The 82,075-nt window shown below is 59.8% G+C and carries 80 protein-coding genes and 2 pseudogenes (1 of these 82 running past the window's edge); 44 read left to right on the forward strand and 38 right to left on the reverse strand.

Annotation, left to right across the window (positions count from 1 at the left end; translation table 11 throughout):
- A protein-coding gene (locus tag AB4Z13_RS28755) for a copper chaperone (protein WP_442207397.1) crosses the window boundary here: on the forward strand, positions 1–63 show its 3' portion. It extends 669 nt beyond the left edge of the window; 63 of the gene's 732 nt are visible here — the last part of the coding sequence; the start codon falls outside the window, past its left edge; it ends in the stop codon at positions 61–63.
- A gap of 123 nt (positions 64–186) precedes the next feature.
- Here AB4Z13_RS28755 and AB4Z13_RS28760 read toward each other — a convergent pair whose 3' ends face one another.
- Complete coding sequence (locus AB4Z13_RS28760) at positions 187–1,908, reverse strand: flagellin N-terminal helical domain-containing protein (protein WP_442207398.1); 1,722 nt, start codon at positions 1,906–1,908, stop codon at positions 187–189.
- A gap of 746 nt (positions 1,909–2,654) precedes the next feature.
- Here AB4Z13_RS28760 and AB4Z13_RS28765 point away from each other — a divergent pair.
- The 8 genes from AB4Z13_RS28765 (at position 2,655) to AB4Z13_RS28800 (ending at position 10,439) form a co-directional block, all read left to right on the forward strand.
- A complete protein-coding gene (locus tag AB4Z13_RS28765; protein WP_442207399.1) occupies positions 2,655–3,941 on the forward strand; it encodes a GAF domain-containing sensor histidine kinase in 1,287 nt (428 codons plus the stop codon).
- Between the two features lies 1 nt (position 3,942).
- Positions 3,943–4,683, forward strand: coding sequence for a response regulator transcription factor (locus tag AB4Z13_RS28770; RefSeq protein ID WP_113321087.1), 741 nt, complete (start codon positions 3,943–3,945; stop codon positions 4,681–4,683).
- A gap of 112 nt (positions 4,684–4,795) precedes the next feature.
- The gene (locus AB4Z13_RS28775; RefSeq protein WP_113321086.1) at positions 4,796–4,987 is read left to right on the forward strand and encodes a tautomerase family protein; all 192 of its coding nucleotides are present in this window, start codon (positions 4,796–4,798) and stop codon (positions 4,985–4,987) included.
- A 3-nt stretch (positions 4,988–4,990) separates the two neighbouring features.
- Positions 4,991–5,875, forward strand: coding sequence for an SMP-30/gluconolactonase/LRE family protein (locus tag AB4Z13_RS28780; protein ID WP_113321085.1), 885 nt, complete (start codon positions 4,991–4,993; stop codon positions 5,873–5,875).
- A 147-nt stretch (positions 5,876–6,022) separates the two neighbouring features.
- A complete protein-coding gene (locus tag AB4Z13_RS28785) occupies positions 6,023–7,036 on the forward strand; it encodes a substrate-binding domain-containing protein (protein WP_113321084.1) in 1,014 nt (337 codons plus the stop codon).
- A complete protein-coding gene (locus tag AB4Z13_RS28790; protein ID WP_442207431.1) occupies positions 7,036–8,517 on the forward strand; it encodes a sugar ABC transporter ATP-binding protein in 1,482 nt (493 codons plus the stop codon). The genes AB4Z13_RS28785 and AB4Z13_RS28790 overlap by 1 nt, the downstream gene beginning before the upstream one ends.
- 1 nt (position 8,518) lies before the next feature.
- Positions 8,519–9,496, forward strand: coding sequence for an ABC transporter permease (locus AB4Z13_RS28795; RefSeq protein WP_113321082.1), 978 nt, complete (start codon positions 8,519–8,521; stop codon positions 9,494–9,496).
- Position 9,497: 1 nt separating this feature from the next.
- Positions 9,498–10,439 (forward strand): ABC transporter permease, encoded by a 942-nt coding sequence (locus AB4Z13_RS28800; protein WP_113321081.1) that lies wholly within the window; start codon positions 9,498–9,500, stop codon positions 10,437–10,439.
- Positions 10,440–10,608: 169 nt separating this feature from the next.
- Here AB4Z13_RS28800 and AB4Z13_RS28805 read toward each other — a convergent pair whose 3' ends face one another.
- The 7 genes from AB4Z13_RS28805 to AB4Z13_RS28835 are packed head-to-tail and all read right to left on the reverse strand — an operon-like array spanning position 10,609 to position 16,071.
- Positions 10,609–11,379 carry an SDR family oxidoreductase gene (locus AB4Z13_RS28805; RefSeq protein ID WP_113321080.1) on the reverse strand — a complete coding sequence of 257 codons (771 nt, stop codon included), beginning with the start codon at positions 11,377–11,379 and terminating at the stop codon, positions 10,609–10,611.
- Between the two features lie 14 nt (positions 11,380–11,393).
- On the reverse strand, positions 11,394–12,371 hold the full coding sequence (locus tag AB4Z13_RS28810; RefSeq protein ID WP_442207400.1) for an NAD-dependent epimerase/dehydratase family protein: 978 nt from the start codon (positions 12,369–12,371) through the stop codon (positions 11,394–11,396).
- Positions 12,368–13,048 (reverse strand): amino acid ABC transporter permease, encoded by a 681-nt coding sequence (locus AB4Z13_RS28815; protein WP_113321132.1) that lies wholly within the window; start codon positions 13,046–13,048, stop codon positions 12,368–12,370. Before AB4Z13_RS28815 ends, AB4Z13_RS28810 begins: the two co-directional genes overlap by 4 nt.
- A gap of 9 nt (positions 13,049–13,057) precedes the next feature.
- A complete protein-coding gene (locus tag AB4Z13_RS28820) occupies positions 13,058–13,729 on the reverse strand; it encodes an amino acid ABC transporter permease (RefSeq protein WP_113321078.1) in 672 nt (223 codons plus the stop codon).
- 54 nt (positions 13,730–13,783) lie between these two features.
- Positions 13,784–14,647: a substrate-binding periplasmic protein gene (locus AB4Z13_RS28825; protein ID WP_442207401.1), complete on the reverse strand. Its 864-nt coding sequence runs from the start codon at positions 14,645–14,647 to the stop codon at positions 13,784–13,786.
- 30 nt (positions 14,648–14,677) lie between these two features.
- Positions 14,678–15,589, reverse strand: a complete 912-nt coding sequence (locus AB4Z13_RS28830; RefSeq protein ID WP_442207402.1) for an allantoinase PuuE — start codon at positions 15,587–15,589, stop codon at positions 14,678–14,680.
- Between the two features lie 2 nt (positions 15,590–15,591).
- Positions 15,592–16,071 (reverse strand): ureidoglycolate lyase, encoded by a 480-nt coding sequence (locus AB4Z13_RS28835; protein ID WP_113321075.1) that lies wholly within the window; start codon positions 16,069–16,071, stop codon positions 15,592–15,594.
- Positions 16,072–16,260: 189 nt separating this feature from the next.
- Between AB4Z13_RS28835 and AB4Z13_RS28840 the strand changes: the two genes are divergently transcribed.
- Positions 16,261–16,926, forward strand: a complete 666-nt coding sequence (locus AB4Z13_RS28840) for a GntR family transcriptional regulator (protein WP_162747938.1) — start codon at positions 16,261–16,263, stop codon at positions 16,924–16,926.
- Positions 16,927–17,189: 263 nt separating this feature from the next.
- Here AB4Z13_RS28840 and AB4Z13_RS28845 read toward each other — a convergent pair whose 3' ends face one another.
- Positions 17,190–17,417, reverse strand: coding sequence for a hypothetical protein (locus AB4Z13_RS28845; protein ID WP_442207403.1), 228 nt, complete (start codon positions 17,415–17,417; stop codon positions 17,190–17,192).
- A gap of 442 nt (positions 17,418–17,859) precedes the next feature.
- On the opposite strand from AB4Z13_RS28845, the gene AB4Z13_RS28850 reads away from it, so the two are divergent.
- From AB4Z13_RS28850 to AB4Z13_RS28935, 18 genes and pseudogenes are all read left to right on the forward strand, one after another.
- A complete protein-coding gene (locus AB4Z13_RS28850) occupies positions 17,860–18,870 on the forward strand; it encodes a GlxA family transcriptional regulator (RefSeq protein ID WP_113321070.1) in 1,011 nt (336 codons plus the stop codon).
- Between the two features lie 184 nt (positions 18,871–19,054).
- Positions 19,055–20,734, forward strand: coding sequence for an ABC transporter substrate-binding protein (locus AB4Z13_RS28855; RefSeq protein ID WP_439018560.1), 1,680 nt, complete (start codon positions 19,055–19,057; stop codon positions 20,732–20,734).
- A 69-nt stretch (positions 20,735–20,803) separates the two neighbouring features.
- Complete coding sequence (locus AB4Z13_RS28860) at positions 20,804–21,817, forward strand: ABC transporter permease (RefSeq protein WP_442207404.1); 1,014 nt, start codon at positions 20,804–20,806, stop codon at positions 21,815–21,817.
- A 3-nt stretch (positions 21,818–21,820) separates the two neighbouring features.
- Entirely contained in the window at positions 21,821–22,696 is an 876-nt protein-coding gene (locus AB4Z13_RS28865; protein WP_113321067.1) for an ABC transporter permease, read from the forward strand.
- 32 nt (positions 22,697–22,728) lie between these two features.
- Positions 22,729–24,783 carry a dipeptide ABC transporter ATP-binding protein gene (locus AB4Z13_RS28870; protein WP_442207405.1) on the forward strand — a complete coding sequence of 685 codons (2,055 nt, stop codon included), beginning with the start codon at positions 22,729–22,731 and terminating at the stop codon, positions 24,781–24,783.
- The gene (locus AB4Z13_RS28875) at positions 24,783–26,045 is read left to right on the forward strand and encodes an MFS transporter (protein WP_442207406.1); all 1,263 of its coding nucleotides are present in this window, start codon (positions 24,783–24,785) and stop codon (positions 26,043–26,045) included. The genes AB4Z13_RS28870 and AB4Z13_RS28875 overlap by 1 nt, the downstream gene beginning before the upstream one ends.
- Positions 26,042–27,475 carry a dihydropyrimidinase gene (gene hydA / locus AB4Z13_RS28880; protein WP_442207407.1) on the forward strand — a complete coding sequence of 478 codons (1,434 nt, stop codon included), beginning with the start codon at positions 26,042–26,044 and terminating at the stop codon, positions 27,473–27,475. Before AB4Z13_RS28875 ends, hydA begins: the two co-directional genes overlap by 4 nt.
- On the forward strand, positions 27,472–28,233 hold the full coding sequence (locus AB4Z13_RS28885) for an SDR family NAD(P)-dependent oxidoreductase (protein ID WP_442207408.1): 762 nt from the start codon (positions 27,472–27,474) through the stop codon (positions 28,231–28,233). Before hydA ends, AB4Z13_RS28885 begins: the two co-directional genes overlap by 4 nt.
- Before the next feature lie 32 nt (positions 28,234–28,265).
- Positions 28,266–29,303, forward strand: coding sequence for an NAD-dependent epimerase/dehydratase family protein (locus AB4Z13_RS28890; protein WP_439018553.1), 1,038 nt, complete (start codon positions 28,266–28,268; stop codon positions 29,301–29,303).
- Positions 29,303–30,211: an allantoinase PuuE gene (locus AB4Z13_RS28895; protein WP_439018552.1), complete on the forward strand. Its 909-nt coding sequence runs from the start codon at positions 29,303–29,305 to the stop codon at positions 30,209–30,211. Before AB4Z13_RS28890 ends, AB4Z13_RS28895 begins: the two co-directional genes overlap by 1 nt.
- Entirely contained in the window at positions 30,204–31,895 is a 1,692-nt protein-coding gene (locus AB4Z13_RS28900) for a thiamine pyrophosphate-requiring protein (RefSeq protein WP_442207409.1), read from the forward strand. The genes AB4Z13_RS28895 and AB4Z13_RS28900 overlap by 8 nt, the downstream gene beginning before the upstream one ends.
- 16 nt (positions 31,896–31,911) lie before the next feature.
- On the forward strand, positions 31,912–33,246 hold the full coding sequence (locus tag AB4Z13_RS28905) for a dihydroorotase (RefSeq protein ID WP_442207410.1): 1,335 nt from the start codon (positions 31,912–31,914) through the stop codon (positions 33,244–33,246).
- Between the two features lie 10 nt (positions 33,247–33,256).
- The gene (locus tag AB4Z13_RS28910) at positions 33,257–34,030 is read left to right on the forward strand and encodes a glucose 1-dehydrogenase (protein WP_113321059.1); all 774 of its coding nucleotides are present in this window, start codon (positions 33,257–33,259) and stop codon (positions 34,028–34,030) included.
- 45 nt (positions 34,031–34,075) lie between these two features.
- Complete coding sequence (locus tag AB4Z13_RS28915) at positions 34,076–34,861, forward strand: SDR family oxidoreductase (RefSeq protein WP_113321058.1); 786 nt, start codon at positions 34,076–34,078, stop codon at positions 34,859–34,861.
- An 84-nt stretch (positions 34,862–34,945) separates the two neighbouring features.
- Positions 34,946–35,170: pseudogene (locus AB4Z13_RS28920) on the forward strand (hypothetical protein); the annotation flags it as partial.
- A 66-nt stretch (positions 35,171–35,236) separates the two neighbouring features.
- Entirely contained in the window at positions 35,237–35,572 is a 336-nt protein-coding gene (locus tag AB4Z13_RS28925) for a hypothetical protein (protein WP_442207411.1), read from the forward strand.
- A 231-nt stretch (positions 35,573–35,803) separates the two neighbouring features.
- On the forward strand, positions 35,804–36,253 hold the full coding sequence (locus AB4Z13_RS28930; protein WP_442207412.1) for a GbsR/MarR family transcriptional regulator: 450 nt from the start codon (positions 35,804–35,806) through the stop codon (positions 36,251–36,253).
- 53 nt (positions 36,254–36,306) lie between these two features.
- On the forward strand, positions 36,307–36,990 hold the full coding sequence (locus AB4Z13_RS28935) for a methyltransferase family protein (protein ID WP_113321056.1): 684 nt from the start codon (positions 36,307–36,309) through the stop codon (positions 36,988–36,990).
- A 359-nt stretch (positions 36,991–37,349) separates the two neighbouring features.
- Here AB4Z13_RS28935 and AB4Z13_RS28940 read toward each other — a convergent pair whose 3' ends face one another.
- The 6 genes from AB4Z13_RS28940 to AB4Z13_RS28965 form a co-directional block, all read right to left on the reverse strand.
- Positions 37,350–38,096: a ribonuclease activity regulator RraA gene (locus tag AB4Z13_RS28940; protein ID WP_113321055.1), complete on the reverse strand. Its 747-nt coding sequence runs from the start codon at positions 38,094–38,096 to the stop codon at positions 37,350–37,352.
- Positions 38,097–38,117: 21 nt separating this feature from the next.
- Positions 38,118–39,281, reverse strand: a complete 1,164-nt coding sequence (locus tag AB4Z13_RS28945) for a mandelate racemase/muconate lactonizing enzyme family protein (RefSeq protein ID WP_442207413.1) — start codon at positions 39,279–39,281, stop codon at positions 38,118–38,120.
- A gap of 33 nt (positions 39,282–39,314) precedes the next feature.
- Positions 39,315–40,412, reverse strand: a complete 1,098-nt coding sequence (locus AB4Z13_RS28950; protein ID WP_442207414.1) for an ABC transporter ATP-binding protein — start codon at positions 40,410–40,412, stop codon at positions 39,315–39,317.
- An 11-nt stretch (positions 40,413–40,423) separates the two neighbouring features.
- Entirely contained in the window at positions 40,424–41,314 is an 891-nt protein-coding gene (locus tag AB4Z13_RS28955) for a carbohydrate ABC transporter permease (RefSeq protein WP_310380897.1), read from the reverse strand.
- A complete protein-coding gene (locus AB4Z13_RS28960; protein WP_439018510.1) occupies positions 41,311–42,270 on the reverse strand; it encodes a carbohydrate ABC transporter permease in 960 nt (319 codons plus the stop codon). The genes AB4Z13_RS28955 and AB4Z13_RS28960 overlap by 4 nt, the downstream gene beginning before the upstream one ends.
- A 73-nt stretch (positions 42,271–42,343) precedes the next feature.
- Positions 42,344–43,822 carry an ABC transporter substrate-binding protein gene (locus AB4Z13_RS28965; protein WP_442207415.1) on the reverse strand — a complete coding sequence of 493 codons (1,479 nt, stop codon included), beginning with the start codon at positions 43,820–43,822 and terminating at the stop codon, positions 42,344–42,346.
- 207 nt (positions 43,823–44,029) lie between these two features.
- On the opposite strand from AB4Z13_RS28965, the gene AB4Z13_RS28970 reads away from it, so the two are divergent.
- The 4 genes from AB4Z13_RS28970 (at position 44,030) to AB4Z13_RS28985 (ending at position 48,606) form a co-directional block, all read left to right on the forward strand.
- On the forward strand, positions 44,030–44,740 hold the full coding sequence (locus AB4Z13_RS28970; RefSeq protein WP_310380905.1) for a GntR family transcriptional regulator: 711 nt from the start codon (positions 44,030–44,032) through the stop codon (positions 44,738–44,740).
- Between the two features lie 53 nt (positions 44,741–44,793).
- Positions 44,794–45,960: a mandelate racemase/muconate lactonizing enzyme family protein gene (locus AB4Z13_RS28975; RefSeq protein WP_442207417.1), complete on the forward strand. Its 1,167-nt coding sequence runs from the start codon at positions 44,794–44,796 to the stop codon at positions 45,958–45,960.
- 67 nt (positions 45,961–46,027) lie between these two features.
- Entirely contained in the window at positions 46,028–47,389 is a 1,362-nt protein-coding gene (locus tag AB4Z13_RS28980; RefSeq protein WP_113321048.1) for a mandelate racemase/muconate lactonizing enzyme family protein, read from the forward strand.
- Between the two features lie 17 nt (positions 47,390–47,406).
- Positions 47,407–48,606, forward strand: a complete 1,200-nt coding sequence (locus tag AB4Z13_RS28985) for a mandelate racemase/muconate lactonizing enzyme family protein (protein ID WP_442207418.1) — start codon at positions 47,407–47,409, stop codon at positions 48,604–48,606.
- A 123-nt stretch (positions 48,607–48,729) separates the two neighbouring features.
- Here AB4Z13_RS28985 and AB4Z13_RS28990 read toward each other — a convergent pair whose 3' ends face one another.
- From AB4Z13_RS28990 to AB4Z13_RS29000, 3 genes are all read right to left on the reverse strand, one after another.
- Positions 48,730–48,975, reverse strand: coding sequence for a hypothetical protein (locus AB4Z13_RS28990; RefSeq protein ID WP_162747937.1), 246 nt, complete (start codon positions 48,973–48,975; stop codon positions 48,730–48,732).
- Positions 48,976–49,260: 285 nt separating this feature from the next.
- Positions 49,261–49,947 carry a glycosyltransferase gene (locus tag AB4Z13_RS28995; protein WP_113321046.1) on the reverse strand — a complete coding sequence of 229 codons (687 nt, stop codon included), beginning with the start codon at positions 49,945–49,947 and terminating at the stop codon, positions 49,261–49,263.
- 35 nt (positions 49,948–49,982) lie between these two features.
- On the reverse strand, positions 49,983–51,725 hold the full coding sequence (locus AB4Z13_RS29000; protein WP_442207419.1) for a glycosyltransferase family 8 protein: 1,743 nt from the start codon (positions 51,723–51,725) through the stop codon (positions 49,983–49,985).
- Positions 51,726–51,921: 196 nt separating this feature from the next.
- Here AB4Z13_RS29000 and AB4Z13_RS29005 point away from each other — a divergent pair.
- Positions 51,922–52,241, forward strand: a pseudogene (locus AB4Z13_RS29005) (ATP-binding cassette domain-containing protein); the annotation flags it as partial.
- A gap of 80 nt (positions 52,242–52,321) precedes the next feature.
- Here AB4Z13_RS29005 and AB4Z13_RS29010 read toward each other — a convergent pair.
- From AB4Z13_RS29010 to AB4Z13_RS29050, 9 genes are all read right to left on the reverse strand, one after another.
- Entirely contained in the window at positions 52,322–53,254 is a 933-nt protein-coding gene (locus AB4Z13_RS29010; protein ID WP_442207420.1) for an acyltransferase domain-containing protein, read from the reverse strand.
- Between the two features lie 124 nt (positions 53,255–53,378).
- Entirely contained in the window at positions 53,379–54,248 is an 870-nt protein-coding gene (gene mdcB / locus AB4Z13_RS29015; RefSeq protein ID WP_113321043.1) for a triphosphoribosyl-dephospho-CoA synthase MdcB, read from the reverse strand.
- Complete coding sequence (gene mdcG, locus AB4Z13_RS29020) at positions 54,245–54,928, reverse strand: malonate decarboxylase holo-[acyl-carrier-protein] synthase (protein WP_442207421.1); 684 nt, start codon at positions 54,926–54,928, stop codon at positions 54,245–54,247. The genes mdcB and mdcG overlap by 4 nt, the downstream gene beginning before the upstream one ends.
- Positions 54,906–55,622, reverse strand: a complete 717-nt coding sequence (locus AB4Z13_RS29025) for a biotin-independent malonate decarboxylase subunit gamma (RefSeq protein WP_442207422.1) — start codon at positions 55,620–55,622, stop codon at positions 54,906–54,908. The genes mdcG and AB4Z13_RS29025 overlap by 23 nt, the downstream gene beginning before the upstream one ends.
- Positions 55,609–56,553, reverse strand: a complete 945-nt coding sequence (locus AB4Z13_RS29030; protein WP_113321040.1) for a biotin-independent malonate decarboxylase subunit beta — start codon at positions 56,551–56,553, stop codon at positions 55,609–55,611. The genes AB4Z13_RS29025 and AB4Z13_RS29030 overlap by 14 nt, the downstream gene beginning before the upstream one ends.
- Positions 56,550–56,867: a malonate decarboxylase acyl carrier protein gene (gene mdcC / locus AB4Z13_RS29035; protein WP_113321039.1), complete on the reverse strand. Its 318-nt coding sequence runs from the start codon at positions 56,865–56,867 to the stop codon at positions 56,550–56,552. Before mdcC ends, AB4Z13_RS29030 begins: the two co-directional genes overlap by 4 nt.
- Before the next feature lie 12 nt (positions 56,868–56,879).
- Positions 56,880–58,523: a malonate decarboxylase subunit alpha gene (gene mdcA / locus AB4Z13_RS29040; RefSeq protein WP_442207423.1), complete on the reverse strand. Its 1,644-nt coding sequence runs from the start codon at positions 58,521–58,523 to the stop codon at positions 56,880–56,882.
- A gap of 102 nt (positions 58,524–58,625) precedes the next feature.
- A complete protein-coding gene (locus tag AB4Z13_RS29045; protein ID WP_113321037.1) occupies positions 58,626–59,420 on the reverse strand; it encodes an alpha/beta hydrolase in 795 nt (264 codons plus the stop codon).
- A 345-nt stretch (positions 59,421–59,765) separates the two neighbouring features.
- Positions 59,766–60,197: an organic hydroperoxide resistance protein gene (locus AB4Z13_RS29050; protein ID WP_113182582.1), complete on the reverse strand. Its 432-nt coding sequence runs from the start codon at positions 60,195–60,197 to the stop codon at positions 59,766–59,768.
- 1,083 nt (positions 60,198–61,280) lie between these two features.
- Here AB4Z13_RS29050 and AB4Z13_RS29055 point away from each other — a divergent pair.
- Both AB4Z13_RS29055 and AB4Z13_RS29060 read left to right on the forward strand, forming a co-directional pair.
- Positions 61,281–61,760 carry a hypothetical protein gene (locus AB4Z13_RS29055; protein WP_442207434.1) on the forward strand — a complete coding sequence of 160 codons (480 nt, stop codon included), beginning with the start codon at positions 61,281–61,283 and terminating at the stop codon, positions 61,758–61,760.
- 28 nt (positions 61,761–61,788) lie between these two features.
- Positions 61,789–62,610, forward strand: a complete 822-nt coding sequence (locus AB4Z13_RS29060) for an SH3 domain-containing protein (protein ID WP_113321129.1) — start codon at positions 61,789–61,791, stop codon at positions 62,608–62,610.
- A 111-nt stretch (positions 62,611–62,721) separates the two neighbouring features.
- Here AB4Z13_RS29060 and AB4Z13_RS29065 read toward each other — a convergent pair whose 3' ends face one another.
- From AB4Z13_RS29065 to AB4Z13_RS29085, 5 genes are all read right to left on the reverse strand, one after another.
- Positions 62,722–63,225 carry a GNAT family N-acetyltransferase gene (locus AB4Z13_RS29065; protein WP_113321035.1) on the reverse strand — a complete coding sequence of 168 codons (504 nt, stop codon included), beginning with the start codon at positions 63,223–63,225 and terminating at the stop codon, positions 62,722–62,724.
- Between the two features lie 14 nt (positions 63,226–63,239).
- The gene (locus AB4Z13_RS29070) at positions 63,240–64,118 is read right to left on the reverse strand and encodes a carbohydrate ABC transporter permease (protein WP_442207424.1); all 879 of its coding nucleotides are present in this window, start codon (positions 64,116–64,118) and stop codon (positions 63,240–63,242) included.
- 5 nt (positions 64,119–64,123) lie between these two features.
- The gene (locus AB4Z13_RS29075) at positions 64,124–65,014 is read right to left on the reverse strand and encodes a carbohydrate ABC transporter permease (RefSeq protein ID WP_113321033.1); all 891 of its coding nucleotides are present in this window, start codon (positions 65,012–65,014) and stop codon (positions 64,124–64,126) included.
- Positions 65,011–66,105 carry an ABC transporter ATP-binding protein gene (locus tag AB4Z13_RS29080; protein ID WP_442207425.1) on the reverse strand — a complete coding sequence of 365 codons (1,095 nt, stop codon included), beginning with the start codon at positions 66,103–66,105 and terminating at the stop codon, positions 65,011–65,013. Before AB4Z13_RS29080 ends, AB4Z13_RS29075 begins: the two co-directional genes overlap by 4 nt.
- Positions 66,106–66,209: 104 nt before the next feature.
- Entirely contained in the window at positions 66,210–67,466 is a 1,257-nt protein-coding gene (locus AB4Z13_RS29085) for an ABC transporter substrate-binding protein (protein ID WP_113321031.1), read from the reverse strand.
- 165 nt (positions 67,467–67,631) lie between these two features.
- Here AB4Z13_RS29085 and AB4Z13_RS29090 point away from each other — a divergent pair, with 165 nt between their 5' ends.
- Positions 67,632–68,423, forward strand: a complete 792-nt coding sequence (locus AB4Z13_RS29090) for a GntR family transcriptional regulator (protein ID WP_113321128.1) — start codon at positions 67,632–67,634, stop codon at positions 68,421–68,423.
- Between the two features lie 219 nt (positions 68,424–68,642).
- Here AB4Z13_RS29090 and speB read toward each other — a convergent pair whose 3' ends face one another.
- Positions 68,643–69,698 carry an agmatinase gene (gene speB / locus AB4Z13_RS29095; protein ID WP_113321127.1) on the reverse strand — a complete coding sequence of 352 codons (1,056 nt, stop codon included), beginning with the start codon at positions 69,696–69,698 and terminating at the stop codon, positions 68,643–68,645.
- A gap of 96 nt (positions 69,699–69,794) precedes the next feature.
- On the opposite strand from speB, the gene AB4Z13_RS29100 reads away from it, so the two are divergent.
- Positions 69,795–70,958 carry an aminotransferase gene (locus AB4Z13_RS29100; RefSeq protein ID WP_113321030.1) on the forward strand — a complete coding sequence of 388 codons (1,164 nt, stop codon included), beginning with the start codon at positions 69,795–69,797 and terminating at the stop codon, positions 70,956–70,958.
- On the opposite strand, the gene AB4Z13_RS29105 is transcribed toward AB4Z13_RS29100, so the two are convergent.
- The 4 genes from AB4Z13_RS29105 to hutC form a co-directional block, all read right to left on the reverse strand.
- Positions 70,935–71,474, reverse strand: a complete 540-nt coding sequence (locus AB4Z13_RS29105) for a flavin reductase family protein (RefSeq protein WP_439018478.1) — start codon at positions 71,472–71,474, stop codon at positions 70,935–70,937. The genes AB4Z13_RS29100 and AB4Z13_RS29105 overlap by 24 nt on opposite strands.
- A complete protein-coding gene (locus AB4Z13_RS29110) occupies positions 71,471–72,826 on the reverse strand; it encodes an LLM class flavin-dependent oxidoreductase (RefSeq protein WP_439018477.1) in 1,356 nt (451 codons plus the stop codon). Before AB4Z13_RS29110 ends, AB4Z13_RS29105 begins: the two co-directional genes overlap by 4 nt.
- A 111-nt stretch (positions 72,827–72,937) precedes the next feature.
- Positions 72,938–73,879 carry a LysR family transcriptional regulator gene (locus tag AB4Z13_RS29115; protein WP_442207426.1) on the reverse strand — a complete coding sequence of 314 codons (942 nt, stop codon included), beginning with the start codon at positions 73,877–73,879 and terminating at the stop codon, positions 72,938–72,940.
- The gene (hutC, locus tag AB4Z13_RS29120) at positions 73,876–74,619 is read right to left on the reverse strand and encodes a histidine utilization repressor (protein ID WP_113321027.1); all 744 of its coding nucleotides are present in this window, start codon (positions 74,617–74,619) and stop codon (positions 73,876–73,878) included. The genes AB4Z13_RS29115 and hutC overlap by 4 nt, the downstream gene beginning before the upstream one ends.
- A 229-nt stretch (positions 74,620–74,848) precedes the next feature.
- On the opposite strand from hutC, the gene AB4Z13_RS29125 reads away from it, so the two are divergent.
- The 7 genes from AB4Z13_RS29125 (at position 74,849) to AB4Z13_RS29155 (ending at position 81,577) form a co-directional block, all read left to right on the forward strand.
- On the forward strand, positions 74,849–75,676 hold the full coding sequence (locus AB4Z13_RS29125; protein WP_442207427.1) for a transporter substrate-binding domain-containing protein: 828 nt from the start codon (positions 74,849–74,851) through the stop codon (positions 75,674–75,676).
- Between the two features lie 98 nt (positions 75,677–75,774).
- Positions 75,775–76,416: an amino acid ABC transporter permease gene (locus AB4Z13_RS29130; RefSeq protein ID WP_113321025.1), complete on the forward strand. Its 642-nt coding sequence runs from the start codon at positions 75,775–75,777 to the stop codon at positions 76,414–76,416.
- Positions 76,413–77,081: an amino acid ABC transporter permease gene (locus AB4Z13_RS29135; protein ID WP_113321024.1), complete on the forward strand. Its 669-nt coding sequence runs from the start codon at positions 76,413–76,415 to the stop codon at positions 77,079–77,081. Before AB4Z13_RS29130 ends, AB4Z13_RS29135 begins: the two co-directional genes overlap by 4 nt.
- Positions 77,078–77,869 (forward strand): amino acid ABC transporter ATP-binding protein, encoded by a 792-nt coding sequence (locus AB4Z13_RS29140; protein ID WP_113321023.1) that lies wholly within the window; start codon positions 77,078–77,080, stop codon positions 77,867–77,869. The genes AB4Z13_RS29135 and AB4Z13_RS29140 overlap by 4 nt, the downstream gene beginning before the upstream one ends.
- A 353-nt stretch (positions 77,870–78,222) precedes the next feature.
- On the forward strand, positions 78,223–78,432 hold the full coding sequence (locus AB4Z13_RS29145) for a hypothetical protein (RefSeq protein WP_442207432.1): 210 nt from the start codon (positions 78,223–78,225) through the stop codon (positions 78,430–78,432).
- A 54-nt stretch (positions 78,433–78,486) separates the two neighbouring features.
- Positions 78,487–79,416, forward strand: a complete 930-nt coding sequence (locus AB4Z13_RS29150) for a substrate-binding domain-containing protein (protein ID WP_113321022.1) — start codon at positions 78,487–78,489, stop codon at positions 79,414–79,416.
- A gap of 16 nt (positions 79,417–79,432) precedes the next feature.
- On the forward strand, positions 79,433–81,577 hold the full coding sequence (locus tag AB4Z13_RS29155; RefSeq protein ID WP_442207428.1) for a methyl-accepting chemotaxis protein: 2,145 nt from the start codon (positions 79,433–79,435) through the stop codon (positions 81,575–81,577).
- A gap of 264 nt (positions 81,578–81,841) precedes the next feature.
- On the opposite strand, the gene AB4Z13_RS29160 is transcribed toward AB4Z13_RS29155, so the two are convergent.
- A complete protein-coding gene (locus tag AB4Z13_RS29160) occupies positions 81,842–82,072 on the reverse strand; it encodes an HU family DNA-binding protein (protein WP_442207433.1) in 231 nt (76 codons plus the stop codon).
- Between the last annotated feature and the right edge of the window lie 3 nt (positions 82,073–82,075).

Consider the following 82,075-nt stretch of genomic DNA (forward strand, 5'->3'; position numbering starts at 1 on the left):
CTCGAGCGAAAACGCGGCCCCCAGCCTGCAACATGGTTCAACGGGGTCCGGCTGTCGGTCTGAACCGGGTGTCGAGGAGGTTTTCCATGATATTGGGCATTCCCGCCTATGACCATGTCGACCTCCTTGGTGTCACGGCGACGCTCCCCACCACTTTCGCACGCCGCGATGGTGCCCCACACGAGCCTATCGACCTGAATAAAGCTGCAGGATTGTGCCAGGGGTCGTGTTTGCAATCTGAAGCGCCTGGACGGCAAGCTGCTGCTGGGTCTGTTGTGCTGCTAGCCTGGCAGATTCTTCCTCCATGTCCGCATCCACCAGACGGCCGATCCCGGATGTCATGCTGGCTTGCAGGTGGCTTACGAAATCCGACTGCATGTCGAGCCGCTTGTTGAGAGAGCCAAGGACACTGCCGCTCGCAGTTGACCGGTGCAGCATGTATTCGATGCCGACAAGATATTCGTCGATCGTGAAGTTCGACGACGTGACATCGACTTCCGCAAGATCGAACTCCAATGCCCATGTGGGATTTGAGCTGACGTTTCCGACCATGACGCGCGCCGTGCGATTTCCCGCGTTGGGATAGACCGTCTGGTCGGCCGAAAAAGTCAGGCGGTTGCCGGAGGTGACTATCGACAGGCCCAGTCCGGCTGTGACGAACCCAATGACAGTCGCAAGATCGGCTGCATTGCTGATAAAGCCATCCGTCGTTCCAAGGGCCGCATCCACCGTCGTCCGGTCGATCGTGAAGGATTGAGGAGCTCCCGGTCCCACCTGTGCGTCAAAGAAAATCTGGGACTTCGGCGAGACGGTGAATGGTTTGGTGAAATCGAAGAAGGCTTCCGGGTACATGTTGTCGTGGTTGGCATTTGGCGGATTTTCGAGGCCCATGGCAAAACCGGCGGGATAGGTGCTTGCGAGATGTGATATGGCGTTGGAGATATCGATGCTGGAGCCTGGATGACCCGAGGTCTCAAGCGAGCCGACTTCAAAGACACCTGGAGCCGTAGGTGAGCCTGTGAACATGGTCTCGTTGGCTGTTGCGGGAACCGAGTTGTCTGCGAAGACCTTCTGCAAGACCTTTCTCATCTCTGCGCCGTCGTGGATCGTGCCATCCGTGGTGCCGAGAGCAACATCTATGACACTCTTGTCGATCCGCAATCCCGCGAAACTGACGCCCGCGGAGTGGGTCCCCGCGTCGACCACCAGATCAAATGTGATGTAGTCTGTTGCACCAAATGTCGCTGGACCAGTGAACAGGTGGCTCTCGTGGCCTTCATGTGCCACGGAATTGATGCCGGTGCTCCGAAACCCACCGATGTCTCCAACACCGCCGATCTCTTTCTGGAGGATGCCGCCTCCTCCAGCGTTCAGCATGCTGGTCGATTTAAGGTTCACCTTGTTTGTTGCAACCGCCACTGCTCCGTTCTCTGATCGGACGAATGACGAGACCACGTCGGTTGTGAGGTCAATCGTTTCCATCAGGTGCGTTGGTGCATTGGTGCTCAGCCAGTTCTGGCCGCTAAAACTCGCCGAGATCACCGTTGTTTCGGCCTGTGCGTTTAGTTGATCGAGCTCATCCTGGATTTTCGATTTGTCGACGCCATTCTCTTTGGCTGCAACCAGTTTGGCTTTGAACTCGCTGAGGATATCGACGATGGACGAGGTTGCGGTATAGGCGGTATTGACTGTGGCCGATCCCAATTCGATGGCGTCAGATACCGCTGAGAAAGCCCTGTTGTCCGACCTCATCGTCGTAGAGATCGCCCAGTAAGCCGCATTGTCGGATGCTTTTTGAACCCTTAGACCCGAGCTGACTTGCTGCTGCGTCTTTTCGAGACCGGCGTTGACGCCGCGTAATGTCTGGCGGGCTGTCATAGCGGACGTGTTGGTCAAAATGCTGGCCATGTTAAAGCCCCGTGAGGATAAGCCAGCCCCCGGACTTAAGCGCGTCCGGCAAACATAGCTGGCGATGTCGGAACATTTAACGGCTAACCACGAGGGTGCCTGCGATCATGGCAGGACCGTCGCCCCCACGAAACCGAACGAAATCAGTGTGCTAGGGCTATTGCCGGGCACTCAAGTAGACCGGCAATTTCGTGAACCTTTTTGCAATGGAGATGGTTAAAAAAAGGTTAGCGTGACTACGCCGGGCGCGAAAAATTCTATTCCTGGTTGCTCGTTTTTTCCAATCCTGTCAGCAGATCCTGGGTGTGGAAGTTGACCCGATCGAACGTCATCTCGACGGAGAGCGGCGGCTTATCCCCCACGTCTCGAATACGTGCTGGCGTCGGCGCGGTCTCTGTGGGTGGCAAGATCCTACCTTATCACTCTTCGTCGCGATGCTTGCCTGTGATCACGCCCCACCATCGAAGCGTCGGAATTGTGGTATCACCGGTGCGACGAATGCCAACTCGGGTTCGAAGCCGGCGTGAAGGTGAACGAATTTCTTTTCGATTTCATGTGCGTCGTGAATGTCATCGAGAGTGAGAATGTTCTTTGCAGGAAGCGCGTGTAGAGCTTTTGCCGATCAGAAACTCCTGCTTGGAAAGCAGCTTGTGTCGGCAGGGACGATCGCAAATAGTGTCATCGCCGGAGGAACATGGCATTAATGCTTTGCTTCGAGGAGGAGCGGGATTGTCGGAGGAGTGACGATGATCAGACACGATGCCGAGCTGTTCGACCGGATGCTCGCGATCTCGCGTGCCTTTGCTGGACATACCGAGACGGGAGCAGCGTTTCGGGCAACGGCAACAGAGATCTTCAAGTTGCTGCCGCATGACCATATCGATGTCGCCGTTCTATTGAACGGCGGGCGGAGCCACATTTGCTACGAGACAGGTTATCAGACAAGCTGGAGCGAACTGGCGCTCAGTCCACCGCCGGTCGAACTTAGCCCGGTGCGGGCGGTGCTCAGAGGCGAGCTGCCATATCTCTTAAGCGATGATGCGCTCGGAGATGAGCGCTTTCATTTCACGGGCGCAATAGACGAGCCGATCTTTACCGCCAAGTTACGCAGCCGCATCGTCGTGCCGATGCGGGCAAGGGGCGAGATCATCGGCGCCCTCAACATCAGCAGGCACGAGCCCGGCTGCTACACGCCTGCCGATCTGGAGATCGCCCAGCACTGCGCCGAATTCATTGCACCCTATATCTTCGCGCTGATCCAGAGCGAGGAGGCACGCCGGGCGATGATGGCAGAAAGCGATGCGCGCAATCGCGAAGAGATCCTGCGCGTCGGCGCATCTCGGCTGACCGAAGGCATGGAGCAGGAGCGGCGGCGCATCGCCATGGACCTGCACGACCAGACACTCGCCGATCTTGCCCGTGTCGTGCGCCAGGTCTCTGCGCTGCATCGCCGTGGCATGGCCGGCGTCAGCCAGCTTGCGGATCTCGAGCGGGAAGTCGTCAACTGCCTGACGGAACTGCGCCACATCGTCGACGATATGCGGCCGAGCGTGCTCGAGCTCTTCGGCTTGCGCGATGCCATAGAGGCGCATCTCAACCGCAGCGTCAGCCGGGCAACGCCTTCGATTGCGGTGCGGATCCAGGATACCAGCGAAGGCGCCGCCGACATGCTGTCGGAGCGCACGCTGACGGCGATCTACCGCATCGCCCAGGAGGCGATCAACAATGCCGTCAAGCACGCAATGCCGCGGCGCATCGAGGTGCGCATCGAATCGACGCCGTCGCTGCTGAAGATTGTTGTCACCGACGACGGGTCAGGTTGCGTCCAGGCCGACCCGCAGGCGAGCGGCGGCATCGGCCATATGCACACGCGGGCGGCGCTGATCGGTGCGCAGCTTCGCATCGGCCGCTCCAGCCGCAAGGGCGGTACGCGCGTGGCAATCGACGTGCCGTTTGCTGGCGAGACGATAAGTACCGGCACGCTGCCGCCGGACGCCGCGGTCGCTGCAGCCAACGCCGCGGGGAGGCTCTGACATGCTGGTGATGATTGCCGAGGATGACGGGTTGCATCGCGCATTCGTGCGCGCCACGATCGAGCATCTGTGGCCGGGTGATGTCGAGGTGATCGAGGCAGGCAGCGGCGACGTCGCAATCGATCTCGCGCGACGCCGCGAGCCGCCCTATGTGGTGCTCGATCTGCAATTGCCGAAAGCGACAGGCATCGAAGTGGCGCGATCCATCTGGAGCCGACGGGCCAATACCCACATCCTTTTCTGGTCGAATTTCGCCGATGAATCCTACGTGCGCGGGGTTGCCCGTATCGTGCCGCCGGGCACCGTCTACGGCTATGTGCTGAAATCGGCCTCGGAGGAGGGCATGCGCTCGGCTCTCCGCGGCGTCTTCGCCGAGGGGCACTGCATCATCGACCGGGAGGTGCGCGGCATCCAGCATCGCGTGCAGGATCGGCTGGAGGGCATTACAGACAGCGAATATGAGAGCCTGATCGATGTCGCGCTCGGGCTGACGGACAAGGCGATCGCCGCCCGCCGCGGCCTCTCTACCCGCGGCGCGCAGGCGCGCATCCGCCATCTCTACGAAAAGCTCGGCGTCGTCATGCCCGAGGACGGGGCGGGCGAGGGTTCGCTCTTCAATTCCCGCACGCGGGCGATCTGTCTGGCCTTTGCCCGCGGCCTTATCAATGTCGATGCGCTGAGGCGCGCGCAGGAGAGCCTCGATGCCTGGATCGACCAGGCTTCGCCGCCGAAGGAGCTCTGAAGATCCGAGTGTGTGTTTGCACATTCAAATCTGCGTCTTCAAACGTAGCCGAACCCTTCCATCCGTGGCTAACTCGGACACAAGCAATAAAAAGCAGACGGGAGAACACGCCATGCCCTTCGTCAACATCCAGATTCTCAAAGGCCATTCCCAGGAGCGCAAGGACGAGATCGCGCGGCGCGTCACCGCTGCCGTCAGCGAACTGGCCGAACTGCCGAAGGAGGCGATCTGGGTCGTCTTCGAGGACGTCCTGGCATCCGACTGGTTCGTCGGCGGAAAATCCGTCCAATCCTCGAAGAGCTGAGCCATGGCGAGGAGCACCCGCAATCCGGGATTTGCCGACGTGGTCGGCGACGGGGCGCTGGAGACCTTGGCAAGCGGTCTCGGCTTCACCGAAGGTCCCGTCTGGCATCCTTACGAGAAATGGCTTGTCTTCAGCGACATGCCCGAAGACCGCATGTATATCCGCCGGCGTTCCGGCGCGGTCGAGGATTTTCGCCGACCGAGCAACAAGGCGAACGGCAATACGCTGGACCGCGAAGGGCGTTTGCTCACCTGTGAACATGCGATGAGCCGCGTCACGAGGCTCGAGCGCGACGGTTCGACGAGTGTCATCGCCACACACTACAAGGGCAAGGAACTCAACAGCCCGAACGACATCGTCGTTGCGACCGGCGGCGCGATCTATTTCACCGATCCGACCTATGGGCGGATGGAATACTATGGCGTGCCACGGCCGCAGGATCTCTCCTTCCAGGGCGTCTACCGCGTCGATCCCGACGGTTCCAACCTGACGCTGTTGGTGGATGATTTCGCCCAGCCGAACGGGCTCTGCTTCTCGCTCGATGAATCGCGCCTCTTCGTCAACGACACCGAGCGCCAGCATATCCGGGTTTTTGCCATCTCGCCGCAGGGCGAGCTCACGGGAGGGGCGGTCTGGGCCGAGACGAAAGGAGAGGCGCCGGGTGCGCCTGACGGCATGAAGATCGACAGCTGCGGCAATGTCTATTGCTGCGGGCCGGGCGGCATCCATGTCTTCGATCCTTCGGGCCATATGCTCGGCCTTATCCGCACGCCGGAGCCGACCGCCAATTTCGCCTTCGGTGACGAGGATCTGAAGAGCCTGTATATTACCGCCTCGAGTTCGCTGCACCGGCTGAGGGTGCGCGTCCCGGGGTTAAGACTGTTCTGACATCCGGGAAACCGGCTAGCAGGAGTGGCTGCCGATGGAGGATCGGCGCCATGGATGTCCAAGCATCCGATCGACGGATTGCCGGAGAATGACCGGCGCCGGGTGAAAGCCTTTCACTCAAGGCCAAACAACTTAGGGAGGATTGAAATGCGTAAAGTCTTCGTACTTGCCAGCCTTGCCGCACTGCTCGCATCGGGCACGGCCTTTGCCGACACGAGCGGCAAGAAAATCGCCTTCTCGAACAATTATGCTGGCAATTCCTGGCGCCAGGCGATGCTCAAGAGCTATGACATCGTGACCAAGAAGGCCGTCGCCGACAAGATCGTGGGCGCGGCCGACGTCTTCACCACGGCCGACCAGGAAGTGCCAACCCAGGCCGCCCAGATCCAGAACCTCATACTGCAGGGCTATGACGCGATCGTCATCAACGCCGCTTCGCCGGATGCGCTGAATGGTGCCGTCAAGCAAGCCTGCGAAGCAGGCATCGTCGTCGTCTCCTTTGATGGTATCGTCAACGAGCCTTGCGCCTATCGCGTCGTCGTTGATTTCGAGGATATGGGCAAACAGGAAATCGCGCAGATGAAGGCGTTTCATCCGGAAGGCGGGAACCTCTTGGAAATCCGCGGCCTTGCCGGTACCTCGATCGACGATTCCATCCACAAGGGCCTGATCGAAGCCGTTGCCGCTCATCCCGAATTCAAGATTGTCAATTCGGTTACCGGCAACTGGGACCAGACGACGGCGCAAAAAGCAGTCGCGACTGTTCTCCCCTCGCTGCCCGATATCGTCGGCGTCGTCACCCAGGGCGGCGACGGCTACGGCGCGGCTCAGGCCTTTGCCGCTGCCGGCAAGCCGCGCCCGACCATCATCATGGGAAACCGTCAGGACGAGCTGCAATGGTGGAAGGAGCAGAAGGCCAAGGACGGTTACAAGACCTGGTCCGCCTCGATCGCGCCCGGTGTCTCGACGCTCGCCTTCTGGGTCGCCCAGCAGGTGCTCGACGGCCGCACGGACATCCCACACGATCTCCTGGTGCCTTATCTCGCGTTTACGCAGGATGATTTCGAGAAGCATCTGACGGATATTCCCGTCGGCAGCGTTGCCACTAAGGAATATACGCAAGCCGATGCCATCGAAGCCATTAAGGCCAATATCAAGTGATGATCACGCCGGTGCAGGCTGTGGCCACCCGGATCATCGTCAGCCTCAGCGGCGCCGAAAAACATTTCGGCGCCGTGAGGGCGCTTGATGGCGTCGATTTCGACGTTCGCGCCGGCGAATGCGTCGGGCTCGTCGGCCATAACGGCGCCGGCAAGTCGACGCTGATGAACATGCTGGCGGGAACGCTGGTGCTCGACCGCGGCAGCATGACGATCGGCAAGGCGGTCACGGAGAACTATTCGGTCATCCGCGCCCAGAGGTTCGGCATCCGCTGCGTCTTCCAGGAACTGTCGCTCTGTCCCAATCTTTCCGTTGCAGAGAATACCCGCATCAACCATCCGTCACTGCGTGGTTTCGGCTGGCACGGGCGTGCCGCCGAACTGATTAGCGCCAAGCTCGACGAGATCTTTCCCGAGCACGGCATCGATGCCTCCGATATCATCGCGGATCTGTCGATCGGGCGGCGGCAGATGGTGGAGGTCGCCCGCGCCTTCACGGTGACGGAGGATCCGCTGAACCTCGTCATCCTTGACGAGCCGACCTCTTCGCTCGATGCCCATACCGCTGGCCAGCTGCTCGCCTTCGTCCGGCGCTTCGTTGCGGCCGGGGGCAGCTGCATCCTGATTTCGCATGTGCTTGGCGAGGTGCTGCAGAATGCCGACCGCATCGTCGTCATGCGCGACGGCAAGGTCGTGGCCGCCGATGCGGCTCGTGCCTATGACCGCGACCGGCTGGTCGCGACAATGGGTGGGGCCGCCCATCGTGAGAAAGGTGCAACGCAAGCCGTCGCCGCCAAGCCGACAGGTGCGCCGCGCGTGCGAGCACGGCCGGCGCGTCAGGGCGATGGCGCCGAGCTCGTTGCCCAATCAGGTTCCATCATCGGCCTTGCCGGGCTTGCCGGCCACGGCCAGACCGATCTGTTGCTGGCGATCTTCAATGCCGCGCGCCGCAGCAAGATCGGCATCGAGGTGACAGCACCGGTGGCGCTTGTTGCCGGCGACCGGCAGTCCGACGGCACCTTCCCGCAATGGTCGATCGCAGAGAATATCGGCATCCGGTCGCTGAAGCGGCTGCGTGCCGGCCTGCTCATCTCGCAAAAGCGCGAGGCCGAGCTTGCCGATGCGTGGAAGCGCCGGATCGGCATCCGCACGCCCGACATGAACAACAACATCCTGTCGCTTTCGGGCGGCAACCAGCAGAAGGCGCTCTTTGCCCGTGCGCTCGGCTCCGATGCCGAGATCATTCTAATGGACGATCCGATGCGCGGCGTCGATATCGGCACCAAGCTCGAAGTCTACGATCTCATCCGCCAGGAGGCCGCCAATGGCCGCACCTTCATCTGGTATACGACCGAGACGGAAGAGCTCGACAATTGTCACCATGTCTACGTCTTCAAGAACGGCCGCATCGTCGCCAACCTCACGCGCGACGAGCTGACCGAGGAGAAGATCATCCAATCCTCCTTCGTCGAGGCAAGCTGAGATGACATTCGTTTCGCTGAACAATTCCCTCATGCGCCCGGCCCGCAGCAGCGCCAGAAGGGCACGCACCCTGCGCGCCATGCTGCCGGCGCTCTCGCTCGTTCTGGTGCTGATTGCGATCGCCTGGCTCAATCCGCGCGCCATCTCCTATTTCGGCTTCAGCCTGATGCTGAACCTCGCGATCCCGATTGCGCTCGCCACCATCGCGCAGATGTTCGTCATCGCCGGCAACGAGCTCGATCTTTCGATCGGCACCTTCGTCGGTTTCGTCGGCTGCGTCACCGCCACCTGGCTGCGAGACGCGCCGCTGCTCGGCATCGTTGTGCTACTTGGTTCGATTGGCGTCTATGCGCTGCTCGGCGCCCTGATCCACCTGCGCAACCTGCCGTCGATCGTCGTGACGCTCGGCATGAGTTTCGTCTGGCAGGGGTTGGCGATCCTCGTGCTGCCCAAACCCGGTGGCAAGGCGCCTGACTGGCTGCAGGCGATCACGTCCTTCAAGCCGCCCTTCATTCCTTTTCCGATCGTCGCCGCGATCGTCATAGCCGCCGTCGTCTATTTCGGCCTGATGCGCACCTCGTACGGCGTCATTCTGCGCGGCTCGGGCGGCAATCCGGCAGCGCTAGCGCGGGCCGGCTGGTCGCTCTTGCACACCAAGATCACGCTCTTTGCCTTGGCCGGAAGCTTCGGCGTGCTCTCGGGCATGACGCTGATCGGCATTACCTCGTCGGGCGATGCCAATATCGGCAATGGCTATACGCTGCTGTCGATCGCCGGCGTCATTCTCGGTGGCGGCGAATTCATGGGTGGGCGCGTGTCGCCGATCGGCGCGGTCATCGGCGCGCTGACGCTGGCGCTCGCCGCCTCGTCGCTCCTGACCTTCATGCATATTCCGCCGGACTGGCAGGTGGCAGCGAATGGCGCGATCCTCATCATCGTGCTTGCCGCACGCGCGCTCATCAGCCGCAAGGAGGCATGACATGGCGCAATTGAAGGCGCTCGCCGCAAAACCTTGGATCTGGTCCTTCATCGGCGCTCTCGCCGCCTGGCTCGCCACCATCGCGTTTACCGGCGGCTACGGCGCCGGCGGCATGCTGACGGCCGCCTTCTCGCTCGCCGTCTTCATGGTCATCGTCGGTACAGGGCAGATGTTCGTCATCACGCTCGGCCCCGGCAATGTCGATCTCTCGCTGCCGGCCAATATCGGGCTTGCCAGCGCCGTCGCGATGAAGACCATGGACGGGCAGGACAGCATGATCGCAATCGGCCTGCTTGCGGCGCTCGCCAGCGGTGCTGCGGTCGGCGCTGCCAATTACCTGCTGATCTGGGCGCTGCGCATTCCGCCGATCATAGCCACGCTCTCGGCAAGCTTCATCATCCAGTCGATCGACATCAGCTATGGCCGCGGCCTGCAGATCAAGCCACCGCCGGGTTTTGCGGAATTCACCAACCTGCAGATTCTCGGCGTTCCTGTACTGGCCCTTGTCACCATCCTGTTCACCTTGGGCGCCGGCATTGCGCTCCAGAGGATGATCTACGGGCGCTCGGTGCTGGCGATCGGGCAGAATATCCGCGCCGCCTGGCTTGCCGGTGTTCCTGTCGGGCGCATCCGTTTTCTCACCTATACACTCTCGGGCACGCTCGGCGGTCTGAACGGGGCGCTGCTTGCCGGCTATTTTCGCGGCGCAAATGTCGATATCGGCAATGAATATCTGCTTTCCTCGATCGCCGTCGTCGTCATCGGCGGCACCTCGGTCGCGGGCGGAAAGGCCAATATTCCCGGCATCTGGGGGGCCGCCCTTTTCCTCGTGCTTCTGCTCACCATGCTCAACACATTCGGCGTCAGCGCCGGCGTGCGCCTGCTGCTCACCGGCCTCATCATCGTCGGCGTCATCACCGCTGCTGGAGGCAAACGCTCATAAGATCGTCAGGCGCGCGCGCGCCCCGCGTAAGCGACCTCAAGCCCAGACGTCGAACTCGATGCGGAGGAGGCGAGGGCGATCGCAAGCACGATCGCGAAGTTTCGGCCGCGCTGCGCCGTCGGATATCACAGAGCAGCTGGGGAAGCTGTTATCGATATAACCTCCTGTGTCAGGCAGCCATCCAGCCACCGTCAACCAAAAGGTTGTGACCGGTAATATAGGACGCTTCATCGCTCGCCAAAAACAGCGCAGCGCTTGCGACATCGGTGGGTCTACCCAGGCGCGGCATCGGCGTCCGTTTGTGCGAATATTCCAGCATCTCCGGCAGGATTGCCCGGCCCGATTTCCCGGTCAATATCTTACCCGGCGCGACAGCGTTGCAGATGATGTTGGCGGCGGCGTAATCAGCGGCAATCTGTTTCGTCATGTAGACGAGGCCGGCCTTGCTGACACCATAGGCGAAATCACCCGGCGCAGAAACCATGCCGTGCTGCGAGGAAATATTGACGATCCTGCCACGCGTTTCGGCGACGATCTCCTGCTGAAGCATGATCCGCACGGCCGCACGGCTGCAAAGAAAGGCGCCCTTCAGGTTCACGTCCATGACCCGGTCCCACTCTGTCTCCTCCGTTTCGGCGAGCGGTTTCGGCACGTGAATGGCGGCGTTGTTGACGACGATGTCGAGCCTTCCGAAACGGGCCTGGGCTTCTGCAAAGACATGCGAGACGTCCTCGGAGCGCGCGACGTCTCCTTGGATGAAGATAGCATTCGGACCAATTGCGCTCAGCACTTCGATCACAGGCGCGCCACCTTCGACAACCGCCGTCGAAATATCGACGGCGACAACATTGGCGCCTTCCTCCATGAAGCGGACAGCAATAGCACGGCCAATACCGGAGGAAGCGCCGGTTATGATGGCGGTCTTGTTCTTCAGGCGCATGATCGCTGTCCGTCCTATGATTTTTCTGTCCGGAGGGAGGATTGCCATTTGATAAAGTCTTCAGCAGCATGCCGGCCGGCGAACCGTGGTTGGAAACCCGTATCCGACAAGAGACGGTCGATCGAAAGAGGCGCTCGGTCCGCGGCGAGGCCGAATGTCAGGTTCGCCACTTCGCCGCCATTGGCAATGCGCCAGCCGCGCGCATCGGGAAGGCCTTGCAACGCATCGCACCATTCGGCCACGCTCGTGACCTGCCCGCCGCCGAGATTGTAGATGGTGTGGTTCAATTCCTTCTGCCGGAGAAGGGCAGCAATGCCGGCCCCGGCATCGCGACTATAGAGCCAGTCGCCGGTCAAGGGCCGTGGCAGAACGACATTTTCTCCTTCCCGCCAGAGATCGACAACCTGGCCATGCGGGCTCAGGACAGGGCGCAGACCGGTCTTGTATTCCCACGGACCATAGACAGGGCCGAGCCGGACGATCGTCAGATCAATCCCGTAAAGGTCTGCAAGTCGCATGGCTGTCGCTTCGGCGGCGAGCTTCGTAATGCCGTAGAGGCTGACCGGCGACGGCCGGGATTCATCTTCCTGATAGGTACCTCCCTCCGGCCGTGCCACTCCATAGACGGCGACGCTGCTTGCCAGGATGAGGCGTGGCCGTGGCGAAAGACCGGAAAGGGCGTGCATGAGATTGGCCGTTCCGCCGACATTGACCGCGATCAAGCCGGCGGGATCGGCCATTTCTGCCTGACGATCCGGCGTAACGGCCGCCAGATGGATGACGGCCTTTACAGCCTCGGTGCCAACGAGGTGATCGATGTCGGCGGCGCTGGTAATGTCGCCGGCAACGAACTTGATATTCCCAAACTCGCCGCCAAACGCTGCAGGAACCGCTTCGCGTCCAAAGAGCACGACGGCCTCATCAGCCTGTCCGAGAGCCTCGGCCACGGCAAGGCCGACGAAACCCGTGCCGCCGGTAATGACGATGCTCATCTCCGATTGCTCCCGATGATGGCGCGTCTCTCCATGCGCGATACCCAGTGGGAGAAGGGCCACAACATGACGAAGAAGATCACTGCTGCCGCGGTCAGCGGTGTCGGATTGTAGGTCTGCTCCTGCGCGACACGGGCTGAACGCAGCAATTCAGGAAGTGCCACCATCGAGGCGATCGAGGTCGTCTTGACAAGTTCCAGGGAATTGCTGGCGAGCGGGGCCAGAACCTTGCGTAGGACCTGGGGAAGGATCACGAGCATAGTCGTGTGGAAACGATGAAGGCCGAGCGCTGCTGCCGCTTCGTGCTGGCCCTTGGGGATAGACTGGAGACCGGCGCGAAAGATCTCGCCGAAATAGCCGGTATTGTTGATGATCAGCGCCACGACGACGGCAGTGAAATTGCCGAGCGTCAGCCCGAAAAACGGCAGGCTGTAGAAGATCAGGATCAACAGGACGAGGACCGGAAAAGACCGCAGCAGATCGATGAACATCACGACCAGCCGTTGCACGAGCGGTCCGCCGAAGCTGTAGATCATAGCCACGCCGAGGCCCGAAAGCACTGACAGGGGCAGTGAGACAAGCGCCAGCAGGACCGTGACTTCAAGTCCCTGCAGCAGCAGCGGATAGATCAGCAGGAAGGACTGAAAACTTGCGAAATTCTGGATGAAAAGATCCACGGCCACTCCTCAATGCGCATGTGCATAGCGCTTTTCCATCACACGGCTCAGGAAAACGAGCGGGATGAAGAAAGCCAGATAGAAGGCGGCCGCCAATGTCAGCGGTGACGGGTTGGCGTAAATGGACATGGCGCTCTGGGCGCTGCCGAGCGCCTCGGGAAGGGAGACCGCTGCACCAAGCGCCGTGCCTTTTGTGATGGCGATCGAGCGGTTGGTAATCAAAGGGATGGCGAGCCGGATCGATTGCGGCAGGATGACCAAGCGGAGCGTCAGGGCACGGGAAATGCCGAGTGCAGACGCGGCCTCCCATTGGCCCTTGGAAACCGCCATGATCGTTGCCCAGAAGATTTCCGCGGAAAAGGCGGCAAGGACCGCAGCAAGCGCAAGCGCCGTCGCGAAGAATGGCGAGAAGGTCAGCCCGAGATAGGGCAGGCCGAAATAGATGAAGATGATGATGACGAGTTGCGGGAGCGTGCGAAATACCTCGACATAGGCCGTCACCAGCCCGTTGAGAGGCCGATTGTTGGCGCAACGCAGCAGCGCAAGGCCAAGCCCGGTAAGGACGCCGATGACGATCACGCAGACGGCCACTTCGACCGTTACGATGAAGCCGGCAAAAACCTCCGGCAAAGCTTGAGCGATGACCGGGGCATTGAAGTAGTTTTCGAGAATCTGGTCCATGGAACCCTCGCCGTGGAGCGCGGCGCGGCACAGCCGCGCCGGATCTGAGCACCGTTAGTTGCAGGCGAGTTCGTGCGGCTTGTCGTCGTAGCCTTTGAAGCCCGGCGCGCCATAACCGGGAAAAACGGTCGTCAGGGCCGTGCCGTCAACAGGCTTTTCGCCGTACCATTTCTCGTAGAGTTTCGCCATCGTGCCGTCCTGTTTCAGGCATTCGATCGCGCCTTCGACCTTGTCTCGATAGGCTTCGTCCCCGTAACGAAAAGCATAGCCGAAATTACGGCCGTTGAAATCCTTGAAGCCGACCTCGATGGCAGGATTCTTGCTGGCGGCAAAGACGGTTGTCGGGATCTCGTTGAGTGCTGTGAAAGCGCGATGGGTGATAACGGCCTGCACCGAATCCGGGAAGGTCTCGTAGCGCTCCACCTCGAAGCCATATTTCTCGGCGTTCTGCGTCGCCCAGGTGTCCGAGATAGTGCCCCGGTTGACGGCTAGGACCTGACCCTTCAGCCCCTCAAGCGCGGGGAGTTTCTCGCCCTTTCTGACGAGGAAGCCGTTGCCCGTTGCGAAAAAGGGCTCGGTATAGAGCATCTTTTCGGACCGCTCCTGCGTGATGTTGAGCGGATTGACGGTGAATTCGATACGTTTGGAAAATAGTGCCGCAAACAGGCCGGAGAAGTTGATGTCCTGCACGTCGACCGAAGGCCGTCCGACCTTTTTTGCGATCGCGTTGATGAGATCGACGCCGAACCCTTCCGGGCCGCTTGCACCGCGCACCATCCACGGCGCGACGCCGAAATCCGAGCCGACGACGAGTGGTTGGTCCTGAGCATGGTCATCTGCAAGAGCAGGTGCGCCGGAAAGCCCCAAGGCTCCAAGAGCGGCCAGAAGTGCGATTGAATTGATTGCTTTTTTTGTCATTGCATTCCCCTTTTCTATTGCTGGCGTTGACTATGGTGACGGCTGGTGGTGCTGATGCCAATGCCTGGCAATGTCGGCGCGGCGACACACCCAGACGCCGTCGTGGCGAGCGACATGATCGAGAAAACGCTGGAGCCCGGCTGCCCTTCCCGGATGACCGGCGATGCGCAAATGTAGACCGACCGACATCATTTTCGGGGCATGCCTGCCTTCAGCATAAAGGACGTCGAATGCGTCGCGCAGGAACTGAAAAAAATGGTCGGCGGTGGCCATGGCGCCGCGCATGAACTTGGCGTCGTTGTTGGTCAGGCTATAGGGAACAATCAGCTGATTGCGGTCCCCGACCTTCACCCAATAGGGCAATTCCTCGTTATAGGCGTCGCTGTCGTAGGAAAATCCGCCATGCTCGACGAGGAGATTTCGCGTGTTGACGCTTGGGCCATAGCGGCAATACCACCCTTCGGGTGCGGTGCCGATCGAGGCCTCTATGCTTTGCACGGTTCTTTTGATCCGTGCACGCTCCTCGTCGACGGAAAGCCCGCCATGGTGCTCCCAGCGCCAACCATGAGCGCAGACGTCGAATCTGCTTGTCCGCAGATACGTTGAGATTTCGGGGTTTCGCTCAAGCGCCAGGGCGCATGCCATGACGGTTGCCGGAAAGGACCGTTCCTCAAGCAATCGCGCCAGGCGCCAGAACCCGACACGGCTCCCATATTCGAACATCGATTCAGCGGCAAGATCGCGGCCGGCAAACGAGCCCGAACCGCCTTCCGTCAGCGCGGTCTCGCTTGCGGCATCTCCATCGAGGGTAGAGGGCTCGGACCCTTCTTCGACATTGATGACAATGTTCAGCGCCAAGCGCGCTCCATCCGGCCATTTCGGATCGTAGCCATCGGCGCCGTAGCCGACAAAATCCCGCGTCAGGTGGCTTTTCGGTTTCATTCTCATGCCCCCGGATTGATCACGACAGGTGTCGGCAGCTCGTAGAACTCGTCATTTGCGGCCTTTTCGGTGACCCCCATCGTGACGAAGAATTCGACGGGAGCGTCGAAAGCGGAAAGCGGTGCGTGCCAGACATTGCGCCTGTAGATCACACCCTGCCCGGGACCTGCTTCGTAGGCGTGGATCTGTTCCAGGTCGGGGCTGCCGTCCGGATTGCTCGGGCAAGTCACGACAAGAAAACGGGTGTCGCGAAGAGGCACGAAGGCCTGGTCGGAGAAGGGATGTCTCTCAAGGAATTTGACTTCTGCCGGAAGAGCTGTCGCTGCGACGACTTTCGACACCCAAAAGGCGCGACGCATGCCGTCCTGTTCGTGCGTAAAGTCGATCGAGAGCGCGCGGCGGCGCTGATCGCCCTGATGTTCAATGACATCGCCGAAATCCACGAAGTCGGCCTGTTTAAGCTGTTGAACGATCCTGCTCACGTCAACTCCATATAGATCCCACTGGGATACCAGCGGGGCACGTGGGGAAGTTAGCGACAAAAATGGGTTTGTAAAGCGCAAATCCCGCACTTGGCACGACGAACAAACCAGCGGGACCCCGCTGGGATTGCTTGGCGTCCTCTCATCGTCTAAGAGGGAGGCCGGCGGGAAAACTCTCAAGGATTGAATGTGGCGGACGAAGCAACCATCACCACGGGAAAAGATCAGACGAAAATCTCGGAGCAAGCCTATCAGTACTTAAGGAGCCTGATTCTGGCGCGCGAACTCGGTCCCGGCGATGTGTTTACGGAACGCAAGCTTGCAGAGCAGATCAAGGCGTCGCGAACGCCGCTGCGGGCCGCCATCAACCGGCTTGTGGGCGAGGGCCTCGTGTCGCGCCTGTCGAACGGCAGCATCGTCATCCGGCAGGTGGCGGTCGAAGAGTTGATGGAGATCCTGGTGATCCGCCGTCTACTCGAGGGCGAAGCCGCCGCCCAGGCTGCCAATCGCAGTAGCCCCGGCAGCGTCGATGCCATACTGGAAAAGAGCCGGGCGATCGTCGCGGATCCGAGTCTGGAATTCGATTCTTTCTGGGAATATGACGACGACTTTCATCTGTTCATCGCCGATGCCAGCGGCAAGCCCATGCTTGCGCAGTATATCCGCAATCTGCGCGACAAGGCGCGCATGGCCCATGTCGTGCGCATGGAGAGGAATTTCGAGCAGCAAGCGCGCGAGCACATCGCCGTCCTGCAGGCGGTGGCTGACAAGAAACCGGACGAGGCGCGCCAGGCAATGGCCGACCATATAGACCGCGTTCGCGAACGCTTCATGCGTTGGCTCTTTTCGGATTGAGGCATCAAGGCCGCTGGCCCTTGGTCAGCAGGCTTGAGAAATCCGAGCCTGCCCCGATCGAGCTGATTGCGCGTGTTCTGTCTGGCAAGATCGGCATCGTTTGCTTGCATGGCGCCGAGGATGCAAAGCTGCTCTCAACGGGCCTGGCTAAAACGCCGAGGAAGTTTCGACCTTGCACATATGCAGCAGCGTGCGCACCATCGGCACCGCTGCTCGAGCCATCGATTGGCGCAGATTTCGCAATCAACACATGCGGTTCGTCGTCAAGGTTCAATGAGGTCGAGACAGGCGGCCTCGCTTTCGACGTTAGGGCGAAACTGGGTCAGCTGCGCAAAATCCTTCACGCACGTTCGGTAACCGCCAGGAACCGTTCGGCGTGCGGTCTCCAGCAGCGTCCCCGAGCGCAGCTCACGAGTCTCGATCAGCGAGAGTATCTGATCGTCGCTGAGTTCCGATATCCGACTGGCCTCCGCGCCCATGCGCCTTTTCATCGTCCTCTTCCCAATTCGTGAGCGGCCCTTCGCCAATTTGCCGATTGACTCAATCAACCAGCTCTTGCTACGGTATCTTAGTGGGATACCAGCGGGATTGCATGGGGATTTCCACGCTGAATACCGACGCCGACATCGTGATCCGCGATGACGAAATACGTGCGCGGATCAGCGCCGGGACACTGCACGACCAACTGGATTACACCCCCCCTTAAGGGAATGGTGCTCGACGGGGCGGCCGAAGACGGCCGTCTCGCGAGGCCAATCCTGCGTCATGACGCAAGACTGCCCGCCGAGCCGGTCACCGGCTACGATGTGACGGAAAACCGATTGACCATGCGGTGAGACAAGATCGTCGGTATCTGCTTTTGGTTGCCCGCCAAAGCCCGTGGCTGCTGCAGACCGGCAAAAGCAGGGCAAGCGGATGTTTGGAGCTCGCCCCATGATGGAGCAGACCTATACGCTGAAGCAATTGGCACAGGGTGATCGGCCGATCCGGATCGGCTTTTTCCTGGTGCCGGACTTCCCCCTGATGACGTTCGCCGCCGCGCTCGACTCGCTGCGGCAGGGCAATCGTCTGGCCAAGCGAAAGGCCTTCGAGTGGCTCATTCTCTCGGCCGATGGCAGCCATGTGAAGTCCAGCAGCGGTTTGGGCTTCGATGCCGATACGGCAATAGGGCAGGCGCCCCGTTGCGATATCGTCATACTTTGTGCCGGGATCAATTATGCCGATGCCTATGATGCCAATGTCTTTGCGTGGTTGAGACGCATCCATTCAGAAGGATGCGTGCTGGGCGCCGTCAGTACGGCAGTGTTCTTCCTGGCAAAGGCGCGGTTGCTGGAGGGACGACGTTGTGCAGTTCATTGGGAATCGCTTGCAAGCTTTCGCAGCGAGTTTCCGAACTGCCTCGCCACGGACGATATTTTCGCGATCGACGGACGCTTCCTGACCTCTTCGGGCGGTACGGTCACGCTCGACATGATGCTCTACCTTATTTCCGCTGTGGAAGGCAGGGAGCTCGCCGCGCTCATTTCAGACCAGTTCAACCATGCGAGGATCAGGCGCCAGGATGACGTCCAGCGCATGTCGCCAGAAGATCGTTTCGGCATCAGGAATGCCAAGCTTGCATTCGTGGTGCGCCGCATGGAGGCAAGTCTCGGCGATCCAGTCGAGATTTCAGATCTCGCCGACAGCGTCGCGCTTTCGCTGCGGCAGCTCGAACGGCTGTTCCACGCCAACCTCGGAAAAAGTCCCAGTCATTTCTACATCGAGCTGCGCATGGCGCGAGCAAGAGAACTGCTGGTCTACACGGAATTGGCGATCGGACAGATCGCTGAAATCTGCGGTTATCAATCGGCCTCCCATTTCGGTCGCTCGTATCGCACGCGATTTCGCGAGAGCCCTGCTGCCACCAGAAACGCCGAGAAACGACGGGGGATGTCAACCGCATGAACAATGTCGATCGACGCAGAGAAGATGTCGGATCACTGCATGTCACCGAGGTTCATCCCGTTTTAATTTTTATGAAGACGGACGGGCGACGGGCAAAAAGCCCGCTGCGACCGCGGCTTGCCGGCAAAGGTTAGCCGATCGGTCCAACCCATAAAATCGGAACAGTTAAAGCGCTAACTAGGAGATGACTACCGTGGATAAGTCTCAACATTCCTATATTCCGACCCTGGTCGAACAGATGTCGAGCGGCGCGATCGGCCGCCGCGAATTCCTTCGAAAGGCAACACTGCTCGGTGTTTCGGCGGCCGCTGCCTATTCTCTGGCCGGTGTAACGATGCCCGGCGATGTTGCTCAGGCGGACGATTTGCCGAAAGGCGGAAATCTGCGCATCGGCATGCGCTGCATGGAGATCAAGGATCCGCATCTGGCAGACTTCGCCGAGAAGTCGAACGTCATCCGTCAGGTCTGCGAATATCTCACGCTCACGGACCGCAATAATATCACCCATCCCTATCTTCTCGAGAAATGGGACGTCAGCGACGACCTGAAGACATGGACGCTGCATGTGCGCAAGGACGTCAAGTGGCGCAAGGGCAAGCCATTGACGGCAGACGACGTCGTCTGGAACCTGAAGCGCGTCTGCGATCCGGCGATCGGTTCGTCGATGCTCGGGCTTTTCACCGGCTATCTCGTCGAGGAATACGAAACCGGTGAAAAGGACGAGAAGGGCAATCCAAAGAAGTCGAGCAAGCTCTGGGCCGACAACGCCATCGAGAAGGTCGACGATCACACCGTCCGTCTCAACTGCTCCTCGCCGCAGATCGCCGTGCCCGAGCACCTCTATCACTACCCGATGTTCATCCTCGATCCGGAGGAAAACGGTGCCTTCGGGGCCGATGCAAACGGCACCGGTCCCTTTGTCATCACCGAATACGTCGTCGGCAAGGGTGCCAAGTACAAGGCCAGGACCGACTATTGGGGCACGGGCCCCTATCTCGACACGTTCGAATATGTCGACCTCGGCGACAACCCGGGCGCCGGCATCGCCGCCATGGCCTCCAAGCAGGTCGATGGCCTGTCGGAAGCCGATGCGGTCCAGATCAATGCGATGAAGAATTTCCCGCATGTCGCCGTCTACCAGGTCGAGACGACGCAAACGGTCGTTGCCCGCATGCATCCGGATATCGAGCAGTTCAAGGACAAGCGCGTGCGCCAGGCGATGCGCTATGCGATCGACCGCGACAAGGTTATCCAGACCGCGCTTCTCGGTGCCGGCATTCCCGCCGAGGATCATCACGTCGCGCCGTCACATCCCGAATATGCGGCCCTGCCGAAATATCCCCGAGATATCGAGAAGGCCAAGAAGCTCCTGGCTGACGCAGGCTATCCTGACGGTTTCGAATTCGACATGACCACGCGCCCCGATCCGATCTGGGAGCTCAACACGGCGCAAGTCCTGGCCGAACAATTCAAGGACATCGGTGTGAAGGTCAACATCAAGTCGCTGCCGAGTGCGCAATATTGGGAAGTCTGGACGACGTCGCCGTTCAGCCTGACAGCCTGGGGCCACCGGCCGCTGGCAATCATGACGCTGTCACTTGCCTACCGTTCGAATGCCGCCTGGAACGAATCCAACTATTCCAATCCGGATTTCGACAAGCTGCTGACGGAAGCCGAAGGCATCCTCGATCCGAAGGAGCGCAGCAAGGTCATGGCAAAGATCGAAGCGATCATGCAGGACGACGGACCGATCGTTCAACCCTTCTGGCGTGTCTTCTCGACAGTCATGGACAAGAAGGTCAAGGGCTTCGAGCTTCATCCTTCGCAATATATCTTCGCGCATCAATACGCGATCTCGGCCTAACCTCCCGGCTGGTGCCCGGCCGCCTTTACGCGGCCGGGTGCTACGCCCCGATATTCGGGATTCCCGGCTATGGCGAACTTCCTTTTCAAGCGTCTGGTGATGATGATGGTGACGATGCTCTGTGCCTCGTTCCTCGTCTTCGCCGTCTGCGAATTCACTCCCGGCAGCGTGGCACGCAAGTCGCTCGGTCCCTTCGCCACCCAGCAGCAGGTCGACCTTTTGTCGCAGAAGCTGAAGGCCAATGATCGGCTGCTGGTGCGCTATGGCCGCTGGCTGGGCGTGCTCGTCGGCGCAATTCCCGACCCCCTCCAGGATCCTGCCACCGGACTGAATTTCAAGGATCCGCGCGGTGCCCAGTATTTTGGCAATTTCGGCTATTCGACGCTGAACAAGCTGCCCGTCAACGACGTCATCTGGGATCGCCTCGGCAATACCGCTATCCTCGCCGGCCTGGCGTTCCTCTTGATCGTGCCGCTGTCGATCATCTTCGGCATCCTGTCGGGGCTGAAGGAGGGCGGCGTGCTCGACCGGACATTGTCGGTCATCTGTATCACTTTCACTTCCATTCCGGAATTTGCGTCCGGGGTCTTCCTAGTGACGCTTTTCGTGATCCTCTGGCCGATCCTGCCAGGCACGAGCCCTCTCAATAGCGATGGCGGCTGGGCAGTGCCCTACCAGTTCATACTGCCCGTTGCCGTGCTGGTCATCTACGACTTTGGCTATGTCGCCCGCATGATCCGCGTCTCGATGATCGGCGTGATGGAGCGGCCCTATATCCGAACGGCAATCCTCAAGGGCATGAGCACGCGCCGCATGGTCCTCGGCCACGCGCTGCGCAATGCGATGATCGCACCGTTCACCGTGCTCCTGCTGCAAATCAACTTCCTGATCAGCGGCGTCGTCGTGACCGAACTCGTCTTTGCCTATCCGGGCTTCGGCCGCCTGATCCTCGACGCAAGTCTGTTCGGCGATATCGCAACGCTTGAAGCCGCCACGCTGATCACGGTCGCCATCGCCGTCATTACGCAGCTGCTCGGCGACCTTGGCTACATGCTGCTCGATCCACGTATCCGGGTGAGGTAAATCATGGCTGTTCAAGACAATATCGTCGGCGTCGTTGGCGTACCGTCAAAACGCGTAGCGCGACCCAACTGGATGCGCATTTTCCATTCGCGCACAGCCGTCGTCGGGCTTTGCCTGGTTCTCTTCTGGGTACTTGCCGCCCTTCTCGCCCCCATCCTGCCGCTGCCATCGCCGACGGATTCCGATGTCATGGCAATGAGCAACCCCTATCCGTCCGCGGCCCACTGGCTGGGTACCGATATCCTCGGTCGCGACATGCTGTCACGGCTGATCTTTGGCGCCCGCACGGTACTATCCGTCGCGCCATTGTCGGTGGCGGTTGCCATGATCGTCGGTATCACCATGGGCATGGTTGCCGGCTATTATGGTGGCTGGATCGATGTGCTGATCAGCCGTTTCTCCGACATCATCCTGGCCTTTCCGGTTCTCGTCATCTACGTCATCCTGATCGCCAATATCGGACCGTCGGTCCTGAATATTGTCATCGCGACGATGATCGCCTCGGCGCCGGGCATTGGCCGGATCACGCGCGGCCTGGTCCTCGGCCTAAAGCAGCAGGAATACGTCTCCGCGGCGAAGCTGCGGGCAGAAAGCACGTTCTACATCATGATTGTCGAGCTGCTGCCGAACTGCCGCAGTCTCCTGATCGTCGATGCCTGCCTGCGCATCGGCTACACGATCATCACCATCGGCATTCTCGGTTTCCTCGGCCTCGGCCTGCCGCCACCGAACCCCGATTGGGGCGGCATGGTCAAGGAGAGCGTCACTGTCTTGAATGTCTGGCCGCACATGTCGCTGATCCCGTCCTTCGCGCTCGTCAGCCTGGTTCTCGGCTTCAATCTCCTCGCCGACGGTATGCGGGAGGCATGGAAGCCATGAACATCATCGCGTCCAATCCTCAAGGAGCGGCCATGTCCACCACGCCATCGATCGATCGTGAACCTGTTCTCGACATTGAAAACCTGCGCATCGAATTTCGCGGCAAGAACGAAACGGTCGTTGCGATCCCTGACCTCTCGTTCAGGGTCATGCCCGGCGAAAGTTACGGGCTCGTCGGGGAGTCAGGCTGCGGCAAAAGCACGACGGCCATGGCGATCATGGGCTATCTCGGCAATACCGGTGTGATTGCCGGCGGCAGCATCCGCTTCAATGGCAAGCAACTGGTCGATGCTTCGGCCAGGGAGTTGCGCTCCATCCGCGGGCGGCAGATCGCCATGGTCTACCAGGATCCGATGAGTGCGCTTAATCCGGTCAAGACGATTGGCGCGCAGCTTGCCGAAGTGCCGCTGCTTCACATGGGCGCCAGCAAGAAGGACGCGATGGCGATGGCGGAGGCGATGCTTGCCGACGTTCGCCTGCCGGATGCCCGCGACATGATGCGGCGATATCCGCATCAGCTATCAGGTGGCCAGCAGCAACGTGTCGTCATCGCCATGGCATTGCTCGCCAAACCGTCCCTGCTGCTGCTCGATGAACCGACGACAGGCCTCGACGTGACGGTCGAGGCTGCGGTCATCGATCTGATTGCCGAATTGCGTCAACGTTATTCGACGAGCCTCTTGTTCATCTCGCACAATCTCGGTCTGATCGCGGAAAGCTGCGATCGTCTCGGCATCATGTATTCCGGCAAGATGGTCGAAGAGGGAACGACAGGTGAAGTGTTCCGCCGGCCGAAACACCCCTATACGCGCGGTCTCATCGACTGCATTCCCGATATCACCGGCGACAAGAGAAGCCGCACACTTGCCGCGATTCCGGGCTCGATCCCGCTACCGCAGGAACGGCCGCAGGGCTGTCTCTTCGGGCCACGCTGTTCAAGTTTCGTGGCAGGCCTCTGTGACCGCCCCGGGCTTGTTCTGGAGCCGGCGGGCGAGGACCATCTTGTGCGTTGTGTTCGCTGGCCGGACATTCCGGCTGCGACCGCAAGCGGGGCGCATGTCGAGGCGTATGATACCAAAAAAACGACGGCCATTTCGCTAGCCGACGTCAACCGTCTCTATCCTGTCGGCCACCAGAAGACGGTCAAGGCGAATGAAGCGGTCACATTCGAAGCGGCAACAGCCGAGATCGTCGCGCTGGTCGGTGAGTCCGGCTGCGGAAAATCGACGCTCGCGCGCATCGTGACGGGTCTCGACAAGGCGACGTCGGGAAAAATCCGCATGGCCGGCGAAAATATTGCCGAACTGCAGGCGAGCGAGCGCCCACGTGCGCTGTTGCAGCAGGTCCAGATGATCTTCCAGAACCCCGACAGTACGCTCAACCCTTCGCATTCGGCTGCCTTCTCCATTCGTCGTTCGATCAAGAAATTCGGTATCCGAAAAGGAAAGGCCGAGATCGAGCAGCGCGTCCGCGAGCTCCTGGAAATGGTGCGGTTGTCTCCAGCCGTTGCAGATCGAAAGCCGAACCAGCTTTCCGGCGGCCAGAAGCAGCGTATCGCCATCGCCCGCGCCTTTGCTGCCGAACCTTCGCTGATCGTCGCCGACGAACCGGTTTCAGCTCTCGACGTCTCGGTGCAGGCAGCGGTCGTGACGCTTCTTCTCGACATTCAGCGGGAAAAGCACGCCACGATGCTGTTCATCAGCCACGACCTGGCGCTGGTCCGCCATGTCGCCGACAAGGTCGTCGTCATGTATCTCGGCAAGATCATGGAGCAGGGAACCGTCGAGGAAGTCTTCGGAGAAGGCGCCCATCCTTATACCGAGGCGCTGCTGTCGGCGATCCGCAGCCCGCATCCCGACGAAACGCCGCGCGAGCGTATTCGCCTGTCGGGTGAAACGCCAAGCCCTGTCAACGTACCCGCCGGTTGCCGCTTTTCGACGCGATGCCACCGCAAGCTCGGCAGCATCTGCGACACCGTACCGCCGCCGCTGCGCAAGATGACCGGCACGCACGAGATTCTCTGCCATATCGATCAGGCGGACCTCGCCGCCCGGCCATCCATTCTTGTTCCCGTCAAACAGGCATAATGATGCGCGATCCCGACAGGTTGATTGGTGATTTCTGGCGGAAAGCCGCCGGTCTGCGTGCAATCCTGCACGTGTTGGCGAGTATCTGCATCGTTGCGACTGGAAATTCTCTTCTAACGACCACGGTTTCGCTTCATCTGAGCGATCCCGCAATCGATCCGCACGTGGTCCAGTTGCTGCTGACAGCATTTCCCATAGGCTTTCTTGGCGGCTGCCTGTCGGCCCGTTTCCTTGTCGTCCGTTTTGGACATGAGCGTGCCTTCCAGATCGTCTCATTGCTCGCCGCGTTCGGCGCCGGCGGCTATATGGTGACGGAATCCGCCCCGGTCTGGTTCTGCCTGCGTTTGATAAACGGCTTTTCGATCGCGGCGCTGTTCGTCGTGTCCGAAAGCTGGATCAACCTTTATGCCGATCAGAAGAATCGCGGGACATATTTTTCCCTCTATATGCTGATGACCTCGCTTGCGACATTGTTTGCGCAATTGCTGATCGAGGCGGCCGGACCGAAATCTCCTCATCTCTTTCAGCTTGTGCTTGCGGTCATCCTGTTCGGGTTGGTTTATGCCCGCTTTGTCGGTGGCCCCTGGCCCACCTTGCGACTGCCGCTGGCAGTGACGGTCGATGCCAGCAACGTCCACTCCGGGAGCCGGTTTGGCATCTGGCGGCTCGCCGCTCTCGCGCCAGTCACTGTCGTCTGCGTCTTTCAGTCGGGCATGACCAACATGAACGTCTATACGATGACGCCGATCTATGCGGAGCGGGTGAACCTCGACGCTGCCGTTGCGGTGACGCTGGTGACGGCTTTCAGCCTGGGCGGGATGCTCGCCCAGGCGCCGATCGGATGGTTGTCGGATCGCATGGACCGGCGCGTTCTGTTGCTCCTGCAGGGACTGGCGGCAGCGGGTCTATGTGCTGCAATCGCCTGGCCCGGAATGCGGCCCCAGGCGCTGCTCTACGGCCTGTTCTTTGTCTATGGCTCAGTCGCGCTGACGATCTACCCGGTCGCAATCGCCTATGCCAACGCGCAGCTCGATAGTCGGCACATGGTTTCCGCGTCGGGCAGCCTGCTGCTCCTCTATTCGATCGGCAACATCATGACACCGGGGCTTGCCGCGCAATTGATGGAACAATTCGCACCGCAGGCTCTCTTCCTTCTCCTCGGCGGCGGAGCCTTTCTGGTTGCTGCCGCCGCCTGCTTCAATCTTGTCCGCCGTCCGATCGGCGCGGCCAAGCCTTGCCTCGTTTCGGGAGGATGCGAATGACATGCGCCAAGCCTTATGACCTCGTGATCCGTGGTGGCCGCGTGGTGCTTCCGGACGCGACCAGGCAGATCGATATCGGCATTCGCGATGGCGTGATTGCCGCGCTGGAGCCGGATCTGCCCGAGGGAAGAAATGAAGTCGCAGCAGAAGGTCGTCTGGTCTTGCCAGGTGGGGTCGACAGCCATTGCCACATGGATCAACAGCCATGGGAAGGCAAAACGACGGCCGACGACTTCAACACCGGCACGCTGTCTGCGATGTGCGGCGGGACGACCACCGTCGTGCCTTTCGCCATGCAGATGCGCGGCCAGTCGTTGCGCGATATCGTCGAGGATTATCACAAGCGGGCCTGTCCAAAGGCGCGGATCGACTATGGCTTTCACCTGATCGTCGGTGATCCCTCAGCCGAAGTATTGCGCGACGAAATTCCCGGCCTGATCGCCGAAGGCTGCACGTCGATCAAGATTTACCTCACCTATGACGGGCTGAAACTCGATGACTACGAGGTGTTGAACGTCCTCGACCTTGCCCGTGCGCAGGGTGCGATGGTCATGGTCCATGCCGAAAATGATGCCTGCATTCGCTGGCTGACCGAAAAGTTCATCGCTGCGCGCAAGACCGACCTGCGCTATCACGAGAAGGCCCATTCGGCGATCGGTGACCGTGAAGCGACCTTTAGGGCGATCAGCCTTTCGGAACTGATCGAGACCCCGATCCTCGTCAGCCATGTTGCCGCCGGCGGGGCCGTCGAGGAGATTCGCCGCGCCAAGGCGAGAGGGCTTCCGATCTATGCCGAGACCTGCCCGCAATATCTCTTCCTCTCGGCCGATGACATCGATACGCACGACCTGTCCGGCTCCAAATGCGTCTGCACGCCGCCGCCGCGCGACAAGTCCAACCAGCCGGCAATCTGGGGCGGCATCCTGGATGGAACGCTTGAGGTCTTCACGTCCGATCACTCGCCCTGGCACTATGCCGACAAGATCGCGGGTGGGCCGGGAACCCCGTTCCATCGCATTCCCAATGGCATTCCCGGTATCGAAACGCGGCTCGCTTTGCTGTTTTCCGCTGGTGTGAACGGTGGCCTGATCTCGCTGCAGAAATTCGCGGATCTGACCGCCGGCGCCCCGGCGCGGCTCTTTGGTCTCCATCCCCGCAAGGGACGGATTGCAGTTGGTGCCGACGCCGATATCGCGATTTGGGATCCGGATCGCAGCGTCACAATCACCAATTCGCTGCTGCATCATGCGACGGACTACACGCCCTATGAAGGCCAGGTCGTGAAGGGCTGGCCCATCATGACGATCTCACGGGGCGACATCGTCTGGGACGACGGAAAGATCATGGCCGAGCCGGGACGGGGCCAGTTCGTTGCCCGTCACCGGCCGTTCCCACCGCAGCAAGGTCTTTCGAAGGTGCTTGCATCATGACGGCGGCGATGTCACGCCTTGATGGCAAGGTGATCTTTCTGACCGGTGCTGCGAGCGGTATCGGCGCGGCGATTGCGCGCCGCTGCATCGATGAAAACGCCTCGGTGATCTGTGCGGATCAATCGCTCGATAGCGTCACTGCGCTCGCCCAGTCCCTTGGCCCTCAGGCTTTCGCCATCCAGTGCGACGTGACTGATAATGCGTCGGTCAGGCGCGCGGTGGATAGTGGTGTGAGACGGTTCGGACGCCTGGACGGGCTCGTGCACAACGCCGCAGCACCCTCGATGGGTGGCACGGTCGTCGATCTTGACGAACAGCAATGGCGCCTCGAGATCGACGTCATCCTGACGGGCGCCTTCCTGGCCAGCAAGCATGCGCTTGCGGCAATGATTGCAGGCGGCGGCGGATCGGTCGTCTTCATCGCATCGCAGTTTGCGCATGTGGCGACCGGCAGGGCTGTCGCCTACTGCGCAGCAAAGGCCGGTCTCGTGCATCTCGCCAAGGCCATGGCAACCGATCATGCGGTCGATGGCATCCGCGTCAACAGCCTGTCGCCGGGCGCTGTTGCCACGCCAAGGCTGCTGCAGCGTTGGCCGGATCTTGAGGCGGCCAATGCCGGACTCGGACCTGCGCATTTGCTCGGTCGTATCGCAAAGCCCGATGAAATTGCCGCTGCTGCCGCCTTCCTGCTGTCGTCGGACGCTTCGTTCGTCACCGGAACCGACCTCCTGGCCGATGGTGGCTATGCCACGCGCTGATGCATGTCGCGAAATCTTTGGATGGATTTGAAATGACCCTACTTGTCACCGGTGGAACCGGCTTTGTCATGAGTGTCCTTGCCCGGACGTGGCTCGATCGTGATGCCAGGGCGCGTGTCGTCATTCTTGACCGCGCCGGCCTGGATGACATGGCTGAGCGCTATTTTGCACCGGTCCGCGATCGGCTCACTGTTATCACGGCTGACATCTGTGATCCCGGCCAGTGGGAGGCAGCGCTCGACAGTCACGATATCCGTTACGTGGTCCATGGCGCGACTGTCACTCCAATCTCGCGTGGCAGTGCCGCAGAAGCAAAGCGCCAGCCCGAAGCTGACGATCCTGCCAGGATCGTCGATGTCAATTTCATGGGCACCGTGCACATTCTCGAATGGTTGAGGGAACGCCCCGGCATTCAACGCCTCGTCTTCGTCAGTTCGGGCTCCGTCTACCGTCACCACGGGCCGGATTGGACGGGTGAGCCGCTTCCTGAAGATGGCTATGTCGCGCCGCTGACGCTTTACGGGATCTCCAAATTTGCAGCCGAGATGGTCGTCAACCGCTACGCAGATCTGTTCGATCTGTCGGCGGCCTCCGTTCGGCTTGCGTCGGTTTATGGGCCGATGGACCGGGTCACCGGCAGCCGCAATTTCCGGCACGTGCCGAACCGGGTAGCCCACATGGCGCTTGCTGGCGAGACCATCCGGCCAAACAGCCTGGAGCCTGTCGGCGACTACATCACCTCGACCGATGTCGCCGATGCGATCATCGCGCTGATCCTCGCAGAACGCCTGCGTTACCGGCACTACAATATCGGCAGCGGCGAGACCTCGACGATCGGCGACATCATCGCCTGGGCGAAGGAGCGGGCTCCGGACCTGCAGGTCGATTTGAGCCCGGGGGAAACTGCCAACATCATTCAGGACGTCTCACTCAAAGACGGCATGTGGGGAGCCTACGACATTGCCCGCATCGCGCGCGACACCGGCTGGCAGCCGCGCGGCGCAAGGCAATCGTTCCACGATTACATGGACTGGATTATCGACAACGAAAATCAGAACGAGGGAAAGTGATGAGCGCCATGGCAAAAGATCAATCGCGCGACTTTGTCGGTTACGGCCCGAAGCCTCCTGTCATGACTTGGCCAGGTGGGGTCAAGCTCGCGATCAACCTTGTCCTGAACTACGAGGAGGGCGCCGAATATTCCTGGCTCGAGGACGGGCGAAACGACAATTGGGGCGAATACAATATCCCAAACAGCCCGCCGCTGCGCGACCTCGGCACCGAAACGCATTTTGAATATGGCAGTCGTGCCGGCGTCTGGCGCCTATCACGCCTGTTCGACCGCTACGATATTCCGGTAACCGTCTCGGCCTGCGCCGTTGCGCTCGAGAAAAACCCTGCCGTCATTGATTGGATGAATGCCCGCGGCCATGACCTGCTCGGCCACGGCCTGCGCTGGAGTGAATATTCCATCATGCCGCGCGATGAGGAGGAGCAACAGCTTCACGAAGCCATCGCCCTCTATCAAAAATTGACCGGCAAGCGGCCGATGGGCTGGAACTGCCGATCCTTTCCAAGCGTCAACACCCGAGATCTGATCGTCAGGGAAGGTGGCTTTCTCTATTATTCCGATCCCTGCAACGACGATCTTCCCTATTTTCTCGATCACGAAGGCACGCGCCTTCTCGTCGTTCCCTATTCGAAGACACTGAACGACAGCCGTTATCTGATTGCGCCCGGCTACAGCAATCCGCGCGATTTTGCCGAGGATTGCCGTTCTGCCATCGACTACATGATTGGCGAAGCCGACGAGATCGGGGGGCGCATGCTGACGATCGGCGTGCATGCGCGCTGGATGGGCCAGCCCAATCGGGCGTCGGGGCTTCGGGACGTGATCGAACACGTCAAGAAGACCCCGGGCGCTGCCTTCATGCGACGCGAAGACATCGCTCGTTACTGGATGGATCATCATGGCTGACGGTGCGCATGCGATGCCGGGTGACCATCGTCAAGCAGAGGCGGAAACGATAAGCGGCGCCGAATATGTCGCCGGTGTCTTGAAGCAGGAAGGCGTCAAGCAGATCATCGGCTTTCCGGCAAGCGAGCTTTTTGATGCGTCTGCCGCGCTCGATATTCCGCCGCTGATCGCACGTACGCAGCGGGTCGCCGTCAACATTGCCGAAGGTTACGCCCGGGCGACGGCCGGCAGGGAGCTCGCCGTCGTCACCGTCCAGTACGGTCCGGGAGCCGAAAGCGCCTTTGCCGGTATCGCTCAGGCCTTCAATGATCGTGTGCCGATGCTGTTCCTGCCGACCGGTTATCCGCGCGGATCGGAAGCGGTCGCCCCGAATTTCGAATCCCGTCGCAACTTCCGCCACATCACTAAATGGTGCGAAGCGGCAACGCAGGTCGCCGATCTGCCGAAGCTGATGCATGCGGCAATTTCACGTGTCAGAAACGGGCCGCCGGCGCCCGTTCTGCTGGAACTGCCGGTCGATTTGTTGGCCGAAACGCTCGACGCCCGTCCGGCCGATCATCGCCGCCCGCGCCGCAGCGTGCCGCAGGCCGATGACGGTGAGGTGGCCAATCTGGTTGAAGCGCTGATTGCGGCCAAGAGCCCGGTGATCCTGGCAGGGCAGGGAGTTCTCGCCGCATCGGCCACGCAGGACCTGGTCGAGCTGGCCGAGTTGTTGAACGTTCCCGTCATGACGACACCGAACGGCAAGAGCGCCTTTCCCGAAGACCATCCACTTGCGCTTGGGACTGCCGGCCGGGCACGACCGGCGACGGTCGACCATTTTCTCGAAAGGGCCGATGTCGTGTTTGCCCTCGGCAGCAGCCTGACGCGCTCCTATTACATCCTGCCGGTCCCGGACGACAAAACCATCCTGCAGGTGACGCTCGACGAAGCCGATCTCGGCAAGGACTATGCGATCTCGCAAGGCGTGATCGGTGATGCCGCCTCCGTCCTCAGGCAGATGATTACGCTTATCCGCCGGGAATTTCTGCCACTTGGCGACCGGCCGCAGCCGGCGGCAGAAATCGCCGTCATTCGTGCGGCCTTCTTGGAAAAGTGGATGCCGCTGCTGACATCGGACAGCACACCGATCTCGCCCTACCGTGTCGTCTGGGAGATCATGCAGGCGATCGATCCGAAGACCTCGATCGTGACGCATGATGCCGGTAATCCGCGTGACCAGTTCTGCCCGTTCTATATGGCAAGCACGCCCGGCGGCTACATCGGCTGGGGCAAGACCACCCAGCTCGGCAGCGGCCTCGGCTTTGCGATGGGGGCCAAGCTTGCTCGTCCCGATGCGACGGTCGTCAATCTGATGGGAGAGTCCGCCTTCGGAATGGTCGGCATCGACTTCGAAACCGCCGTGCGGTGCAATCTGCCAGTCCTGACGGTCGTGCTGCGCAACAACGTGCTCGGCGGCTACGCGAAAAGCATGCCGATTGCCACCACGAAATATGGCGCGAATCGGGTGACGGGCAACTACGCTCCGATCGCTGAAGCCCTCGGTGGCTACAGCGAATGTGTGATCGAACCGGAGAACCTGCGTCCCGCATTGTTGCGCGCGCTGGACAGGGTTACAGCCGGCCAGGCCGCGCTGATCGAGGTTGTCACGCACGAAGAACCGCGGCTCGCAGGTCTGTGGTAGAAAAGCGGAGGCGGACGTGTTCGATACGATGATCCTTGGCGGCACGGTCGTCAATGCAAACGGTCAAGGCCGTGCGGATGTCGGCATTCTCGATGGACGGATAGCGGCTCTGCTTGCGCCTGGCGAGACCGCGATGGCACGCAATTTCATCGATGCGGGCGGCAAGCAGCTATTGCCGGGGCTCGTCGATGCGCATGCGCATCTGCGAGAACCCGGACTGACGCACAAGGAAGACTTTGAGAGTGGCACGCATGCCGGCGCTCTCGGCGGCGTGACAACGATCCTCGACATGCCGACGGACGATCCCTGGACGGCTTCGGCGCAGCAATTGTCCGACAAGATAGCGAGCGCAGCGGGACGACTGAATGTCGACGTCGGTTTTCAGGCGGTGGTTTCAAAGAGCTGCGACAGCCTGGATGACCTGCTTGCCTTGTCGCCGGTTTCGCTTGAACTGTTCACGGCAGATGTGCCTGCCGACTATCGGTTCGACAGTCTGGACGCGGTCACGCAGATGCTGCGCCGGTTGAAGGACACCGGCACGGTGATCGGTGTTTCCCCCGGCGACCAGTCGATCCTCGAGGGAACCAGTTCACGCGACCGCAGCGGCGGCATTTCGGCGTTTCTTGCCAGCAGGCCGCCGCTCGCCGAAGCCGGCGGTATCGCGCGTGCGGTTCTTGCCGCCGCCGAGAGCGGTACGCGAGTGCATGTTCGCCAGGTCAATTCGAAGCTCGGCGTCGAAACCTGGCGCCGCCTTCAGGGCATGGCTGACGTCACTATCGAAACGACGCCGCAGAACCTGTTCTTCACATCCGACGACTACGAGACGGACGGTGCCAAGCTGAAGGGATCACCGCCGTTTCGCGCGCATGACGATGTCGCTGCCCTGCGCCATGCGGTCTCGGAGGGCCTGATCACGATCATGGCGACCGATCACGCACCGCACAGCCCGGCCGAGAAGTCGGCGGCCTATGAATCCTTTGCCGATATTCCCGGCGGCATGCCCGGACTTCAGACATTGCTTTCGGTGATGCTGGGCCTGGTGGCGGAAAAGGTCATAGGGCTTCCGGACCTGGTGCGGATCTGCGCGTACAATCCCGCCCACCGCTTCGGGCTTGGACGTTCGAAAGGGTCGATCGCCGTCGGTCGTGATGCCGACATGCTGATTGTCGATATGGGCAGATCAGCTGTCATCACCAATGCCGAACAGGCTTCGCGCGCCGCTTACACACCATTTCATGGCAGGCGTGCGGCCGGCCGGTTGACCGATGTCTTCCTCCGCGGCGAACGCATCGTCAAAGACGGAACGCTCATCATCCCCAATCGCGGCCAGGTCGTCCGCAGGGCCGACTAAAGGAACTCCCATGCCTATGCTCGAGAAGAAAATTGCCATTGTCACCGGAGCGAGTTCCGGTCTCGGTCGCGCGATCGCGCTTCGCTACGCCCAAGAGGGCGCGACCGTCGTGATTGGCGACGTCTCCGAGGATCCGATCGAGGGAGGTGAAACGACCCTTTCCCGCATCCGGGCGGCAGGCGGAAAGGGTATGTTCATAAAGGCCGACATTTCCAGATGGGCTGACGTCGATGCGCTGGTCTCACAGACGGTGAAAGGGTTTGGGCGGCTCGACATCATGGTCAACAATGCCGCGATCTACACTTCGACCGATCTCCTGGAAACGTCGCCGCAACAATGGGATCGGGTGATCGCCGTCAATGTCACCGGCTTCTTTTATTGCTGCAAGCGGGCAGCGCAGCAATTCCTACTGCAGGAGCCGGTCGGCGACACGCGCGGACGCATCATCAACATTTCGTCGCAGCACGGCATGGTCGCCTGCCCAGGCGATTTCCCCTACGGGGTCAGCAAGGGTGCGATCGTCCAGATGACCCGGCAAATTGCTGTCGACCATGCAGCGGCAGGAATCGTTTGCAATGCGATCGCCCCCGGCAAGATCATCACCGGCAAGCCGGGTGTCGCCAACGATCTTGACGCTCTCGACTATTCACGCCGTCGCACGCCCTGGCCGCGGCTCGGCGAGCCGCGCGATGTCGCGAATGCCGCACTTTTCCTCGCCAGCGACATGGCGAGCTACATGACCGGCGTCAACCTGATGGTCGACGGCGGCTGGATGGCGGGCTGATCATGACGTCGCACAAGTTCGACAATAACGGAAAGGAAACAGACCATGGATCTAGGATTGAAAGGCAAGACTGCCCTCGTATTGGGCGCCGGTGGCGGACTTGGCGGAGCAATCGCCAAGACGCTAGCCGCGGAGGGCGCGAACGTCGCCGTTGCCGATATCAACAGGGAGGCGGCCGACAAGACCGTCGCAACAATCGCGGCGGCCGGCGGATCGGCGATGGCGTTTCAATGGGATCTTGCCGATCTCGGTGTGATCGAGCCCAATCTCGCTGCAATAGATAAGCAGTTCGGTCAGGTGGATGTTCTCGTCAATATCACCGGCGGCCCGCCGCCGACGCTCGTTTCCGGTCAGAACGCCGAAAGCTGGCGCAAGTATTTCGATAGCATGGTTCTCTCGGTCATCGCCATCAGCGACGCCGTGCTTCCCAAGATGCGTGAAAAGAAGTGGGGCCGTATCATCACCTCGACATCGTCGGGTGTCGTCGCGCCCATTCCCAACCTTGGCCTCTCGAATGCCCTGCGCATGTCCCTGCTTGGCTGGTCCAAGACTTTGGCGGGTGAAGTCGGCCGTGATGGCGTGACCGTCAATGTCGTCCTGCCGGGACGTATCGCTACGCAGCGCATCACTTTCCTCGATGAGCAAAAGGCCAAGCGTGAAGGCAGGCCTGTGGAGGAGGTCTCGGCCGCAAGCACCGCCTCGATCCCGGTCGGCCGCTATGGAGACCCTCAGGAATATGCTGACGTGGTCGCTTTCATTGCAAGCATGCGATCCTCCTATCTGACCGGTTCTGTCATCAGGGTCGATGGCGGCCTGATCGCAAGCGTGTGAGAGGGCGGCCTTGCCCCGACCGTCCACTCTCCGGCGGATGGTCCCGCCGGAGATCGTCTCTGGTTCTTTAGAAGTTCCACCGCCCTCATGGCCGATCACGGCATCACATGCTCGATGAGCCGATCCGGCAATGTCTCGGACAATGCCGCGATGGAAAGCTTCTTCTCATCACTCAAAACGGGACGAACTGCTCGCAAGGTAGGGCGATACAATAATGATCTTCGGCGCCAGCGGCGGTATCGGGCACATGGCCATCCAACCCGCAAAACGAATGGGCGCCCGAGTATTCGCGGTGGCTTCGGGCGATGACGGCGTGGCGCATCGCTGCGGCTGGGTGCCGACGCCATCGTCAATGGGCGCAAGGACGACGCGGCGGTGGCCGCTCGTGAATTCGCTCCTGGCGGCCTCGACGCTGCCGTTGTCACCGTCGGCGGTGAGACGGCCGACCAAGCGCTGTCGTCAGTGCGAGATGGCGGTCGGGTCGCCTCTCCCTACGGCGTGATGCCCGATCCAAATGTCCGGCCCGGCGTTACGCTCATTCGCTACAACGGCGCCCGCTGCCAGGACGCGACCTGCAAGCTTAACCGCCTGATTGACTCTGGCCCGTTCGATGTCCATGTCGCCCGTACAGTACATTCCCGTTCGAACAGGTCTTTGATGCCCACCGGGCCCTTGCCATCCACTACGTCGGCAAGCTCGCTTTGCGGGTGAGTTGAGCAAATGGTGGATTGCATCAGACATCACCAGGCGTGGCGACAAGCGACGCCTTCGGCGTCGCTGCGATTGTTGAGCTGATGACTCGTGGCGCCGTTGTAGCCGCGCACGCAGAGTTCGCCATCCACCGCGACCGGCCATAGGAAGCATGAGCCCCCTCCAGAGCTTGATACTTGCCATCAGCTCTTCATTCTATATATTCGGGATATGTCGAATATATCAAATAAAATGCATGAAGACGAGCAGCGCTTCGTGGAGGATATGGCGCGCCTGCTGGTGCCTTCGGGCGTGCCGCCCATCGCCGCCCGGCTTTATGGTCATCTGCTTCTCTGCCCCCGTCCCGTCAGCCTAGACCAGATCACCGAGGATCTCGGGATCAGCAAGAGCAGCGCAAGCGTGGCAGCGCGTTTGTTGGAGACCTATACGCTCGCGCGTCGCCACAGCGAGCCCGGAACCAAGCGCGCGCTTTACGCGGTGGCCGACGACTACGAAGCCATGATCCGACAACAGAACCGGCTGCTCGATGCACTGGCCGAGCAGCTGAACGCCGGGGCAGGAATCGTCCCGTCCAAGGAAGTAAACGCACGTCTCGAGGAGATGGCGGAATTCTATCGGGTGATGCGCGGCGCCATGGATGACGCCATGAGCCACTGGAAATGTAGCCGGCGCCGGCGGTGAAGGGTGAATTCCCGTGGCGGAAGAATTAACAGCTTCGACATGAGAGGCAAGAAATGGGTCTCGTTCTAAATCTTATCATCCAGACGATCGTCTGGTACGGCTTCATGGGTGCGATTATCTTTGGCGCCGCGGGCACGATAGACTACATCGGTGGGTGGCTCTATCTCGGTGAAATGGTCGCACTATCAATCGTTTTTGGGACAATCATGATGCGCGTTGATCCCGGGCTGCTCAGAGAACGCCTGAAGCCGCCTTTGCAAAAGGATCAGCCGCTCGCGGACAAGCTGATTATAATTCCAGTCCTGCTCCTCATATTTGGAGGAATGGGTTTCATGGCAGCAGATGCGGCGCGCTGGCGCTGGTCGGCGATGCCATCTTCCGTGCAGTGGGCAGGCTGCGGCCTCCTTCTGGCGGGACTTTTGTTCATTTACTGGGTTATGCGCACGAACAGCTTCGCGGCGCCGGTCGTGAAAATACAAAAGGACCGCGGGCAGGCGGTTATCACAACAGGCCCTTATGCCATCGTCCGCCATCCGATGTATTTCGGCGCGCTTTTCTACATCGCCGGTACCTCGCTCGTGCTCGGCTCATGGTGGGGGCTTGTGACGGTCCCCATCCTCGCATTCTTATTCGGCATCCGGATCGGCATTGAAGAAAAAACACTGCGCACGGGCCTCGATGGCTATGACGATTATGCGCGCCGCGTGCGCTGGCGCCTGATTCCATTCATCTGGTGAGACTGCCCGCCACGATGGCCGATCTCGACGAGAAATCATGCCGTCGAATACGACAGACGGATCGAATTAGCAGGATACATTGCGGCAACGCGTGGCGGTACGTGGCCCGAAGTTTAAATTTTCAGCCCCTCCCGACCTGAACGTTGACCAGGTCCGAAAGACGTCGCCATGCAACGTTCGGCCCAAAGCTGCCGACATCCGAAACCCTTCATAGAAGGTGACATTCGGCGAACCTCGGCTGGAGCCCGGCTGCCAGATCGAAAAGCGGGCGCCGATGGCGACATTCGACTCCGCGCTTTTTGTGTAGACGTCGGCGATACCCGAGAAAGTTCGCCGCCCCGCCTTGAGCAATCCATTGGCTAAGTTGTTCCCAAGCGGTTTGTTTTGCGCCACTCTTCGTATTCTCCGCGGGCATCGTCATGGAGCGGATAGTAGCGCTGCAACGACCCGCCCCCCATAAGCTTCACGCGTGAGAACTCCTCCCAATCGTGATGCTTTTGCGATTCTTCGATGACCTTCGCGGCCATTGCGACTGGAAGCACCACCACCCCGTCATCGTCGGCGACGATGATGTCTCCGGGGATGACCGTGACACCGCCACAGGCAATCGGAACATTGACGGCGTTGGGATAGATGCCAGTCTGCACATGATAGTTGGGCGTCCAGCCACGCAGCCATAAAGGTAGATCCAGCTTCTCGACATTGGGCCGATCGCGCATGCAGCCATCGATCACGATGCCAGCGCCGCCTCGTCCTTTGAAATACGTCGACATCATATCGCCGAAGACGCCGGAGCTCATGTCGCCGCGCGCGTCGACCACGACCACATCGCCCTCCTGCGCGTGATAAAGCACATGGCGGTGCAACTGCGTCTCCGGATCCGCATATTCTCCCTCGGTAAAGAGGTCCGGCCGCTGGGGCAGGAATTGAAGCGTCAGGGCCGGCCCGACGATCGATTTTCCGTGATTCTGCGCCACGGGACCCACCATGTGCGGATTGCGGAAGCCCATGTGGCCAAGCGTGCCGGAAACCGTCGCGGCGCCGATCTCCTTCAGCGCGTCGATCAACTCTTTGGGCGGTCGCGTAATGTCGGGCGTGTGTGTCATTCTAAGCTCCGGTGGATGAAACTACCAGTTTGTCACTGAACCGTCGCGGCGCTTCAGGTGAGGCGCTTCCCAGAAACGAAAGCTCTCCGCCTTGATCGCCTCTTCGTTGACCTCGACGCCGAGCCCCGGCAAATCGCTGACCGGATAGTCGGGGCCGTCGAGTCGTGGTTGCACGGGGAAGAAGTCGGAATTATCGAACCCCAGCTTTGCTTCGGGCGCCCTTGTCTCGAGCCAGGCGAAATTCGCTACCGCGGCGGCGAGATGGATAGTCGCGGCAGTGCAGACTGGGCCGAGGGGATTGTGCGGCATCAGGTCCACATAGTGCGCCTCGCTCCAGCCCGCGACCTTCATCGCTTCAGTGAGCCCGCCCACATTGCAAACATCGAGCCGGTTGAACTGATGGATGCCACGCTCGACGTAGGGCAGGAATTGCCACTTGCTGGCAAATTCCTCGCCGATGGCGAACGGGATGTCGGTCATCGTGCGCAGGGATTGGTAAGCCTCCGGCGTTTCGTCTCGTATCGGCTCCTCGAGGAAATCAAGCACGCCACGGCCGAGCTTGTTGCAGAAGCTCGCCGCCTCTGCCACCGAGAGCCGATGATGATAGTCGATGCCGAGGACGACGTCGTCGTCCAGCGCTTCACGCGCCTTGTTCAGCATACGTGCGGTAGGCCCGATCGACTCCCGCGGCTCAAAGATATCCCTGCTGTTTTGCCCGATGGGGAAGAAGCGGATCGCCTGCCACCCCTGGGCGCGTAGTTCGCGGGCTCGTTCGATGGCAGCATCGCCCTCGGCCTCGTCACCGGTCGAGGCGAAGGTCGGAATGCGGTCGCGCTGCTTGCCGCCTAACAGATCGTAGGCCGGCACCCCCAGCGCCTTGCCCTTGATGTCGTGAAGGGCAATGTCGATGGCCGAAATCGCCGCCTGCAGAACGCGCCCGCCTTCGAAATATTGGCTGCGATAAACTTCTTGCCAGATCCGCCCAATTTGCATCGGGTCGCGGCCGATGAGAAATTCGCGATAGTGCTCGATCGCGCCGGCCACGGCCTTCTCGCGCCCGCTCAGGCCGCTCTCGCCCCAGCCGAAGATGCCATCGTCGGTCTCCACCTTGACCAGCATCTGGTTGCGCGTTCCTACCCATACTGGATAGGGCTTGATCGCCGTGATTTTGAGCTTCGCAGTCATCCACGCCCTCGTTTCACACGCATCCGCCTGGTCTCAGTTGGCCTTGAGCGCCATTTCTGTTTGGCCGTCGAAAAGATGCATCCGCTCCTGATCGAACTCGAGCCAAATTTGTTCATCGGGCGCCACGGCAATGGTCGGCGGCACGCTGACGTTGACGATGGCGCCAGACAGAAACGCCTGCACGAAAGTGACGTCTCCGGTCGGCTCCACTGTGTAGGCCTTGGCAGGGACGCTTCCAGGTATCGCGCTCTTATGCAGCCTGATCGTCGAGTGACGTGCCCCGAGCACGACTTTCTTGGTTGTTGCCCTCGAGACCTTCTGAGCGTTTTGTGGCGAGAGCTCGAGGCGCCAGCCCTCCGCGCTCGTCAACACAGTATTGCCGTTTGCCGTTGACGCCTCCAGCGGAACGAGGCTCATCGCCGGGCTGCCGACGAAGCTGGCGACGAACATGTTCACAGGATGGGCAAAGACCTGCGCCGGTGTATCGTATTGCTGCAAGTAGCCGCCGTTCATCACCGCCATCCTGTCGGCCATGGTTACCGCTTCGAGCTGGTCGTGTGTCACGTAGATGATCGTGGCGTTGAGGTCCTGGTGGAAACGCTTGATCTCCGACCGCATCTGCACGCGCAGCTTCGCGTCGAGGTTGGAGAGTGGTTCATCCATCAGGAATACCGCCGGATCGCGAACGAGGGCACGGCCCAGCGCCACGCGCTGCTGTTGGCCGCCCGAAAGTTCGCGCGGCTTGCGCTCGAGCAACTGCGTCATGTCGAGCACGCGCGCTGCTTCCTTGACCTTCTTGTCGATCTCGTCCCTTGGCAGTTTGCGCATCTGCAGCGGGAACGCCAGATTTTTGTAAACCGATTTCTGCGGATAGAGCGCGTAGTTCTGGAACACCATTGCGATGTCCCGGTCCTTGGGGTCGAGGTCGTTGACCACCCTGTCGCCGATGACGATGTCGCCAGATGTGATGGGGATGAGCCCCGCCACAAGATTGAGTGTGGTTGTCTTGCCGCAGCCTGAGGGGCCGACGAGCGCAACGAATTCGCCGTCGTTGACCGTCAGCGAAACGTCGTTGACAGCTTTGAAGCTGCCATAGGTCTTGACCAGATCTTTGAGGACCACATGGGCCACCGGCAACTCCCTTAGTGCTTGACTGCGCCTTCCGTGAGGGCGCGTACGAAGTATCGCTGCAGGACAAGGAACAGAACCACGACGGGCACGCTCATCATGAAGCTGGCCGCCATCAGGCCCGGAAAGTCCGTTGTATTCTCCGAGAAGAAGCGCTGGATGCCGACCGGCAGTGTCAACTGCTCGTTCTTGGAGAGGAAGGTGTAGGCGTAGATGTACTCGTTCCACGCGCCGATGAAGGAATAGATCGCCGTGGCGATGATTCCCGGCGCCGAAAGCGGCATCACGATGAGGACAAAGGCCTGGAACCGCGTTGCCCCGTCGATGCGTGCGGCCTGCTCGAGTTGCACCGGGATGTTGTCGTAGAAGCCCTTGAGCAGCCAGATTGCCAGCGGCAGGCCGAATGTGAGGTAGGTGAGGATGAGCGACCCATGCGTGTTCACCAGCCCGATCGCGCGCATCAGGATGAAGAGCGGCACGAGAAAAATCACTGCCGGGAACATGTTCCGAAGCAAGACGGCGAAGAACAGAAAGTTCCGACCCGGGAAGGTGAAGCGCGAAAACGCGTAGGCCGCAGGAACTGCCACGATCACCGAAAGGATGGTCGTGGCGGTGGAGACGAAAAGGCTGTTCCAGAAGAAGCGCAGGAAGTCCTGGCCGACGCTGTTTTGCGGATCGAGCAGCTTCTGGTAGCTGGCAAGGGTGGGTTGGTCCGGCCACCATTGCGGCGGGAATTGCATGGCCGCGAAGCCGGACTTGATCGAGGTGATCAGCATCCAGATCATCGGTAATGCGGTGTAAAGCAGCATGAACACGAGGAAGATGCGTCCGCCCCACCGCCATCCATCGATGCGGGTACGGCGACGCGCCTGGCTTCGACGAGCAGTCTCGGCAATCGCGCTCATTCGTTTCCATCCTTCCGTTCATTGCCGCTCAACGCACGGACGTAGAAGTAGCCGAGCGACATCAGGATCAGGAACAGCAGCACCGAATAGGCCGATGCCACCCCCCAGCGCTGGCGGCCGAAGGCGAGCTCATAAATATGGGTGATCCAGATATGCGATGCGTTCGACGGCCCACCGCCGGTCATGATCCAGGGGATGATGAAAGAATTGAAGTTCGCCACTGCCAGCAGAAGGATCGTCACCGTCGAGACGTTTCTCAAGTGCGGAAAGGTGACGTGCCAGAACCGCTGCCATGCATTGGCTCCGTCGACCTTTGCTGCGCGCAGCAACTGATCGGGAACCGTCTGCAGCCCAGCCATCATCATGATCATAGCAAACGGAAACTCTCGCCAGATATTCACGACGATCAGCGAGGGCAGCACCGTGCTGACGCTGTCGATGAAATTCGGCGGCCGGTCGGCCAACCCGAGGCCGACCAGCACCGCGCCAATGATCCCAAAGTCCGAATGGTAGATCCACTTCCAGATATAGGACGCGGCGACCGCGCTGATGACCCAGGGAATGATCAGGATGGCCCGCAGGATGCCGCGGCCGATAAAGTCGCGATGGAGCGCCAAGGCACAGGCAAATCCCAGGACAAATGAGATAAAAGTGGATGCCAGTGTCCAGATAAGAGTGTTCGAGGTGACCGTCCAGAACACCGGACTTGTGAGGATGGCGATGTAGTTGTCGAAGCCGACGAAAATCTTGTCCCGGAGCTGAAGGCCAGGTGGTGTATTAAAGAACGACAGCTCGATCGTGTAGTAGATAGGGTAGGCTATGACGATGAGCATTACGGCGATCGCAGGAAGCACATACGCGTAGTCAGCGCGATGCTCCCAAATCTTTCGCAGCACGCCGGACCTATCGGGGTGCAGTCTTCGGCGAACCTCGGCCTTGCCAGTCAAGATCGTCACTGTGCCCTGCCCTTATTCTTCGGAAGAAACCGGCTGCAATCGAGGCGCAGCCGGTCAGATCGGCAGGCCTGGACTAGAGTCCGCCGTCCGTCAGGTCTTTTACCTTCTTGGCTGCGTCGTCTGCTGCTTGGTCGACGGTCATGGCTCCGGTCAGGGCATTCTGCAGCATGTCCGGGACGATAATATTCATGATCTCGGGAGACTGTGGCAGCGCCGGGAAGGGGATGCCGTATGGCAGCATCGAGGTCGTGACATCAAGGAACTTGATGTTATCAAGACGTTCCTTCATCCATTTGGTCTTGAAGCCGTTAAGGTTTCCCGGGTTCGAGCCGGCATAGGCCATCTTCAGCGACCATTCGGGGCTCGTCCACATGCAGATGATAGCCTTTGCAGCCGGCTCGTCTACCTTGCCGCCCTCGACATATTCGGGCTTCAGGATGTGAATGTTGGAGCCGCCAAACACGACGGCACGCTTGCCGTCGGGGCCGGTCGGAATCAGGCCGTAGCGCATGTTGTCGATGACGGTCTGCGCTTTTTCCTTGTCGCTGCCCGTCGTCTTCTTCTGCAGGTCGAGCATGACGTTGTAGTCGGACGGGTGCGAGATCATCATGCCGAGCTGGCCAGCGAGGAAGAGGGGCTGGTTGTCCGCCTGCTGGTTGGTGAGTGCCGAAACCGGAACCGACTTGTCGCGAACATACATATCGTAGGAGGCTTGCAATGCCGCCTTGCTCTGCGGGCTATTGAGCTCGACCTCTTTATAGGTTGGGTTGGCGGTAGCTTCGTCGAAGACGCCGCCGCCATAGGCCCACAGTTGCGGCATGAAACGGTACGGCGTATTGCCCGCATTCTTGCGCGCCACGAGGCCGTAACCGGCAATGCCGAGCCTGTCGTGGATCTGCTTGGAATCTTTGACGACGTCGTCCCAGGTTGCCGGAGCCTTGTCCGGATCGAGGCCTGCACGCTTGAAGATGTCGGCGTTCCAGATGAACGCCATCGTCTCGTTGTTGGTTGGAATGCCGTAGGTCACCCCGTCCCAGGTTACAGCCTTCATTGCGCCGGGCCAGAAATCCTCGGTCGAATACCCGACATCTTCGGGTTTGAGCGGCTGCAAATAGCCCTTTGCGGCGAACTCGGTGCCACCAAGGATTTGCAGGCGGACCGCCATGGGCGCTGCATTGCCAAGGAGTGCGGTCCGGAACTTGTCGAGCAGGTCGTTATAGGTGAGGGCTTGTTCCTCGAGCTGGATGTTCGGATAGGTTTTGCGGAAGGTCTCGAAGAAGTCCTTGTAATACTGGCGCAGGAGGTCGGGGTCGCCCTCGAAGACGCCCTGATACCAGAAAGTCAGTCGCCCCTTATAGTCGAGCGGAGTGACCTTGGCGCAATCGGCCGCCGTGTCAAAATCTTGTGTGCCGGCGATGGAGCGAACGTATTCCGGCGACCACTTGCTCAGGTCGACCGGCGCACCCATCGCAGACACGGACATCAACGATACCATCAAAGCAGTCGAGACAGTGCCGCACAGGATGGCACGGCCGAGTGAAATCCTCGTCATAGGTAACCTCCCAGGTTTTCTCCCATGCCGCTCTGCATCGAGGCGAGCGGTCTTTGCTCTCCGGCCGCGGGACTTCCCCTAATGTATCCCTTCGACCTGATCATACGTTTTCAGATCGTAGATTGCCTGTCAATCAGAGAAATCGTACATTGTTTAGAGAAGCTTCGCGTGATATCCGAACAATGTGTGTATTCATTGGGGACAATCTTGGCCGAAACGAGCGATTTTAAAGCACAGCCACCCGAAGGCATCGACGCTATCGGGGCCTCCAGTGAGGGCGCCTCGCTTTATCAACTGATCAGGGATGACATCATCGAAGGGCGGCTCGCTGCCAACGAGCGGCTTGTTGTCACCGATCTCGCCCGGCGCCACGGCACCTCGACCAACCCCGTGCGCGAGGCTCTGCAACTGTTGCGCGGGGAGGGCTTTGTCACCTTCGTCCCCAACCGCGGAGCGCGTGTCCGGCCCATAGATCAGGATTTCGTTAGGGACATCTATGAGATCGGGGTCTTGATCGAGCCGGCACTGACGAAATGGTTCGTGAATATGGCCACCGTCGAGGACATTGCTGAACTCGAACGCATCCAAGGCCTGATTGAAGAGAACAACTTCGCCGACCCGTTCAGACACAGCGAACTGGACACCGCCTTTCACACGGTAATGTACCAGAAGCACTACAACCGCCATGCCGCCGAGCTTTGGTGGAAGCATCGCGAAGTGCTTCGAGCCGTAAGTCGGCGTTTCGACTTCACGCTCGCCCGGCGTGCCGCAATCCTTAGCGAGCATCGCGAGCTCATCGCGCATGTAAAAGCGGGACATGCGAACGAGGCAGCCGAACTCATTGCACGCCATGTTGAGGGCTCCGGCCGGCACATCCTCGAGCACATGCGTGCGCGTAATGCCGCTCGGGCAGGATAGAATCCACAACCTGAATATCGTTATCCCGACCACTTCAGTTAAAGGCAGTTGAGATGAAAATCACCAGCGTTCGGCCGTGGTTAATCAGATCCGATGCTTCCTATTGGGGAGAGTTCCTGTTCGTCGAAGTGACGACTGACGAGGGGGTGAGCGGCTGGGGAGAGATCACCACCACGACAAGGCTTGCCAATCGCGCCCTCTGCACGATCCTTCGCCAGATCGGTGCCGCTTTGACAGGCGAGGACCCGGCGCGGATCGAGTATCTGTGGCACAAGATATTCCGTAGCTTCACTTATATGGGCAGTCGCGGTGCGGCCGTCGAATGCGTAAGCGCCATCGATATCGCCCTCTGGGATATCCGCGGCAAAGTCCTTGGCAAGCCGATTTACGAGCTGTTGGGCGGACGGGTACGCGATGAAATTTCGCTCTACACCCATCCCAACCAACGCAAGTTTACCAGCAAGGAGGCTGTGGTCCAGGAAATTCGAAACATCGTCGACTCGGGCCACACTGCGCTCAAGTTCGATCCTTTTCCCCAGCAGGGTCGCACCGCCGGCGGACAGGCTCGCGAGCAGCGGGACGGCTATCTCGATGGCAGCATGACCCGCAAGGATGAGCGCGAAGCCGCCGAACTGACGGCTCTGATCCGCCAGACGGCGGGCGCTGATGTCGACATCCTCATCGATGCGCATGGCCGGTTCGACGTTCCCACCGCCATTCGCCTTTGTCGGAGCCTTGAGGAAGCTGGTCAGATCGACTGGTTCGAGGAGCCCTGTCCACCGGAAAGCCTCAACGCTCTCAGGCAGGTCCGTGAGAAGGTCAGCGCCGCGATCTCGTGGGGCGAGCGTGGCCACACGAAGTGGGATTTCGTGCCGGTGCTCGAAAACAGGCTCGCCGACTACATCATGCCGGATGTCACCTGGACCGGCGGCATTACCGAACTCAAGAAGATTTCCGCGCTCTGCGAAGCCTATTACATCCCGGTCTCGCCGCATGACGCCGCAGGGCCAATCAACGTGGTTGCGGGAGCGCAGGTGATGATGACCGTTCCCAATTTCTACAAACTTGAAACGTCGGAGTGGAACCTGGGCAAATACGATCACCTCATCGACAGACCACTCGATGTTTCGAACGGCAGCCTCAAGCTTACGCCCAAGCCCGGTCTCGGCGTTGAAATGAACCGCGACTACCTTCAAAATCACGAGATAGAGCTCGACTAGCTAGCAACGCTCTACGCCGCATCAGCGTGCGCGACGACGAGCCCCCCGACCAGAACGAGGATAGATCATGCCAGAGGCACATGGAGCCGACGAGGCGCTCAATCGGGTGAACACGCATTCCAAGCCGTCCGACCTTCGCATTACCGACATGCGGGTCGCCGAAATTGTCGGCGCGCCGTTCACCTCAGTCCTGCTTAAGATTTACACCAACCAGGGCATCGTCGGGCTTGGCGAGGTGCGCGACGGCGCCAGCGCAACCTACGCACTGATGCTGAAGAGCCGGTTGCTTGGCGAGAACCCTTGCGACATCGACCGCCTGTTTCGCCGCATCAAGCAGTTCGGCGGGCACGGCCGGCAAGGCGGCGGCGTATCGGCGGTTGAAATCGCGTTGTGGGATCTTGCCGGCAAGGCCTATGGCGTCCCTATCTACCAGATGCTCGGTGGCCGGTTTCGGGAGAAAGTGCGCGTCTATTGCGATACCGACGCCACCGTGCCGAGCGGTACCGAGACCGGTAAGCGCCTGAAGCAGCGCATGGAGCTCGGATTCACCTTCCTCAAGATGGATTTGGGATTGATGCAGATCGCGGATGTGCCCGGTGCGGTCGTATTTCCTGCTGGCTCACTCGAAGGGTACCGCGACGGTCCCAGTCGTGGGCCGCTGAAGACCGTTGAAGAGCGGCGTGTCCGCAACGCTTCATACGATTTGCATAACGTCCCGCACCCGTTTACCGGCTTGCACTTTTCCGACAAGGGCCTCGACCTGCTTGAGCAATACATCGCCGAGGTTCGCGAGGTCATCGGCATGGATGTGCCGCTTGCGATCGACCATATCGGCCACATCTCCATGCAGAACGGCATTCGCCTTGCCAGGCGAATTGAAAAATACGTGCCAGCCTGGCTCGAGGATGTGATCCCCTGGCAATATACCGAGCAATACCGACAACTGCAGGATGCCACCACGATACCGATCTGCACTGGTGAGGATATATATCTCAAGGAGGGCTTCGAGCCTCTGCTCAAAAGCGGCGGCGTCTCCGTTATCCACCCGGACCTTCTCACCAGTGGGGGCATTCTCGAGACCAAGAAGATCGGCGACAGGGCGCAGGACCGTGGTGTTGCCATGGCAATCCACATGGCAGAAAGTCCAATCGCCGCAATGGCCGCGGCACATGTCGCGACCGCGACCGAGAATTTCATGGCGCTCGAATACCATTCCGCCGATGTTGACTGGTGGGACGATATCGTCACGGGCCTTCCCAAGCCGCTGGTCAAGAACGGCTTCATCACTGTTTCGGACAAGCCGGGCCTGGGGATTGACGATGTCGTCGACGAGGTGATCTCGCGGCATCTGCAGCCGGGCGTCACCGGCATTTGGCAGCCTACCGACCGCTGGGACGATGAGTATTCCTGGGATCGCACCTGGAGCTGAAGCGAAAAGGAACGAAGATGAAGATCACCGATCTCCGCTGCGCAGTTATCGGCAAACACCCGATCGTCCGCATCGTGACGGACGAGGGCCTCTATGGCTTGGGTGAAGTCGAATTCACCAAGTCCTACCTCAAACCCTTTGTGCTGCATTTCCGCGAGGCGCTGATCGGCGAAGACCCGACCGATGTCGAGAGAGTCATGCTGAAGATCCGCCAACGCGGCTCTTTCAAGCCGTACGGCGCGGCGGTGAGCGCTATTGAGCATGCGCTGTGGGATATTGCTGGCAAGGCCGCGGGCATGCCCGTCTATAAACTGCTAGGCGGCAAGGTGCGGGACAAGGTGCGCGTCTACAATGGCTCTGTCCGCCAGAAACGCACGGGCGACCGACCGGAGGATTACGCCGCTGACGTCAAATGGATGATGGAGCAGCCGCAGAACTTCTTCATGGTCAAGCAAGGCATCTCGTTCCACTCCAACATGAAGGACACCATCGAGGACTTCCACTACGGCGTGACGCAGAAGAAGGCCGGTTATCACGGTGCCATGGATCAGGGCGTGATCAGCGAACGCGGTTTCAATCACATGCTCGACTGCGTGATCGCGATGAAGGAAGTGCTGGGCGACAAAGTCAGTCTGGCGCTCGACTGCGGCCCGGGCTGGATGCTGCCCGATGCGATCAAGTTCGCTCGCGCGGTTGAGAAGTACAATTTGATGTGGCTCGAGGACATGCTGACCGGCGACTACGTGCCGTGGGTCAATCCGCAGGCCTATCGGGAACTGACAACCTCCACCTCGACGCCAATCCACACTGGTGAGCAGATCTACCTGCGGCACAATTTCAAGGAACTGATCGAGACGCAGGCGGTACGCGTCATCGGTCCCGATCCGGCCGATATTGGCGGCATTGCTGAGCTCAAATGGGTCGCCGAGCACGCTTACATGCATTCGATCCTGATGGCGCCGCATGGCACCGCTAACGGGTTGCTGGGCCTCGGCGCGTTGATCAATGTCTGCGCCACGTTGCCGGCAAATTACATCGCGTTCGAATATCCGAGCGCCTCCGACCCCTGGTGGGAGGATCTGGTAATCGGCTTGCCGCCGCAGATCGTGAATGACAGTATGGTGGACCTGCTGGAAGCGCCGGGGCTGGGCCTCGATATCGACGCTGAGGGGGCGAGGAGATATCTCAGGGAAGAGGATGCGGGGTTCTTCGACTGAACCCCTCCACCTGCCGCGCTCATCTTGCCGGACGCTAGGTATAGGGCCTGTTGAAATAAGAAGCGCTGACCGATCCGCTGACCCAATTCGGCGGGGGCAACATTCGCGGCTTTTCAGCCGGCATCAGCCGACGCTGAGACGTTGAGCCGCTATTGAGGCGAGAACCGACAAGATAGTTGATAGTAAAAGAATACCAGATGTTGCGAACAGCGAGCCTGTTGCGCCTGGCTCGTGCACAATTCCCGCAACACGACTGATGAGAGAGGCAAATGAAGCTGCCGCCGCGATTACGGTTGCCGCACTAAGGAAGACAACGACGGCTACCAAGCTATCCAGCACAACTTCAAGAAAGGGGTTTCCATCATTCACGATTAAACCTCCACGCTTGCTGCGTTATATGTCGCCAAGCATGTTGCGCGAAAAGTTTACAATCTGCAACCCTGAATCGTCAGGCTGGCGTCGTATGGCCGATGAATCCTCAAAAATGATTCGGCGCGTCTCGTCGTAGTTTCGAGCTGAATTCGAGCGACGGTTTCCCGGCCGTTTTAGCCCGCGAAATCCTATTTGCCTTCTCCAGTCACCCGGCCTGCTTACCCCTTGCTCCGTTTTTGCGGCTGGGCCTTCGGTCAGCGCCCCATCCGCCCGACATGCCAGTCAGCCACGCTGCTGGACGTAGAGCATGCGCTCGCGTGTCGCGAACCATTCCTCGGCGTAATCGTCATTCTTGTATTCGTCGAAATAGGGTCCGCCATCCGTGAAATGCACGATCTTGGCGTCATCGCGCTTGTCGTATTCGTTGACGAGATAGTTCCAGGTGATGGGTAGCTCGCCGATCAGATCGTCGCCGTCGAGCCACTTGAACTGGTGCAACTGCAGCCCGGTTGCGGTATTGACGTAATCAGGCGTCAGCGCCCTGCATTTCGCGTTATTGAAGAGGATCAGGCTCGACCAGTTCTTCTTTTCGTACTTAGTCTGCACCTGGCCGAGAAACTTCGTTTCGACCTTAGGCTGGTAATCGTGCTTGACGCACATGACGGAATAGCGCTCATCGCGCAGCGCCCAGAGCTCGGCAATATCCGTGCGCGCAAGCATGTCGCAATCCATGAACAGGCTCCATCCCTCATACTGACTGAGATAGGGCGTCAGGAAGCGCGAGAAGGAGAACTCGGTCGACTGAAGGGCGTTGCGTTCACGCGTAAACGTGCTTTCGATATTGTGCAGGTAGATCGGCGTGATGCTCACCGGCACGCTCGATTTTTCCAGAATACTCTGCGATAGCACGTGATGGGCGACAACTTCCTTTGAATCAAAACCAACATAGATGTTGACGATATCGGTCATATCAATTTCTCCTCGGGACGGATTATGTGTTGCCTTCAGGAAGCTTGCTTCTTTTGGCGGTCGAGCGCGCGCTGCTTGCGGGTCTTTGGCCGCGCCTTGCGGAAGGCCTGGTCGAGCGCCCGCTGCCATTTGGTTAGTGACATCAGGCCGTCGATGAGGGTCAGCGCATGATCGAGCCGCGTGGAGAGTGCATCATTGATCCCCGCCTGGATCTCCTCGCTTTCCGCATCCGGAAAGTGCCGGGTCAGAAGGTCGAAGCGGGACGGCCTGGCATGTTCGGCGCTGGTGATGATACCTCTTCGCGCCAGAAGCCCGAAATAGATCCGCTCGAATGTCCAGTCATGAACGTCGAAGACCTTCCAGCGTGCGCTCCGTTTCCCGGAAAATCCGGCGAGCACGATCTTCGGTGTCAGCTGAAGCTCGCGCATCCACGCAACCAACGCAAAGCCACTCGTCGGGATCTTGTCCGGCGGATAGTGTCGCGACATCAGCGTCTCGAGATCGCTGTACATGACTGTCGCACCCTTGAATGCGCCGACGGGGCTGAAGCGCTCCTCAGGTGCCGTACGGATATTCAGAATGCCGAGGAACTTGTCCGAAGTAAAGAATTTTAGGACCTCGTCCACCTCCCGCCGATGGACGATATTGGCGCCCATCATGCCGCTGCGCGCCACAAGAATGGCATGCCCGGGAAAACTGTCGTCGAGAACCTTGTAGACCTTGTTGAAGAAGACGAACAACGTATCCCCTGGAAACTCCGTGCGCATCGACTGCGGATCGAGCGCCTCGCTATTGGCGACCAAAACGATGTGCGAATAGCGATTGAAGAATGCGCGCCACGCATCGGCGCCCTGCGTGTGAAAGACGGGACTTCCGGAATTTTCGGATCCGGGGCTCGTTTCAGCCCTTGGGACCTCACCCGCGCCAAAGTGTGCCTTCAGTTGTTGGGCACGGTTCATCGCGCCGGCGCGCTTGCCGAGCGCCAGGAGATAGTCGGCAGCCTTTCGCAAGCCGCCGCGCCGGCTGACAAATCCTGACCATGGCGTTTTCGAAAGCATGTTCGAATAGATCTCGGCATAGACCGACTGCCCAGCCTGCACCGATAAATGCCACGGCTTGCGACGTCCGGTGAAATGCAGGAGCACAGCATTGCGGATATAGGGCATGATACCGGTCTGGACATTCCACCGGCTGTCCAGCCGTTGCCACGTCCCGCGAAAGGCAATATTGAGAATATCCTGGTCGTTGGAGGCAAAGCATCGCCCTGATCTGAGCAGCGAACGCGCCATCTCGAAAAAGCCGCCGGCCCGGACGGCGGCACAATCTATGAGAACGACCCCGGCATTGAAATATCCCGCCCCCGGGTCGAGGCCGAGCTCCCGCTCCAGCTGTCCGATCTTGTCGGGGAAGGCAATGCGGTAGTCGTCAACCGCACCGATCGCCTTGTCGTTGAGATCGACATCGAAGAGTGGATCGACATTGCCGACGGCCAATATATCTGCATCAAGGTAAAGAACGCGCTCCAGCTCCTCGCCCATCAGCTTGTCGAGATAGAGGCGCGCAAGCGTCGACTTGTGCCAGCGGCCTGCCGTCTCGGGCGTATCGGTGGGAAAAGTGAAATCGACGACGTCGATATCGATACCGTTGACGGCGTTGAAGGTCGCGACCCCAGCTTTCTGGTCTTCAGGCAAATCGATGCCGACAATGATCAGCTTGAAATCGTTCTTTTGACTATTGCGTTCGACTGACAGAAGCGCGCAGCAGGCTGCCGGAAGCATTCGCGCATCCGTGAACACGTATATGGCCTTGCTACGTATGCGAACCGACATCCCACCCACCTGAGATATGCAGTATTGAACGACGACAGAAGCCTTATCGAGATTGGATATTCAATGAAAATTCTGGAAAAGCCAGCTACATGTGTCGCGTCAACGCTCAAACATTGTGCGCAAGAGAGTTTTGTCAACGTCATCAGGGTTTTTTTACCTTCGCTTCAATCTGTTTCCGCATCTGACCGCCGTGGAAAATGTCGTCCTGACGAGCGTGACGCTGTGGCCGAGCCGTACGATTGCTGACCCGGGTTGGTCTTCTACACCGTGCGCTGGCCTATCCGGAGCAAATGTCAGGCGGAGAGCAACAGCGCGTTGCAATCGCGCGGGCTCTTGCTCTTTCGCCAACCGTACTTCTGTTTGGCGCGGTTTGACGAGCCGACCTCCGCGCTCGATCCGGAATCGACCGACGACGTGCTGCGCGTGATGCGCGAACTTGCAAGCGACGGGATAACAATGATCATCGCCGTGCGAGGGGAGTTGGGCGTGGATTTGCTATGCTCACGCTATAAATCGACAGAGGTCCTAGAGCGGCTGTCCTATCGTTATGTCCACCTGGAAATCCACGCCCGCGCTCCGTCCAGCGTCTTGAAATCGTCGAGCGATCGGCTCGGAATGTCCGGATAACTCGTGGCAGCCATTTCACTTAAGGCGCGTCCCGGTCCAAGTTCCAGGAAGGCCGTTGCGCCGTTTTCGACGCAGCCCTGCAAGTTGTCCGCCCATCTGACCGTGTGCGAAATCTGCGCGGCCAGCTTGTCCAGCCCCTGATCCAACCGGGACACGCTGGCTCCATCGATCCCGCTCAGAAGTCTAGCTCCAGCAATAGGTGGAAACGCCTTGGGTGGACCATCGAGGACGCTACGAAATTGCGCGGATACCTCGGAAAGGAGCGGGGTGTGAGACGCGACCTCCACGGGAAGACGAACGATGCGCGTGGCGTGTGCGTTACTAGCGTTCCGCATGATCGCCGCCAAGAAGGTCTGCCCCCCTCCGACGACGAAAGCATCATCTGGATTACTTATCGCTATGGCTCCGTGGTGCTCTTCACAGAGGCGACGTATCGTCTCGTAGGCGAGACCTCTTATAAAGACCAGCCCATCACCTGCCGCGCTAGCCCCAGACATCATCTCGGCGCGCCGCGCAGCAAGCGTCAAGGTATCAATGTGACGGAAGACGCCAGCTGCGCCCCACGCGGCAATCTCTCCGACGCTGTAACCGGCGAAAACCGAACGCTGCGGAATGCTCGTCTTCAGCGCGGTTATCGCAGCGAGCGACTGAAGGGTGCAGAGGATTTGAGCGGTCCGGTTTTCGAAGACCCCATTCTCGGCCTCTTGCCTTACGATGATGCGTGGATCGACACGGTCCAGCAGCATCGTCGCACTGGCGAACAAGTGGCTGGCCATCGCGCAATCCCCGGTCAGGGTGAACATGTTCGGGTTCTGATTCCCCTGACCGGAACACAAGATGGCAAGTGTCATGACTGGACCTACCGGGGATAGAGTATGATTATGGCAATGAGCAGGGTGATCACGCCGAACACCGTGAGTGATATCACGAAAAAAGTTGGTGTCAGCGCGAGTAGGATGGTTCCGGCCATCGACTTCAGGGTCCCTCTATCTCATCGACGAACAGCGTCATTGCAAGAAGGTCCGCTGCTCCGCCTGCGCTGAGTGTTCTGGTGATGAACTCTTCGTGGATCGATTGTGCGCGTCGTTGCCAGCGACCGGCGCCGATTCCGCCTGTCGCCAGAAAATGACGTGCAGCCCGCTGGGCAAAGCGAAGGCCCTCCTCGCCGCCCCTGTGCAGAAGGTTGGTGTCATCCAGCTCAGCGATCAGCGCAAAGCAGGTTTCGACCCTCTGCGCCTCCAGATCGTCGGGCGATTTGAGCCGCGCAGCCTGTAGTGCGGGAATTCCGATCTTGTAGATACTCGGAAATCCCTTGGCGGCCTCCGCTCGCGCGCCGCCCGCTCCGTAGCGAAGTTGCGCCTGTGCACCGTGACTATCGGCAAGCCTTGGACCTGCAAGAATGCTTTGGCCCCAAAGCTCGTGGACGACCGAGCCAAGCGGCGATCGGGGACTGACAACGCCGTTGGCCCTCGCGCCCGCGGCAGCACATAGCAGACCCATGCCGAAGATTGCTCCTCGATGAGTATTAATGCCGTTCGTCGCCGACAGCATCGCCGTTTCGGCTGCGAGTCCGATGGACCTGAGATGCGTCATTTGACAGCCACTTGCGCCGGCGACCACAAGAGACCGGAGATACGGCTCGATTGCGGAAGCACTGTCGCGAAACGTCCCGGCGTCCATGTCACTGTGGCTGCCTGAATCCACATGGCTGACCAAACCCGGCTTCGGCCACGTCTCCACCTCCAGAAGGAGGCTTTTCTTCGCTAGAGAAGCGATGCCCGCCGCATCGACAGTCAAGCGCGCGGAAGCGTCGAACACGGAGACAGGAAGGGAGAGGGCATTCATGAGAGAAAATCTCCAGCGAGGAACCGTCTTCGGTCCAGTAATGCGATGCCCTGCATGGACTTCACCATGACGTCGGCCGGCCTGAACAGGAATTCGCGCCAGTTGGCGGCAAGGCCATCGTCACGGATAAACTCGCCGTCTATGCGGCTGGGCGATACATCCTCGATCCTGGAAATCTCCGAGGAAAGCAGGTCTATGTCGGCCGGGGAACGGACATGCAGCAGCAGGTCGATGTCCGACGAGCTGGTAAGATACGCAAGACCGGTCAGCGCCTGCCAAGCGAGGCTGCCGAATACTTGCAGTTCGATACCGCGATGCGCCGCGAAGAACTCAAGTTCGTCGAAGGTCCGTTGCCATACCATGGGGGCTAGGCCGCGGGCGCAGGCGAGCGCCGTCGGTTCGTGGATCGCGAGGATGTCATCGGCTTCCACCACCAACGGAATGCGTCGCTTTTCCAGTGATGGTGGCAGCGGCAGGCCAAGGGCAATGCCGTGCGTCTCGTGCGCCATGGGCCGGCGCGCCACGAGCGGCCATTCTCTGTGCACCCAGGACTGGATCAGAGGATCGGCGCGATCTGATCCCAGCTGCCTTTCGAGCACGGAATCCCATCTCGCCGGGTCGAGATAAACCAGGTCGTGGCGTTTCAGCGGGCGAAGCTTAGGAAGCGCGTGCGATCGCATAGACGCGCTCCGCGATTTCCGCTGCTTTGGTACGGCCATGCCGTTCGAAGCCGAGAAGGTCGCGCTTGTCGACTGTGTCAGGGAGATCGGCCAGAAGCGCGCTCAGTTGGCTTGCCAGCGATTCCCGCTCGTTCCATACGAAATGGACTGCACCCGTTTTCGCGAGATTGTCCAATCCGGGAGCGAAGATGGCAGTCGTCTTAGCCTTTTCCTGCAGAACCTCGATGGATAGCTTCGTCACCTTTGACATGGACGCGAGATCCATCACAGCAGGCTCCGCGCCAGGAAGCGCGACGAGAACACGGGTCGCAAGCGCGGTCGCGAGAAACGCCCCGGCCGCCGTGTGGCCGTAGAGGATGCCGATCGTCGGACGGCCGTGAAAATCGGCGAAGATCAGGCATTTGGCGAGATGAGCCAGGAACTCGTTGAGCCCGAGCAACTCGTCGCGTTTGCTCATCATTTGGCTATCGCTGTCGACGATCACCAGGATCGGCCCCGTCCCCGAATGGTCGTCGAGGATGTGACGGGAAAGCAGGGAGGCCTGATCGACGCCAACTGCTGCCCGATCCGAAACGCCTACGACAAGTGCCTGCTGTCCGTCCGAAAGCAGAGCCAAACCGTATAGCAGACCATGGTCGGTTTTGATGCTATGACCGTGCGGGAAAAGCGACGCGAGGATATCAGCGAGCTGCATGGTTCGGCCTCCGTACTTTTTGAGCGGCGGCCGTGAACCGCGCATAGGTCATCTCGGGGATGGAAGCGGCGTCGGTGATGCCTATGGACCGCCAGATGTCGATCGCATCGGCGGATTTGCCAAACTGTTCAATCCGCCATTCGATCCGCCTCTGCTCATCCTGCAATGTCTGGAGCGTGAACGGCCGAGTGTCGGCCAGCAGGCTGACAGCGGTCTCCCGGAAACTTGCGATCGTGTCATCGACGAAGGCGTCGGCCCCACCGATCAGTCGGCGATGCTTGCCGCCCATGGTGCGCCAGACGAGCGCCCGGTCTTTAGAATCGAATTCTTCGACGCCGCGGTTTGTCTCGATCACTTCGGGTCCCGAGACGGAAATGCGGCCCTGCTCGGAGACTGCGAGAGCCGAGCAGCATCCGGCAATCAGGCCACCGCCGCCGTAGCATCCGGCTCTTCCGCCAATGAGGCCGATGACTGTGACGCCGGCGATCCTCGCCTCTATGACCGCACGCATGATTTCGGCGATCGCCAGTTCGCCGGCGTTAGCTTCCTGGAGACGTACACCACCCGTATCAAACAGGATGATGACTGGTACCGAACGCATATCGCGGGCCGCCCGAAGAAGGCCAGTGAGCTTTGCGCCGTGAACCTCGCCGAAAGCCCCGCCCATGAAACGGCCTTCCTGCGCTGCGATGAAAACGGGTATGCTCTTGATCAGGCCACGTCCGACGATCATACCGTCATCGAATTGCTCGGGAAGATCGAAGGACTTGAGATTTGGGCTCATCTCGCGTTCTGCCGGGCCGAGAAACTCGTTGAAGCTATCGTCGTCTAGGAGGAGCGATACACGGGCGCGAGCCGAGGACTCATACCAGCTGGCTTGTCTGGCGTCGGTGCCGGCGGCTTGGGTGGCAGCGTTTGTTGGAACGTTCATTTCTCTGTTTTCTCCATCAGGCGTAAAGCCTGTGCCAGGCGAAGCGATACGGTGTCGGGTCGCGCGCCTCCATCGTTGATCGAGAACCGCAGGCCGCCCGTTTGGAAGCGCTCGACGAAATCTTCGACGACCGCCTGCCAGACGGGATCGAACCCTCGAACCGTGGTTCGAATCTCGACAACGCACTGCTTTTCCGGAACGACTCGCTCGACGAGGACTTCCAAATTTCCTGACGCAACGACCCCTGTGATCGCTTGCTTCGTGTTGCCCGCGGCCTTGTCGGCCACGTCATGTGTGAATGTGAGGTTTTCCATGGACTGCTCCCATCACCAGTTGCGAAACTTCGAGGGCGGAACGTAGAGGCCGCCCGACCAGCGAACGATGTCCTTGATGGACCGTGCCGCCAGCAGATTGCGGTCCGCCTGAAGCGGATCGATTCCAAGGTCTTCCGGTCTGAGAATGACGCCGCGACCCCGGAGCTGGTTGACCATCGCCTTGTCGCGGGCGCGGCCCACGTCCGTGTAACCGGCAACCCCGCGGATAGCCTGTTCGCGCTCCTGCGGGTTCCGGCACAGCAGCAGGTTCGCGATGCCTTCTTCTGTCACGATGTGAGTGACGTCATCCCCGTAGATCATGACGGGCGCGAGATCGAGCTTCAGCTTTTCGGCCAGGGCAAGCGCGTCCAGCTTCTCGACGAACAAGGGGACGTTCTTTTCTCCGAACGTCTCGCCAATCTGGACGACGAGTTTCCGGCCGCGGCGCAGGGCCGGCAATCCCGTGGGATCTGCTTCCCGTCCTGCCTGCAGCCAGGGATCGCTCGGATGCCGCCGACCGCGCGCGTCCGATCCCATGTTGGGAGCGCCACCGAATCCCGCTATCCGTGAGGTGGTCACCGTTGATGAGTTTCCAGCCAAGTCGATCTGGAGCGTCGAGCCAATGAACATGTCGCAAGCGTAGAGGCCCGCCACCTGGCTGAAGGCGCGGTTTGAGCGAAGCGACCCGTCGGGCCCAGTGAAGTAAACATCAGACCGAGCCCTGATATAGTCTTCCATCCCGACCTCGGAGCCAAACGAGTGTATCTGCTCCACCCACCCGGATTCGATCGCAGGAATAAGTGCGGGGTGCGGGTTGAGGGCAAAATGGCTGGCGATCTTGCCTTTCAGTCCCAGAGCTTCGCCGAACGTCGGCAAAAGAAGCTCGATGGCAGCCGTATTAAACCCGATGCCGTGGTTCAGGCGCTTGACGCCGTAGGGCGCGTAGATGCCCTTGATGGCAAGCATTGCCGTCAGGATCTGGGTTTCGGTGATGGCCGCCGGATCGCGGGTGAAAAGGGGCTCGACGAAGAAGGGCTTGTCGGCTTTAACCACGAAGTGGACGCGGTCTCCGGGGATGTCCACGCGAGGGACCTTAGCGACGATTTCATTGACCTGGGCAATGACGATACCGTCCTTGAAAGCAGTCGCTTCGACGACAGTCGGCGTGTCTTCGGTATTCGGACCCGTATAGAGATTGCCTTCACGATCAGCGCTAACCGCCGCAATAAGAGCCACGTTGGGCGTCAGATCGATAAAATAGCGGGCAAACAGTTCGAGGTAGGTGTGCACTGCGCCGAGTTGAATTTTTCCGCCGAACAGCATTTCCGCAATGCGGGCCGACTGCGGACCGGAGTAGGCATAGTCGAGTCTCGTGGCGACGCCGCGCTCAAAGAGGTCGAGATGCTCGGGAAGTACGACGCCCGACTGCACCATATGCAGGTCGCTTATGTTTTCCGTATTTACTGCCAGGAGGGCCGAGCTGAGCAAGTCGGCCTGCTTCTGGTTGTCGCCTTCCAGGCAGACGCGATCGCCTTTACGGATGACGGCCTCAAGCAGGCGAGTGGCATCCTGGGCGTCGACGATTTTTCCCGCTGACAGTTTGCGGCCCGCTTCGATGCGTTGATCCCTGGCGTCACGGTTCTTGTGCCACTGCATGCGAAACTCCTGCATTTGGAAGGTGGACCATGCGATCTGTCGGTGTGGACCGAATTGCGGGATGAAGGGCTGCCGCCTAGCGGCAGCCTTTTTGGCCGGCTGTTATTTGTCGCTCGCCATGGCCGCAGTTTCAACTTTTCGCGCGGCTTCCGTGATGACGGCCGCCACTTCCTTCGGATGGGACTCGTAGACCGAGTGGCTCGCACCCTTGATCTCGATAGTGTGGCTCTTGGCGCGCTTGTAGTACCAACGCTCAAGGTCCGGATTGATGATCTGGTCGTTGCCGGCGACGACAGCCCAGCTTGGTTTGGTTTTCCACGCAGCCGCGGTCAGTGGTTGGGTGAACACTTGCGCAGATGCAAGGACTTGCGAACGTGCTCCGAACAGAGCTTGTTCGCGGGGCAGGTCAGGAGCGAACAGTTTCGGAAACTCGTCGGGGTCGAGATAGGTGTAGCCATCCGGGGTTTTCTTGATCGCGCCTGGCGTCTTGGCGAGCACGCTGGGCGTCTTCTTGCCCAGCGATCCTTCGTCTTCCCCGACATCCGGTGCATGGGCGGCGACATACACCAGGCCTACGACAGACGGATGGACGCCCGCTTCGGTGATGATGGAGCCTCCATAACTGTGGCCAACGAGCAGTGTAGGGCCGTCCTGCATGTCGAGGACGCGCTTCGTCGCCGCCACGTCATCGGTGAAGGAGCTTTCGGGTTCCTGGACCATCGAAACGTGGAACCCTTCCTTCGTCAGGATTTCGAAGATCGGCTTCCAACCGGAACCGTCGACCCATGCACCATGTACGAGAACGATGTTCTTGACAGGTTCTGCGGCTGCGGGATTGGCCAAGGTCGCGAGCGGAACGAGTGCGGCAAGAGCCAGGCATGCGCTAGTGTATCTCATGATCACAGTTCCTTTGTTGCTGCTGGTTAAAGGCTGTCGCGGATTAATTTCTGAATCGAGTCAAGCGTTGCAAAATCATGCAAAATCAGAGGTTTGCGCCAGGTGCGCTGTTCGTTCGCCGCCGAGTGACCGGGCGCTCAGCAAGTTTCGTCTGAGGCTATGGGGTTGCCGTCCTCATAACGCTTTGCGTTGACGATATCGCGCGGTGAGCACTATTTTAGGCCAGACCGGATTGGAGCGAAACCAGATCAAAGTGTAGGTACCCCCACACTCCGTGGTAGGGCCTCGTGATAATCATCAGGTCTTTTTTGATGGGGGCCGCTTGTTCTCGCATCGGATATTCGATTACGAGACCCCAGAGTGGGCCAGCTTCCTAACCTCAACATTTCCGCGAATGGCGTTCGAGTATGGGCATATCGCGTCAGCCCGAGCGACAAGCTCGTCGATCAGGCCCGGTTCGATCCCTACGATCGTGATGTGCAGGGTAACAGCCAGCGCGAACGTGTCGCTCTCGGTCTTGCTGAGCCCGACTTCGCCAACCACCTCGATGTCACCGTCGGGAATGTGATGACGGCTTTCCCGTGCTGCCCGGAAAAGGGCGTTTTCGAAGCACGCGGCATAGCCTCCCGCGAAAAGTTGCTCAGGATTGGTTGCGCCTCCTTTGCCGCCCAAAGCTTGCGGCATAGCCAGCTGTAAGTCGAGAACGCCGTCGTCGCTCCTAATCTTGCCATGACGTCCACCGGAGGCGGTTACCTTGGCTGTGTAAATCGCTTCCATATACTTGCTCCTTTGAGTTCGTTGTTTTGTGGGTGAGGGGCAGGCTCACGAGGAACGGAGCGCCGCCAGACGGGTTGGCGCGGCCGATATTTTTCCGCCATGGGATTCGACGATAAACCTGCAAATGGTGAGGCCCATGCCGGTTCCGTGCTCTGTTTCGATGTGTGGAAAGGTTTGAAAAACACCTCTCCATTGCCGGAGAATCCGCCGTTGACGACATCGGGCAACTTCATACAAGTTCAATGCCGGTGTCATTGGTATAGCGCGAGAAGCATTCCAATCAGCTGGGCTCCCGCCCAAGAGACGGCAATGAACGCGACAATCGCGATAAGAAGAACTGTCGAGAGTGCAATCAACGGGTGAAATTGACGCGGACAGTGAGTACTCGTGTTCACGCCTAAGGGCCCCGGTTCGGGGCCGTAAGGGAATGCCATTGGCACCATTCGAGGGTTTTGGTAGTTCGAATTCGCCGCGGTCAGAACGCGCGAGTGGGACGAAGTCTCGCGCCGATCGCGGTGGTACAAAGATAATTGGGTGTGTGACATCGGGGTTTCCTCAAGATGCCGATGAGCGTCGGTTCAATATCGAGGATCGCGCAGTTGGAGGCTTTGGAGAATCAGGACTAGGTCTATTTGACCAATACCTACGTTTAGATTCTGGTCGAGCGAAGTACAGCAAACCGCGACTGTAGTCGGGGCGTAAAGACTTCGCTCAGTGCTCCGAGTTAGCACGCAGTTGGTTGAGGATCGTAGGGATCCCCAGTTCGTGTTCCTTCAAGAGCTTAGAAATCGGCCCGCAAGCGGAACACTCGGTTGTGGGCAGTCGGTCCCACTTGTCCTTCGGACCGCTTTCGCTCAGCTCCTGCGGCTGCCCTTGCTCACGCCCTTGTGTAACGCGAATTCCCGCTTTCCCGCGCGTTCCGCCCGGACGCTATGCTGAAAGCTCCGATATATTTCTAGACGATCCTTGCGGATCGATGTGATGTCCCCTGCATGCGTTTCCGGTGGATTCTGCGACGGGTGACTCGACACATTCGAATCGCGTCCCATGTGAGTTTGTCGTAATTTTGAGAGATACCGCTTCATGGACAATCTTCAGAGCCCGACACCGATTCGTCCACTCCACGTCGAGATAGATGGCATGGCGAAATATCGTCAGGCACACGGCGTCGAGGATTTCGCCGCTTTTCTGCTGAGCGAACAATGGCCGCATCTCGAAAACGACCCCGCTCTATTCCACCATGCGCTGGCGACCTCTGGCGCGGTTTCGAACGTCGTGCGGGCAAGCCAAGGGGAGCACGGCCCCGACCGCCCGCTCTCCGGCGGATGGTCCCGCCGGAGAGCGCACCGATGGCCAACCGGCTATTGCAGTAACGCTGACACCGGGACCATGTCTCGGAGGTACAAAAAAAGTGAAGAAGTCGATGACCGGCGCGTTCAACCGAGGTTCATCACCTCAGATCTATTTTCAGAGAAACAAGTGCATGAACGTCACCTTAAGTGGCAGTACGCGCTACGTTTTTCCACGCGACCGCAATTTGGAGCTGTCCGCTCGGGATCATGACGGTGGCGCAGCCCCAATGGAGTTGAATGTGAAAGATACACTTCTCAGAATCTGCGCAACCGGCCTTCTCTTGCTGTCGCCTGCGATAGCCTCTGCCGCCGAAGGCTATTCGACGGCGAACGTCAATATGCGTGCAGGTCCAAGCACGAGCTACCCCGCAGTTGCCGTTATCCCACTTGGTGAATCTGTCGAGATCCATGGTTGCCTTGCTGACGTGCCATGGTGTGACGTCGAATTCTACGGTGGTCGCGGTTGGGTCGCCGGACGATATGTTCAGGCGGTGTATCAAAGCCGGCGTGTTTATGTAGGACCCGAATATTATCGCCCGCTTGGAATCCCGACCGTTGTCTTCAGCGTAGGCAATTATTGGGACCGCTATTACCGCAACCGTGATTTTTATCGGGACCGTGACCGGTGGCGTCGAGGCCCCGATTTTTACCGGCCGCCCCCTCGTGACATCAACCGTCCAGACTTAGATCGACGACAAGACGCTGACGGACGTCGCGGATTTGATCGACGACCTGATCTTGGCCTCACGCCGGACGCTGATCGCCGGACGGACTTCGATCGCGATCAGCGCCGACAGTTTGACTTCAATCGCGACCGAGACAACCGCAGGCCGGATGCCAACGGTGACGAAAATCGCCGCCCGCAATTCGATCGCCGGCCGGATTTCCGCCGCGACGGCGATGACAATAGCAACCGCGATCGCCGGGACTTTCGACGCCGGGGAGGTGACGACAGCAACAACGGTGACATCCGTCGCAGAGGCGATAATGACGGGGCGGGTAATGATCGAAGAAGACCGCGCGGTGCGTGCGATCCGGGCGACCCTAACTGCAACAACTGATTAAAGGGGCGGCACGATGCCGCCCCTTTTTATTTGTGGAAAGTAAAGTGCAACGCAAGCGCTCGTCGGCGCGACCTTTGCGACTGTCTCTTGTGGGTGCCTCGACCAGACCTAGTGGCCCGATTCCGAAATGCCTTTCGGCTCGGCAAGCGGCAACATGCCGCGATAGATGCCTGGTTCCGAGCCTTCAATCGGAACTGCCCCGACGCTTCGACGATAGAACTCCATTGGACCGGCGCCCCCGATTACCCCGTAGGCATACCCCTGCGCGTACATATCGAGAAGTGTGGTCAGCAGCAGAGCCTGGCCAACACCTTTGCCGCGGGCGACCGTATCGACGCCGGTCGGCCCGAAGAAGCCTTTCGCGGTTGCCTCGTGACAGGCAAAGCCGATGAGTACGTCGTTCTGGATGGCGATGAAGCAAGTGGGCGGCTGGCGCATCGTGGCAACCGTCGCTTCCGCGACCCAGCCGGAGCCAAAGCGCGGCTCGATCCAGGCGGTCAGAGCGTTTAACTCCGGCGCAAGGACGCGCCGGATGGTGATGTCCTGCTCGGCGATGCGCGCATTAAGTTCAGGATCGGCCTTCAGCTCGTAGAGTTTTACCAGCATGTCCATGGTTTATTCCTTTGTCAGCCTTTGATGGCGCCTGCCGTTAGGCCGGCAACGATCCGTCTCTGGAAGATCAATACGATGATGATCAGCGGTAGCGTCACGGTAACGGACGCGGCCATGATCTGACCGAACGGATATTCGTACCGGGTATTGCCTGCGATCAGGCCGATCGCAACCGGCACGGTCCGGTTCTCGTCCGTCAGGGTGAAGGTCAGCGCGAAGAGAAACTCGTTCCATGCCAGAATGAAGGCAAGAATGCCCGTGCTGGCGAGCGAGGGTCCCATCAGCGGCAGCAGGATCTTCGTCAGAATTCTAAAATGTGAGCAGCCGTCGATGATCGCAGCCTCTTCCAACTCCCGCGGAAACTCGCGGATGAAGGTGGTCAGGATCCAGGTCGTGAAGGGCACGGTCGACAGGAGATAGGTGAGGACGAGCGCGCTTGGCCGGTTAAACAGACCCATCCAGTTGATCAGCTCGAACATGCCGGAGAGAACGACGACCTGCGGAAAGATCGAGATCATCAGCACGATCATCAGGATAGTGCGCCGTTGCGGAAAGTCGATGCGCCCCAGCGCATAAGCGGCGCTGAGCCCGATGACGAGCGACAGGAAAGTGGTTGAGACCGCGACATAGGCCGAGTTCATAAGCGAGCCCATGAAAACAGGATTGTCGATCAACTGGCGATAGTAGGTGAAGTCGAACGCCGGCATCAGCGCGGATTGATAGAGCGCCGAACCTTGCTTCGTCGAGGAAACGAAGGCCCAGTAATAGGGAAACAGCGTGTAGAACAGGACGAGCAGAAGAGCCAGGACCTGCAGGCTTCGCACGGCGCGCCGCCGCATACGGAAGTAGGAGGCAGGCTTGCGCACGGTCTTCGGGATGATTGCATCGGCCATGTCGCTCAGGTCCCCGCGGCTCTGTCGAGGCGAAGGACCCCGATGATGATGATGGCGACAAGCGCGACGAGCAGGAAGACCCAGGTCGATGCCGCCGAGCCGATGCCGAGCTCCTGGAAGCTGATCAGCCGGTCGCGCGCGTAGATGGAGACGGTCATCACGCTTTCGTTGCTCGCCGCCATCACATAGGCAAGGTCGAACATCCTGAGTGCATCGAGGACGCGGAAGAGGACCGCTACGCCGATCGCCGGGCGCAGCATCGGCAGGGTGATCGACCAGAAGCGCTTCCATGCCGGAATGCCATCGACCTCCGCTGCCTCGAATATCTCCGAGGATATCAGTTGCAGGCCCGCCAGGATGAGCAGAACCATGAACGGGGTTGTCATCCACACGTCGACGAAGATCACGACGCCCATCAGCAGCGAACCGCTCGCCGTCCAGGGAATACCATGATCGATGAGGCCGAGCCCGATGAGGAGCTTATTGATAACGCCGAACTGGTCGTTCAACATCCATTCCCAGATCTTCGTCGAGACAACGACCGGGATCGCCCAGGGCACGAGGATGGCGGCGCGCGCCAGCCCTCGGCCCGGAATGGCTTCATTGACGAGAAGCGCTATCGCCAGGCCGAGAACCGTCTCGATCGCGACCGAGATGACCGTGAAGATCAGCGTGTTCTTGACGGCAATCCACCAGCTGCGATCGTTGATGACCTCAAGGAAGTTGTCGACCCCTGTCATTGAATAGACTGACGGATCGTCAAGATAGGCATCGGTGAAGGCGAAGAAGAAGGTGCGGCCGAGCGGCCAGAGGGCGACGACCAGCATGACGACGATGACCGGCAGCAGAAACAGCCAGGCCGCACGATGGTCGCGGCGGGCGAGCCGGGCACTCATTGCCGCGCTCCTTCGGTCACGCCGACCTGGCGGTTGAGAATGAGCCGTCTTCCGTCGGCGGCGAATGCAAAGATCGAGGCGTCCTGGAAATTCAGGCCGACCGCCTTGCCGATCAGTTCCCTCGGCGGCTCGACATTGACGCGGACGACCCAGATGACGTCACCGTTGATGCGGCAATAGGCGAAATGCTCGTGGCCAAGATCCTCGATACGTTCGAGCACGCAGGTCATTCGTCCGTCCCCTGCCGCCACCAGCCGGATCGCTTCCGACCGTATGCCGATCTCGGTCACTGCCTGGCCCTCGGTGTTCGCATCGATGACGAGGCCACCCGGTCCGCTCACTTTGGCCGATGTTGTCTGCACGGCCAGGAAGTTCATGCGGGGACTGCCGATGAAGCCTGCGACAAACCGGTTGTCAGGAGTGTGGTAGAGTTCCTTCGGCGTGCCGACCTGCTCAATGCGTCCGTGATTGAGAACGACGATCCGGTCGGCAAGCGTCATCGCTTCCGATTGGTCATGGGTCACATAGATCATTGTCGTCTTCAGATCGTCGTGGAGCTTGGCGATCTCCATGCGCATCTCCATGCGCAGATCCGAGTCGAGATTAGACAGCGGCTCATCGAAGAGGAAGATTTCGGGCTGGCGCACCAAGGCGCGCCCGATTGCCACGCGCTGGCGCTGTCCGCCGGACAGTTCGCGCGGCCGGCGTTCGAGCAGATGATCGACCTTCAGCATTCGTGCGACCGACCGCACCTTCTCGCTGATAGCGGCCCTGTTCATGCCGAGGGTCTCAAGCGCGAAGCCGATATTTCGCGCAACGTTCATATGCGGATAGAGCGCGTAAGACTGGAAGACGAAGGCTACGCCTCTCTTGGAGGCAGGCACATCAGTCACGTCGTCGCCGCCTATCCTCACCACACCCTTCGATGCGGAGATCAGGCCGGCGACGATGCGCAAAAGCGTTGACTTGCCGCAACCGGAGGGACCGACGAAAACGACAAACTCGCCGTCGATGATCTGCAGGTCAACATTCTGGATAACAGCATGTGTACCGAAATTCTTCGAAACGGATTCGAGCGAAACCGATGCCATTTTTCACCTGAGGGTATGAGACGGCAGAGGGCTCGCCACCGTGATTGGTGGCGAGGCAGTGACGCGTTCCGGCCGCGTTCCCGCCGCCGGAAATCCGAAGAGCGTCAGCGGCTTTCCTTCAGTTTCTCGAGCCGACCGGCCAGCGGCGTCAGGCTGGACTTGACCTCGGCACCGCCGGAAAGCATGTCGTGAACCGAACGGTAGAAAGCCTGCGAAACGCGGTTGTAGCTGGTGCCAGTGTAGCCGGACGGGCGCACTGCGCTATCGGCAAAGGCCTGCTGGTTATCCTTGAGGAAGGGTATCTTCTCCAGAACGTCCGGATCGCTGTAGAGCGCCTGGATCGACGGGTTGAGGGCCGCCTTCAGCGCGCGCATCTTCTGCATATCGGGGCCGGTGATGAAGTTCACAAAGTCGGCCGCCACCTCGGGCTTGGCGCTGTATTTGTTAACGCCATAATACATTGGGCCAAGGCATCCGCTCGACTTTTCGCCTTCCTTGCCGACCGGCAGAGGCATCACGCCGACCTTGTCGACGATATTGCTCCCCTTTTCATGGGAGGTACCCCAGACATAGGGCCAATTGCGATGGAAGACCGCGTTGCCGGATTCGAAGACGGCGCGCGACTGCTCCTCATCATAGTTGAGGACGCCCTCGGGGCTGATCGAGCCGATCCAGCCCTTCGCCTTTTCGAGCGCCTCGGCAGCCTGCGGATTGTCGATAGTCACCTTTCCGTCGTCAGAAATGATGGTGCCGCCACCGTTGGAAGCAACAAGCTCGATCGCGTCGCAGGTCAGGCCTTCATAGCTCTTGGCCTGCCAGGCATAACCCCACATGTCGGCCGAGCCTGCAGCCCGTTCCTTGTCCTGAATTTCCTTGGCGGTGGCAGCAAGCTCGTCCCAGGTCTTGGGCGCCGTCTTGCCGTATTTTTCGAGCAGGTCTTTGCGGTAGAACATGAGCCCGACGTCCATATAGGCAGGCATGGCAATGAGATTGCCGTCAAGCTTGGCCGCATTGAGTGTCGAGGCGAAATGCTTGTCCTGGTCTGCCTGCGGGATCATTGCCTTGAGATCGAGCAGGTTACTCTTGAACATGCCGAGCCAGATCACATCGAGGAAAAGGACGTCGACGTCCTTGGATTTGGCGGCGAGCAACTGTTGATAGATCGGGATCGCATCGTCCAGAAGCGCGGGCATCTTGTTGATCTTGGCCTCGTTGCCCGTCTTTTCCTTCCAGGCGTTGGCAACGTTCGTGCAGAGCTCGAATTCCGTTGGCGAGCAAAACACGGAAATGGTTTCGGCATGCGCGCTGCCACCCCAGAGGGCTGCAGATATCGCCAATGCGACAAGGCTTTTCTTCAGCATCGATTGTTCCCTTCGTTGATAACGCTTCGGCATCACGCGGAGCTCTCTGTCTCCTTGTTTCCAATAGGACTGGTTATGACCAGTCATGTCAACATGGACTTTGCCGACGTTTGCGTCGAAGATGCAAAACGGCAAGAGTGCTCCGCACAGGATCGGATTTCGAAGATGCAGCAAGCTCCGGCACCACTCGTCGCGCCAAAGGGCGGCATCGACCGGAATGACCCTCGCCCTTTGCACAAGCAGGTCTACGAAGCCCTTTTGGCATCTATCCGCGACGGCAAGCTGCCGTTGCGCGGCAAGCTGCCATCAGAACGCGAACTCGTTGATCTCTATAATGTCAGCCGGATCACCGTGCGCCATGCTGTGCGAGAATTGATCCAACAAGGCGTCATACACAGCCAGCCGGGAAAAGGACTTTACGTCGCCGAGCGTGGTGGCGGCTTCGAGCTCCAGGTTCTGAAAAGCTTCACCAGCATCGCCATAGCGAACGGGCGAAGTCCTGGCCATAGGCTGATCGGGGCCAGCATCGTGCATGCGCCGCTTGAGGTGAGCCGCCCGCTTTTCCTTGCACCCGGCGCCGAGGTGGTTCTGTTGTCGCGGCTTCGTCTTCTCGACAACATACCTGCTGTCGTCCAGACCGATTGGATCCCGGCGGCCCGCGTTTCGGGCCTGCTTGATCTCGACTGGACCGTTGCAAACCGGTCGCTCTACGGCGAGCTTCGCGAGCGCTATCGCATTCATCCGAAACGCGGGCAGACAACGCTGAGCGCGCGCCTTGCGACGGATGAGGAGGCTGCGATGCTCGAGCTGCCTCCGCCAGCCGCGGTTCTCACCGTGGATCAGATCGCTTTTGACGATCGCAACCGCCCGGTCAACCTGACGGCGCTGGTCCATCATCCCGCGCGTTATCCGCTGACGCTGCTTCAGTCGGAATCGGGCGATTTCACGCAGTATTGAGCCACTCTGTCCTGCTCCGGTGATTGCCGCTCGGGATAATTCCGCGCCATGCAGTAGCCTGACACGTCCGCCAGAACCGGGGTAGATCCGATCCGCGAGCTCTTGAGCTTTTCAGCCATAGCAGTTGCCTATTAGCGATGCTGCCTTTACCGGTCATTGGCACTCAACAGCTTGGCCTGGAGACTTGCCCGCATACCTCGCATTCGTTGAACAGAATGCTTAGCGTCTGCCGATCGATGGGCTGAATACCATCAGGCTCAGGATCTCGAAGAGCACCTGCGCTGCGGCGTGTGCAGTGTTGCTCGTCGCGTCATATTGCGGTGCAACTTCGACGACGTCGCCGCCCACCAAGTTTATACCTTTCAGCCCGCGGATCAATTCAAGGACCTCACGCGTGGTCAATCCACCGACCTCAGGCGTGCCCGTGCCGGGTGCAAAGCTCGGATCGAGGCTGTCAACGTCGAAGGAAAGATAGGTCGGGCCGTCGCCGACGATGGATTTTGCCTTGGCGACGACCGCCGCGATCCCCATTCCGCTGATCTCTTCGGCATGGATCACAGTCATTCCCGACGCATAGGAGAATTCCCACAAATATTCGGCCGAGCCACGGATGCCGATCTGGATTGTCCTTGTCGGGTCGAGTGCGCCGTCCAGCACAGCGTTCCGGAACGGTCCGCCATGATGAAACTTTGTCCGATCGAATGCGCCGCTTGTGTCGCAATGGGCATCGATATGGATAAGGCCGACTGGTTGTTGCCGGCCGATGGCCTTCAAAATCGGATGGCTGATCGAATGATCGCCTCCGACGGAAAGCGGGGCGACGCCGGCATCAACGATTTGGCCAATGCGCCTTTCGATGTCGTCGTGGCTGAGCTCCAGCCGGTAGCGGCTCTGGAACGAAACGTCGCCGATGTCGGCGACCCGAAGATCAAAAACCGGCGCCGTGGCGAGAACGTGATTGTACGGGCCGATCCTCTCGATGGCGCGAAGTGCGCGCGGTCCGAAACGGGAACCTGGGCGATTGGTGACACCGAGATCCATCGGGATTCCGGTGATTGCGACCTGGAGATTGCCGAAGTCCGGCTCTTCGGCAGCGACCTGCATATAGGGTGCGCTGAGGAAGGTTGGCACTCCAGAATATGGCGCCAGTCGCGTGCCATTTTTGGAGATGATCTTCTCCGCCACTTTCCGAAACTTCTCATCGAATATCTCGCCGCCATTGGTGTCCGCAAACTCCGAGCGCAGCTGCTCAAGCCGCATTTTGTCCCACACCATCGGCATGCGTCTCCGCTTCAGTTTCGTCTCGCCCAACAAAGAGGTTGAGAAAGCCATTGGTATCGTTGTAGCAATCGGGATCAAAGAGAAATCGCTATGACCGCCGCAAAATTCAATCCGCTCGTTTCCCGCCTTTCTGCCCCGCCCATTCCGTCCGTCGTTGCCTGGGGCCGTGAATACAAAGGGCTGAAGGGTCCACTCATCGATCTGTCGCAAGCCGTACCCGGCTATCCCGCACATCCGGAGATGCTACGGCTTCTCGGCGAGACGGCCGGACAACAGGCGATGACGGGATACGGGCCGATCGAGGGTGAGCCATTATTGCGCAAGACCTACGCTGCCCATATTGCCGAGCTTTACGGCGCCGCCATTTCCGCCGGCAATATCCACATTACGGCCGGCTGCAATCAGGCGTTCATGTGTGCCGCGATCGCGCTTGCTGGCGCGGGCGATACCGTAGCGCTCACCAATCCCTTCTATTTCAATCACGACACGACGCTGTCGATGCTGGGGATCGGGCGGCGATTGGTCGACTGCGATCCCGCCAACGGGTTCTTTCCCGATCCGCGTTCGGCCGAGGCGGCACTTGCGGCCGGCGCGAAGATGCTGGCGGTCGTTACACCCAACAATCCGACCGGGGCAGTGTATCCGCCGGAGCTGCTTCACGAGCTTTTCGTTCTCTGCCGGAAATATGGCGCCTGGCTGATCCTCGATGAGACCTATCGCGATTTCCTCGGCGCCGATTACGGACGGCCGCACTCTATGCTGTCCGAGCCGGGTTGGGAGGATACGCTCGTTCTTCTCTACAGTTTCTCGAAATCCTTCTGCATTCCTGGCCACAGGCTGGGTGCGATCACGGCAGGACCCAAACTCGTCGCCGAGATCGCGAAAGTGATGGACAACATGCAGATCTGCGCACCGCGTTCGGCTCAGATCGCCGTTGCATCGGCCATCCCGTTGCTCGCCGACTGGCGGGCCGGCAACCGTGCCGAGATCGCTCGCCGGGCGGATGCGCTTAGGCTGGTCGTGTCCAAGCTGCCAGGCTGGGAGATTGGAGCGATCGGCGCCTATTTCGCCTTTGTTCGCCACCCTTTCGCCGATCGATCGTCTTCCGAGGTGGCCGAAAAACTCGCCAGGGAATCCGGAATCGTTTGTTTACCCGGCGCCTATTTCGGCGAGGGACAAGAGCGTTACCTCAGGCTTGCTTTTGCCAATGCGGATGTCGCGTCGATAGGCCTATTGTCCGAGCGTCTTTTCTAGACCGCGGCGCTCAGCCTCTGCCGGAAGTTGATGATAACCGCCGCGCCAATAGAGAAGCGGCCCTATGCTCTTTCGGATTTTGATCGCGCAGATATGCCCGATCAAAATTGCATGGGAATGATGGTGGAATGCGGTTTCAAGCCTGCAATCCAGCACTGCAAGAGCCTTTTCAAGGACGGCCGCGCCGGTCTTCAGGCGGTACCATCCCGCATCGCCATAGCGTTCGGCGCCTTTGCGTCCATCAAGGCCGGCAAAGGATTGCGCCACAGTCTGCTGATCGGCGGCGAGCACGTTGACACAGAAGCAGCCGTACCGTTGCAGCACTGGCCACGAGGAAGAGGCACGATTGACGCTGACGATGACGGAGGGCCGCTCCGCCGAAAATGAAGAGACTGACGTCGCGGTGAAGCCGGTGCGGTCTTCACCGTCGCCGACGGTGATCACGCTCACGGCACCTGCCAGATGACGCATCGAAAGCTTGAAGTCCGCTTCGCTGATCAAGGTCTCGGCACTCATCGGGTTGGCGCTTGCGTTTTGGCAAAGCGGTTCGCCGGCATTGAGAGGCCGAGGTTCTCGCGCAAGGTTCTACCCTCGTATTCCTCGCGGAATAGCCCGCGGCGTCGAAGCTCGGGCAGGACGAGCCGCACGAAGTCGTCGAGACTGGACGGCAAGGTCGGAAACATCAGGATGAAGCCGTCTGCGGCGCGCGTCTCGAACCATTCCTCCATGAAGTCGGCAATCTGGGATGGCGTGCCCGTCATGCCATTTCCGGTATGCTTCTCCGCATAGTGCCGGATGAGTTCGCCGACGGTGTGGCCGCTTCTGACAAAATCGACCAGCTCATCGAACAGGGCGCGCGATCCCTTGGGCGCCGCCGGCAGCCGATCCATGGGGAAAGGCTTGTCGAGGGCCACGTCACGCAGATCCGCCTCGAGGAATTCAGAGAGCATCAGCCGGCCAACGTCCGGATGCATCTTATCGATTAGATAATCCACCTTCGCCTTTGCCTCGGCTTCGGTTTCACCGACGTTGATGACGATGCCCGGCATGATTTTCAGATCGTCCGGATCGCGGCCATAGGCCTGCATCCGGCCCTTGACGTTTTCGTAGAAGGCCCGGTTGCGCTCGATATTCGATGCGAGGCTGAAGACGATCTCGGCGGTGCGTGCCGCCATGTCCATTCCGGGTTCCGAACCGCCCGCCTGGGCGATCACGGGGCGGCCCTGAGGCGTCCGCGCGATGTTGAGGGGGCCGCGAACCTGGAAGTGCTTGCCTTTGTGATCGAGCGTATGGTGCTTGTCTTTGTCATAGTAGACACCGTTTTCACGGTCGAGAAGCAACGCGCCTTCCTCGAAGCTGTCCCAAAGACCGAACACGACATCGACGAATTCGTTGCCGCGCTCATAGCGCAACGCATGTGGGTCGAGCCCCTCGCGGTTGAAGTTGTAGCCGGTTTCGTCGTGGTCGGAGGTGACGACGTTCCAGCAGGCGCGTCCCTTGCTCAGATGGTCGATTGAGGAGAACAGACGCGCGACATTGTACGGCTCGTAATAGCTCGTCGAGACCGTCGCCACGAGACCGAGATTATCGGTTGTGACCGCCAGAGCCGAAAGCAGCGAGAGGGGTTCGAAACGGTTCATCTTTGTGGGAATGCGGGCAAGCGCACTGGGGTCGCCGACGGCGGCGGCGGGAGAATCCGCCATGAACATGAAATCGAATTTGGCTGCCTCGGATCGTTTGGCGACATGGAGCAGATGAGCGAAGTCGTTGGCACCATTGACGTCGCTTGCCGGATGCAGCCAGGAGGCGGGATGAAAACCGAACGTATAGACGAAAGTTCCGAGTTTCATCTTGTCGGCCCGCGCCATCGAACTCTCCTGCCATGTTGGTCATTGCCACCGCGGGAAACCGCCTGCGCAAATTATCGTCAGGCACAAATTTTCATCAATATTGCGCAGCTGAGTTCTGTTTTAGTTTTTCTAAAGTGTTGGCCGAGGCGCGGACGCCAGGGCCTGCTGACGGGAAACAGCCACGAGCCAATCGCGGAATTCGCTCCCATGGGGCTTTTGCAACGCCGCGCGGTCCCAGGCGAGATAATAGCTTTCGCGCAGTGCTATGCGTGTGTCGACGGGGATGACGAGCGTCTGTGCCTCGAGCTCATCGGCAATCATAGACCTCTGCGCAAGGACGACGCCGCGCTTGTTGACGGCTGCGTCAATCGCACTGCTCGACAGAGTGAAGGAAAGGCCGGCTGTGCTCTCCTCAAACGCGGTGCCCGTCTTGGCAGCAAACTCGCGCCAGCTTGGATAGGGTGTGAAGTGCCGCTCCCATTCGACATGCAGGAGTGGATATTCGAGAAGCCGCGCGACGGAGGGCGCCTTGCCTTTGATCAGCGCCGGCGAGCAGGCCGGCACGACCCAATCGCGGAACAGTTCGGTATAGTGTTCATGCTGCAGCACATCCGATCCATAGCTGATGCGGAAATCGACCTCGTCGAAGCCCATGCGCGGTTCCTTGTCGCGGCCGACAATCCTGACATGAGCATTAGGATGAAGGGCCTGCCAGTCGAAGATCCGGCGCCCTATCCATTTGTTGACGACGGAAGACAAGGCGCTGAGAACCAGAGCATTCTCATTGCGCGCCCGTTCCAAAATCTGTTCCGCAAGCGCGAATTGCTCGAAACCCTTCGATATTTCCTGGTGATAGAGCCGTCCCCATTGGGTGAGCTCCACAGTGCGGCCGTTGCGCTCCAGCAAGGTGACGCCGAGAAAGCTCTCGATCTTGCGAATCTGCTGACTTATTGCGCCGGGGGAAACGTTCAGTTCGAGGGCCGCGGCGCTTACGCCGCCACACCGGCCGACAGCTTCGAACGCCTGTAAGCCCTTGAGCGGCACCGTCCTGATAACCTGTTTTACCGTCAAAAGGAGCTTCTCCGCGGCGGTTGATCTGGGATGCCTCTCTCCGTCGGATGAAAGTCGCCGGCGAATTGGAAACGGTCGCCGGGATGGATGATTTCGACGTGGGTGACCGTGCGGCTGCCCTGCCATGTCTGGCGGATCAGGGTCAGGCAGGCCTTGCCACGCTCGGTCTCAAGCAGGCGTGCCGTGGCGGCATCGGCCGAAACCGCACGAATGACATGCCTTGCCTTCGACCAAGGCACCATGTCCAGCAGCCATTTGCCGGGCGGGACCGAAGCAAAGCTTTCGGTTCTGGCAGACGGCACCATGGCGAGCATGATGATCCGCCGCTCCAGCGCATTTGGCTTGCCGTCCACGGTGTGCAGGCAGTGAAGCCGCAGGATGTCTGATCCCGTCGTCTCGCCGAGCTGTGCCGCGGTGGCCCCATCCAGTGTCTCGATCCTTCGCCGCAGGATCCTGTAGCCGTGGTCATGCCCCGCCAATTCGGCTTCCGTGGAAATGTCCTGGATATCCATCACGGTGCGGTCGATCTGCCGGGAGGCGACGAAGGAGCCAACCTTGCGGCGGCGTGTGATCATGCCGCGTTCCGCCAGGGCCGAAAGAGCCTTGTTCACGGTCATTCGGGAACATCGATACTCTTGTACCAGCTCGTGTTCGAAGGGGATGCGGTGCCCGGGTTGCCAAACGCCGGTCATGATCCTGGTTTCGATGTCTTCGAATATTCTCTGATGAATTGAGACCAAAACTCACCTCGATCCAGCGATGACATTCAATTTCCACCAAAGCCGCCGCTACCGGGTCTACCGGCACTATGCGGCACAAATCTTGCATCCGCCGAGTTTAGCGTTTGACAGTGTAGGCCGGCCTGTATCTATTTGTATAGACAAAAGCGGATCAGAGAAATCCGCTCGGCGGGACAACGATTGGGGAACTTGGACCTTCCACCGGAAGGGTGAAACTGGAGAGAAAAACATGAGGAAGAGTTCGCTTCTGAAGGGGCTGGTCGGCGCTGCATTTCTGTTCGGCGCGACTATTTCTGCCCATGCGGCCGATACGCTTGCCGCCGTGAAGGCAGCTGGCACCATGAAGGTCGGTACCGAGACGGCCTTCGCACCGTTCGATTTTATCGACGCTGGCGAACATGTCGGCTTGAACGTCGATCTTTTTAACGAGATTGGCAAGGAACTCGGCGTGAAAATCGAATGGGTCACGCTCCCCTGGGACGGCGTCTTCCCGGCGCTCGAAGCCGGCAAGTTCGACGTCGTCGCAGGCCCAGCGACGATCACCAAGAAGCGCATGGAGCGCTATCGTTTCACACCGCCGCTTGCCGAGGCGACCATCGCGATCCTGAAAAAGGCCGGCGACCAGACGATCAACAAGCCGGAGGATATCGCTGGCAAGAAGATTGGCGTCGGCAAGGCGACCGCCCAGCTGGATCAGCTCAAGGAGTTTTCCGAAGCCCTGCCGACAAAGGTCGATATCCGCGAATATCCGGCCTTCACCGAGTCCTATGCGGATCTCGCGGCCGGCCGCATCGCCGGTGTTGCCAATTCACTGCCCAATATTGCTTTCGTCGCCAAGCAGCGCGAAGGCACGTTCGAAGTCGTGATGCCGCCCTTTGGCAAAAAATCCTATTTCGGCTTTATCGGCCTGAAGGATGCAGATCATGCGCCACTGATGGACGCAATCGACGCCGCCATGCTGAAGATCAAAGCTGACGGCCGGATGGCGACGCTGCAGAAGAAGTGGTTCGGCGCGAGCTTCGACACACCGGATTCCGTTAAGGACCCGGCATTCTGATCAGCCATCGGAAATCGGCCATGTCCGCGGTGTTGCCGGGGCATGGCCGAGAAATGCGACCGGATCTTCCTCACCGCCAAGCGAGCGAAATCTGAACAATGTCCGTTAAACTCTTCGAGTTGCTTCTGCAGGCATCGATCTACACGGTGACCATCAGTGTTGTGTCGATCCTCATCGGCTTTGCGATTGCGATCCTTCTTTCGGGAATGCTGCTGTCGGGGCGAGGGCTTTTCGTGCGACCTGCCCAGATTTTCATCAGCTTCTTTCGCGGCGTGCCGCTGTTGGTGCAATTGCTGCTGATCTACAATCTGCTGCCGGTCATCGGCATCAATGTGCCGAGCATCGTGGCCGCGATCATCGGTCTGTCGCTCTGCACGGCAGCCTACCAGGCCGAGAACCTGCGCGGCGGCTTTGCCAGCGTGCCTCTAGGCCTGGTGGAGTCGGCGGAAATGGTTGGCCTGACGCCGCGCCAGGTCTTCCGACGCGTCAAGGTTCCGATCGCCCTGCGCCTCACGTTTCCAGCTCTCGTCAACGAGGCAATCCTCATTCTCAAGGCGTCGTCATTGGTTTCAGTCGTTGGCATCGTCGAACTGACGCGCATGGCCCAGGACCTTGCCGGCAGCACCTTCCTGCCGCTGCAGCTCTTCGCATCCGCCGGTCTCATCTATCTGGTGATCAATTGGTTGATGGCGCTTGCCGGCGGCCTGATCGAAAATAGACTCCCGGGGGCGCCGCGGTGACCTTCGACATCAATGTCCTCATCGGGCAATGGCCGGCCATCGTAAGCGGTGCCGGCGTAACGATCATGATATGGATCCTCGGCACCATCGCTGCAACCGTCATCGGCTTCCTGATGGCAGTCGCCAGGCAATATGGCGGCGTGCTGATCAACAAGGCGCTGGGTGCCGTCGTAGGCGTACTGCGTGGCACGCCGTTTCTCATCCAGATATTCCTAGTCTATTACGGCGGCCCCTTTGTCGGCCTTGATCTCGACCCCTTGCCGGCCGGACTGATCGGCATTTCCATCTATGGCGCGGCCTATTTCAGCGAGATCTTCCGCTCCGGCTTCCAGGCTGTGCCGAAGGGCCATATCGAGGCTGGCGAATGTGTCGGCCTGACAAAGGGGCAGATCGTCAGGCGCATTCTTTTGCCGGAAATGACGATGCTGGTGCTGCCGCCATCCGTGAATATGGTGGTCATCCTGATGAAGGAGACGGCGGTCTTGTCCATTATCACCGTGCCGGAGCTGACGGCCACGCTGAGTGCAATCGGGTCGCAGCAATATGCCTTCGTCGAAGCACTCTCCGCATTGGCGCTTTTCTATTGGGTGCTCGTCGAAGTCACCGGCTGGCTTGGCAACCTTGCTGAAACGAAACTTTCCAGATTCAGGTTTTTCAACGCATGAGCGTCCCCGCAATAGCAGTTAGGAATCTCATCAAGACTTTCGGAGAGACTACGGTCCTTCATGGTATCGATCTCGCCATCGAACCCGGACGGGTTTCCTGCCTCATCGGCCCTTCCGGTTCCGGCAAGAGCACTCTTTTGCGCTGTATGGCTTTTCTTGAGGAGGCAACGCACGGGACGATCTCCATCAACGGCGAGGTGCTTGGCTTTACCGAGGATTCCCAAGGACGGCGCGAGCGAGTCTCGGCCGCCACCAACCGGGCGATCCGCGCCCAAATCGGCATGGTGTTCCAGCAGTTCAATCTCTGGCCGCACATGACGGCCCTCGGCAATGTCAGCGAAGCATTGAAGACGGTTCACAAGATGGGCCGCAAGGACGCGGAGGAGCGGGCAATGGCCCAGCTCGTCAAGGTTGGCCTCGAGGGCCGGGCCGGGCACTATCCCTCGCAGCTATCAGGTGGACAGCAGCAGCGCGTGGCGATCGCCCGTGCCCTGGCGCTGAAGCCCAAGATCATGCTGTTTGACGAGCCGACCTCGTCGCTTGATCCGGAGCTGACTGGCGAAGTCTTGAACGTGATGCGCGATCTGGCCGCCGAGGGCATGACCATGGTTGTTGTCTCGCATGAGATAGGTTTTGCTGCGACCGTCGGCCAGCAGATCATCTTTCTCGACCACGGCAAAGTGCTCTTCAGCGGATCCCCACAGGAGGTCTTTAAGAAGCCGAGAAATCCCCGTCTTGAACAATTCCTCGATACCTATCTCGACCGCGGTGCCTCGATGTTGCTGTAATGTCCATGTCCTTCCAGGTCGCCAGGCAGACTAGGTTGAGCACCTGGAATCTCCCCAAACGGCGGTATTTTTTCTTCCCTCCTATGTTCCCCAAATTCCAACGGTAGAACGCGGGGATTTCGGTCCCGGGAGCCGACGAGCATGGCCTCGATCTTCTTCGCACGCTGGTTGACGTTTTTACGAGAACCATCCCGGAGCTGGAGCTGGATCAATCTAACGAGCCACTTTGGGCGTTCTGGCAAATAAAGACGGTTAGTGTAGTCGCGAACCGCGTCAATTTCGTCTTGTGAAAAACCGCGGACGTCAGACAAGTAAACTCCACCTCAGAAAGTTTATGTGTCTCTGTCTGCGATCTGGTCGCAGAGGCGAAAGCGCATGGCCGTATGACCATGACAGATATCAGCACCGCAGAGGAAGGTCGGGACGCTATTGCCTCGGGCGCTGACTTCGTGGGCACGACGCTTTCCGGATACACCGACTACACAATGGGTCGGCAGCCCCGACTTCGATCTCATGGCCAACCGTTAAATTTCCTTGGCCACCTCCCTGCGAATGAAAGGTAAAATTTACCAAGATTTGTAACGATCCGACGCTGTCCAAATCGCGGAGGGAATTTAGTGAAGACTGCCACGCTCGCATCCATAGCCTTGGCGATGTCGATCTCCGCCGCCGGCGCGCAGACAATCGGCGTCTCGATGTCCGATCTCGACAAATTCAGAACGGCGCTGCTGAACGGCGTCGTCAATCACGGGCAGACGATATCAGGACTCAAGCTCATCACCGAAAATGCCAAGAGCGACAATGAGCTGCAGAAGAAGCAGGTCCAGAAGCTCATTGCCGACAAGGTCGACGCCATTATCCTTGCCGTCTCCGATGGCGACCTCGGGCCGCAGATGACCAAGATGGCGGCAGACGCGGGCATTCCGCTGGTCTACATCAACAATGTCCCCTCCAACTTGCTCGACCTGCCGGAAAATCAGGTCGTGGTCGCCTCCGACGAGAAGGAGTCAGGAACGCTCCAAACGAAGCAAGTCTGCGCGCTCCTCAAGGGCAAGGGCCGCGTCGTCGTGCTGATGGGCGAACCCTTCCACGCGGCCGCCCGCGCCCGCACGCAGGACATATCAGACGTCATCGCCATGCCGGAATGCAAGGGCCTCGAGATCGTCGAGCGGCAGGCGGCCTATTGGTCGCGCGATTATGCCGACCAGCAGATGCAAGAATGGCTGGCGGCCGGCGTCAAGTTCGACGCTGTCATCGCCAACAATGATGAGATGGCGCTCGGTGCGATCCGTGCCATGAAGAAGGCCGGTATGCCGATGAAGGACGTCGTCACCGCCGGGGTCGATGCGACCGACGACGCGCTTGCCGCGATGGAGGCCGGCGATCTCGACGTCACCATTCTTCAAAGCGCCGTCGGGCAGGGTGCGGCCGCAGTCGACGCTGCCGTAAAGCTCGCAAACAAGGAGAAGGTGCCGCGCGAAAACAACGTTCCCTTCGAACTCGTGACGCCCGAGAACATCACCAAATATTTGCCGAAGAGCCAGTGAGCATAAGAGGCCAATCATGTTGCATTTCTGGAATAAATTCGGCATCCGCGCGCAGATCACCTCCGGCTTCGTACCGCTGATTCTGTTGATGAGCCTTCTTACCGTCAGCGCGATCTCCGGCATGAACGGGCTTGCTGCCATCTTCACCTCTTATCGCGCCACGGCAGGCCAGAGCCTTGCCATCTCCGATTACAGCGACAGACTGCACGAGATCCAGATGTCAGCGGAAGCCTTCCGCTCCACGCCGACGCAAGCCGTCGTCGACAGCTTCCGCGCCGGCGTCAAAGCCTTCGAGGCGGGCGATCCGCGTTTTGCAGATAACAAGGACCTGCAGTCCGGTCTTGCGACAATCCGTCAGGACATTGCCGCCTATGGCAAGGCGTTCGAACAGATCGTCGCCCTTCAGGCCCGACGTGACATGCTGATTTCCAAGGTCACCGAATTCGGCCCCTGGACCAGCATCGCGCTCAACGACGTGATGCGTAGCGCCTGGCGCCAGAATGACGTGGCCCTGCAGCACATGACGGCAGAGACGCTGGAGGCCTTGAACCGCAGCCTCTATTTTTCCGAACGTTTCGTGCATTCGGACGATTTCGCCGCCTATGATACGGCGCAGGTGGCGCTCGCCGAAGCGGTGGCGCTCAACGATGCCGCCGCCAAGGCTGCGAAGAACGAGCTGCAGAAGAAGCGCCTGATGGGCGCCGGCCAGCTCATGCAGAATTACACTGCCCGTCTCAGTGATATGAAGGAAGTACTGCAGGCATCCGGCAATATCCGTCAGACGCAGCTCAACGTGCTCGCCCCGAAGATATCGGGCGCATTCAAGGACTTGCAGGCGACCGTGACCGGCGCGCAGAAGAACCTGGACGGTTCGGTCGAAGCAACGGTCGCCGCCGCGACCAGCACAACGCTGGTCATCAGTGGCCTGTTGATCGTCATTGGCCTCCTGCTCTCCTACTTGGTCGGCCGACTGATTGCCTCCGCCGTTCGCGGTATGGCGCAGTCCATGGAGCGGCTTGCCCGCGGCGACGACACCATCGCGATCAAGGGCGTCGAGCATCGTCATGAGCTTGGCGCCATGGCGCGTTCGCTCAAGGTCTTCCAGGAGACCGGTCGCGCCAAGCTGATCGCCGAATCCAATGCCGAGCGCGCCCGCCTCGCCGCCGAAGAAGAGCGGCTGCGCCAGGAAGCCGAGCGTCTCAGCGACGCAAAGGTGATGGAGCATGCCTTCCGCCAGATTTCTCTCGGCCTGGATGCGCTCTCGAAGGGCGATCTCTCGGTCCGCGTCGGCGAAGTCGACCACCGCTACGTCAGGATCCGCGATCACTTCAACAACTCGGTCGCAAGCCTGGAAGAAGCAATCGGTTCCGTTATTCGCGCGGTCACGACCATCCGGTCCGGCCTTGCGGAGATCTCCACCGCCTCCAACGATCTTGCCCGCCGTACCGAGCAGCAGGCCGCTTCGTTGGAAGAAACGGTGGCGGCGCTCGGGGATGTCACCCGCGGCCTCAACGGAACGGCGGAAGGCGCCAGCCGCGCCCAGGCTGTCGTGGCAACGGCCCGTACCAACGCCGAAAAGGGCGGTGAGATCGTCTCCCGCGCCATCGCCGCAATGACAGAAATCCAGAACTCCTCGTCGAAGATCGGCAACATCATCGGCGTCATCGACGAGATCGCCTTCCAGACCAACCTGCTGGCGCTGAATGCCGGCGTCGAAGCCGCACGCGCCGGTGAAGCCGGCAAGGGCTTTGCCGTCGTCGCCCAGGAAGTGCGCGAGCTCGCCCAGCGCTCGGCCAATGCGGCAAGAGAGATCAAGGAACTCATCTCCACCTCCTCGATGCAGGTCAAGACGGGCGTCGAACTGGTCGGCGAATCCGGTGTTTCGCTCGAAAAGATCGTCGAGCAGGTGACCGCGATGAATGCGACGGTCGCCGAGATCGCGGTCGCCGCCCGCGAGCAGGCCACAAGCCTGCGCGAGGTCTCGGCCGCCGGCGACCAGATGGACAAGGTGACCCAGCAAAACGCCGCGATGGTCGAACAGACCACGGCTGCAGCTCAGAGTCTGACGCAGGAAACTGAAAACCTCGCGGAATTGCTGTACCGGTTCCGGACAAGCAGCGCCCACATGTCAGAGAACAGGCATTATGCGATGGCATCGTGACGCGTTCGATCGTTCCCAACGGCGCAGCCCGTCGAAGGCCGGGTCGCCTGTCGGACTGACCGTCTCGAGACGAGGTCAACCAATATAGCCCATGAGAATCCTAGAGGAGCGTGTGCGGTCGGACAGCGGAAACCAACGGTCAGGAGAGCGGTACGAGCCGACCGGGCACTGCTCACTGGATGTTTAATCGCGGTCTTATCAGTCTGCTGTCGGCATGCCGCGTAAAGTTAGAGCCCCGCTCCACCCGGCGAGGCTCTTCGCCTATCACTTGTTCATCGCATCCTTGAGCGCCTTGGCCGGCTGGAAGGTCAGCTTCTTTGCGGCCGCAACCCTGATCGTCGCGCCGGTTGAGGGATTGCGTGCTTCGCGCTCCGGCGTCGCCTTGACTTTGAACTTGCCAAAGCCCGGCAGCGAGGTTTCGTTGCCGGCAAGAGCTGCCTCGGTGATCGAAGCGAGGACCGCCTCGACGATCGCCTTACCCTGTACCTTCGTCAGACC

Origin of the sequence: Rhizobium sp. YAF28 (assembly GCF_052113285.1) — a bacterium.
Lineage (GTDB): Bacteria > Pseudomonadota > Alphaproteobacteria > Rhizobiales > Rhizobiaceae > Rhizobium.

Excerpts from the sequence above, each read along its gene's own strand:
- AB4Z13_RS28775 (WP_113321086.1), top strand. The coding sequence starts at position 4,796 with ATGCCCTTCGTCAACATCCAGATTCTCAAAGGCCATTCCCAGGAGCGC.
- AB4Z13_RS28915 (WP_113321058.1), top strand. The coding sequence starts at position 34,076 with ATGGATCTAGGATTGAAAGGCAAGACTGCCCTCGTATTGGGCGCCGGT.
- AB4Z13_RS29110 (WP_439018477.1), bottom strand. The coding sequence starts at position 72,826 with ATGGCGCGGGCCGACAAGATGAAACTCGGAACTTTCGTCTATACGTTC.
- AB4Z13_RS29025 (WP_442207422.1), bottom strand. The coding sequence starts at position 55,622 with ATGCAGCTCGCTGATATCCTCGCGTCGCTTTTCCCGCACGGTCATAGC.
- mdcA (WP_442207423.1), bottom strand. The coding sequence starts at position 58,523 with ATGCAGTGGCACAAGAACCGTGACGCCAGGGATCAACGCATCGAAGCG.
- AB4Z13_RS28800 (WP_113321081.1), top strand. The coding sequence starts at position 9,498 with ATGGCGCAATTGAAGGCGCTCGCCGCAAAACCTTGGATCTGGTCCTTC.
- mdcC (WP_113321039.1), bottom strand. The coding sequence starts at position 56,867 with ATGGAAAACCTCACATTCACACATGACGTGGCCGACAAGGCCGCGGGC.
- AB4Z13_RS28860 (WP_442207404.1), top strand. The coding sequence starts at position 20,804 with ATGGCGAACTTCCTTTTCAAGCGTCTGGTGATGATGATGGTGACGATG.
- AB4Z13_RS28770 (WP_113321087.1), top strand. The coding sequence starts at position 3,943 with ATGCTGGTGATGATTGCCGAGGATGACGGGTTGCATCGCGCATTCGTG.
- AB4Z13_RS28845 (WP_442207403.1), bottom strand. The coding sequence starts at position 17,417 with ATGAAAAGGCGCATGGGCGCGGAGGCCAGTCGGATATCGGAACTCAGC.
- hydA (WP_442207407.1), top strand. The coding sequence starts at position 26,042 with ATGACATGCGCCAAGCCTTATGACCTCGTGATCCGTGGTGGCCGCGTG.
- AB4Z13_RS28795 (WP_113321082.1), top strand. The coding sequence starts at position 8,519 with ATGACATTCGTTTCGCTGAACAATTCCCTCATGCGCCCGGCCCGCAGC.
- AB4Z13_RS28890 (WP_439018553.1), top strand. The coding sequence starts at position 28,266 with ATGACCCTACTTGTCACCGGTGGAACCGGCTTTGTCATGAGTGTCCTT.
- mdcB (WP_113321043.1), bottom strand. The coding sequence starts at position 54,248 with ATGAATGCCCTCTCCCTTCCTGTCTCCGTGTTCGACGCTTCCGCGCGC.
- AB4Z13_RS29070 (WP_442207424.1), bottom strand. The coding sequence starts at position 64,118 with ATGGCCGATGCAATCATCCCGAAGACCGTGCGCAAGCCTGCCTCCTAC.
- AB4Z13_RS29140 (WP_113321023.1), top strand. The coding sequence starts at position 77,078 with ATGAGCGTCCCCGCAATAGCAGTTAGGAATCTCATCAAGACTTTCGGA.
- AB4Z13_RS28830 (WP_442207402.1), bottom strand. The coding sequence starts at position 15,589 with ATGAAACCGAAAAGCCACCTGACGCGGGATTTTGTCGGCTACGGCGCC.
- AB4Z13_RS29080 (WP_442207425.1), bottom strand. The coding sequence starts at position 66,105 with ATGGCATCGGTTTCGCTCGAATCCGTTTCGAAGAATTTCGGTACACAT.
- AB4Z13_RS28980 (WP_113321048.1), top strand. The coding sequence starts at position 46,028 with ATGCCAGAGGCACATGGAGCCGACGAGGCGCTCAATCGGGTGAACACG.
- AB4Z13_RS28760 (WP_442207398.1), bottom strand. The coding sequence starts at position 1,908 with ATGGCCAGCATTTTGACCAACACGTCCGCTATGACAGCCCGCCAGACA.
- AB4Z13_RS28855 (WP_439018560.1), top strand. The coding sequence starts at position 19,055 with ATGACTACCGTGGATAAGTCTCAACATTCCTATATTCCGACCCTGGTC.
- AB4Z13_RS28875 (WP_442207406.1), top strand. The coding sequence starts at position 24,783 with ATGATGCGCGATCCCGACAGGTTGATTGGTGATTTCTGGCGGAAAGCC.
- AB4Z13_RS28825 (WP_442207401.1), bottom strand. The coding sequence starts at position 14,647 with ATGACAAAAAAAGCAATCAATTCAATCGCACTTCTGGCCGCTCTTGGA.
- AB4Z13_RS28900 (WP_442207409.1), top strand. The coding sequence starts at position 30,204 with ATGGCTGACGGTGCGCATGCGATGCCGGGTGACCATCGTCAAGCAGAG.
- AB4Z13_RS29085 (WP_113321031.1), bottom strand. The coding sequence starts at position 67,466 with ATGCTGAAGAAAAGCCTTGTCGCATTGGCGATATCTGCAGCCCTCTGG.
- AB4Z13_RS29130 (WP_113321025.1), top strand. The coding sequence starts at position 75,775 with ATGTCCGTTAAACTCTTCGAGTTGCTTCTGCAGGCATCGATCTACACG.
- AB4Z13_RS28935 (WP_113321056.1), top strand. The coding sequence starts at position 36,307 with ATGGGTCTCGTTCTAAATCTTATCATCCAGACGATCGTCTGGTACGGC.
- AB4Z13_RS28955 (WP_310380897.1), bottom strand. The coding sequence starts at position 41,314 with ATGAGCGCGATTGCCGAGACTGCTCGTCGAAGCCAGGCGCGTCGCCGT.
- AB4Z13_RS29100 (WP_113321030.1), top strand. The coding sequence starts at position 69,795 with ATGACCGCCGCAAAATTCAATCCGCTCGTTTCCCGCCTTTCTGCCCCG.
- AB4Z13_RS28945 (WP_442207413.1), bottom strand. The coding sequence starts at position 39,281 with ATGACTGCGAAGCTCAAAATCACGGCGATCAAGCCCTATCCAGTATGG.
- AB4Z13_RS29105 (WP_439018478.1), bottom strand. The coding sequence starts at position 71,474 with ATGAGTGCCGAGACCTTGATCAGCGAAGCGGACTTCAAGCTTTCGATG.
- AB4Z13_RS29065 (WP_113321035.1), bottom strand. The coding sequence starts at position 63,225 with ATGGACATGCTGGTAAAACTCTACGAGCTGAAGGCCGATCCTGAACTT.
- AB4Z13_RS28930 (WP_442207412.1), top strand. The coding sequence starts at position 35,804 with ATGCATGAAGACGAGCAGCGCTTCGTGGAGGATATGGCGCGCCTGCTG.
- AB4Z13_RS28885 (WP_442207408.1), top strand. The coding sequence starts at position 27,472 with ATGACGGCGGCGATGTCACGCCTTGATGGCAAGGTGATCTTTCTGACC.
- AB4Z13_RS29090 (WP_113321128.1), top strand. The coding sequence starts at position 67,632 with ATGCAGCAAGCTCCGGCACCACTCGTCGCGCCAAAGGGCGGCATCGAC.
- AB4Z13_RS28820 (WP_113321078.1), bottom strand. The coding sequence starts at position 13,729 with ATGGACCAGATTCTCGAAAACTACTTCAATGCCCCGGTCATCGCTCAA.
- AB4Z13_RS28780 (WP_113321085.1), top strand. The coding sequence starts at position 4,991 with ATGGCGAGGAGCACCCGCAATCCGGGATTTGCCGACGTGGTCGGCGAC.
- AB4Z13_RS28995 (WP_113321046.1), bottom strand. The coding sequence starts at position 49,947 with ATGACCGATATCGTCAACATCTATGTTGGTTTTGATTCAAAGGAAGTT.
- AB4Z13_RS29010 (WP_442207420.1), bottom strand. The coding sequence starts at position 53,254 with ATGACACTTGCCATCTTGTGTTCCGGTCAGGGGAATCAGAACCCGAAC.
- AB4Z13_RS28810 (WP_442207400.1), bottom strand. The coding sequence starts at position 12,371 with ATGAGCATCGTCATTACCGGCGGCACGGGTTTCGTCGGCCTTGCCGTG.
- AB4Z13_RS29155 (WP_442207428.1), top strand. The coding sequence starts at position 79,433 with ATGTTGCATTTCTGGAATAAATTCGGCATCCGCGCGCAGATCACCTCC.
- AB4Z13_RS28790 (WP_442207431.1), top strand. The coding sequence starts at position 7,036 with ATGATCACGCCGGTGCAGGCTGTGGCCACCCGGATCATCGTCAGCCTC.
- AB4Z13_RS28940 (WP_113321055.1), bottom strand. The coding sequence starts at position 38,096 with ATGACACACACGCCCGACATTACGCGACCGCCCAAAGAGTTGATCGAC.
- AB4Z13_RS28870 (WP_442207405.1), top strand. The coding sequence starts at position 22,729 with ATGTCCACCACGCCATCGATCGATCGTGAACCTGTTCTCGACATTGAA.
- AB4Z13_RS29055 (WP_442207434.1), top strand. The coding sequence starts at position 61,281 with ATGGACAATCTTCAGAGCCCGACACCGATTCGTCCACTCCACGTCGAG.
- AB4Z13_RS28975 (WP_442207417.1), top strand. The coding sequence starts at position 44,794 with ATGAAAATCACCAGCGTTCGGCCGTGGTTAATCAGATCCGATGCTTCC.
- AB4Z13_RS29125 (WP_442207427.1), top strand. The coding sequence starts at position 74,849 with ATGAGGAAGAGTTCGCTTCTGAAGGGGCTGGTCGGCGCTGCATTTCTG.
- mdcG (WP_442207421.1), bottom strand. The coding sequence starts at position 54,928 with ATGCGATCGCACGCGCTTCCTAAGCTTCGCCCGCTGAAACGCCACGAC.
- AB4Z13_RS28785 (WP_113321084.1), top strand. The coding sequence starts at position 6,023 with ATGCGTAAAGTCTTCGTACTTGCCAGCCTTGCCGCACTGCTCGCATCG.
- AB4Z13_RS29045 (WP_113321037.1), bottom strand. The coding sequence starts at position 59,420 with ATGAGATACACTAGCGCATGCCTGGCTCTTGCCGCACTCGTTCCGCTC.
- AB4Z13_RS28895 (WP_439018552.1), top strand. The coding sequence starts at position 29,303 with ATGAGCGCCATGGCAAAAGATCAATCGCGCGACTTTGTCGGTTACGGC.
- AB4Z13_RS28965 (WP_442207415.1), bottom strand. The coding sequence starts at position 43,822 with ATGACGAGGATTTCACTCGGCCGTGCCATCCTGTGCGGCACTGTCTCG.
- AB4Z13_RS28805 (WP_113321080.1), bottom strand. The coding sequence starts at position 11,379 with ATGCGCCTGAAGAACAAGACCGCCATCATAACCGGCGCTTCCTCCGGT.
- AB4Z13_RS28765 (WP_442207399.1), top strand. The coding sequence starts at position 2,655 with ATGATCAGACACGATGCCGAGCTGTTCGACCGGATGCTCGCGATCTCG.
- AB4Z13_RS29050 (WP_113182582.1), bottom strand. The coding sequence starts at position 60,197 with ATGGAAGCGATTTACACAGCCAAGGTAACCGCCTCCGGTGGACGTCAT.
- AB4Z13_RS29075 (WP_113321033.1), bottom strand. The coding sequence starts at position 65,014 with ATGAGTGCCCGGCTCGCCCGCCGCGACCATCGTGCGGCCTGGCTGTTT.
- speB (WP_113321127.1), bottom strand. The coding sequence starts at position 69,698 with ATGGTGTGGGACAAAATGCGGCTTGAGCAGCTGCGCTCGGAGTTTGCG.
- AB4Z13_RS29000 (WP_442207419.1), bottom strand. The coding sequence starts at position 51,725 with ATGCTTCCGGCAGCCTGCTGCGCGCTTCTGTCAGTCGAACGCAATAGT.
- AB4Z13_RS28850 (WP_113321070.1), top strand. The coding sequence starts at position 17,860 with ATGATGGAGCAGACCTATACGCTGAAGCAATTGGCACAGGGTGATCGG.
- AB4Z13_RS28865 (WP_113321067.1), top strand. The coding sequence starts at position 21,821 with ATGGCTGTTCAAGACAATATCGTCGGCGTCGTTGGCGTACCGTCAAAA.
- AB4Z13_RS29030 (WP_113321040.1), bottom strand. The coding sequence starts at position 56,553 with ATGAACGTTCCAACAAACGCTGCCACCCAAGCCGCCGGCACCGACGCC.
- AB4Z13_RS28985 (WP_442207418.1), top strand. The coding sequence starts at position 47,407 with ATGAAGATCACCGATCTCCGCTGCGCAGTTATCGGCAAACACCCGATC.
- AB4Z13_RS28910 (WP_113321059.1), top strand. The coding sequence starts at position 33,257 with ATGCCTATGCTCGAGAAGAAAATTGCCATTGTCACCGGAGCGAGTTCC.